92 protein-coding genes, 6 pseudogenes and 1 other annotated feature (1 of these 99 cut by a window edge) are annotated in these 115343 nt (G+C 61.7%); of the genes and pseudogenes, 44 read left to right on the forward strand and 54 right to left on the reverse strand.

Annotated elements, in window-relative coordinates; all coding sequences use genetic code 11:
* On the reverse strand, positions 1-504 hold the 5' portion of the coding sequence (locus tag ACRYLO_RS12780) for a tryptophan halogenase family protein (protein WP_482660507.1). It extends 1026 nt beyond the left edge of the window; the window shows 504 of its 1530 coding nt (coding positions 1-504); the start codon lies at positions 502-504; the stop codon falls past the left edge of the window.
* Between the two features lie 47 nt (positions 505-551).
* Positions 552-3263, reverse strand: a complete 2712-nt coding sequence (locus tag ACRYLO_RS12785) for a TonB-dependent receptor (protein ID WP_482660508.1) — start codon at positions 3261-3263, stop codon at positions 552-554.
* A gap of 228 nt (positions 3264-3491) precedes the next feature.
* Between ACRYLO_RS12785 and ACRYLO_RS12790 the strand changes: the two genes are divergently transcribed.
* Together ACRYLO_RS12790 and ACRYLO_RS12795 are read left to right on the forward strand one after the other, a co-directional pair.
* Complete coding sequence (locus ACRYLO_RS12790) at positions 3492-4526, forward strand: LacI family DNA-binding transcriptional regulator (RefSeq protein WP_482660509.1); 1035 nt, start codon at positions 3492-3494, stop codon at positions 4524-4526.
* A 19-nt stretch (positions 4527-4545) separates the two neighbouring features.
* Complete coding sequence (locus ACRYLO_RS12795) at positions 4546-6030, forward strand: MFS transporter (RefSeq protein WP_482660510.1); 1485 nt, start codon at positions 4546-4548, stop codon at positions 6028-6030.
* Between the two features lie 31 nt (positions 6031-6061).
* Here the strand turns inward: ACRYLO_RS12795 and ACRYLO_RS12800 are convergent, their stop codons facing one another.
* Together ACRYLO_RS12800 and ACRYLO_RS12805 are read right to left on the reverse strand one after the other, a co-directional pair.
* The gene (locus ACRYLO_RS12800; protein ID WP_482660511.1) at positions 6062-7303 is read right to left on the reverse strand and encodes a threonine synthase; all 1242 of its coding nucleotides are present in this window, start codon (positions 7301-7303) and stop codon (positions 6062-6064) included.
* A 27-nt stretch (positions 7304-7330) separates the two neighbouring features.
* Positions 7331-8035, reverse strand: a complete 705-nt coding sequence (locus ACRYLO_RS12805; protein WP_482660512.1) for a class I SAM-dependent methyltransferase — start codon at positions 8033-8035, stop codon at positions 7331-7333.
* A 582-nt stretch (positions 8036-8617) separates the two neighbouring features.
* Here ACRYLO_RS12805 and ACRYLO_RS12810 point away from each other — a divergent pair.
* Positions 8618-9625: pseudogene (locus ACRYLO_RS12810) on the forward strand (IS110 family RNA-guided transposase).
* A gap of 533 nt (positions 9626-10158) precedes the next feature.
* Here ACRYLO_RS12810 and ACRYLO_RS12815 read toward each other — a convergent pair.
* Positions 10159-10380 carry a transposase gene (locus tag ACRYLO_RS12815; protein ID WP_482661744.1) on the reverse strand — a complete coding sequence of 74 codons (222 nt, stop codon included), beginning with the start codon at positions 10378-10380 and terminating at the stop codon, positions 10159-10161.
* Between the two features lie 649 nt (positions 10381-11029).
* Here ACRYLO_RS12815 and ACRYLO_RS12820 point away from each other — a divergent pair.
* The 3 genes from ACRYLO_RS12820 to ACRYLO_RS12830 all read left to right on the forward strand — a co-directional run bounded on the left by ACRYLO_RS12820 (position 11030) and on the right by ACRYLO_RS12830 (position 18219).
* Positions 11030-11452, forward strand: a complete 423-nt coding sequence (locus tag ACRYLO_RS12820; protein WP_482660513.1) for a hypothetical protein — start codon at positions 11030-11032, stop codon at positions 11450-11452.
* A 954-nt stretch (positions 11453-12406) separates the two neighbouring features.
* A complete protein-coding gene (locus tag ACRYLO_RS12825; protein WP_482660514.1) occupies positions 12407-15211 on the forward strand; it encodes a TonB-dependent receptor in 2805 nt (934 codons plus the stop codon).
* 137 nt (positions 15212-15348) lie between these two features.
* Entirely contained in the window at positions 15349-18219 is a 2871-nt protein-coding gene (locus tag ACRYLO_RS12830; RefSeq protein ID WP_482660515.1) for a glycoside hydrolase family 2 protein, read from the forward strand.
* Positions 18220-18573: 354 nt separating this feature from the next.
* Here the strand turns inward: ACRYLO_RS12830 and ACRYLO_RS12835 are convergent, their stop codons facing one another.
* The 7 genes and pseudogenes from ACRYLO_RS12835 to ACRYLO_RS12865 all read right to left on the reverse strand — a co-directional run bounded on the left by ACRYLO_RS12835 (position 18574) and on the right by ACRYLO_RS12865 (position 24498).
* The gene (locus ACRYLO_RS12835) at positions 18574-18840 is read right to left on the reverse strand and encodes an integrase core domain-containing protein (protein ID WP_482660516.1); all 267 of its coding nucleotides are present in this window, start codon (positions 18838-18840) and stop codon (positions 18574-18576) included.
* Positions 18765-19037: pseudogene (locus ACRYLO_RS12840) on the reverse strand (IS3 family transposase); the annotation flags it as partial. The pseudogene ACRYLO_RS12840 and the gene ACRYLO_RS12835, both read right to left, overlap by 76 nt.
* A gap of 325 nt (positions 19038-19362) precedes the next feature.
* The gene (locus ACRYLO_RS12845; protein ID WP_482660517.1) at positions 19363-20112 is read right to left on the reverse strand and encodes an SDR family NAD(P)-dependent oxidoreductase; all 750 of its coding nucleotides are present in this window, start codon (positions 20110-20112) and stop codon (positions 19363-19365) included.
* Positions 20094-21278 (reverse strand): mandelate racemase/muconate lactonizing enzyme family protein, encoded by a 1185-nt coding sequence (locus ACRYLO_RS12850; protein ID WP_482660518.1) that lies wholly within the window; start codon positions 21276-21278, stop codon positions 20094-20096. Before ACRYLO_RS12850 ends, ACRYLO_RS12845 begins: the two co-directional genes overlap by 19 nt.
* Complete coding sequence (locus tag ACRYLO_RS12855; RefSeq protein WP_482660519.1) at positions 21271-22155, reverse strand: dihydrodipicolinate synthase family protein; 885 nt, start codon at positions 22153-22155, stop codon at positions 21271-21273. Before ACRYLO_RS12855 ends, ACRYLO_RS12850 begins: the two co-directional genes overlap by 8 nt.
* Before the next feature lie 82 nt (positions 22156-22237).
* The gene (locus ACRYLO_RS12860; RefSeq protein WP_482660520.1) at positions 22238-23131 is read right to left on the reverse strand and encodes a 2-dehydro-3-deoxygalactonokinase; all 894 of its coding nucleotides are present in this window, start codon (positions 23129-23131) and stop codon (positions 22238-22240) included.
* Positions 23128-24498, reverse strand: a complete 1371-nt coding sequence (locus ACRYLO_RS12865; RefSeq protein ID WP_482660521.1) for an MFS transporter — start codon at positions 24496-24498, stop codon at positions 23128-23130. Before ACRYLO_RS12865 ends, ACRYLO_RS12860 begins: the two co-directional genes overlap by 4 nt.
* Before the next feature lie 33 nt (positions 24499-24531).
* Here ACRYLO_RS12865 and ACRYLO_RS12870 point away from each other — a divergent pair, with 33 nt between their 5' ends.
* Complete coding sequence (locus ACRYLO_RS12870; RefSeq protein WP_482660522.1) at positions 24532-25257, forward strand: IclR family transcriptional regulator; 726 nt, start codon at positions 24532-24534, stop codon at positions 25255-25257.
* A gap of 203 nt (positions 25258-25460) precedes the next feature.
* On the forward strand, positions 25461-26297 hold the full coding sequence (locus tag ACRYLO_RS12875) for an SMP-30/gluconolactonase/LRE family protein (RefSeq protein WP_482661745.1): 837 nt from the start codon (positions 25461-25463) through the stop codon (positions 26295-26297).
* A 9-nt stretch (positions 26298-26306) separates the two neighbouring features.
* Here the strand turns inward: ACRYLO_RS12875 and ACRYLO_RS12880 are convergent, their stop codons facing one another.
* Complete coding sequence (locus ACRYLO_RS12880) at positions 26307-28715, reverse strand: alkaline phosphatase D family protein (RefSeq protein ID WP_482660523.1); 2409 nt, start codon at positions 28713-28715, stop codon at positions 26307-26309.
* On the reverse strand, positions 28684-30588 hold the full coding sequence (locus tag ACRYLO_RS12885) for a CRTAC1 family protein (protein WP_482660524.1): 1905 nt from the start codon (positions 30586-30588) through the stop codon (positions 28684-28686). Before ACRYLO_RS12885 ends, ACRYLO_RS12880 begins: the two co-directional genes overlap by 32 nt.
* Positions 30589-30716: 128 nt before the next feature.
* On the opposite strand from ACRYLO_RS12885, the gene ACRYLO_RS12890 reads away from it, so the two are divergent.
* From ACRYLO_RS12890 to ACRYLO_RS12910, 5 genes are all read left to right on the forward strand, one after another.
* Complete coding sequence (locus ACRYLO_RS12890) at positions 30717-31871, forward strand: mandelate racemase/muconate lactonizing enzyme family protein (protein WP_482660525.1); 1155 nt, start codon at positions 30717-30719, stop codon at positions 31869-31871.
* 4 nt (positions 31872-31875) lie between these two features.
* Complete coding sequence (locus ACRYLO_RS12895; protein WP_482660526.1) at positions 31876-33321, forward strand: aldehyde dehydrogenase family protein; 1446 nt, start codon at positions 31876-31878, stop codon at positions 33319-33321.
* A gap of 8 nt (positions 33322-33329) precedes the next feature.
* Positions 33330-34190: a 2-dehydro-3-deoxygalactonokinase gene (locus ACRYLO_RS12900; protein WP_482660527.1), complete on the forward strand. Its 861-nt coding sequence runs from the start codon at positions 33330-33332 to the stop codon at positions 34188-34190.
* Positions 34187-34834, forward strand: coding sequence for a 2-dehydro-3-deoxy-6-phosphogalactonate aldolase (locus ACRYLO_RS12905; protein ID WP_482660528.1), 648 nt, complete (start codon positions 34187-34189; stop codon positions 34832-34834). The genes ACRYLO_RS12900 and ACRYLO_RS12905 overlap by 4 nt, the downstream gene beginning before the upstream one ends.
* Positions 34835-35082: 248 nt before the next feature.
* Entirely contained in the window at positions 35083-35793 is a 711-nt protein-coding gene (locus tag ACRYLO_RS12910) for an aldose 1-epimerase (RefSeq protein WP_482660529.1), read from the forward strand.
* A gap of 48 nt (positions 35794-35841) precedes the next feature.
* Here the strand turns inward: ACRYLO_RS12910 and ACRYLO_RS12915 are convergent, their stop codons facing one another.
* The 10 genes and pseudogenes from ACRYLO_RS12915 to ACRYLO_RS12960 form a co-directional block, all read right to left on the reverse strand.
* The gene (locus tag ACRYLO_RS12915) at positions 35842-36879 is read right to left on the reverse strand and encodes an IS481 family transposase (protein ID WP_482660530.1); all 1038 of its coding nucleotides are present in this window, start codon (positions 36877-36879) and stop codon (positions 35842-35844) included.
* 57 nt (positions 36880-36936) lie between these two features.
* The gene (locus tag ACRYLO_RS12920) at positions 36937-37863 is read right to left on the reverse strand and encodes a tryptophan 7-halogenase (RefSeq protein ID WP_482660531.1); all 927 of its coding nucleotides are present in this window, start codon (positions 37861-37863) and stop codon (positions 36937-36939) included.
* 43 nt (positions 37864-37906) lie between these two features.
* Positions 37907-38293, reverse strand: a pseudogene (locus ACRYLO_RS12925) (tryptophan 7-halogenase); the annotation flags it as partial.
* 194 nt (positions 38294-38487) lie between these two features.
* On the reverse strand, positions 38488-39093 hold the full coding sequence (locus tag ACRYLO_RS12930; protein ID WP_482660532.1) for a GntR family transcriptional regulator: 606 nt from the start codon (positions 39091-39093) through the stop codon (positions 38488-38490).
* A complete protein-coding gene (locus ACRYLO_RS12935) occupies positions 39080-40393 on the reverse strand; it encodes an MFS transporter (protein WP_482660533.1) in 1314 nt (437 codons plus the stop codon). The genes ACRYLO_RS12930 and ACRYLO_RS12935 overlap by 14 nt, the downstream gene beginning before the upstream one ends.
* Before the next feature lie 8 nt (positions 40394-40401).
* Positions 40402-41574 carry a mandelate racemase/muconate lactonizing enzyme family protein gene (locus ACRYLO_RS12940; RefSeq protein ID WP_482660534.1) on the reverse strand — a complete coding sequence of 391 codons (1173 nt, stop codon included), beginning with the start codon at positions 41572-41574 and terminating at the stop codon, positions 40402-40404.
* Positions 41561-42340, reverse strand: coding sequence for an SDR family oxidoreductase (locus ACRYLO_RS12945; protein WP_482660535.1), 780 nt, complete (start codon positions 42338-42340; stop codon positions 41561-41563). The genes ACRYLO_RS12940 and ACRYLO_RS12945 overlap by 14 nt, the downstream gene beginning before the upstream one ends.
* A complete protein-coding gene (locus ACRYLO_RS12950) occupies positions 42337-43971 on the reverse strand; it encodes an MFS transporter (protein ID WP_482660536.1) in 1635 nt (544 codons plus the stop codon). The genes ACRYLO_RS12945 and ACRYLO_RS12950 overlap by 4 nt, the downstream gene beginning before the upstream one ends.
* A gap of 2 nt (positions 43972-43973) precedes the next feature.
* Complete coding sequence (locus tag ACRYLO_RS12955) at positions 43974-46289, reverse strand: beta-galactosidase (RefSeq protein WP_482660537.1); 2316 nt, start codon at positions 46287-46289, stop codon at positions 43974-43976.
* Between the two features lie 37 nt (positions 46290-46326).
* A complete protein-coding gene (locus tag ACRYLO_RS12960) occupies positions 46327-47376 on the reverse strand; it encodes an SMP-30/gluconolactonase/LRE family protein (RefSeq protein ID WP_482660538.1) in 1050 nt (349 codons plus the stop codon).
* Between the two features lie 28 nt (positions 47377-47404).
* On the opposite strand from ACRYLO_RS12960, the gene ACRYLO_RS12965 reads away from it, so the two are divergent.
* The 3 genes from ACRYLO_RS12965 (at position 47405) to kduD (ending at position 50345) form a co-directional block, all read left to right on the forward strand.
* Complete coding sequence (locus ACRYLO_RS12965) at positions 47405-48559, forward strand: mandelate racemase/muconate lactonizing enzyme family protein (RefSeq protein ID WP_482660539.1); 1155 nt, start codon at positions 47405-47407, stop codon at positions 48557-48559.
* Positions 48560-48651: 92 nt separating this feature from the next.
* Complete coding sequence (locus tag ACRYLO_RS12970) at positions 48652-49590, forward strand: zinc-dependent alcohol dehydrogenase (protein ID WP_482660540.1); 939 nt, start codon at positions 48652-48654, stop codon at positions 49588-49590.
* Positions 49587-50345 (forward strand): 2-dehydro-3-deoxy-D-gluconate 5-dehydrogenase KduD, encoded by a 759-nt coding sequence (gene kduD / locus ACRYLO_RS12975; protein ID WP_482660541.1) that lies wholly within the window; start codon positions 49587-49589, stop codon positions 50343-50345. The genes ACRYLO_RS12970 and kduD overlap by 4 nt, the downstream gene beginning before the upstream one ends.
* Before the next feature lie 63 nt (positions 50346-50408).
* Here the strand turns inward: kduD and ACRYLO_RS12980 are convergent, their stop codons facing one another.
* Entirely contained in the window at positions 50409-51857 is a 1449-nt protein-coding gene (locus tag ACRYLO_RS12980; RefSeq protein WP_482660542.1) for a sulfatase-like hydrolase/transferase, read from the reverse strand.
* 104 nt (positions 51858-51961) lie between these two features.
* On the opposite strand from ACRYLO_RS12980, the gene ACRYLO_RS12985 reads away from it, so the two are divergent.
* Positions 51962-53305 (forward strand): glycoside hydrolase family 16 protein, encoded by a 1344-nt coding sequence (locus tag ACRYLO_RS12985; protein WP_482660543.1) that lies wholly within the window; start codon positions 51962-51964, stop codon positions 53303-53305.
* A 181-nt stretch (positions 53306-53486) separates the two neighbouring features.
* The gene (locus tag ACRYLO_RS12990; RefSeq protein ID WP_482660544.1) at positions 53487-54992 is read left to right on the forward strand and encodes a tryptophan halogenase family protein; all 1506 of its coding nucleotides are present in this window, start codon (positions 53487-53489) and stop codon (positions 54990-54992) included.
* Between the two features lie 8 nt (positions 54993-55000).
* Here the strand turns inward: ACRYLO_RS12990 and ACRYLO_RS12995 are convergent, their stop codons facing one another.
* The 4 genes from ACRYLO_RS12995 to ACRYLO_RS13010 form a co-directional block, all read right to left on the reverse strand.
* A complete protein-coding gene (locus ACRYLO_RS12995) occupies positions 55001-56623 on the reverse strand; it encodes a tryptophan halogenase family protein (RefSeq protein WP_482660545.1) in 1623 nt (540 codons plus the stop codon).
* Between the two features lie 95 nt (positions 56624-56718).
* On the reverse strand, positions 56719-60522 hold the full coding sequence (locus ACRYLO_RS13000) for a TonB-dependent receptor (RefSeq protein WP_482660546.1): 3804 nt from the start codon (positions 60520-60522) through the stop codon (positions 56719-56721).
* Between the two features lie 141 nt (positions 60523-60663).
* On the reverse strand, positions 60664-61239 hold the full coding sequence (locus ACRYLO_RS13005; protein WP_482660547.1) for a hypothetical protein: 576 nt from the start codon (positions 61237-61239) through the stop codon (positions 60664-60666).
* Between the two features lie 46 nt (positions 61240-61285).
* Complete coding sequence (locus ACRYLO_RS13010; protein WP_482660548.1) at positions 61286-63724, reverse strand: hypothetical protein; 2439 nt, start codon at positions 63722-63724, stop codon at positions 61286-61288.
* A gap of 35 nt (positions 63725-63759) precedes the next feature.
* Here ACRYLO_RS13010 and ACRYLO_RS13015 point away from each other — a divergent pair, with 35 nt between their 5' ends.
* From ACRYLO_RS13015 to ACRYLO_RS13025, 3 genes are read left to right on the forward strand one after another with little or no spacing between them, the layout of a single operon-like run.
* A complete protein-coding gene (locus ACRYLO_RS13015; protein ID WP_482660549.1) occupies positions 63760-64107 on the forward strand; it encodes a sulfatase family protein in 348 nt (115 codons plus the stop codon).
* On the forward strand, positions 64092-64355 hold the full coding sequence (locus ACRYLO_RS13020; RefSeq protein ID WP_482660550.1) for a sulfatase-like hydrolase/transferase: 264 nt from the start codon (positions 64092-64094) through the stop codon (positions 64353-64355). Before ACRYLO_RS13015 ends, ACRYLO_RS13020 begins: the two co-directional genes overlap by 16 nt.
* Positions 64292-65221: a sulfatase family protein gene (locus tag ACRYLO_RS13025; RefSeq protein WP_482660551.1), complete on the forward strand. Its 930-nt coding sequence runs from the start codon at positions 64292-64294 to the stop codon at positions 65219-65221. The genes ACRYLO_RS13020 and ACRYLO_RS13025 overlap by 64 nt, the downstream gene beginning before the upstream one ends.
* A 46-nt stretch (positions 65222-65267) precedes the next feature.
* Here ACRYLO_RS13025 and ACRYLO_RS13030 read toward each other — a convergent pair whose 3' ends face one another.
* From ACRYLO_RS13030 to ACRYLO_RS13045, 4 genes are read right to left on the reverse strand one after another with little or no spacing between them, the layout of a single operon-like run.
* Positions 65268-66017 (reverse strand): SDR family NAD(P)-dependent oxidoreductase, encoded by a 750-nt coding sequence (locus tag ACRYLO_RS13030; RefSeq protein WP_482660552.1) that lies wholly within the window; start codon positions 66015-66017, stop codon positions 65268-65270.
* A 22-nt stretch (positions 66018-66039) separates the two neighbouring features.
* Positions 66040-66891 (reverse strand): fumarylacetoacetate hydrolase family protein, encoded by an 852-nt coding sequence (locus tag ACRYLO_RS13035; RefSeq protein ID WP_482660553.1) that lies wholly within the window; start codon positions 66889-66891, stop codon positions 66040-66042.
* Positions 66892-66917: 26 nt separating this feature from the next.
* Complete coding sequence (gene eno, locus ACRYLO_RS13040) at positions 66918-68219, reverse strand: phosphopyruvate hydratase (protein WP_482660554.1); 1302 nt, start codon at positions 68217-68219, stop codon at positions 66918-66920.
* Positions 68216-69214: a phosphotransferase family protein gene (locus ACRYLO_RS13045; RefSeq protein ID WP_482660555.1), complete on the reverse strand. Its 999-nt coding sequence runs from the start codon at positions 69212-69214 to the stop codon at positions 68216-68218. Before ACRYLO_RS13045 ends, eno begins: the two co-directional genes overlap by 4 nt.
* 90 nt (positions 69215-69304) lie before the next feature.
* Here ACRYLO_RS13045 and ACRYLO_RS13050 point away from each other — a divergent pair, with 90 nt between their 5' ends.
* Positions 69305-70345 (forward strand): LacI family DNA-binding transcriptional regulator, encoded by a 1041-nt coding sequence (locus ACRYLO_RS13050; protein WP_482660556.1) that lies wholly within the window; start codon positions 69305-69307, stop codon positions 70343-70345.
* Here the strand turns inward: ACRYLO_RS13050 and ACRYLO_RS13055 are convergent.
* The 6 genes and pseudogenes from ACRYLO_RS13055 to ACRYLO_RS13080 form a co-directional block, all read right to left on the reverse strand.
* Positions 70312-70908, reverse strand: coding sequence for an SUMF1/EgtB/PvdO family nonheme iron enzyme (locus tag ACRYLO_RS13055; protein WP_482660557.1), 597 nt, complete (start codon positions 70906-70908; stop codon positions 70312-70314). The genes ACRYLO_RS13050 and ACRYLO_RS13055 overlap by 34 nt on opposite strands.
* 62 nt (positions 70909-70970) lie before the next feature.
* A pseudogene (locus tag ACRYLO_RS13060) lies at positions 70971-71168 on the reverse strand (SUMF1/EgtB/PvdO family nonheme iron enzyme); the annotation flags it as partial.
* A 246-nt stretch (positions 71169-71414) separates the two neighbouring features.
* On the reverse strand, positions 71415-72437 hold the full coding sequence (locus ACRYLO_RS13065) for an alcohol dehydrogenase catalytic domain-containing protein (RefSeq protein ID WP_482660558.1): 1023 nt from the start codon (positions 72435-72437) through the stop codon (positions 71415-71417).
* Positions 72438-72448: 11 nt separating this feature from the next.
* The gene (locus ACRYLO_RS13070; protein ID WP_482660559.1) at positions 72449-73174 is read right to left on the reverse strand and encodes an SDR family NAD(P)-dependent oxidoreductase; all 726 of its coding nucleotides are present in this window, start codon (positions 73172-73174) and stop codon (positions 72449-72451) included.
* The gene (locus ACRYLO_RS13075; protein WP_482660560.1) at positions 73171-74289 is read right to left on the reverse strand and encodes an extracellular solute-binding protein; all 1119 of its coding nucleotides are present in this window, start codon (positions 74287-74289) and stop codon (positions 73171-73173) included. Before ACRYLO_RS13075 ends, ACRYLO_RS13070 begins: the two co-directional genes overlap by 4 nt.
* A complete protein-coding gene (locus ACRYLO_RS13080; protein ID WP_482660561.1) occupies positions 74289-75455 on the reverse strand; it encodes a CaiB/BaiF CoA transferase family protein in 1167 nt (388 codons plus the stop codon). Before ACRYLO_RS13080 ends, ACRYLO_RS13075 begins: the two co-directional genes overlap by 1 nt.
* A gap of 97 nt (positions 75456-75552) precedes the next feature.
* Between ACRYLO_RS13080 and ACRYLO_RS13085 the strand changes: the two genes are divergently transcribed.
* The 4 genes and pseudogenes from ACRYLO_RS13085 (at position 75553) to ACRYLO_RS13100 (ending at position 79378) form a co-directional block, all read left to right on the forward strand.
* Positions 75553-76314, forward strand: a complete 762-nt coding sequence (locus ACRYLO_RS13085) for an enoyl-CoA hydratase/isomerase family protein (RefSeq protein WP_482660562.1) — start codon at positions 75553-75555, stop codon at positions 76312-76314.
* A complete protein-coding gene (locus tag ACRYLO_RS13090) occupies positions 76311-77123 on the forward strand; it encodes an IclR family transcriptional regulator (RefSeq protein WP_482660563.1) in 813 nt (270 codons plus the stop codon). Before ACRYLO_RS13085 ends, ACRYLO_RS13090 begins: the two co-directional genes overlap by 4 nt.
* A gap of 76 nt (positions 77124-77199) precedes the next feature.
* Positions 77200-77874: a GntR family transcriptional regulator gene (locus ACRYLO_RS13095; RefSeq protein WP_482660564.1), complete on the forward strand. Its 675-nt coding sequence runs from the start codon at positions 77200-77202 to the stop codon at positions 77872-77874.
* A 326-nt stretch (positions 77875-78200) separates the two neighbouring features.
* Positions 78201-79378, forward strand: a pseudogene (locus tag ACRYLO_RS13100) (IS3 family transposase).
* Positions 78428-78544: a sequence feature (AL1L pseudoknot), on the forward strand. Its footprint overlaps the pseudogene before it by 117 nt.
* A 75-nt stretch (positions 79379-79453) precedes the next feature.
* Here the strand turns inward: ACRYLO_RS13100 and ACRYLO_RS13105 are convergent.
* Positions 79454-80365: a HEPN domain-containing protein gene (locus ACRYLO_RS13105; RefSeq protein ID WP_482660565.1), complete on the reverse strand. Its 912-nt coding sequence runs from the start codon at positions 80363-80365 to the stop codon at positions 79454-79456.
* A gap of 342 nt (positions 80366-80707) precedes the next feature.
* On the opposite strand from ACRYLO_RS13105, the gene ACRYLO_RS13110 reads away from it, so the two are divergent.
* The 4 genes from ACRYLO_RS13110 to ACRYLO_RS13125 all read left to right on the forward strand — a co-directional run bounded on the left by ACRYLO_RS13110 (position 80708) and on the right by ACRYLO_RS13125 (position 84092).
* Positions 80708-81337, forward strand: coding sequence for a GntR family transcriptional regulator (locus tag ACRYLO_RS13110; protein WP_482660566.1), 630 nt, complete (start codon positions 80708-80710; stop codon positions 81335-81337).
* A 242-nt stretch (positions 81338-81579) separates the two neighbouring features.
* The gene (locus ACRYLO_RS13115; RefSeq protein ID WP_482660567.1) at positions 81580-81702 is read left to right on the forward strand and encodes a hypothetical protein; all 123 of its coding nucleotides are present in this window, start codon (positions 81580-81582) and stop codon (positions 81700-81702) included.
* 43 nt (positions 81703-81745) lie between these two features.
* Positions 81746-82345, forward strand: a complete 600-nt coding sequence (locus tag ACRYLO_RS13120; RefSeq protein ID WP_482660568.1) for a lasso peptide biosynthesis B2 protein — start codon at positions 81746-81748, stop codon at positions 82343-82345.
* A gap of 1 nt (position 82346) precedes the next feature.
* On the forward strand, positions 82347-84092 hold the full coding sequence (locus ACRYLO_RS13125) for an asparagine synthase-related protein (protein WP_482660569.1): 1746 nt from the start codon (positions 82347-82349) through the stop codon (positions 84090-84092).
* Here the strand turns inward: ACRYLO_RS13125 and ACRYLO_RS13130 are convergent.
* The gene (locus tag ACRYLO_RS13130; protein WP_482660570.1) at positions 84089-86446 is read right to left on the reverse strand and encodes an alpha/beta hydrolase family protein; all 2358 of its coding nucleotides are present in this window, start codon (positions 86444-86446) and stop codon (positions 84089-84091) included. The genes ACRYLO_RS13125 and ACRYLO_RS13130 overlap by 4 nt on opposite strands.
* A 56-nt stretch (positions 86447-86502) precedes the next feature.
* Positions 86503-89172, reverse strand: coding sequence for a TonB-dependent receptor domain-containing protein (locus tag ACRYLO_RS13135; RefSeq protein WP_482660571.1), 2670 nt, complete (start codon positions 89170-89172; stop codon positions 86503-86505).
* Here ACRYLO_RS13135 and istA point away from each other — a divergent pair.
* Together istA and istB are read left to right on the forward strand one after the other, a co-directional pair.
* Positions 89066-90580, forward strand: a complete 1515-nt coding sequence (gene istA / locus ACRYLO_RS13140; protein ID WP_170172218.1) for an IS21 family transposase — start codon at positions 89066-89068, stop codon at positions 90578-90580. The genes ACRYLO_RS13135 and istA overlap by 107 nt on opposite strands.
* Positions 90567-91295 carry an IS21-like element helper ATPase IstB gene (istB, locus tag ACRYLO_RS13145; protein ID WP_170172217.1) on the forward strand — a complete coding sequence of 243 codons (729 nt, stop codon included), beginning with the start codon at positions 90567-90569 and terminating at the stop codon, positions 91293-91295. The genes istA and istB overlap by 14 nt, the downstream gene beginning before the upstream one ends.
* A 339-nt stretch (positions 91296-91634) precedes the next feature.
* Here istB and ACRYLO_RS13150 read toward each other — a convergent pair whose 3' ends face one another.
* Both ACRYLO_RS13150 and ACRYLO_RS13155 read right to left on the reverse strand, forming a co-directional pair.
* Complete coding sequence (locus ACRYLO_RS13150; protein WP_482660572.1) at positions 91635-92999, reverse strand: zeta toxin family protein; 1365 nt, start codon at positions 92997-92999, stop codon at positions 91635-91637.
* On the reverse strand, positions 92996-93244 hold the full coding sequence (locus tag ACRYLO_RS13155) for a hypothetical protein (RefSeq protein WP_482660573.1): 249 nt from the start codon (positions 93242-93244) through the stop codon (positions 92996-92998). The genes ACRYLO_RS13150 and ACRYLO_RS13155 overlap by 4 nt, the downstream gene beginning before the upstream one ends.
* 121 nt (positions 93245-93365) lie before the next feature.
* Between ACRYLO_RS13155 and ACRYLO_RS13160 the strand changes: the two genes are divergently transcribed.
* The 3 genes from ACRYLO_RS13160 to ACRYLO_RS13170 all read left to right on the forward strand — a co-directional run bounded on the left by ACRYLO_RS13160 (position 93366) and on the right by ACRYLO_RS13170 (position 94798).
* Entirely contained in the window at positions 93366-93998 is a 633-nt protein-coding gene (locus tag ACRYLO_RS13160; protein WP_482660574.1) for an SOS response-associated peptidase family protein, read from the forward strand.
* Between the two features lie 90 nt (positions 93999-94088).
* Positions 94089-94532, forward strand: a complete 444-nt coding sequence (locus ACRYLO_RS13165; RefSeq protein WP_482660575.1) for a LexA family protein — start codon at positions 94089-94091, stop codon at positions 94530-94532.
* Positions 94533-94537: 5 nt separating this feature from the next.
* Positions 94538-94798, forward strand: coding sequence for a Y-family DNA polymerase (locus ACRYLO_RS13170; RefSeq protein ID WP_482660576.1), 261 nt, complete (start codon positions 94538-94540; stop codon positions 94796-94798).
* Positions 94799-94848: 50 nt separating this feature from the next.
* Here the strand turns inward: ACRYLO_RS13170 and ACRYLO_RS13175 are convergent, their stop codons facing one another.
* A complete protein-coding gene (locus ACRYLO_RS13175) occupies positions 94849-97806 on the reverse strand; it encodes a Tn3 family transposase (protein WP_482660577.1) in 2958 nt (985 codons plus the stop codon).
* 139 nt (positions 97807-97945) lie between these two features.
* Between ACRYLO_RS13175 and ACRYLO_RS13180 the strand changes: the two genes are divergently transcribed.
* The 8 genes and pseudogenes from ACRYLO_RS13180 (at position 97946) to ACRYLO_RS13215 (ending at position 106702) form a co-directional block, all read left to right on the forward strand.
* Positions 97946-98497 (forward strand): recombinase family protein, encoded by a 552-nt coding sequence (locus ACRYLO_RS13180; RefSeq protein ID WP_482660578.1) that lies wholly within the window; start codon positions 97946-97948, stop codon positions 98495-98497.
* 262 nt (positions 98498-98759) lie between these two features.
* Positions 98760-99380, forward strand: a complete 621-nt coding sequence (locus ACRYLO_RS13185; RefSeq protein ID WP_482660579.1) for a TetR/AcrR family transcriptional regulator — start codon at positions 98760-98762, stop codon at positions 99378-99380.
* Between the two features lie 39 nt (positions 99381-99419).
* Entirely contained in the window at positions 99420-100544 is a 1125-nt protein-coding gene (locus ACRYLO_RS13190; protein ID WP_482660580.1) for an efflux RND transporter periplasmic adaptor subunit, read from the forward strand.
* A gap of 13 nt (positions 100545-100557) precedes the next feature.
* Positions 100558-103644, forward strand: coding sequence for an efflux RND transporter permease subunit (locus ACRYLO_RS13195; RefSeq protein WP_482660581.1), 3087 nt, complete (start codon positions 100558-100560; stop codon positions 103642-103644).
* Entirely contained in the window at positions 103641-105065 is a 1425-nt protein-coding gene (locus ACRYLO_RS13200; RefSeq protein WP_482660582.1) for an efflux transporter outer membrane subunit, read from the forward strand. The genes ACRYLO_RS13195 and ACRYLO_RS13200 overlap by 4 nt, the downstream gene beginning before the upstream one ends.
* A 291-nt stretch (positions 105066-105356) precedes the next feature.
* Positions 105357-106205, forward strand: a pseudogene (locus ACRYLO_RS13205) (DinB/UmuC family translesion DNA polymerase); the annotation flags it as partial.
* Positions 106203-106403 carry a DUF4113 domain-containing protein gene (locus ACRYLO_RS13210; RefSeq protein ID WP_482661746.1) on the forward strand — a complete coding sequence of 67 codons (201 nt, stop codon included), beginning with the start codon at positions 106203-106205 and terminating at the stop codon, positions 106401-106403. The pseudogene ACRYLO_RS13205 and the gene ACRYLO_RS13210, both read left to right, overlap by 3 nt.
* 8 nt (positions 106404-106411) lie before the next feature.
* Entirely contained in the window at positions 106412-106702 is a 291-nt protein-coding gene (locus ACRYLO_RS13215) for a hypothetical protein (protein ID WP_482660583.1), read from the forward strand.
* Here ACRYLO_RS13215 and ACRYLO_RS13220 read toward each other — a convergent pair.
* The 7 genes from ACRYLO_RS13220 to ACRYLO_RS13250 form a co-directional block, all read right to left on the reverse strand.
* A complete protein-coding gene (locus tag ACRYLO_RS13220; protein ID WP_482660584.1) occupies positions 106699-107865 on the reverse strand; it encodes a Fic/DOC family protein in 1167 nt (388 codons plus the stop codon). The two genes, ACRYLO_RS13215 and ACRYLO_RS13220, sit on opposite strands and share 4 nt — an antisense overlap.
* A gap of 132 nt (positions 107866-107997) precedes the next feature.
* Positions 107998-108255 (reverse strand): hypothetical protein, encoded by a 258-nt coding sequence (locus tag ACRYLO_RS13225; protein WP_482660585.1) that lies wholly within the window; start codon positions 108253-108255, stop codon positions 107998-108000.
* 125 nt (positions 108256-108380) lie between these two features.
* Positions 108381-108770, reverse strand: coding sequence for a DUF3768 domain-containing protein (locus tag ACRYLO_RS13230; RefSeq protein WP_482660586.1), 390 nt, complete (start codon positions 108768-108770; stop codon positions 108381-108383).
* Positions 108771-109169: 399 nt separating this feature from the next.
* Positions 109170-109769 (reverse strand): hypothetical protein, encoded by a 600-nt coding sequence (locus ACRYLO_RS13235; RefSeq protein WP_482660587.1) that lies wholly within the window; start codon positions 109767-109769, stop codon positions 109170-109172.
* A gap of 15 nt (positions 109770-109784) precedes the next feature.
* A complete protein-coding gene (locus ACRYLO_RS13240; RefSeq protein WP_482660588.1) occupies positions 109785-110108 on the reverse strand; it encodes a hypothetical protein in 324 nt (107 codons plus the stop codon).
* Between the two features lie 458 nt (positions 110109-110566).
* Positions 110567-112396: a ParB/RepB/Spo0J family partition protein gene (locus tag ACRYLO_RS13245; protein ID WP_482660589.1), complete on the reverse strand. Its 1830-nt coding sequence runs from the start codon at positions 112394-112396 to the stop codon at positions 110567-110569.
* Positions 112397-112442: 46 nt separating this feature from the next.
* A complete protein-coding gene (locus ACRYLO_RS13250) occupies positions 112443-112634 on the reverse strand; it encodes a hypothetical protein (protein ID WP_482660590.1) in 192 nt (63 codons plus the stop codon).
* Between the two features lie 383 nt (positions 112635-113017).
* Between ACRYLO_RS13250 and ACRYLO_RS13255 the strand changes: the two genes are divergently transcribed.
* Positions 113018-113701, forward strand: a complete 684-nt coding sequence (locus tag ACRYLO_RS13255) for a YfbU family protein (RefSeq protein ID WP_482660591.1) — start codon at positions 113018-113020, stop codon at positions 113699-113701.
* A gap of 50 nt (positions 113702-113751) precedes the next feature.
* Here the strand turns inward: ACRYLO_RS13255 and ACRYLO_RS13260 are convergent, their stop codons facing one another.
* Together ACRYLO_RS13260 and ACRYLO_RS13265 are read right to left on the reverse strand one after the other, a co-directional pair.
* Positions 113752-113886 (reverse strand): hypothetical protein, encoded by a 135-nt coding sequence (locus ACRYLO_RS13260; RefSeq protein ID WP_482660592.1) that lies wholly within the window; start codon positions 113884-113886, stop codon positions 113752-113754.
* Between the two features lie 134 nt (positions 113887-114020).
* Positions 114021-114935, reverse strand: coding sequence for an ArdC family protein (locus ACRYLO_RS13265; protein WP_482660593.1), 915 nt, complete (start codon positions 114933-114935; stop codon positions 114021-114023).
* Positions 114936-115343: the final 408 nt, after the last annotated feature.

A 115343-nucleotide genomic window follows, 5' to 3' on the forward strand; every position in this document is an offset into this window, starting at 1 on the left:
GAACGCGGCATAGAGCCCGGCGTCGAAATGATAGGCATAGGGCATCGGCGGCAGCGCGCTGTCGGCTGCCCGCTGCACATGCGCGAAGCGGTTGCCATAGGCGGCGACGGCGTTGAGCACATAGTCGCCGAGCGGTCCGGCCTTGCCCGCCGCCCGCGCGCGCAGCCAGTAATGGTGAAAGGGCAACAGCCCCAGCCCGCGCCCGACCAGCCCGAAAGCGTGGATATAGCGATCCTCGAACCCGCCCCATCCCGCGAATTCGATGCCGAGCTTGTAGGTGCCCTGCGTCTCGCGCAGGAACTGCGCCTCGTCGATCCCCAGCGCCTGATTGAAGTTGCGGATCATCGGGATGGTGGCTTCACCCACCCCGACGGTGCCGATCTCTTCGGACTCGACCAGCGTGATCCGCCAGCCCTTGCCGCAGAAGCGCGCCAGCGCCGCTGCGGTCATCCAGCCGGCGGTTCCGCCGCCGGCGATGACGATGCTGCGCAACATTTCAGACATCGTATCGCCTTTCCCCCCGGCGGCTGCACCGCCGGGGGATACACGGATCAGAACTTGAAGGTGAAGCCCGCCTGGAACCGGCGACCGAAACGCTGATGGTTCATCACTTCGAGCGGGCGGCCCGGGTTGATCGCGACGAACGGCTCGTCGGTCAGGTTCGACCCCTGCAGGAACAGCGACAGCCCCTCGAGCGCGCTGCCCGGCTGGAAGTCATACCCGACCTGCGCGTCGATGATCGTTTCGTCCAGCGCGCGGCGACGCTGGCGCACCGCACCCAGCCCGGAGAACTCACCCAGGAAGGTAGAGCGATACCGAACGCTGCCGCGAACGTTGAAGCCCCATTTCTCGAAATAGGCGGTGCCGTTGGCGACCCAGTCCGAATAGCCGGGGATATTCTCCGGCGGCTGGCCCGGTTCGGGTGCGATCTTCGACTTGGTATAGGACACGCCGCCGGTCACGCCAAAGCCCGACAGCGCCGACGTAAAGGTCTCGAACGGCACCGTACCCGCGAACTCGGCACCATAAATCTCGCCGCCATCGCCGTTGAACGGCTGGCTGATCCGCCCCTGCGTGCTGACCGGTGGGGTCGGCTGAATGAGCGGATAGCCCGAATAATCGAACGGCCGTTCCGCGGTGTAGATGTAGTTGTGCAGCGTCTTGTGGAACAGCTGCAGCGCGACATAGCCGCTGCGGCCCCAGTATTTTTCGAACGTCAGGTCGAACGCGGTTGCGCGATACGGACGCAGTGACGGGTTGCCGCCGCTGCCGGTAACAATGCCTTCCGCGAGGTTGGCACCATAGGAAATGTTGACGCGCATATCGTCGAGACGCGGCCGCTGAATCTCGCGCGCCGCACCAAAGCGGATTACGAAATCGCTGTCGAAGCGCAGCGAGAGGCTGAGGCTGGGCAGCACATCCCAGTAATCATCGCCCAGCGTGCGCAGCTGCGGCCCGGTCGGCGTCTGGATATAGCCGGTCGAATTCTGGTTGGTATGCTGCGCCAACACGCCAACATTGCCGGTCAGCCGCGCCCCGCCCAGCTCGGCTTCGAGGTTGGCCATGGCAAAGCTGCTCAGCACCTCTTCCCCGACGCTGAAGCTTTTGAACAACACATCCTGCGCGGTGTTGGCGACCCGGGTGTAAACCCCGCCATTGAGCAGATCGAGCGGGTTGTAGCTCAGCATCGGGCCAAGGCCGAGATAGTCGAGATTCGTCGGCGTCAGGCGATATTGGGTCGGCACCTGAGCCTGCAGCGCGCCACCGGCGAGCTGAAGGAAATATTCGTCGGGAACCAGCGACTTTTCGCGGTCGACATAGTTGGCGCCCAGCTTCACGCTCTTGATGAAGCCGCCGTCGAACTCCTTCTCGATTTCGGCGAGATAGCTGAACAGCTCGTCGTCGACGATGCGGTCGTTGTAATAGCCATGCTGGCGCCCACCCGGCGCACCGCCGCCCCAGCCGAGCGGATCGGTCAGCACGATCAGCGTCGGGTCGCTGTAGTTGAGCGCATGCGAGGTGAAATAGGTACCCGATGGCGTGGTGCGGAACGACAGCGTATCGGCCGCACCGACACCACCGCCCGGCCCGGTGCCGGCATTGGATTCGAGGATCAGCTCACGGCGGTCGGTGCGCGACCAACCGAAATCGAAATTCACGTTCCAGCCGTCATCGCCCTCATGCTTGAGGTTGAAGCCGCCCGAATACAGGTCCGCCTGACGCAGATAATTGTGGTTGTTGACCACGCCCTCCACACCGCTGAACGTGCCTGCGGTGATCACGCCGTCCTGCGTCTCGACCCCGGTGGGCGACAGCGTCGCGCCGCTCCATGCCAGCGGCAGTTCGATGCCGCGCTTGATCTGCGTGTCATCGAAATTGGAGTAGAAGCCGTCGAGCGTCAGCTCCCAGTTGCTGCCAAGATCGGCCTGGATCGTGCCCGAAATGCCGAGTCGCTTGAGCTGCGAGGTGGTGACGAACGGCTTCACCCCGCCGACCAGATTGGTGTTCGGCGCGACCGAGGCATAGCCCCACGCCTCGAACTCTTCGATCTGATAGGGTTCATCGACATAGGCCGCAGCGAGCGCAACGCCCAGGCGGTCGTCCATGAACTTGCCGACATAGGTCGCGTTGAGGCGGTAGCCCCAGTCCTTCGACCCGCTGTTGAGCTTGCCCATGTCGGTGTAGATGCCGCGCGCGCCGACCGCGAACACTTCCTTGCCGTAATCAAGCGGGCGGATGGTGCGGATATCGACTGTGCCGACCAGCCCCTGCGACGTCAGCGATGCGTTGGGCGTCTTGTAGACGTTGACGCCATTGACGATTTCGGAAGGGTATTGGTCGAATTCGATGCCGCGATTGTCGTTGGTCGAGGTCTGCGGCCGGCCGTTGAGCAAGGTCGCCGAGAAGTCCGGGCCGAAGCCGCGGATCGAAATGAACGAGCTGCGGCCCGAAATACGCTGCGACGTCAGGCCGGGCAGGCGCGCGATCGATTCCGCGATCGAGGCGTCGGGCAGCTTGCCAATATCTTCGGCCGAGACCGATTCGACGATCTGTTCTGATGCCTTCTTGGTCGACACCGCGCTCTCCAGCGCCGCGCGGAAGCCAGTCACGACGACCTCTTCGCTTTCCGCTGCGGGCTCCGTCGCTTCCTGCGCATGAGCCGGCATCGCCAGCCCGGCGAACAGAATCGCGGCCGCGATCGTAGAACCACTGGCTCCGGTGCAAAGTCGTGCAGCCGTGCGGCCGCCAAGCATGTGACGCATCATATCCTCCCCTATGCCGGCCCCCTATTCTGGCCGGGGCGCACCGTTGCGGCGCGTTGTGCATAATATTCACGGCAAGTCGTCCGCAGCGCCAGCGAACGGCATACGTATTCACGGCCAAGGTCATGCTGCGTGTCCGTTGCGCAACATTGACGCCGCCCGGAAAGGCGCTCAACGTCACCGGGTCAAGCAGGGGAACATCTGCAGGCATTTAGGGGAAGTGGGCCATTGGCCATGCAACGCAAGCCGACATCGTTCGACATCGCGCATCTGGCTGGCGTGTCACAGCCGACCGTGTCACGCGCGCTGCGCGGCGGACGCGGGGTCAACGAAGCGACGCGGATGCGGATCGAGGCAATCGCCCGCCGCCTGAACTATCGCGTCGACAAGGCCGCGTCCAACCTGCGCAGCCGCCATGCCGAAACGCTCGCGGTACTGATCTTTCAGGACGAAAGCGCCGACGACAGCGCGATCAACCCCTTTTTCCTCTCGATGCTCGGGTCGATCATGCGCGCCTGTGCCGATCATGGGCAGGACATGCTTGTATCGTTCCAGCAGCTCGGCAGCGACTGGCACCAGGATTATGAGGATTCACGCCGTGCCGATGGCCTCATCCTGCTCGGCTATGGCGACTATGAGCTGTATCGTGCCAAGATCAGCGAGCTGATCGCGCAGAATACCCATTTCGTGCGCTGGGGATCGGTCGAGGCCGAGGGGGCGGGCCTGACGGTCGGGTGCGACAATCAGGGCGGCGGCCGCGCCGCGACCCGGCATCTGATCGATCTTGGCCGCAAGAACATCGCCTTTCTCGGCCATGCGTCGAGCCACTATCCCGAATTCCACGACCGCTATCGCGGCCATCTCGTCGCACTGAAACAAGGCGGGATCGCCGCCGACGCCGCGCTTCAGGTCGATGCGCTGACATCGGAGGAGGCGGGGGCCGCAGCTGCCAAAACGCTGATCGCGCGGGGCGCGCCGTTCGACGCAATTCTGGCTGCCAGCGACCTGATCGCAATCGGCGCGATGCGCGCACTCGCCGCGCGTGGCATCCGCGTGCCCGAGGATGTCGCAGTGGTCGGGTTCGACGATATCGCGGCAGCGAGCTTCACCAACCCACCGCTCACCACCGTCATGCAGGACACGCGCGCCGCTGGACGGATGCTGGTCGAAACCCTGCTCGGCCGCATCCGTGAAGAGCGCGTCCACGACGTGCTGCTGCCCGCCAAACTCGTCGTCCGCCGCTCGTGCGGCTCGTCGGCCTGACATTGCCCAAGGATCAATGATGGAAAAACCGCGCCAGGGCTTTTGGGGCCTGTGGAATATCTCGTTCGGCTTCTTCGGCATTCAGATCGGCTTTGCGCTGCAAAATGCGAATATGAGCCGTATCTTCCAGTCGCTCGGCACCAGCATCGACGATCTGCCCGCCTTGTGGATCGCCGCGCCGCTGACCGGGCTGCTGGTCCAGCCCGTGATCGGGCATATGAGCGACCGCACCTGGCTCGGTCGCCTGGGTCGCCGCCGTCCCTATTTCCTGGCCGGTGCGATCCTTGCGGCATTGTCGCTGTTCGTGATGCCGCTCGCCCCGGTGCTGCTGGTCGCAGCGGTGATGCTGTGGGTGCTCGACGCCTCGCTCAACATTTCGATGGAGCCATTTCGCGCATTCGTCGGCGACATGCTGCGCAAGGATCAGCACAGCGCGGGCTATGCGGTGCAAACCGCCTTTATCGGCGCGGGCGCTGTCGTCGGATCGATCTTTCCTTGGGGCCTGGAGCACCTCGGCGTCTCCAACGAAGCGCCGCTGGGCAGCATCCCGGACACCGTCCGCTACGCCTTCTGGTTCGGCGGCGCGGCGTTGTTCCTCGCGGTATTATGGACCATCCTGACCACCCGCGAATACAGCCCCGAACAGATGGCGGCGTTCGACGGGGCGCGCGCTGAAGCCGCCGATGAAAGCATCCGTGTCCTCGCCGCACGCGGCCCGCTCGAAAGCCTGATCTGGATCGCTGCCGGCGCGATGGTCGCGGCCGCAGTCGGCTGGTTCGATCTTGAAAAGGAAGTGTATCTGCTCGGCGGTTTGCTCGCAGCCTATGGCATCGCCAGTCTGATCGCGGTCCAGCTCGCCAAGGCGGGGCGGGGCACAAACATGCTCGCCAGTATCGTCGGCGATTTTGCAGGCATGCCGCCGATCATGAAGCGACTGGCGGTGGTGCAATTCTTCAGCTGGTCGGCATTGTTCATCATGTGGATCAACACGACGCCGGTGGTCGCGGGCGCATTCTACGGCGCCCCCGATGCCGCCGATCCGCGCTATCAGGAGGGCGCGAACTGGGTCGGTGTGCTGTTCACCGTCTATAACGGTGTCGCCGCGATCGCCGCGCTGACGCTGCTGCCACTATTGGCTTCGCGCTTCGGCAAGGTGCGCACCCACATCATCGGTCTGCTTTGCGGCGCGGCAGGGTTCGCCAGCTTCTTCCTGATCCGCGATCCCCAATGGCTGATCGTCAGCGAGATCGGCATCGGCATCGCCTGGGCATCGATCCTCGCCATGCCCTACGCGATCCTCGCCTCGAACCTGCCCCAGGCAAAGCTCGGCATTTTCATGGGGCTGTTCAACGTCTTCGTCGTCGTGCCCCAATTGCTGGTCGCGACGGTAATGGGTTCGATCATGAAGGCGTTCTTTCCCGATCAGCCGATCTGGACGATGGCGTTTGCGGCTGGAACGCTGGTGCTGGCGGCGGTCGCGATGGCGCAGGTGAAAGAAGGCTGACCCAATCTCCCCTCCCGCTTGCGGAAGGGGGCTAAAGCGCCCCGAAATCGATCGGTCCATGCCGGTCGAGTGTGCGCGAGCGGTCCTCCATCGGATATTTCAACCCGGTCGCGCAGTTGAAGAGCAAAGCCGTCTCATCCGGCGACACGCGCCCATCGGCCACCGCAGCGCGCCATGCCGCGAGCGTCGCGCCGCCCTCGGGGCACAGCAGCAACCCGTCGAGCCGCGCCGCATCCTCGACCGCTTCCAGGATCGCCGTGTCGCTGACGGCCATGGCAAAGCCGTTCGACTCGCGCACCGCGTCGAGGATCAGGAAATCGCCCACCGCCTGCGGCACGCGGATGCCCGCCGCGACCGTATGCGCGTCCTCCCACCGCGTCGCGTGGCGCTCACCCTGCTCCCATGCGCGGACCATCGGCGCGCAACCCTCCGCCTGCACCGCGACCATGCGCGGGCGCTTGGAGCCGATCCAGCCCAGCGCCTCCAGCTCGGCAAACGCCTTCCACATCCCGATCAGCCCGGTCCCGCCGCCGGTGGGATAGAAGATCACGTCTGGCAATTCCCAGCCAAGCTGTTCAGCCAGCTCCAGCCCCATCGTCTTCTTGCCCTCGATCCGGTACGGCTCCTTCAGCGTCGACAGGTCGAACCAGCCATTGGCATCCTTCCCCGCCGCGACCAGCTTGCCGCAATCGTCGATCAGGCCGTTGACGCGATAGACGCGCGCGCCCTGCGCCGCGATCTCGCGCACATTGATCTCGGGCGTATCATCAGGACAGAAGATCACCGCCTCGATCCCCGCCTGCGCGGCATAGGCGGCGGCCGCCGCACCGGCATTGCCGTTGGTCGGCATGGCGATGGTGGTGACGCCCAGCTCCTTGGCCATGCTGATCGCCATGACCAGGCCACGCGCCTTGAACGAACCGGTCGGCAGCCGCCCTTCGTCCTTCACCAGCAGATTGGAAGCGCCCGCCGCTGCCGCAATCTTGGACAGCGGGACAATCGGCGTCGTAATTTCGCCTAAGCTTATGATGTTGCTGGTGTGCCGCACCGGCAACAGCTCCCGATAGCGCCACAGATCCGCCGGTCGCTGCGCCACATTCGCCGGCGTCACCGCCGCGCGAACGCCATCCAGATCATAGCGCACCAGCAAAGGGCGCCCGACCCGCGACAGGCCCTGCAGCATGTCGGCATCATAACGCTCGCCGGTGAGCCCGCACTCGAGATGGGTGACGAAGGTCGGGCGGTCGGTGGTGAGATTGTCGTTGTGCAGCATGGTTCCGGCTTAGTGCGCCGGCGCGCGCTAGTCGATCCGTTCGGCGCGCCACCCCTCGCCAACGATCCGACGATCCCCGACCGTGCCGCGATGGGCAATTCCCTCGGCGAGAAAGCTCAGCGCCGCGCCAACCAGTTGCGCGCCGGAAACTGCCCGCCCGTCGAGCGTACCCGCAACGCGGCTATAACGCTGATCGAGCACGAGCCGGGACATACGCCCATCGTCACGGACGAGTTGCCATTCCCCGCCCGCAATCGCCGGGATCGTCCAGCGATAGACGCGCTTGTCGGCGACCTCCCGAAACGCATCATGCGGCCAATCACCCATGTCGAACGCGTGGCTGACAACCCGTGCACCCGGCTTCATCTCGTTCAACAGCTTAGGTTTCAATCGCTCATTGACCGCCGGGAGCAGATAGAGCGTCACGACATCCGCGTCGCGGAGCGACACGGTGAAGAGGTCGTCGCGCACAAACCGAGCGCGCTCTTCCAGCCCCTCAAGCCGCGTCAGTGACCGCGCGCGTGCGACCAGATTGCTGTCGATTTCGACTCCGAGAGCAGTTGCTCCGCGTCGAGCCGCAGCGCGCGGGATGCGACCATCGCCCGAACCAAGATCGATCAGGCGTTCTCCGGCCTTGAGCGCTGCCATGTCGAGCATGCCTTCGACGACTTCGGGCGGGGTTGGGACGTAGGGGACGTCCTTCGCGCCCGCGGCAGCCGGTGTAGCGAGCATGCAGCTGGATCCGATCAGGACGGCGCGACGCGAAAAGTGATATCTCATCGCGCCAGCGTGGCGGAGGGCGCCGCCTCGCACAACGGCTGTGCGTCACTTCGATCTGCGCCAGACGCAAAAAAAGCCGCCCGAAGGCGGCTGATTATGATGGTTGCGGGGGTCCGATTTGGCCGCTGCCGAACTACGGTCAACCTGTCGCGGGGACGCTGATCCGCGAAGCCAGCCGCGCCCCTTAGGCGTTATAACCATTCCGCGTGAACCTGCTCGCTTCGTCACCGCCCAGCGCCTCAATGGCAAGCGAGAGCCTGATCCAGTTACCGAAGTTCGGGTTTCACTAAGAGTTGCCCGGCTGCGTGTGGGCCGTGTGTGGACGGCCCTCCGTTGGCAAAGCGTTGTTCGAAGCTCCGCATTCCGCTGGTCGATGCGGCCCTGTGTCCGGCCTTTCGATGCGGCTTTGTCATACGCCGCTGGCAATGATGCCTTTCGCGCGACTTGAGTCATCATGTAATTTGTGGCTGCTTCCTCGGGCCGGCTGAGCGGCGCACACTGCTGGTTCTCGAAGCCTGCAGGAAGGAAGCAGCCATGAAGCACTATGCCGGATTAGACCTGTCGATGGAAACGACGCGTGTGTGTGTCGTCGATGCAGATGGACGCAAGGTCTGAGCACAATGCGTCGATAGCACGCCGGAGTCGATCGCCACGGCACTGGAACGATACGGGCCAATCGAGCGTGCGGTGATCGAGACGGGCCGGATGACCCCATCGATCGCGCTGGGCCTACGCGAACCGGGCGTCGCGATCATCTGCATCGACGCCCGTCAGGCGCATCAGAGCCTGAAAGCGATGAAGGCCAACAAGACCGATCCGCATGACGCGGCCGGCTTGGCGCAACTGGCGCGCACGGGGTTTTATAAGGAAGTGCACGTCAAGTCGCCGGCGGCACACGGCGTGCGATCGATCGTTACTGCCCGCGGGCATCTGGTCGAGGCCCGCGTCCGGCTCGACAACACCATCCGCGGTCTCTGCGCCACCTTCGGAATCCGGCTCGGTCTCGGCCAGGGCGAGCGGTTCCTCGCGCGGATGCAGGTGGCCGCCGCTATCCCAGGTCTTGGCGAAGCGGTCGCGTCGCTGCTCCGCGCCCGTGAGGGCATTGTCGCGGAAATCGGGCAGTTGGATCGTCAGCTGAAAGCGATCAGCACCGCGGCGCCGGTCTGCCAGGCCTTGATGAGCATCCCTGGCGTCGGTGTGCAGACCTCGGCTGCGTTCGCCGCAGCCGTTGATGACGCGAGCCGGTTCAAACGATCATGGACCGCTGGAGCGTACTTTGGGCTAGTTCCTCGACGCCACCAATCCGGCGAGGTCGACTGGACGGGCCGGATCACCAAGCAGGGCGATAGCACCGTGCGCAAGCCACTCTATGAAGCGGCCAACTCGATTCTGACGCGCACCAACCAGAGCTTCGCGCTGAAAACCTGGGAGCTCAAGATCGCAAAACTACGCGGCCTCAAAAAGGCCAGGGTAGCGCTCGCTCGCCGCCTCGCCGTCATCATGCATGCAATGCTGCGCGACGGGACTTTGTTCGAGGCCTGAGATACGGTAAAACCAGTTCGCCAGCGGTGATGCTCCCCAGCTGACCCAATGGCGGTGTCCCGCGAGGGAACGCAGGGACGGACGATATGCGAGGTTACCGGATGGCCCTCAAGCCCGCTTCGAGTCAATGCAACGCCCGGCCTTGTGAGACCCGATACAGCACCACCGACCCATCGGCCGGCGAGTGCGGACAGATCCTTGAGACCCTCAAGGGACAACCGCCAAGCAACTGCAAATTACAGATCCCGACCTACAGCTCGCGCTCGAGGCGCCACGGGCCAAAACGGGTTTTCCCGATACCGCGGTTTCAACCGGCTTTGCGCATCAACTCCGCTTTGCCATTCCCAGCCTCGTGCGCGCGACCTCGCGCAAAAGCTCCACGCCGCCATCGGCACCGGCTCGCGATAACGTTGGCCGCTGGTCATCAGCACCCAGACCATCCGCGCGTTCTTGTTGGCGAGCGCTACTGCGGCAACCTTAGTAGAGCGACGTGCGAGCAGTCGGAAGAACCAAGGCCGCCTTGTGCCGTGTCGCTACGCGTAACGGATTACGGCCATACCACCGACTACGAGCATCTGACTGAGATAGCAGTTGCCAGCACGCGTGATGCTGCCGAGCCGACCCATCCCGCCCGATGAGTTCTGCTTGGTTACGAGGCCGATCCACGCCGCTAGATCGCGACCTGTCTTGAACATGGTGGGGCCAGCGACCGACGCGACGAACGCCCTCGCGAGGCGCGGCCGACACCGGGATATTCATCAACCTGCGGCCCAGCTCGGTTCGCCGCGCGCTGACTAGCACGCGCCGGTCGTTCTCGAGGATCTGCTGCTTCACGACTTCGAGCTGCGCTGCCTGCATCTGCAAGCAGAGGCGGGCAAGCGAGCTGGTTCGACATCGACTATCGCGACCGCATTAGCGTACCAATCCGACACGCTGTTGGTCTTGTCAAAACCGGCATTTGCGCAGTCCGTGACGCTGGGCCCGTCGGCCACTCATGTGACCGCGCGAGTCGATGCTTTGCCGACGCCGATCACAAATGCCAACGGCCTCCCATTCTATCCAGCTCAAGTCGGTGCGATCATCGACGCGCGACTCCGCAACACCGCCCGTGAGCGCGCGCGCGGCGTCGACTTGGCCCTGTAAAATCGTGCGGACTTCGGTCCGGAGGATCGGCTGCTGTTCGCCTGGATCGGAACTTCCGATCCCTTGGCGATTCCGTTCGATTCGACCAACCAATCGTCGATCGGCCGGTTCGTCAGCTTGGCGGTGACCAAGGCATGGTGAGCCCGGCGCGATCGTCCGCCCTTGCTGCCGCGCTGTTTCGCTGGCCGGCTACCATTTCCCCGGTGACGGCGAGCTGTGTCGACCTGGTTCCGCGCGCCGCGACGCAGCCCGGTTCGCGCATTGACGCCAATCGACCTCGCGCGCCTGCGCGACATCGGGCCGGTCGAGGCTGGCGCGATCGACGCCCGGCTGTTCACGCTGTCACCTGACGGTCGGCGCGCCGCGTTCCAGCTCTGCCGCGCCGATTCCGATCGCAATGCCTATTGCCTGGCGATGGTGGTGCTCGGCCTCGCTCCGGGCGCGCGCCCGCGCATCGTCGATGCCGCCGGTGAGCTCATCAAAGGTCCGTACGACTCGCGCGGGCGGGCAGACGTGCCGACCGTGATCGTTCGGCCGATCACGTCGCGCTGGACGGCCGATGGCAGCATAATCCTGTTTCTCAAGCGGAAGCGCCATCGCATGCAAGTATGGCAAGCGTCCGTTGACGCCGCAGCAGCGCGGCGATCACGGCGAGCAATGAGGGCGTCGAGGACTTCTGGCTGAGCGCGGACAGCCGCGTATTGATCTATTCGAGCCGTCCCGCGCTTGACGCCGGTCGGGAGCACTCGAGCGCGAGGGGCTGACCGGGTTGCATTATGACAAGCGCTACGCGCCGGCGGCAGGCAACCGGCCCTGGCCCTCCGCTCCCCTACCCCGGATCATCGGGGTTATGGACCTGACGACGGGCAGGGTGCGGCTGGCCGCACCGGCGGAGGCTGCGCTGCTTCCGGGCGCGCCGATTTTGGAAGTCGCCTGGGGCGAGACCCGGCATGACGATGGCCAGCGCGCTTGGCTCCAGGTGCCTGCCGCAACCATTTTTTCCCTCTCGCGGGCGGCTCATGGCCGAGGATGCGCAAGGGGACGCGGTGACCTGTAAGGTCCCAGCCTGCGCGGAAGCGCACCGGCCGTGGTGGACGGCATCGGGACGGGTGCCCTTCTTCCGGCGCCAAGGCTGGGCCGACAGCTCGACCGCAGTCTACAAATGGACGCCGGGAACGGGTGACCCATCTCGCCAGCGCCGTCATCAACTCCCGATGAATCCCAACGGCTCCTAGGCGAATACCAATTCGAAACCCGGCTGGCCCGTGGGAAGCCAGATTGACGCTCCACGTAGGCGTTGATGCGCCTGGTAAAGATGCCCATTTGCGTTGTAACGTTGCTATTGTAGCACACTCTGCCAAATGCCCGTGCAATCGCTCGCCATGGGCCCATGCAGCCTCCCGATGGGTGGGAATTCGCGACTTCGCGAACCAGTCGCATGTCCCGACTCTAAACGTTCGGCCCGTCGCATGCCGTGCTGCGCTCGAATTGATTTCTGGGCGGCGCGCGGAAGAGACCTCGATGGTGGCCGGTAATGCCCCTCATTATTGTCCTGTTGCTAAAATAGCAAAGTTCTCGTAGAGTTTTACCCTGCAAATCGGCTCACAAAGAGCAGATGCAACCTATTGGGAGAGTCCGATGCGCCACCTTGAGAATCACCACACGCCCACATGTTTCGCGCGTACGGTTCATTACCTCATGCGCGGCGCGTCTTTTTGCGCTCTGGCCGGAGCTATCGTACCGGCCCTGGCCCAGTCCAATGACGCGCCGCCCAGCGATCCGGAACAGCAGGCGACCAGCGAGACGGACAATACGATCGTAGTCACCGGTATCCGACAAAGTCTTTCGGGCGCGAGAAACATCAAGCGCAATACCGATCAGTTCGTGGATGCGGTTGTCGCAACGGACATCGGCAAACTGCCCGACGCAAATATCGCTGAGTCGCTTCAGAGGGTTTCGGGCGTGCAACTCGATCGCGGCATCGGCGAAGGTTCCAACATCTCGATTCGCGGCCTCCGCAACAACATCATCCTCGTCAACGGTCGCGAGATCAACGATGCCGGCGGTCGGGGCAGCAGGGGGCCGGACACCATTGACACAGGCTCTTACAGCCTCCTGTCCATGCTTCCGTCCGAACTGGTTTCCCGGCTAGAAGTGACGAAGCTAGCCGGGGCAGACATGATCGAAGGCGGTGTCGGCGGGGTGGTGAATATCATTACTGCCAGGCCGCGCGACAGGTCGGGGTTCCAAGCATCTGCCAGCCTTGAGGCCAAATATCACGACCTCTCCGGAGAATTGGGAGGCAAGGGCTCGTTTCTCGTTTCCGACACGTTCGCGCGCGACACGATCGGACTGCAGCTCAGCGGCACATATGGCAAGGCGGCCATACGTGAAGACGGTTTCCAGACCTTTAGCGGCTATGCTCGCCTCGACTTTCTTAATCGTCTGAATTTCACCGATATCAACGCCAGCAATGCCGTTACCGGGCCGGACGGGCAATTACTCGATCCTGACCCTAATGACGACGGCGTCCTAGGAGTCTACCATTCCGATCCGCGGTTTTGGCAGATCGACGACGCCAAGATCCGCGCCGGTCTGAACTTCGTGGCGCAGTGGAGTCCGGATGGATCTTTCAGCCTCACGTACGACGCTCTTTTCTCCCGAGTGGAATCGGACCGCGAACGGCGCTGGCTGTCGAACACGATGGCGCTCTCCCGCCACACGAATGCCGTCCTCAACGAGGACGAAGTGCTGGTTAGCGGGGAAGTTGATGCGCTGCTCCTGACGAACGTGGAGTACGGAAGGTTCACGAACCAGATTTTCACGCACGCACTGACCGCCGATTGGGACCTCAACGACAGACTGAACGTGAAGGTCGAAGTCTCTGGTAATATGTCCGAAAGCTCATTCAACCAGAACTACTTCCGTATGAGCAACACGAGCAGATTTCTGACTCCTTATGACTTTACGCAAGACGTTCCAGCGTTCGGCATAAATGGCGATGCCCTAAAAGATCCTGGCTCGATGATAATGGACGTTTTGTTCGATACGTTCGGCAAAAATACCACAGACGAGCTGGCGCTCAGCCTCGATTTCGACCACGAGCTGAGTCAAGCTCTCACGCTTGAGTATGGGGCGCGCTTCTCCAACATCGAAACAAACTTCACGCGGACCGAGCGCGATATAAGGCCAGGTATTGCCGGATCGGAACTGCAGGATGCCGGGTTTCTGGAAGTGTGGAGTAGCCCGAACTTTTTCGCCGGAGAAGCTCCCGGTCTAACGCGCAGCTACATCACATTGAACGAGCGCGTAAAGGCGGGCGCCTGCACCGCGATGGAAGATTTCTTCCGGGGTCACCCGAATCCCGCCGTTGTTGCCGCTTTCGAGAGGGGTCGCGGTGGCACGTTAGGCTGTGACACGTCCGTCCCCAGCGGGGTCAATAAAGTCGAAGATCAGTTCATTTCGGGATATGCGAAAATGAACTACGATATCAGCCTTGGCTCAATACCCGTTTCCGGAAATATCGGGCTTCGCTATGTCGACCGCAGTCTGACGACTTTAGGTTCCATTGATATAGCCGGCGTGCCGGAGCCGTTGGTCGTGGATGTTCACCAATCTGACTTCCTTCCTTCGTTCGTCGCGAAGTTCGAGCTGACCGATAATCTGATTGCCCGCATCGGGGCGGCAAGGGTTCTGGCGTGGCCCAATACAGCCGCCGCCCGCAACGATCTGTTTATCTTCGCGAACGGAACCGGACGTGGAGGCTCGCCTGAACTGAAGCCATTCCGCGCCAACCAGTTCGACATTTCGCTGGAATATTACTTCGCGCGCGATTCACTGGTTTCTCTCGCCTATTTCAAAAAGAACATCGATTCATTCATCATCAGCTCGTCCGATATCGAGGAGGTGCCGGAATTTCTGAACGAAGACGGGCGTGTGACGAATCAGGCGCTGATCACCCGTCAGATCAACGGTGATGGTGGGACCATTAGCGGCTTCGAAGCTCTTTATCAGCAAAGCTTCTCGATGCTGCCATCACCGCTTGACGGGCTGGGTGCGATGGCAACCTATTCCTACATCGACAGTTCAACGCCCTTCAAAGACCCGTTCGGCACTGTCCTGCCGGTCGCCGGCTTGTCGAAGCATAATGTCAACCTCGTCGCCTTCTGGGAAAAGGGACCTGTCGGACTTCGGGCGGCCTACAACTGGCGCGACGAGTATCTCACTAGCCTGGGCTTCGAAGGGACTGGCATCTACGACGATGCCTATGCCGACCTGTCATTCACCGCGTACTGGAACGTAACTGACCGGTTGAAAGTGAACTTCGAGGCTATCAACCTCACTAATGAACGGCGTCGGCAATACAATACCGTCAAGAGCGCGACGAGAAGCATCGTGGAATATGGTCCGTCTTACGCCCTGAGCTTATCGCTCGACTTCTGACTGGCCGGATCGCCCCTCGGGGGGGGGGCGATCCGCGTTCGTTCCAGGCCTGATGGGGCCAGTATTGGAATGCCGGTGGAAACGCGCTTGGCGTCGACCAGCGGGTCGGCACCCATTCGTTCATTCGGAGCTAATGCATGTCGCTGAAAAATCTTGGCCTCGTCCGCAATTTCGTAGCTTCTGCGCTAGCCCTTTTGGCCGCGCTCGCAATGCCCCATGCCGCGTACCCGCAAGATACAGCCGCGCGAGCTACCGAGGTGGTCGACCTGAACGGCAAATGGGCCTTCACGATCGACCCTAATCGAGCAGGGGTCGATACGGGATTCTGGACGGCGGGGTTTGACGAAACTTCGTGGGACAAGATCGACGTTCCTGGGGTTTGGGACACATACGACCGCTATCACGATTACACAGGGGATGCCTGGTACCGTTTTTCATTCGATACCAATCGATCGTGGGCCGAGCAGAATGTGCGTCTCGTTTTCGATAGCGTCTATCATGATTCGGAAATCTGGCTGAACGGCCAAAAGCTCGGTGAAAACAACCTCGGCTGGATACCGTTCAGCTTCGATGTGGACCAGCACCTGGCTCCTCAGGGACACAAAAACGTCGTTGCCGTGCGCGTGAGCAACCGCTTCAATCGCGGCGCGGTCTGGAACTGGGGGGGAATCAGGCGCCCGGTATACCTGGAGGTCACGCCACAAACTCGCATCGAGAAGGTTTACGTAACGCCCATGCCCGACCTTCAAACCGGTCGGGCCACAGTCGCGGTCCGAACGGCCGTGACTAACGATCGGCCGCAGAGCGTATCCGCAGGAGTGGATTTGCGTATTTTCCGCGAAGGGGCGGTCGTTCACCAAGTCGCGGCCACTGATCTGGCCAGCATCGCTTCGGGAAACACGGCGAATTTTAACCAGACCATCGAACTGCCCCGAGAACTGGTGGCTCTCTGGCACTTCAACGATCCCAACCTCTACACGATCGAGGCCACCCTTCGGATAGATGGGACTCCGGTGCACTCCATCTCGGACCGTTTCGGGATCCGCAAAGTCGAGGTGAGGGGTGAGGCGCTCTATCTCAATGGCAATAAGGTGCGTCTCGTCGGGTTGAACATGGTGCCCGAAGACCGGTTCTCGGGCAACGCGCTGCCGCTTTCGCGGATCAAGGAAGACGTCGATCTTCTCAAATCCATGAGTGCCAATTTCGCCCGGCTTTCCGGCCCCGTTCTGCCAAAGGAATATGTGAGCTATCTGGATGAAGTCGGGTTCCTCCTGGTCGAAGAAGTCGGCCTGTGGGGCAAAGATCGTCTGGTCGATCCCGATCACCCATTACCACGCAAGTGGCTTGAACGGCTGATCGACGATCATTACAACCACCCCTCGGTCATCGCATGGAGCGTCGGCAACGAGATCGGGGACTTAACGAAGAATCCCAAAGCCAACGAATACGTCAAAGCCGCTACCGAATATGCGCGGAAACTCGATCCGACGCGTCTGGCAGTGTACATCTCCTTTTCGGCAGACTTTCAGGAGAATGACCCTGCACAATATTCGGACATCGTCATGTTCAACAAGTATAAGGACCATGCCGAGCGCCTGGAGGTGGTTCACAAATACCACGAGGGAAAGCCGATATTTTTCTCCGAAATCGGGATGAGCCTCGATTCAGAAGATCCGAACCTGTCGTTTATCGACCCATCCGCCATAATGGCCAATCTGCGCAAATTTCCCTATCTCATCGGAACGTCTTATTTCGCGTTTTCAGATTATCGCAGCAACTGGATCGACAGCAAGCCGACCTGGACGACGCCTCTTTCCGAAAACCGGACCTGGGGCGTGATGACCGCTTATCGCAAGCCAAAACGCGCCTTCTACAATCTTCAGCGGTTCTATGCTCCTGTCGAAACGTTCGAACTGGCCGAGAATGGCGTGGGCTCGTACGCGGCTCGTATAAAGCCGCGGGGGCTTGATACATTCCCCTCCTATTCCATAGCGGACTACCGGCTCGCGTGGGTGGCGAAAGACATCGAGGGGAACGCGGTTGACGCAGGGATCGTCCCTATTCCCGAACTCGATCCCGGGGCCTCGCAAATCGAACTGCCTATCAGGACAACCGCAAAGTTTGCCCGGCTATCTCTCAACCTGCTCGATCCTTCGGGCTACCGTGTTCATTCTACCAGCAGGGACGTGGTTGCTCCCCGTCCGCCCAAGGTCCGGGCAGTGCATACGTCCGTCGATACGATACGGGTGACCTTTCAGCCTTCACCAACAGCTGCGGAACATCAACTAGTCGCTATCGCCACTGACGGGACGCGGTACGAAAGCCCGCCGACCATCAATGACTTTGTCGAGATTGCGAAGCTCTCACCGAAAACGATGTATAGCCTCGAGCTTCGCGCCCTGAACGGAGCGGGATCGAGCGCGCTGGCCCAAGTCGGGCTAGAAGCGAGCACCAGCCCGGATGAACTGCCCCCGGTAATCTGGGACACGTTAGGCCGCAAGGATGCATTCCATGTCGGCTTTTCGTCGGACATTCGCGATTTCAGGTACGAGATCCGATACGGCCTGGCGCCCGGCAATTACCCCCGATCCCACCTCATCGAGACACACGGTGCAACGCGTGTTCCGGCAATCAAGCCGGGAGTTGATCATTATTTTCAGCTCCGGAGGCTGGTGCGCGGCAGCGTCGACAGTGAATGGACTGCCGAGCGCAAGGTAGCTCTGAAAGGCAACGCCGGACTTCCCCCACCTGCCAACGCGTTTGCCATACGCTACGACGGCGGCATAGTGGTCGCTCTCGATCCATTGCCCGGCGCGACAAGCTACATCATCCGCGCGCGAGACAAGCCCGGTGTCGCGGTGAAGACACGACTTGCATACTCGCCATTCGTGACGATTGAAAATGTTGGACTACGCAATGCCTCCAGCCTCACTATTGCGACGGTTGACGATGAAGGAAAGGTCGGTGTTGCAGCGCCGCTACCAACGATAGGGGCACAGGTAGATTGAAGGCGTCGCGCAGATCACGGCATGAGTGAGGACGAAGCGGGCGGCAAAACGGCTCAGCGATCGGCCGTGCGAACGTTACCGCCCCGCCGCTCGCAACTGCGGCGCCGAGCGGGTGGCGGCAGGCCGCTGGGTCCGTGCAGTCCCGTGCCGCGCACTTCTGCGGTCGTGATCCTATGCGAGACCGACCTTCGCGCGCCTTTTCATTGCATCATGGCCCATTCCGGTGATTCCAGATTATTCCGCGACTGCCACGATAGATTCGTGCCCCCGCGGACCGCTCCAAGCGGGACGATGATCACGCTATGGAAACAATGCTGGGCGCAAGGATCGCGAGTCCTGACGGCCCCCCGTCTTTCATCCAGCGGCAACCAGAGACCGACCATTGTTGTCGCGCATGAGCGCAGGTGAAGCAACGGGCTGGGTTAACCCAGCCCGTTGCTTTTCGAGTTCGGCGGCGAACGCCGCCGGGGTTGCGTAGCCGAGCGCGGAGTGCGGCCGCTCGGTGTTGTAATCATCGACCCAGCGCGCGAGGATCGAACGGGCCTGAACGCGTCGACCACCGTCAGCGCTCGCAGCCGCCGGCCATCGAACAGCGCGTCTGAGATGAAGTCCATCGACCACATCTCGTTCGCCGCTAGAGCGGTCGGCTGGCGCTCGCGGTGGGCGGCGCTCACGTTGCGCCTGGGCAGCTTGAGCCGCAGGCTCAGTCCATCCTCCCAGTAAAGCAGGCAGACGTGCTGGTGGTTCACCGACCCCCCCTCCCGCCGCAACAGGATGTAGATCCTGAAGTAGCCGTACCGCGTACGCGTCGCCGCAAGAACGCGATCTGCTCTTCCGTGTACCTCGACTTCTTCGGCTCCAGCTCCTTCCTCATTATCTCACAAGGCCGGAAAACTTTCTCTCAATCTGGATGAAAAAACAGGGGGGACGTCAGAGCGAGACGACCCGATCACCCACATTGATCTCAGCCCAGGCCGCCTGGCTCGCGCCACTCGCTCGATTGCGGCGTTCACATCTGGCCGTTGGCGAGGTCAAGGGTAGGACAGATTATCTCGCGTGTCGTCCAAGTGCGATCGTCACACGGTAGCGGCGATGTTATTGCCGGACGGCGCAGCCAAGGCCAGCGTGCTCGGTAGTCAAGCTTTAGACAACGCCGCCATCGACGATGATGGTTTGCGCGGTGATCGCTCGTGCGCTGTCCGAACTCAGCCAGAGCGCAGTGGCGGCAATGTCCTCTGGCTGGATCAGCAGCGGAAGGCATTGAATGGCGCGTGTATCGGCAATCCATGCCTCGTCGACCTGATCCAGCGCCCGCTGAGTGAACACGCGGCCTGGCGCGATCGCGTTGACGCGAATGTTGGACCCGCCCAGATCGCGAGCCAGACCGCGCGTCAGTCCGATAATTCCGGCCTTGGCGGCATGGTAGGCGACAAGGTCGCCTGCGATCTTCATGAAAGCGGTGGAGCTCAAATTCACGATAGCCCCGCCGCCCGCAATCCGCATGCCGGGTGCAACCAGCCGTGCAAGATGCAAATGATGGTCAAGGTTCAGCGCCAGCATCTCGCGAAACAGGTCGGGATCGAGATCGTCGACTGGGATACGACGGTCGCTTCCTGCATTGTTGACCAGTATCGTCACAGGTCCGCGCGCGTCGATCGCCTGGGCGACCATCTGCGCGGTCGCATCGGCGTCCGTAAGGTCACAGACGAGGGCGACCGCGTCAGGTGGCAGGTTCTCAAGTACCGCCTCCCTGCGGTCGACTACCGTGACCTTGGCATGGGCAGCGGCAAAACTGCGGACAATAGCCCGCCCAATGCCCTGTGCACCTCCCGATACCAAGACATGTTGTCCAGCGATTCCGGGGAAGGCAACGCTCATCGCGCCCGTCGCCATTCGCCGATCCGCGTCATTAGTTCGAATGCCTGCGCGTTCGGGCGTACGCCGTGACCTGTCGTTTCTGGAACATCGAACGCCCCCGCCTCGCACGGCGCGATACCATCGAGCAGGGCGCCGTTGCGATGATAGATCGTGTGTTGAAACTCGTGGCTGCTGGCACCTGCCACCAGCGACGCGCGCAGGCTCGCCGCCATGAAGATGCCGAGGCCGATCGTGGCATGCGGAATGATCTGCGCGCCCTGCCATTTGGCCAGCGCCGCGATGCGCATGAACTGCGTGATCCCGCTATGCCCCATTTCGGGCTGAACGATGCGGCAGCAGTCGAACCGTGTGCGATAATCCCATTCGGTCCGCCATTCCTCACCCAGCGCAATCGGGTGGAGCGCCTTTTTCGCGATCTCGCGCTGGGCGGCAATGTCCTCCGGTGCCGTTGGCGCTTCGAGAAACCAGGGGGCATAGGGAACAAGTGCGCGGTCAAGCGCGAGCGTCTCGCTGGCGGTCAACGTCCAATGCAGATCGAGCGCGATCCGCTGATCGGCGCCAAGGCCGGTCCTGAGCGCCGCGATTTCACCGACGACATCGCAATTATCGGTGGCGCTGACCGGGATCTTTATGCTGTCAAACCCTCGAGACTTCCATTCGCGCGCCATCTCCACGCGCTGCGCAGTAGACGCGCCGCCAAGGCCGGACACATAGCAGAGCAATCGCCCCGCCCCTGCCCGTCCAAGGCTAGCTTGGAGGCTTTCACCCCGGCGCCGCGCATGCAGATCCCACAGCGCAATATCGAGCGCGGCGAGCGTGTCCGCCAAAAAGCCACCCCAATAGCCGCGGTTGCGCTGCAACGCGTAAGCGGCGTCCCAGAAGTCCGACGGATGCTCGGGCGCGCGCGCGCCCAGCAATGGCCCAAACAATTCTCCGACGAGTTCGGCGACAATCCTCGGCGCGACCAGCCCGTAGGTTTCGCCCCATCCTTCCGCGCCATCGGCATCGACGATCCGAATGACGACCGAGCGATCGGCGGTCGGATAGACGGTGCCGTTGAAATGGCGGACGAAATGATACTCGCCAAGCGCGACATCGCGGCCACCGAGCGCGCCCAAATAGGAGCCATCGCTTGGGCGGCGAAACTCGAATATCTCGATCAGGTCGACAGGCTCAGCCATCCGAATTCAATCCATCTAACGGCAGCCGCGTGTAAAATTCTAGAACCAGCCGCCGCGTCATCTCGTCGAGTTGCGGCAGTGGCTCGCGTACCTCTTCCGTCGCGATGATCCCGCGATGTTTCAGGATCAGCTTGGTCAAGCGCATGCGATATGAAGCCTGAAGCAACAGCAAGGGAAGACTTGCCTGATACAGTTCCAACGCCGCGTCCCGCCGCCCTTCGCCATAGGCGTGCATGATCGCGACGTGCAGTTCGAGTAGTTCGATCGCCGGCATCGTCGCGCTCACGCCGCGTTCGAGCTCTTCGAACAGGAAGCGCGCGCCTCCACCACCAATGGCACCGTCGAGTGTATCGGCACTGCCCGCGACAAGCGCGCCAACCTTCGGCCCCGGAGGCACCGCTTCCTCCTTCACATAACGAACCGCATCAACCGCGCGTGCGACATCCAGCATCTCGTCAACGGACAGGTCAGCGCCGCGCGGCTTGAACAGATTTTGCAAAATGATCGGAAGGCCGCCGGTCGCCGCCGCCAGATCCCGATAGCAGCTGGCATAGCCCTTCGCCGCCATCGTCGGCACCGCCATCGCCATGATGCCGGCAACCCCGGTGTTCACCATCCATTTGGCATTTTCCACCATGTCGCGAGCTTCTGCAGCATTGACGCCGCCAATCACGGCGACCCGTCCTGCCGCAGCCTCGACCACGGTGTGCATCGCTGCGCGCCGTTCCGTGTCATTCAGCTGGACGTCTTCGCTCGCCACGCCGGGATAGACGATCGCGCCGGCTCCGCAGCGCACGGCATAGTCCACCAATGCGGAAAGCGACGCGTGGTCGACCGCCAGATCGCGCGCGAAAGGCGTTGGTATGACCGGCAACACGCCGGAAAATCCTCGATTCGACACTCTTCTTCCCCAAGTCATCTAATGCGATCTGGAAATAATTTCATACCGCCGGTTCGGTTCAGGCGCGCATCTGCGCGAACCCCCGCGCGACGGCGTCACGACCGAGCGGTTTTGCCTGCACCCCCCGCAGCGAGAGCGCCGAACCGTAAAGCGCGACCACGGAGTCATTCCCGCTGAGCAAGACGCAGTCATGGTCGGCGAAGTTCAACTCGCGGATTTCGGCGCCGATCAGCAAGCCCCACAAATGCGAGGCCGCTTGCGCAGGTGCGATGCGTCCCGCGAGAATTGCCGCGCGTATGGAGAATGTCAGTCGCGACAGCCCGCCGCCTTCCATGCCCCGCGCCACGCCATCGCGGAATACCTCGTCATCGGCAGGCGGCCCGCCGATAGTGCTGGCGAGAATGCTATGCTCACCGATGATGGTCGCGAGCTCCACCGTCATTGCCGTATGGAAGGACTGGATCGCGCCCTCGCGCAATTCTATCCACTTGCCATGCATGCCGGGTGCGGAAAGCAACAGAATGCGCTGATCCGGATGCAGATCCAGCGCGCCCAACGCGCCCACCTCCTCGCCGCGCAACACGTCGCGGTCACCAAAACGCGAGAGGCATGCAAGGCCGGGTACGATCGCGACCGGAATGTCGCCCATCCGGTGGTGCTGCAAACCCTCACGCACATTGGCTGGCGTCGCCGGGCAGGAAACCCGCCCAGCCTCCGTCCAGCCGAGCGGAGAACCGATCATGCCTGCCAGCCAAACGGGTTCGTGCGGGTTCCGCTCGCCGGAAAGATCGGCGCAGATACGCGCCAGCAACTCGCTCATCCCCGTCCGGTCGAGATCGGCCAGCCGGACGGGGTGTTCCTGGCGGGCGATCCCGTTTCCCGCTTCATCGATCAAGCGGGCAACTATAAGGGACGTGCCCCATTCCAAGCCGATGAACCGCCGCGCGCTCATTGGACAGCGCCTTCGGTCAGTTTCCTACCGGTCGTCGCAAACCAGGCCGCGACAATCGCCAGGGGATAGGCGATGGCAATAACCAGGAACATCGGGCGATAGGTCAGCGTTTCAACGAGCTGTCCCACCAGATAGGTCGACCCGATGGTCACCAGACCGCTGAATACCGAGCCAATCGCCAACACCTTGCCGATATGGCGCGCGGGATAAAGATCCACCGGCAGCGCCGTCTGATTGGTAACCCATGAGGTGTGGAGGAAGGCGATTAGCGCGCCTAGGCTGATTGAAATCCAGACCTCGGGCTCCAGCGCGTTCAGCGCGCCGACCGGCGCCAGCACCGCGGTCACGGTCATGGCAAAGATGCGCGCGCGCGCAGCGGCAATGCCACGGCGGACCAGCCAGCCCGAGAGCAGCCCGCCGCCTACCGCGCCCACTCCGGCCGCAGCATAAACTACCCAGGAGGAGTCCGCCATGCGCTCGAGGCTGAGACCGCGCTCGTCGATCAGATATTTGGGAAACCAGAACAGATAGAAGAACCAGACCGGGTTGGTCAGCGCGAGCGAGAATGAAAAGCCCCAGACCCCACGCGTGCGCGCGACTTCTATCCAGCCGCGCCAACCACTCGTGGCTACGGATTCAGCGTCAGTGGTCGATTGTGCATCGTCTGCTTCCGTGGGTATCCGCGATTTCCGATATAGCGCGAACCAAGCGACGACCCACAGCATTCCGACCAGACCGGTCACAACGAAGGTGATCCGCCAGCCCACCGACACCAACAATGCCGTGATAACGAGTGGGGACACGGCCGCCCCGAAATGTGCTGCCGAGGAATAGACGCCGATGGCGAGGGCACGCTCGCTCTTGGGAAACCATTCGCGGACCAGCTTGGGCGAGGCGATCCACCCACCGGCCTCACCCAGTCCTAGGGCAAAGCGCGCAGCGCCCAGCTGGAAAACATTCTGCACCAGCCCGGTCAGGCCGCTGGCGAGCGACCACCAGCCGACGAACACCGCCATGCCCCAACGCGGCCCGATCCGATCGACAAGATATCCTGACAGAAATCCGCCGAGCATATAGGCGACGAGGAACGAATTGACGAGCGCAGCATAACCGGCGTCATCGATGGAGAGGTCCTGTTGGACCGATCCAGCCATCAGCGCCAAGGTCTGCCGATCGAGATAATTGAGAAAGGCGGCCACGGCCAGAAGACCGCAAATCACCCATCGAAAGCTCTTGCCAGGATACTTCATCCGCTCTCCGTCCTCCAACAGCTTGTTGCAGTAATAGCAACGCATGTCAACGGACTGGATTTTGTCTGGGACAGGTTGAATGGACGGTCGATTGCTCGATAGTCCAGTGGATCGCATTAACCCCCGCCTCGCGACCTAACAGGAAAGTCCATGGCCGAAATGCTCAATGCCCAACCGAATTTCAGCCTGATCGACGGGATCACCGTCCTGCAGGCGCTAGCGACGTCAGAAACCCCCGTCGGCAGCCGCGAGCTTGCCCGCCGGCTCAATCTCGAAACGACGCGCGCCAACCGCCTGCTGCGAACCCTGGCCTATATGGGCATTGCCCGGCAGACCGCAGACCGCAAATACGTGCCCGGTCCCGGAATGTTCGTGCTTGCAGCGCAGAGCTTGTTCGCCTCTGGTATTATCAAGAAGGCGATGCCGCATCTGGAATCGCTGCGCCGATACAACCTCACCGTCGCATTCGGCGTGTTATGGCGGGATACTGTCAGCTATCTCTATCATGCCCTGCCGGGCATGCCGTCGATCGAGGCATTGGGGCGCATCGGCGTCTATCCAGCAAGCAAGGGTGGCATCGGTCTGGTGCTGCTTGCCGCAAACAGTGATGCCCAACTGCAATCCACATATGGCGAGCGCGAGGTGCCGGAGTTTGACACGCTCGACGCGTTGCTCGCCGAGCTGAACAAGATCAGGGCCGATGGCTATGTCCGTCACCCGGTGATCGACAAACCGGGCGAACACACGCTCGCCATTGCTGTAGGCAATCCACCCCACGCTGCTGTCGCGCTTTCTGGCTGGATTCCCGACGGCGCAACGGACGAGTTGCTCGAAGCACTTCGAGGAGTCGCGACGGCCATTCAGATGCCTGCCTAAGGCGCCGGTTTGAGGCCGATGCCTAGCGTCGCCAGTACTCTTGCGAGCCTGCGCGTTGGAAACTCGGACGGACGACCAGGATATTTGCCAACTTCACATTGTTGACTATCGACCAATCGCTCTGTCATTGAACCACGTCAAAGCGTCCCATGTCGCACCGCTGAGCGAATCGCCGCGGCCAACGAAGAAGGTGAGCTATCAAGATTTTCGACGCAGGACGCTGCCAACTTGGCGAATCGCCGCTCTGGCACCCGGAGCGGGCCGAGCTTTTTTGGGTCGACATCCTCACACGACAGCTGTTCTCCTCTGACGGAGAACACAGACGGCAATGGCAATTCGACCGTCCGGTGTCCGCCATCGCCTGGCATGACCGCACGCAGCTGGTGGCGGCGGATTCAGCAGAATTGCTCCTGTTCGACGTCACCGACGGATCGCGGCGGTCGCTTTGCGGCCTCGAAGCGGAGAACGCCGACACGCGAAGCAACGATGGCCGCGCCGACCCTTGGGGCGGATTCTGGATCGGCACCATGGGTATCGAGGCGCAGGCGCAGGCTGGATCGCTCTATCGCTGGTATCGCGGCGATCTGCGCCGCATCGCATCCGATCTTACCGTGCCCAACGCCGCCTGTTTCGATCACGAGCGCCGCCGCGCCTATTTCGCGGATACCGCTGCACATCAGCTGTTCTTCGTCGAACTGGACGAAAATGGCTGGCCCGTTGCGCCGCCGCGTCTGTTTCTCGACACCTCCACGCAAGGCCTGCTCCTGGACGGCGCCGTCACCGACGCTCCGGGCAACATCCACATCGCCTGCTGGGACGCGAGCAAGCTCATCACGATCTCGCCAGAGGGGGCGATCATTGCCGAACGGTCGATGCCGGTGACCCGGCCGACTTGCCCCGCCTTTGGCGGGAGAGATTTCGCGACGCTGTTCGTTACCAGCGCCACGATCGGGCTGGAGGGCGAGCACGATGGCACCACGCTCTATACTCGCGCCGGCACGCAGGGGAAGGCCGAGCCGCGCGTCACGCTGGGGGATTAGGCCGCGTCGCTAAACTAGCCGGTTGCGGCCTTGATTCTCCTCTTGGTGGATCACCACCGGCCAGCCGGGAAATTGCGCGTCGCGCGGCGCCGACAGATCGGCGAAGAAGCGATAGGCATTCAGCGTATAGGTGCGCGCGCGCGTATCGAACTCGATCACGCCGAATCCGCTGCCCTTTTGCTGCGCCCTCGCGTAGCGATTGACCGCAGTACCGATATCGGGATTGGCGACGGCATAGACATAGATACGATTGCCGAAACTGTCCTCGTATTCGCCTGTCTGCTTCAGACCATGGGAGGGACGATTACGGACCGGCAACCCAACCGCGTCCGGCCGCCACCAGCGGGGCCAGCCAGCCGCGATAGCAGGTGTGCAGAATGCCCAGCTGCTGTCGCGCTGGGCCTCGACCCCATATTGGGTCAGCGTGCCAAGATGGGTGTCCCCGCAGATGTGCAGCGCCTTTGCCTTGCCCATGATCCGTACCGCCCGATCGCGTGCCAAGCGTGGCCAGCCATTGCTATCGATGTCATATTTCAGATAGCGGTCCGGCTCTGGCTGATGCGTCGAGACACCGGCAAACACGGACTGGCTCAATACGGCCTTCAGAGCATGGCCGCGCCAGTCGTCTGCCCAGCGCGCAAGAAACGTTTCCTGTCTGCTGCCCAATAGCTGAAGGTCGGCGCGATCCATCGCCGGGTTGACCGTTCGTGGGGACTCGTCCCGTCCGGTCTCACCAACGACAAGTTTGAGCCGCTCCGGCCCGGACTTCCATTGCCGGTCGGCGATGATCGCAAAACCGACGCCGCCATAGACCAGTTCGGTATAATAGACGCTGATGCCCTGGGCGACCGGCGTGGGATCGACCGGATCGGGCAGGTGAGAGACGGTCGTACGATGCACCGCGTTCACGACTCGGGCCGGTTCGATATAGCCCCCGGCGCCATCGGACCGGCCGGACGCCAGCGCCGCTTCGGAAAATGGCCCCCCCCCTTCCCCCCATAAATTGCCCTGAAGCACGTCATGGTCGTCGGGCAGGCATACGGTCGGCGCGTGACGCATCGCATCGCGAAACGCCCAGCCGAACTGATAATATTTGCGGAGGTAGTTCAGGATCGCGCGATCGACCGGCCCACGGATAACGCCGAACCCGCCATGATTCTCATAAATCTGGTCTCCAGAAAAGAAGACGATATCGGGCTGGAGCCGCACAACGTTGTTCGCCACGGGCTCATAGGGAAAAGCATAATCATTCTGGCAGGTCAGTGCCGCCATCCGCATCACCCGCCCGGCGGGGTTGGCACGTATCGTCCCGGCATATTCGTGTGCTTCGATCTGGCCGTCGCGCAAGTTCTCCCGGTACAGCAACCTGTAGGGCGCGTCTGACGCCGCATCCCAACCGGGGACCCGGAAAGTGGCGACCCAGGCGTCCGGATCGAGTTCGGACGTTGCCAGGGAAATCCATTTTCCGGAACGGCGTATCTGTAGTTCGACGAGTTTGCTGTCGTCAGGCCCCATCGGACCGGTGAGCGCGCTTAACTTCAGGATGAAACCCTCGGCCGTGCGGGTGTCGTTCAACGTATACATGGCCCACAAAATCGGCCCGAACTTGTGCGCCGGGGCATGGCTAAGAGCCCCGCCTTCCAAGCGCCAGTCGCTGAACCGGTAATGCGAGCTTGCCTGCGCCTCTTCAGGGATCGAGAAGTTGCTGACGACCGCGATATTGCCGAGCACCCGATCGGCCGGGACAGTCGCTTCCAGCCGGACTGACGGCCCGGAATCTTTCATATTGCGGACGGATAAAGTCAGCGCCACCTGGCCGCCCCGTGGCTCCCCGCTCAACGACAACTCGGATACGCCATCGCTCATCGGGCGCCGCAAGCTGGCCGAGCGGTCGCCAAGGATGACCTTGTCGCCCAAAATGCCTGCATCCAATCCGCTTTGTACGAAGCAGTTGCTTCGATACTCATCGATCTCGCTCCGGATACCGATCCGGATCGAGGCGCCGCCTTCAGCATCGGCGGTGCCGAGATTGCAAACCCGGACCGTGATACGAAACGGCTCCTGCGCGTCGATCAACTGGTGAAGGAGCGAGTGGACGCTGCGATTTCCGCCCCGCGAGACAGGTTCGACCGCGCCGTCCTTGATGCGCCAATCCTCCATCGGGTTGGCCCAATACTCCCCGCCCGTCCACACTCGGTCATGGCGTGCCGACCAATTGGATGCGGCCGTGCCCGTCAATCTCGCCCTCCGGCTCAACGCGCCTGCCGATACACTGCACGGTGTCGCAAGCGCGCCTGTTACCGCCCCGGCAACGGCCGCCTTCAGGCTTCCCCTGCGGGTCATTCGCTTGCTCACCTTGCTCTCCTCAACCCCGCACCTCGCGAGATCAGTCACCCCGCGCCGGTCGTGCCGGCTCATTTCCCACCATGACGATGCGATTCCCGGCTACATCGCTGCGACGATCGCGCATGCCGTCCCGCCAGATTACTTCTACACTCGCCGCCTTGGTCGACGAGCCCAAACCGAAATGTACCCATTCGTCCATGCTCTGGCTGTGAACTTCGCCCGAAGAGCCGACATGTCGCATCTGCTCGCCCTGCGGCCCGGAGACGCGCACCACCGCGCCCGCGCCGTCTATTCCAGTAGGTGAGGTGCCAACGCGAACGACCAGCCAGTTGCCCACCTTCTCCGTTGCGTTACGATAGAGATACCAGCTGCCCAGATCGTCGTCGCCGCTCAGCAGGTCCAGCTTTCCGTCGCCATTGAAGTCGTGCGCGCCGCTCATGTCGCCATGACTGTTGCCGCCAATGTCCGCGGTGGCGCTGGGCATATCAGTGCTGGCAAACCCGGCGTCGCCGTGATTGAGCAGCAGCGAGTCTGCGATGCGTCGGTGCAACCCACCGAAATGGTGAAGGAAAAAGTCGGATCGGCCGTCATTGTTGAAATCGCCTGCGACCACGCCCCAATTGTTGCGCTTTGCGGCATCGGGCAATCGATCAGAAGCGTCCGCGAACCGGTCGCCATCGTTCCGCAGCAGCAGGTCCGCTACGTCCAGATCCTGCGGCGCCCAGTCCGGTTTGACCGATGAGACACCCGTAAGCGAGGCACGAATGTCCCAGGCGTGATTCCCCGAGAGATACCAGTCGAGACGCCACTGGTCATTGCCCAAGTGCGCGAGATACCAGCCATCGCGGCTACGCTCGGAAGCGCGGCCGCGCGCCTGATCGGCGGTAATCGTCACGGGGTCGACGGGTGTGTCGATCAGTAGCATCCTTGCTCCGAGGAATACCGGCAGAATCAGGCCCTGGGTGCGCCGCCAATGCCAGAAATCGCGTAACGTCACCGGGCCCCGCGCGGTGAATTCGATGCCGTCACTGCCCCTGCTCCCCTCATCGCGCAGATCGAGCCGCCCGCTTTCGAGGTCGAAGTCGATCGCGTTGCTGGCGATCTCGTAATAGGTTTTACCGCGCGCAAGATAGAGATCGAAATCGCCGTCGTTGTCGTAGTCCGCCGCAGCGGCGGCGGTGACGTAGGGGATTTCGCTCATCGTTTTACCAAGTCGCGTCTGCGTGGCGTCGCGGAATCGGAAATCTCCGTCGTTTTCCAGGAAGGAGAGCGGACTGAACAGCACCAGATCGGCGCGGCGGTCGCCGTTGAAATCGGTCACCAGCGCGCGCTCGGCCTCAATCGAGGCGAACAGGTCGCTGGCGCGGTAGCGGAAGCTTCCGCCGAGATTTTCGAACAGCAGGTTGCGCGGCCCGGTTTCGCCAGGCAGCTGCCGCGCATTGAGCGCGATAATATCGAGATCGCCATCGGCATCAAGATCGACCCAGCGCACCGATCGCCCGCGTGCGCCATATCCGGTCAGTCCAGCTTGCTCGGAAACATCGGAAAAGCGCCGCTCGTCCTGGCGAAGCAGGACCGGAGGCCGAGGTTGCTTACCGTTGCCACCACCAACCGCGACAAGCAGATCGAGATCGCCATCGCCGTCATAGTCGCCGGCGGCCACACCATGAACGTCGCGATAAATTTCCGGGAGTTCGCCCGCGACGAAGCGCCCCTCCGCAGTTCCCCAAAATAATTGGGGCGGATGTTCGTCATGGTTCCCAAGCACAAGATCGACATGGCCATCGCGATCCAGATCGGCGATTACCGGCCCGCCGTATTTCCAGCCGCGCTCCGTGGAGATTCCGGATTCCGCAGTTACTTCCGCGAACAGCACGCGAGCTTGCTCCATACGCTCATTCGCAGGCACCGCAGAGACAGTCGCCACGATTAGCCATCCGATCATCGTGCCTCTCCCCGGGAATCATTCGCTCGTGCAAAGTGCCGCAAGACTGTAGATTGTCAACATTTAATACCACCCTTTCATGAGCGGCGGTGCTTGACAATAACGTCGACAATTGACAATTGGGGAGGATGGTAGGGGTGAAGAGCGCGGGTACCGCGATTGACGGGGAGCGATTGGCGATAGCTGGCGGTGCGGCGCGGATCGTGGCGGTCGAGCCGGTGCTCTACCGCGTGCCGCTGGCCGAGGCGCTGGTCGATGCGGGGCACGGCCTGCACACCCATTTCGAGCTGGTCACCTGTCGCATCATTTGTGCCGATGGGATCGAGGGGGTCGGCTATACCTATACCGGCGGGACCGGCGGCACCGCGATCCACGCGCTGCTGCACGACGACATCGCCCCGCTGCTCCACGGCAGTGACGCGCAGAGCCTCGAGGCGCTAGCGGCGCGCATGCGCGCCACGCTTCATTATCTGGGCCTTGGCGGCATCTGCGGCTTTGCCATTGCCGCTGTCGACATCGCGCTATGGGACATTCGCTGCAAGCGACTGGGCAAGCCGCTCTGGCAGGTCGCTGGCGGCACCGATCCTGCCGTGCGCTGCTATCGCGGCCTCATCGACCTTGGCTATTCCGACGATCAGCTGCTTGCCCGTGTCGCCGCCGAGTTCGACGCCGGCCACAGCGGCATCAAGCTCAAGGTCGGCCGACCCGACATCGCAACCGATATCCGCCGCGTGCGCGCCGTGCGCGAACTGATCGGGCCTGAACGCGCGCTCATGGCCGACGCCAACTATAGCTGGGACGCCGACGCCGCCATTACCTTTGCCCGCGGCGTCGAGGACATGGACCTCGCCTGGTTCGAGGAACCCGTCGCCCATGACGACCTCGCCGCCTATGCCAGCGTCGCCGCCGCCACCCCCATCCCCCTCGCTTCGGGCGAAAACCTGCGCACGCCGGCCGAGTTCGACCAGGCCATCGCCCATGACGCCATCGCCATCCTCCAGCCCGACGCCTCCAACATCGGCGGCATCACCCCATGGCTCGAGGTCGCCCGCCGCGCCGCCGCCGCCGGCAAACCCGTCGCCTCGCACGGCATGCACGAACTCCACGTCTCGCTCATGGCCGCCATCCCCAATGCCGCGGCACTCGAAATCCACTCCTTCCCCATCGACGCATACACCACCAACCCAACCACCATCGCACTCGGCCAAACCATCGCCCCCAACACGCCAGGAACCGGCGTCACCTTCAACACCCAACTATTGAAAAACCATCTAGCCAGGTGATCTCATGACCGTTCTCGACCGATATCGCTGCTTTATCGACGGACGCTGGACCGATGGGTCTTCCGGCGAATGGATGCAGGTGCTCGATCCGGCCAGCAACCACCCCTGGGCCGAAGTTCCCGCCTGCTCGGTCGCCGATTGCGATGCGGCGCTCGACGCGGCAACCCGCGCGCAGCCGGCCTGGCAGGCGCTGACGCCGATGCAACGCGCCGTCTATCTCGAAGCGCTAAATCTGAAGCTCGAGGAACAACGCGATCATTTCGCGCGGCTGCTGGTTCGCGAACAGGGCAAAACACTGCGTGAGGCGCATGGCGAAGTGACCGATACGATCGGCTATATGCGCTATGCCGCCCAATCCGCACGCTGGCTGCGCGGCGACATCTGGCCTGCCGACGCGCCGGGCGAGCGATTGATGACCTTCAAGGTCCCATATGGCGTGTGCGTCGCAATCTGCGCCTATAATTACCCACTCGCCCTGATCGGACGAAAGCTTGGTCCGGCGCTGGTAACCGGCAACACCGTTGTCCTCAAACCGCATGAGGCGACGCCGGTGACGGCTGCCGAATTCTGCCGCCTGGTCGAAGAAGTCGGCATTCCGGCCGGCGTCATCAACATGGTCACGGGCGATGGCGCCAATGTCGGCGCGCCGCTGGTCGCTAGCCCAAAGACACGGGTTATTACGCTGACCGGCAGCATCGCCGCAGGACAGCGTGTCGCCCGCCTTGCCGCTGATAATCTGGCGGGACTTTGCCTCGAACTGGGGGGCAAGGCGCCCTTCATTGTGATGGCCGACGCGGATGTTGAAAAGGCTGCGGAGGCGGCGGCGATCGCCCGTTTCGCCAACAGCGGACAGGTTTGCATCTGCAACGAAACCGTAATGGTGGAAGCGTCCGTCGCCGACCGGTTCACAGCGAAGCTGCTTGAAAAGGTTCACGCAATTCGAACTGGCAATCCCATGGACAACCCCGACATGGGACCGCTTGCCACTCGCGCTGCGCGCGACCGCGTCCAGCATATGGTCGAAAGCGCGGTCGCCGCCGGCGCAGAGCTGCTCGCCGGCGGCGAGCAGGGAGCGCCTGAGGGACTTGAGGACGGTAATTGGTTCCAGCCGACCGTGCTCGCCTGTGGGGACGCTTCGCTTCCGCTAATCCGCGAGGAAATTTTCGGCCCTGTCTTGCCGATTATGCAGATCGACGACGCTGACCAGGCAATCGCGCTCGCCAATGGGCGCAACGATGGCCTGTCAGCTTATGTCTGGACCCGCGACAGCAGCCGGATAAACCATTTCATCGACCGTCTCGAAACCGGCACAGTGTTCGTCAACAAGGGCATTTCCGGCTCGTTCCACGGCTATCACAACGGGCACAAGCGTAGCGGCATCGGCGGTGAGGATGGCCCTTATGGGCTTGAAAACTACCTGCAGAAACGCACCGTCTATCTGGGCTATTGAGCTCCGCGATGGGGCATCTGATCGCCGTCGACTGGGGAACGACCAATCGGCGCACCTATGTGATCGACAATGGTGTTGTCGCCCACACCGAGCGCGACGCGCTGGGTATAGGAGCGCTTGGGCGCGACGACTATCCGGCCCTGATTGAGACCATGCGCGCGCGGTATGGGGATTATCCCGTGCTTCTGGGCGGCATGGTCGGATCGAACCGGGGGTGGCATGAAGCCAGCTACGTCCCGGCACCGTGCGACCTCCAGAACATTGCCCGTGCGCTATATGCTGTCGGCGACCGAATCTGGATCGTGCCCGGCATATCCTGGCATGACGGGAAGCACGGGGATGTGATGCGCGGCGAGGAATTGCAGCTGCTCGGCGCGGCGGCCGCCGGGATGGCACCTTCCGGAGCCTTGCTCTGTCAGCCCGGCACACACTGCAAGTGGGCGGAGATCAGCGAAGGTCAGATCGACCGTTTCATCACCGCCATGCCTGGTGAGCTATTTGCCCTGCTCCGCAACCACTCGCTGCTCGCCACCCAGCTTACCGGCGATGTGACGGATGACGCCGCCTTTATCGAAGGCGTGGAGGACGCAAGGTCAGGCGATCTGCTCGCGCGGCTGTTCGGCATCCGCGCTGCCGGAATTCTCGGCCTGCGCGACGATGCCCATGCGCCGTCTTATGCCAGTGGTCTCCTGATCGGTGCGGACTGCGCGGCTCATGGCGCCGGCCGCAATGTCCATTTGCTGGCCGACGAGACGCTTGGGCTACTCTATGCGCGCGCGATCGAGCAGTGCGGCGGTACGGTCGTCATGGTCGATAGCCACGCAGCCTTTGCGGCAGGCGCGATCAAAATCTGGGAACTGGCACAATGATCCGTTTCGAAGACGCGTTCAATCGCATGCCGCTCATCGCAATTCTGCGTGGCGTCCAACCCAAGGAAGCAATCGAGATTGGTGCGGCGTTGATCGACGCGGGAATCACACTGATCGAAGTTCCCCTCAATTCGCCCAGACCCTTCGACAGTATTGCCCGCTTGAGCGAAGCGTGCGGATCGCACGCCGCCATCGGCGCCGGGACTGTCCTGTCGGTTGATGATGTTGCGCGCCTGGCCGATGCCGGCGGGACGGTCGCGGTCAGCCCCAATATGAACACAGAAGTCATCAAAGCCTGTGTCGCGAAGCGGATCGCCAGCCTCCCCGGCGTCGCGACGGCAAGTGAAGCCTTCGGTGCGATCGATGCAGGGGCCACGGCGCTCAAACTGTTTCCCGCCGAAGGGAGCTCGCCAGCCTGGCTTAAGGCGTTGCGCGCAGTCCTGCCCGCCGATGTCGCCGTTCTGCCGGTCGGCGGGATACAGCCGGATAATATGTTACCGTGGTTGCATGCAGGAGCGTGCGGTTTCGGGTTGGGATCGGGACTGTATAGGCCTGGTTCAACGCCTGACGCTGTCCGCGCCCATGCGATCGGTTATGTGGAAGCCCTGAAGAGCGCGCTGGCCCGTGGCGATGCTGAGGCCTAATTGGCGCGGCGCACTGCCATCGACACCGCATCCGGGGACTTTCTTCCCGAGCGGCTCCGCGGTGCGCGTTAGCAAGAAGGGTATGCCGCGAGTTGAGGTCTGAACCAGTACAACTGAGCGCGGCTGATTATCAGGCCGAGATCTACCCCGCCGATGGCGGCAGCCTCGGTCGGCTGACCTGGCAGGGCGAGGATCTGGTGCAGTCTTGCGTTGCTCCCGTACGGAGATGCGACCCCGGAAGCGTCGGTATGTTTCCCATGGTGCCCTTTGGCGGGCGTGTCGCCCACGCTGCCTTCAATTGGCGCGGACGAGAGCACGAACTTTTGCCCCATCCGGGAGAACCCCATGCAGTGCATGGCGACGCCTGGCTGAGTGAGTGGAAACTCGACAGTGCCACCCCTACGCAGGCGAGGCTGCAATTGGTGTCGACCTGCGGACCGCTTGCCTATCGCGCTCGTCAAGACTTCACCCTAAACGAGCATGGCCTTCACATAACGCTGGGCGTGACGAGCCTCTGCGCCACGCCCCTGCCGTTCGGGTTCGGCTTCCATCCCTGGTTCCTGCGCGGCAAGGGAAGCATGCTTCGCTTCTCCGCGCGACGATTCTGGCTGGAAGGCCCCGGTGGCATCCCGACCGACCCCGTTTCCGTGCCTGTCGAGTTGGACTTTGCGGCAAGGGCGGCAGTCCCTGAGAGCTGGCGCAACAATGTCTATGAGGGCTGGCAAGGGGAATTGGAAATAATCTATCCCGAGCGAGGTCTGCGGGTAACAATGTCCGCCTCGCCCAATCTCAACTGGCTGATGTTCTACGCCAATCCCTCCCTCGACGTGTTTTGCCTGGAGCCACAATCCCATCTGCCGGACGCACATAATCGCGCCGAACACCATGGTCTCGTCGAGTTGGCTCGGGGCGAAGGCATGACAGCCAGTATCATGTTTCGCGCCGATGCGCTGGCATAGATGAAACAAAAGGGCTTCTCGACGGATCGGCGCGCGCGACAGCATCCGTCAACCGGCCGGGCGCACATTTGCGAGGCGAGCCAGATTCGCCTGCGAAGTAATCAGCAAATGCGCTCCAAACAAATTGTTTGGTCCCGTTGATTGGTGGTGCGGGTTGACGGTGAAGCGCTGGGGGTCGTCGGCCCAGGCTTTGCAGATGAACTCGTATGGTGTGAGGCCGCGCAGCGTCTTGAGCCGGCGGGCGTAGTTGTAGGCACCGATGAAGTCGGTGAGGTGCGTCTCGAGCTGCCGGTGCGTGTCGTAGTGGTAGCGCTTGACGGTGGCTTCCTTGATGGTCCGGTTCATCCGTTCGACCTGCCCGTTGGTCCAAGGATGCTTGATCTTGGTGAGTCGGTGCTCGATGCCGTTTTCCTCGCATCGCATGTCGAACATGTGCGTGATGTAGCGGGCGGTGGGGCCATCGGCGTAGCGCGGTGGGAAGGTGAACTGGATGCCGTTATCGGTCAGCACGGTGTGGATCTTGTAGGGTACGGCCTCGATCAGCGCTTCGAGGAAGGCTGACGCCGTCACCCGGTTCGCGGACTTCACGAGCTGGATGAACGCGAACTTGCTCGTGCGGTCGATGCCGACATAGAGATGAAGCTTGCCTTCGGCGGTCCTGACCTCGGCGATGTCGATATGGAAGTAGCCGATCGGGTATGGCTTGAACTTGCGCTTGGCCGGTTTGTCGCCCTCGACGTCGGGCAACCGGCTGATGCCGTAGCGCTGAAGACAGCGATGCAGCGACGAGCGCGTCAGGTGCGGGATCGTCGCCTGTAGCGCGTAGAGACAGTCGTCCAGCGGCAACAGCGTGTGACGCCGGAACGCGACTACGACCGCCTCTTCCTCGATCGACAGCGAGGTTGATCTTGGGTCCTTCGGACCCGTTGGGAGATCGGCGCAGAAGGTGCGCTTCTTCCACTTGGCGATCGTCTTGGGGTTCACGCCGTAGCGCTTGGCCAGCGCCCTCAGACTCTCTTCACTATGCTGTATTGCTCGACGGACTGCCTCTGTCGTCCGGGCGCTCCCATGTAGAACCTGGCCCATAATGCCTCCTTCCACTCAGCCGTGGATAATGCACCATCAAAGCATGGGATCAAACACCTAGCCTGGCTGCAGGCCAAATCGCGTGATCTTGTCGAGGAGTTCGCGGGTGCTCGGTAACTGGCTGGTCATCGTTTCGACCTGGCGCTGATTGCGCGTGAATGAGTCGGCCGCGCGCGCACGGCTCACTGCTGACGACCCTCGCGGCGGCACGCGGGTTTCAAATCCCATCCCGTACGGCACATACTGATAGCTGGCAGCAGGGAAGACTTCGACCGCACGGTCGAAATCATCATGCCAGGGCGGCTGCTCGCGCCAGGGCTCAATGAGTTCGGCAAGTCTGTGTGGGATGGACCCGGGATCCCGGTTATCAACCCAGAATTGCTCCTCGTGGGTGCTGAGAATGTAATGAAGCTTGAGGAAGTCGATGATCCTTTCCCAGCGATAGGTGAAGGTCGAATTATAGCGGCGAGCGATAACATCCATGGCCTGACGGGTCGCTGACATCTGATCAGCAAGGAACTGGGCCGCGATCTCGACCAGCAAGATCGCTGACGCCTCGAGCGGCTCGAGGAAACCGGCGGATAGGCCGACCGCCATACAATTTCGCTCCCAAAAGCGCTCGCGATGGCCCGCCTCGAACGCGATCTTGCACGGCACAAGCGCGTCAGCATCGCCTCCGATCGAGCGGACATAGTCGCGCAAATCGGCTTCTGCCTGATCATCATCCAGATGCGCGCCGCTATAGACATGTCCGACACCACGGCGGGATTGCAAGCCGATGTCCCAAATCCACCCCGCTCGCTGTGCGGTGGAGAGGGTGTGCGGGACGATCGGGCTGTCGGGCCTTGGATAAGGAACCTGCACCGCCAGCGCTCGGTCGGCGAACAGAATGTCGCGGCAGGATCGAAATGGCACGCCCAGATGCTGGCCGAGCAGCAAAGCACGAAAGCCTGTGCAATCGATGAAAATGGTCGCCCGCGACATTGCCCGCCTGCGCGGTCACCACAGCCGCGATATTGCCATTGTCAGCCGCCTCGATTGCATTGACACCGGCTGCGATGTGCTGGACCCCAAGGACGCGCGTACGATGATCCTTCAGGAGTTCAGAGAATGCGCCTGCGTCCAGATGGTATGCGTAATTGGCGATCGCCTCATATTCAGCGGTGGTGATCGACTTGGGCGCGCGCCCTGCCTCGCATAGCGCTTCTTGAGGACAGACCGCATTTGCGAACGGCCGGGCCCCCTTTTCCTCCAGCCAGTGGCGAGCGACATTGTCTTCGTAGTAATCCTGAGGCAGGATCAGCGGATGATAATAGGCATCGGTGGACGAACCATTTGCCCAGCTCACGAACTTGGCGTCCTGCTTGAACGACGCGCTACAGTGGGTCAGGAAATCCGTTTCGCGAATGCCCATCGCTCGCAGCGTGCGCCGAATCGTCGGCAAAGCCCTCTCCCACGCCTATAATCGGAACGTTCGGAGACTCGATCACCGTGATCTAAAGCGGTCGCGCATCGTCCTTGCGAAAGCGCGCGGCGAGCGTTCCTGCGGTGATCCAGCCGGCGGTGCCGCCGCCAATGATAATGATCTTCGCGAGTGGTTCTGGCGCGCTAGCGAATATTCGCTTTGAGCGCGACAGCCGCCGCGCCACCACGCCCCTGGCGAATGGCGGCAACGATTTCGCGGTGTTCTGCAATTGACTGATCGGGAGACGAGAGCCGTTGATAATTCATCCGCATGCGCATGATGATCGGCCGCCAGAGGTTTGTTAGATCCTCACCGCCCGCTTCATGGACGATCAGGCGGTGAAAGGCGATGTCGGCCCTAGTGACTTCCATGAAGTCGCCGGAATGAAGCTGGATCGAGAGCTCGTCGAGGGCGGCCTCGAGACGCGCAACGAACTCGGGCGATGGATCGCTCGCGACCCGTCGCAATGCGAACGTCTCGATCTCGAGACGCATCTTGATCAGGATCGCCTGGATATCCGGTGAGGCCACGTCGTTGACGCGCGTGTCTCGGTTGGCCCGCATGACCAACATACCTTCTTTCGACAGTTCGAGCAGAACGTCGCGGATTGGCCCGCGCGAGACGCCAAAGCGCTGGGCAAGCGCCTCTTCGGTCACCTTCTCATTAGGTGCCAATAACCCTGCAATGATATCGGTCCGCAACCGGTCGGCGATCTGCTGCCGAATACCCATGACCTCAACATGCGCCATCTAGCTTCCCTCCCCGCCCCCGGACCCGCGCGGCCGCCGTCTGGGGGATGCGTTCGACACGACCGACCAGCCAAATGTACGATGCCATGCCAAGCAGAGCGACCGCAGCGATGTAGATCAGTGCGAATGTGAAATTCTGCCCCCGGATCAGCAAGCCGATTGCGAGCGGGGTCACGACAGCCGAGAGCCCCCCGGAGAAGTTGAAGATACCGCCGATCAGGCCAATATGATCGCGGGGCGCCATTAGCGACACAAAGACCCACGCAATCGACGCCATGCCATTGCCAAAGAAAGCCAAGGCCATGATCGTGATCGCGATCGTGTCGTTGCGAACCCATGCCGCGAGCGGGATAGTGCATGCCAACAGCATCCCAGCCACGACAGGCGTCTTCCGCGCAAAGTTCACCGAAACGCCTCGCCGAACGAGCTGATCGGAAAGCACGCCGGCGAGCAACACACCGCCCATCGCCGCAATGAATGGCATTGCCGCCATCCAACCTGCATCGCGCAGTGCAATCCCGCGACTGGAAACGAGATAGGACGGAAACCAAGTCAGAAAGAAGATCGAGACGCTGCCGATACAGAACTGACCGATATAGAGGCCCCAGAGCTGCCGGCTCGCAAAGCCGATGCGAAGATCCGCAAGACTGTTCCAGAACGCAGGCCGGCTGCCGCCCTTCCACGAAAGCAAGGCGTGCCCCGACCGGAGCTCTTCAAGCTCCGCAGAAGACAAGCTAGGGTCATCGAGCGGATCGCGATAAATCCGATACCAGATCGCCGCCCAGCCAAGGCCCACCAACCCGCACGCGATGAATAGAGCCTGCCATCCGAACAGTCCCTGAAAGATGAATAACAGCGGGGCCAAGGCGGCAAGACCCAGATATTGACCGGATGTATAAGTCGCTATGGCGCCGGCTCGCTCGCTTTCGGGAAACCAGCTAGTTACGACGCGATTGTTGATTGGAAAGGAAGGCGCTTCAAGCAAGCCGACAAGGGCGCGACAAAGGACCAGCGCGAAAACCGATCCCACAAACCCTTGCGCGATCGTCGCCAGCGACCAGCCCGCAAGCAGCACCGGGTAGAGAATGCGCGGCGAAATGCGATCAGCAAGGAGTCCGCCTGGTATTTGCAGCAGCGAATATGTCCAGGCGAATGCCGAGAATATGAGACCGAGCTCAACCTTGTCGAGCTGGAGATCGCGCTCCAGTTCGATTGCCGCCACCGCGATGTTGGTTCGATCGAGATAATTGATCACGACCGTCACGAACACCGCAGCCAGAATAGCTCGCCTGCGCTTCATCCGCGAAATCACCAATTGGTGTAAGAGCCATCGGGTTTGTAGCGCCGGGGCGGTTCCCAATAGGCGAATGTCGCAGCTGCGAGGGCATCCTCGTCGACCTCAATGCCGAGGCCCGGTCGCTCGGGAAGCCGAAATACCGTGCCTTCCAGCCGAGGCCGCACCGGAAACAGGCGGTCGTAAGCCGATGTGTCGACTCCGTAAGGATCAACCTCGCACCAGGAAAGGTTCGGGATCGCCGCGCACATCTGAATCGTTGCCGCGGTGCACACCGGTCCAAGTGGATCGTGCGGCATCACATCAATATAGTGGAGCTCAGCCAGGGCCGCGATCTTCATCGCCTCGGTGAACCCGCCGACGTTGCAGATGTCGATCCGGGCAAAATTGGTTAGTCCGGATTCAAGATAAGGCGCAAAATCCCATTTCGAAGCGAACTCCTCGCCTACCGCGAAGGGCACGTCGCACATCGATCGTAGGGTCCGATAGGCGCTGGGCGATTGTTGCCGAATTGGCTCTTCGAGAAAATCGAGGGTCCCAGCCGGCATGCGCTGGCAGAACGACGCGGCCTCGGCAACCTGCAAGCGATGATGAAAATCGATTCCGAGTGCGACGTCACCGCCGAGCTCGGCGCGCAGTTCGGTCAGGACTGATGCGGCACGGGCGAGCGCTTTGCGCGGGTCATAGGTCTGTGCTGTGCCCGCATCCCCGACTGTCGCGCGGATACAGTCCCAACCAGCGTCCCGCAGCGCCCGGGCGTCCTCGATCAGCCGATCATCATGTAGCGCTGTGCTGGTGATAAAACACGGGATATGCTCTCGCTGGGCACCCCCCAGCAACTGATGGACCGGAACGCTATGCGCCTTCCCCGCAATGTCCCACAACGCGATATCGATCGCGGAAATCGCGGCCGTGATCGTCCGCCCGCCCTCAAAATACTGTCCGCGATACATTTCCTGCCACAAGGCACCGATTTGCCTCGCGTCCCGGCCGATCAGGAATTGGGCGAAATGTCCGACCATCGCCGCGACGGCCTGCTCGCGACCGGACAGCCCCGATTCCCCCCAACCTGTCAGTTCCGCGTCCGTTTCCACCTTTACGAGGCAGATGTTGCGATAGCCCGCCCAGACGGGATAGGCAGTGATCCCGGTGATTTTCATTACCCAGTGACCCTCACTTGAGCTCATCAGTGCGGCATAGCTGCACCGCCATGCCGTGATCGGCGATTAGGTCCGCGCCGTTGATCGCTGCCGCCCCATCGGATACGAGAAACGCCGCAACGGCGCCGATTTCATCGACCGTTGCGAACCGATTGTCGGCGTGCATCGCGTTAAAGCCCCGCTCGAGATCGGGCGTACCATCGATTACTTTTTGCACAGCCTCAGTCCGCGTCAGACCAGGGCTAAGCGTGTTCACACGAATACCCCGTTGCCCGAGGCTCCAGCACATCGCGCGCGTCATCGCAGAAATGCCGCCCTTGGTGGCGGCATACATCTCATAGCCAGCGACGCTGGCCGCCGAATGGTTGGACGAAATGTTGAGGATCGAAGAACCCGACTGCATCATGGGCGCTACCGCCTGAGCAAGCAGGAAGATGGAGCGGACATTAGTCGCCCAAAGCCGGTCGAGATCATTGAGAGGAAAGCTGAGGAAATCGCCTTCGATTGTGATGCCCGCATTGTTGATCAGTGCATCAACCCGGCCATACCGCTCCCGCGCCGCATTGGCGAACGCGACGATGCTTTGCGGGTCGGCGACGTCAAGCTGACAGAACGCTGCCCGTCCGCCCCGCGCTTCCAGTTCGGCCGCCTTGCTTTCACCTTCCGCGCTGCGCTGTCCGAAGAACACCGTGGCGCCCTGCGCGCAACATGCCTGGGCGATGCCCCAGCCGATTCCGGCACCCCCGCCGGTGAGAACAACGATCTTGTCTTGAAGGGCAGTGGAACGTTTCACGAGGCAGCCTTTCTTGTGGCAAGGTTCGCGGCGATGTCCTCGATGGTTCGCCCTTTTGTTTCGGGCAGCATGCGCCACAGCGCGGCAAAGCCAAGCGCCACGCACAGGGCATAGGTTCCAAATACCGAGGCGGCCCCGAAATTGACGAGTTGCCAGGGAAAGAGCTGCTGCACGAAATAGTTGATCAGTGCGGTAAGCAACGCGCAAGCGGGGATGGCGACACCGCGTACCCCGGTCGGGAATATCTCCGCTAGAATGACCCACATGATCGGACCGATCGAAAATTGGAACGCCGCAACGAACGCGGCAATGCCGATCAGCACGACCCACAAATTGATCGATGTCGCCGCCTTCAGCAGTTCGGCTTCATGCGTTTGCGCCACTGACTTCCCAAGCGCACCGTTCAATGCATCCTTCAACGCAACGTCGTTGTCGAACGTCACGCCGACAAGCGGCGCCAATGCTGCGCGGTCGATCTCGGCAGGCAATTGCGCGACCTGCTGCGTATCGATTCGATAGGTCGCCGACGCAAAGGACAGCGAGCAGGCAAGCAGGCTTACCGCCGCGATTGCGAGCCCCCCTAGAAGGATGGTCCGACGACCTATGCGATCGATGAAGACCAGCGCGAGCGAAGTTGCGATGATGCTGAATACCCCGTTCACGACCGGCACCAGAAACGACGCGTCAGCGCCGACGCCCGACTGCTCGATGACATAGGGCGCGTAGAACATGATCGCGTTGATGCCCGTGGTAGGCTGGACCGCCGCGATGATGAGACCGATGATCGTCGCGCGGATAATCGTAGGCGAGAACATACGCGCCAGGCTCTGCCAAGAGCTCTCTTGCTGCCCGGAGTTTTGCGCGAGTTCCGTCTGGATCATCACGTCGATTTCGACAACAGATCGTTCGGCCTCTCCCGCCGGCACCAGACCGCGCATTACACACGCAGCTTCCGCTCGGCGGCCCTTGAGAAGCAACCAGCGCGGACTTTCCGGGATCCTGTGCAGGAATAGGATCCACAGGATCGAGGGCGGGATCTGCACCCCCAACATCCATTGCCAGGTATAGCGATCCATCCCGGTTGCCACCGCGATGCTCGAACCGCTCGCGACCCAGCCCTGAATGAAGTAATTGGCGAGATATGCGGCGAAAAGGCCGACGACGATATTAAGCTGATTTACCGCGACCAGCAATCCGCGCTTGGCCGGCGGCGCGATTTCGCCGACATACATCGAGGACACCGACAACGACGCGAAGGCGAGTCCGCCAAGAAACCTGAATGCCACCAACTGCCAGAGCGTCTGGGAGAAAATCGCGCCCACCGCCGATATCAGGTACAGCCAGCCGATGATTAGAAGCGTCTTGCGGCGGCCAAGGCGGTCGCACACAAATCCCGTGATCATGAGCGCGAATACCACGCCAAGACCCGGCGCGCTTACTGCATAGCCAAAGCCAATGGCGTCCGCACCAAGATCGCGCATGACATAGGTTTTCGTGCCCGACACAAGTGCTGCGTCGAGACCGAATACGAACCCGCCGAAACAAACCATGATGGCGAGAAACAAGGCCCGGCGGTTGGTGTCGATGCTGGAACCGGTCGGTGCGACCCCAGTCGTGATCGGTCCTGCCATGTTCAATTCCCGTAGCGGCGGCTGTAGAGGTCGGTGTTGAACCGCTTTCCAGCGGCGACCATCTCAGGATAGGGCATGTCGGTGTTGGTCACCCAACCGACATTGTAATTCTCGCCATCATAGGCTCGCCCTGTCACCGGATCGTCGACATATTGGAACCAATGAGCCCCGACCATCACCGGATTGGCGAGGATCGAATTCATATATTGCTCATAGATGCGCCCCCGGTCCGTCTGGTCGCTCGCGACCACCAGTCCGGGATGGTACAGCCCAGTATCGGACGTCGAGCCGATGTGAAACTCGCCGATGATCGTGGGCCGGTCGAGCTTTTTGAGGAAGCCCCACGTGTCTTCGTGAAAATCCTCCCGATAGACGTTGTAGCTGAGCACGTCCGAATATTTGATCGCCGCCTTGGTCACCTCTTCCGGCATGCCCCACTCGGCCATCCGTACGCCCATGTACATATGATTGGGCATCACTCGCTTGATCTCGTCCCGCACGGTCCGGAAATAGGTTTCTGCATAGTCGGTGAACAGCCAGGACAAGTCCGCCGTCGCAGATGCGACATCGGGCACCGAAGCGCCGGCGCCGAACGATCCCCATGAGGAGAACTGCGTCCTCCATGCAGCGTTCAGCGCATCGATCGTTTTATATTTGCTACGCAGCATTTCCGCGAAGCGCGCCTTGGCCGGGCTATCTGCAGCGGTCTTCGCCAAAGCGTTCAGTACTACCGCATAACGGTTGCGGTCGGTGTCGATCCGGCCCCAGCTCTTTTCGTTGTCCACGAACACACCGACGCACCAGGGCGATTTCTTCACTTCGCGGTCGATTTGCTCGATGGTCAGGCGGGCACGCCGCTTGAATTCGGGATCATAGACATCCGGCAGTGGCGACCAGTAATCGAAACCCGATGAAAGGGTCTTGAACTTGCCGATGATCCAGCCATTGGCGAAATACGGCATTTTCTGATTGTCGTAGTACATCGGGTCAATCCAGTTCCCGAACGACGTCATCCCCCAATCCTTCATCCGGTCGAGGGTCACCTGGCGCCAGGTCGCCATATAGCCTTCACCGTAGCGACGTTCGAGATTGGCACCATAAAAGCTGTAGATCTCGCCATGTTCGAGCGGCCCTTGGTGGAAGGTGCGCCGATAGCCGTAATGCTTGCCGAGCGGCTCTTCATAGGATGGGAGCCATTTGAACATCTGCCGCCGGATGGGAGACGCAAGAAATCGCGTGGCGCGCACACCGGGCGCGACAGGCGCGAAGTCCCGCGAGTCCTCGGGTGTCAGCTCTTCGGGATCGATTTTGCGCACGGATGGATCGGTGAAGTCGTAGCCGGTCACCGTTTCGAGGTTCGCCATCCGCACATTGGCGATGCCGCTCGAGAAGAACAGGTGTCCCTCGGGGTCGACCAGCCACCATTTGTCCTTGACCTTCTCAGTCCTGAAATAGCCCGTGCCGCGAAGCTTGGGTCCGCTCGCCCAGCCACCGAAGCGCGAGCGGTCGGGTGGCCCTTTCGACGTCGCAAGCTCGGCTAGCTCCTTTTGGGCGGCCGCCTTGAGTTCGCCTTCGGAATGGATCTTGATCGGATAGTCCAGCTTCGCGGCTTGACCGAACCGATCCACGATATCGGTGATGAAGAAAGGATCTGTGGGCGGGTTGCGGCGCACCCGCAAATTGTCGAAGATCAGGCTTCGGGGAGTCGTCAACGACTGAGTCTTGATCGTGATACTGGCAATGCGGGAGAGATCGAGAGCCTTGGTACCCGTGCGCCAGAACATCTTGGCCTCATTGCTCGCCCAACCGGGCGGCACTTCGCGCATGCCGCTATTGACCATCGCCTCAAAACCGGAAAGCACGGCATAGGCAGTGATCGTCTGACCGGCCGGGATCATCGTCATCCCCATCTGCGACGCACCCGCGGTGTCCGTGACGACGACGAAGACCTGAGTCGAAATCCGGGCCGGGTTATGAATGTCGAATGCGAGATTCACATCGCCCATGCCCGTAAAGTCCCATGGCGAAGACGGCCGGAACGTCACGACATCCTCAGCGCGGGGCTCGAAATCAACCTTGAGGGCCCTGCCCCCATTCGATGCCACAATCTTTGTCGCAACGTGGTCGGTTTCCATCGCCACCGGGCGGGACGATTCGAAATCCTCGAGGACCCGAACAATCGGCTCGTGCGCGACGGCGGGCTGGGCCAATGCCACGCCAGCAGCCGAAACGCAGAGCATTATTCGCAGGGCGCGATCACGCATATTCTCTCCCCTTGATCTATCAATTCTCCGTGCTTGTCGCCTCACAAACACCATATGTCAATTGTCTACAATTGACCTGACGGCATTTGGATCAGGCGCGCAGCGCCACGCGCAGAAGACGATCGTTCGCAGTGACGAAGAGGTGTCGCCCGCGCGAATCGAAACAGCAATTCCCCGTCGGCACGCCCGTCGCAATGCGACCGAACAGTTCGCCTTGGGGCGAAAGAATGGCAACGCCGCCCGGTGCAGTGGCAAATAACGTTCCATCCCGCGCGACCGCAATGCCATCGGGCATCCCAGGACTGCCGTCAGCCTGCAGACTGCGCATATCGAACAATAGCCCACCGCGCAGCATGCCCCGCCGACCCAGCTCATAGCAAACGATGCGCGGCGCCGTCTTGTCTGACACCGACACGTAGAGCAACTGGCCATCGGGCGAGAGCGCGATTCCGTTGGGGAAAGACAGGCTGGCGTCGAGCACTTCAATCTCTCCGGCCAGGCGACGGCGATAGACTCCCGCGAAGCTGCGCTCGCGCAACGAGGAGGCGTCTCCTTCGGTCAGTCCCGCAGTCGGATCGGTAAAGTAAGCGGTGCCGTCTGGTGCGAGAGCTAGATCATTCGGACTGTTGAACGCGCCCGCAGTGCCTGACGCAATCCATGGCTCCGTTCGTCCGTCGGCAAATCGATATTTCAGGATGGAGCGGGAGTCCTGATCGCAGATCAGGAGGCTGTCGTCCCAGGCTACATAATACAGGCCGTTGGTGCCGGGCATCACACCGCGTTGCGCTTGGCCGCTACCCGCCGGCGAACGCCATAACTCGACGCCGCGCTTTGGACTCCAGCGATAGATGCGGTTGGCGGGAATGTCGGAGAAATAAAGGCACCCGCGACGCGCGTCCCATGTCGGTCCTTCGGCCCAGCGAAACCCCTCGCCCAGCACGTCAATGGAAGCCCCCGGGGCAAGGTATTGCGCGAGGCGAGGATCATGCCACTCGATTCGCAGCTCGGAAGCGCGGGCCTTGCTCGCGACCGCCGGGACCAACATCGATCCCGCCAAACCCTTCAACAACGATCGCCGCAGCAAATACGCCTCCGCCCTTGATTTCGACATAAGCTCATGCCAGTTGTCGACAATTGACATATAAGTCGACAATTGACAATTGGGGAGGATGGTAGGGGTGAAGAGCGCGGGTACCGCGATTGACGGGGAGCGATTGGCGATAGCTGGCGGTGCGGCGCGGATCGTGGCGGTCGAGCCGGTGCTCTACCGCGTGCCGCTGGCCGAGGCGCTGGTCGATGCGGGGCACGGCCTGCACACCCATTTCGAGCTGGTCACCTGTCGCATCATTTGTGCCGATGGGATCGAGGGGGTCGGCTATACCTATACCGGCGGGACCGGCGGCACCGCGATCCACGCGCTGCTGCACGACGACATCGCCCCGCTGCTCCACGGCAGTGACGCGCAGAGCCTCGAGGCGCTAGCGGCGCGCATGCGCGCCACGCTTCATTATCTGGGCCTTGGCGGCATCTGCGGCTTTGCCATTGCCGCTGTCGACATCGCGCTATGGGACATTCGCTGCAAGCGACTGGGCAAGCCGCTCTGGCAGGTCGCTGGCGGCACCGATCCTGCCGTGCGCTGCTATCGCGGCCTCATCGACCTTGGCTATTCCGACGATCAGCTGCTTGCCCGTGTCGCCGCCGAGTTCGACGCCGGCCACAGCGGCATCAAGCTCAAGGTCGGCCGACCCGACATCGCAACCGATATCCGCCGCGTGCGCGCCGTGCGCGAACTGATCGGGCCTGAACGCGCGCTCATGGCCGACGCCAACTATAGCTGGGACGCCGACGCCGCCATTACCTTTGCCCGCGGCGTCGAGGACATGGACCTCGCCTGGTTCGAGGAACCCGTCGCCCATGACGACCTCGCCGCCTATGCCAGCGTCGCCGCCGCCACCCCCATCCCCCTCGCTTCGGGCGAAAACCTGCGCACGCCGGCCGAGTTCGACCAGGCCATCGCCCATGACGCCATCGCCATCCTCCAGCCCGACGCCTCCAACATCGGCGGCATCACCCCATGGCTCGAGGTCGCCCGCCGCGCCGCCGCCGCCGGCAAACCCGTCGCCTCGCACGGCATGCACGAACTCCACGTCTCGCTCATGGCCGCCATCCCCAATGCCGCGGCACTCGAAATCCACTCCTTCCCCATCGACGCATACACCACCAACCCAACCACCATCGCACTCGGCCAAACCATCGCCCCCAACACGCCAGGAACCGGCGTCACCTTCAACACCCAACTATTGAAAAACCACAGGATCGGATAAGCGTTATGTCTCTCAAAAGCGCCGTTTATATCGAGAAGGGCCGCTTCGAGCTGGCCGAGGGCACGCAGGTACAGCCCGAAACTGGCGAGGCTATGGTTCGCGTCGGCTATGTCGGGCTGTGCGGCACCGACCTGCACGTCTACCACGGCTATATGGACCACCGCGTCTGCCCGCCAGGTGTCATCGGGCATGAAATGTCGGGCGTGATCGAGGCGCTTGGCACGGATGTCGACGGGTTTGCCGTTGGCGACCGCGTAGTGGTGCGCCCGCTCGACTATTGTGGGAAGTGTCCGGCCTGCACGGCAGGCCATTCGCATATCTGCCACAACCTCAAATTCATGGGAATCGACACGGCTGGCGCCCTCCAGTCTTATTGGACGGTCAAGGCTCGCACGCTGCACAAGCTTCCTGAAAATGTCGATCTTCGCCGCGGCGCGCTGGTCGAACCCTTGGCGGTGGCATGCCACGACGCGGCCCGCGCGCGTGTGGCCGCGGGTGAAAAGGTCGTGGTTCTCGGCGGCGGTCCAATCGGCCAGCTGATCGCGCTGGTGTCCCGGGCGCGCGGCGCTGAAGTGCTGATTTCCGAACCGAACGCGGTTCGCCGCAATTATGCCACCGACGCTGGGTTCGCGACTTTCGATCCGACCGCCGGTGATCTTGCCGAGTATGTCATGGAATGGACGGGCAGCAAGGGCGCCGAAGTCGTGTTCGAAGTCGCCGGCGTTCAAGCGACAGTTAGCGCCATGACCGAAATCGCGGCCGTGCGGGCTCGCATCTGCATGGTCGCCATCCATTCGACCAAGCCGCAGGTCGATCTGTTCCGGTTCTTCTGGCGCGAACTCGAACTGGTCGGCGCGAGGGTATATGAAGCAGCCGACTTCGACACGGCCATTGAATTGATCGCCAACGGCAAGGTCGATGTCGACGCGCTCATCACCTCGGTTCATCCGATCGATCACGTACAGGCGGCGTTCGAGACGCTAGATAGTCCGGATCCCGGCATGAAGACGCTGCTGGAGTGCGATGCATGAGCGCCGCAATGTTTGATCTGTCGGGCAAGGTCGCGGTCGTCACCGGCGCGAACACCGGCATTGGCCAGGGCATCGCAGTTGCGCTGGCCGCGGCAGGTGCCGATGTCGCCGCCGTCGGCAGAACCCCGGCGGACGAAACCACCGCCCTAGTTCGCGAGCAGGGCCGTCGAGCCGAGTTGATCTCCGCCGACCTGTCGACGATCGAACCGATCGGTCGCGTGATCGACGAGACGATCGAGAAGCTTGGGCGAATTGACATCTTGGTCAACAACGCCGGCATCATCCGCCGCGCAGACAGCATCGATTTTACCGAAGCAGACTGGGACGCGGTGATCGACACCAATCTGAAATCGATGTTCTTCCTGTGTCAGGCAGCCGCCCGGCCGATGATCGCCCAGGGCGGCGGCAAGATCATCAACATCGCCTCGATGCTCAGCTTTCAGGGCGGAATCCGCGTTCCCAGCTATACTGCGTCCAAATCGGGCGTCGCCGGACTGACCAAGCTGCTGGCGAACGAATGGGCGGCAAAGGGCATCAACGTCAATGCCATCGCCCCAGGCTATATCGCGACGAACAACACGGCCGCGTTGCAGGCCGATGAGGTGCGCAATCGCCAGATTCTCGAACGCATCCCCGCCGCGCGATGGGGTGCTCCCGATGACCTGGGCGGCGCGGCGGTGTTTCTGTCGTCGGCCGCAGCCAACTATGTTCAGGGCCATGTCCTCGCCGTCGACGGAGGATGGCTCGCGCGATAGGTCGCTGCCCCCCCCGGTCGTAGGATGGGCGCACCTGGTCGGTGCGCCCATATTCACCACGGGCTAGAGACCCCGCCAATCTTTCGAAGGCTCCCGGTATCGGTCCATCCATTGCACATCGGACCGGTCATACTCTCCGCGCAGCATCCAGAGCGGACGTTCAAGTCCGGTTTCCCATGCGAAGAGCTTCTTGAACAGCGCGCGGACGATCCCGGGGTGCTTGCCGGCAAGATCGCTCTGCTCGCCGACATCACGGCTCAGGTCGAACAGCTCCGCAGGGCGATCGGCGTGGCGGACGAGCTTCCAGTCGCCATCCCGGATGGCGGCACGCGCGCCGCGTTTCCAGAACAGTGTCTGGTGCGGTCGACCGGATCGCTCACCGCGCAGGTAGGGAAGCAGCGATTTGCCATCCAAATCCTCGATTGCGCCAGGATCTGACCTTGCCACGTGAACAAAGGTCGGTAGCAGGTCGAGGGTACTGACCGGTGCCTCATATATCGATCCCGGCGGAAGCTGCCCCGGCCATCGCATCAGCATCGGTACACGTACGCCGCCTTCCAAAAAGGTCGCCTTGGTGCCAGCCAGCGGATAGTTGACCGATCCGTTGTTCGGCACTTCGCCTCCATTGTCATTCGCGAAGACGACCAAAGTGCTTTCAACGAGTCCGCTTGCATTCAGTTCGGCCAGAATCGCGCCACTTGCGCGATCGAGCGCTCGCATCTGCGCCGCCGCGAGCTTGCGGATGCCTGTCAGATTGGGGAACGCTGCCAGATCCTCGGGCAATGCCTCCATCGGCGTATGCACCGCAGTGAACGATACCAAGAGAAAGAACGGGCGGTTCCGGTTGCGGCGGATAAACGAAACGGCCTCTGTCGCAAGCGCATCGGTCAAATACCCGCGATGCTCTCGGAATTCGCCGAAGCCCCGTTCCATTCGGTTCTGCGGTGCCGGGGGCTGGCGGGAGTCGGTATAGGGCCAATAGCTACGCGAGCCTCCGCGAAATCCGTAAAACTCGTCAAAGCCACGCCGGAGTGGATGATATCGGTCCGCATCGCCCTGATGCCATTTGCCAAGCAGTCCGGTCCGATAGCCCCGCGCGCGCAGGTGATCGGCAATCGTCCGCTCGGTCAACGGCAGACCCATTTCCGCCCCGGCGAGCTTGCTGTTCGGGCTCATATAGCCTGGAACATTATTCTCTTCGAAGCCGAAGTGTTGCTGATAGCGTCCGGTAAGCAGTCCGGCGCGAGAGGGTCCGCAGGTGGGATCCGTGACATAGGCCTGGGAAAAGCGAGTGCCCTCGCGTGCAAGTTGGTCGAGATGCGGGGTGCGCATGGTGCGACTGCCCTGAAATCCGAAATCGCCATAGCCTGCGTCGTCGGCGAATAGCAGGACGATATTGGGTTTTCGCTTTTTTCCCACATCGCTGTCCTGGGCGAACGCCGGAAAAGAGGCGCAAAGTGCAAGGCCGATTACCGCGCGCAGGCAATCTCGCCCGACGATCAAACCGATCATATATTTCTCCCGCACCGGCTTGGCTCGCACGACGCCTTATTGTCAACACTTAACAACTCCTGCTATCGTTGTTGCTATAATCACCACGTCGAGAGGGGTTAATCATGATCTTGCCGCCAAGAATTCCAATCAGGTCCTTAGCATCCTGTGCGGCGCTCGCGCTTGCAGTCGGGGCCGGACCGAATTCGGCGCATGCCGATGGTCTCGAAAGAGCGGGCGGATCGGCCCTGGCCAGCTATGCCGCGATGCGTGACAACCCGGTCACATATCGAGACGCCCCGCTCGACTTGTCCGAGTGGCAGCTCGCCTGGGCAGACGAGTTTGACTATCCGGATGCACAGCTTGACCGGACATGGGTGTCGCGGCAGGGCGAGTTCGAGAGCGAATGGGTTAAGGGCCGCCGCTGGCGCAAGAATGCGGTGGTGAAGAACGGCGTGCTGGAACTGCAAAACCGCAAATCGGCGTCCGACCCGCACGTATGGTCCTCGGCCAGCATTTGGTCGAAACGGACGTTTGGATATGGCTATTACGAGGCGCGCTACAAATATGCCGCCGCCTATGGAACCAATAGTTCATTCTGGCTGTGGCCCAAGATCGCCCCGCCGCCCGGACAAAAGGCGTGTGAGATTGACATAAACGAGGGTCATTATCCCAATGTGATGAACACCAATATTCACAATTGGACCGACACTTGGCGCGCGCCCGATGGCCGCGAGCAGCATCTGGATAATCAGCTTCACCACACGCTTCACGGCAAGCGCGACCACTCAATCGTGCTCAAGGCCCCCGTCACCACCCGCAAGATTCGGTTGCGCTCCGATAATCCCGCGTCGATCCACATCGAGGAGTTCCGGGTGCTGGCGCCCTCTTCCAGCGGTTACCCCCCCGCGGATGCACGGCATGATGAGGCCCACCTGAACCTTGCCCGTACGCCAGGCGCACGGATCAAGACGGTCGGCACCTTCTATCAATTGCCATCAAAGGAGCATTTTGCCATCGACGGCCGTCTCGAAACTCGCTGGGTTTCATCCAAGCACGGACAAAAATGGATCGAGGTCGAGTGGGACAACGCGCAGACGGTTGGCGCAGTCCAGATCATGAATGGCTGGCTGGGCGCCGGTGGCACCTATCGCAACCTGATGACGGACTATACCCTTGAATATTGGGATGGCAGTAAATGGGTCGAACTCGACCGGTTCGACGCCGCGACGGTCGCCGACTATGCGACCAAATATCACACCTACGGCTTGGAGTGGTCGGAAGATTACTTCAAATGGTATCTTGATGGAAAGTTGTATCATACCCAACGTAACGACGTTTGCTTTAGCGCCGTAAATATCCTGCTCAGCATGGCTATTCTTAATCAAGAAATAGCTGGACCCGTGACGGATAAGATCGATGGGACCAGCATGAAGGTCGATTATGTCCGCTACTACCGGCGCAAATAGCTGACGGGGCGGTAGCGAATTGGGCGTCACCTACATGCGCGACGTCCCAAGCACCGCCCCTGCCCCGGGTCCAAAGGCTAGTTGCGACGCTTTACAAGACCTCCGGCTATCGACAAATTGTCGACAGAGAACAGAACATCGCACTAGCGGCCGCTAGACGGGGGGGGGCATGGTACCAAAGGTGAGCAATATCCTCGTCCTTGGCGGCGGGACGGCAGGATGGGCCTGCGCGGCCGTCCTCGCGCAGCGGTCGGCGGAGAATGGCGTGACGGTGACCGTCGTCGACGCGGCGGACATCCCGACGATCGGCGTTGGCGAAGCAACCATCCCCACCATTTACGATTTGCTGCATCATATCGGCATGGCCGACGGCGAGGTGGTGAAAGCGGCCCAGGCCACGTTCAAATATGGCATTCAGTTTGAAGGCTGGTCCCGGCCGGGCGAGAAATATATGCACGGTTTTGGCACCACTGGCACGTCGTGGGGCGAGGATGATTTTTTCGCGGCATGGCTGGGTGGCGCCGCGTATTTCTCCGGTCGTACACTCGATGCGTTCACGCCTGCCGTAATGGCGGCACAAAAGGGCCGGTTCGCGCGCGTGGCTGAACGCCCTGCGAACGCCCCATCGCATCTTTACTATCCGCTATGTGAGCTAAGCTACGCGCTGCATTTCGACGCGGCACTGCTAGCCCGCGAGTTGCGCGCAAATGCGCTGCGCAAAGGGGCGGTTCATCGCTCCAGCAAGATTGTCGGCGTGGAAACCGGCGAATGTGGCATCGCCGCCTTGCGAACCGATGACGGCGAGTTGGTCGAGGCGGACTTTTTTGTTGATTGTTCCGGACTCGCAGGCGTGCTGAGCCACAAAGCGTTGGGCGGAAGGTTCGAGGACTGGCGCGCCTATCTTCCCTGCGATCGCGCTATTGCCGTTCAGACGGCGCGGAAAAGTGCACCCAACCCCTATACCCGCTCGGTTGCCCACCGGGCAGGTTGGCGCTGGGAAATACAACTGCAATCGCGCACCGGAAACGGCTGCGTCTACAGCTCCAACCATATGAGTGATGACGAGGCCGCCGACCTGCTGATGAGCGAAGTTGCGGGCGAACCCATCAACCAGCCGCGACGTATCGACTTCCGCGCCGGCCGCCTTGCAGACCCGTGGCAGGCCAATTGCGTTGCGCTGGGCCTAGCCGCTGGGTTTCTGGAGCCGCTGGAATCGACCAGCATCCATCTCATCTCGAAATATGCGCTGCTTTTGGAGCAGATTCTATTCGGTAGACCCGGAGACCCAAGGGGACGTGATCGCTTCAACGCCATGTGGCGCGCCGAGACCGATGAGATCCGCGATTTTTTGACCGCTCACTATGTCATCAATCAGCGGGACGAGCCGTTCTGGGCCGGGCGGCGGGACGCGGAACGGCCTGCATCCCTCGATGCCAGGTTGCAAACGTTCGCGCAGACCGGATGGATCGATCTGCCGGACCATTCGCTATTTGGACATGACAGCTGGTTTCAGGTGTTAATCGGACAAGGATTCGCGCTCGATTATCCGCGTTTTGCCATTCCGCATGCGGAAATGCCAAGGCTGCTCCAGTTTCTGAAGAATGTTGCGCAAGCGATCGACACCGAGACATCAGCCATCCCGCAATCCCATCAGGACGCAATCCACGCCTTGCTCGGTCGCGGCTAAGCCTTCGATCAGATGCGCGAGGCCGCAGCCGCGAAATCGAGGCCAAGTAGCTGGTCTAGCGCAGCGTCCGAATCGACCGTCGGCAGGCCGTCTTGGGCGGGCAGTCCCGCCTGCAACCGCGCCAGCGCTTCCGTCTGCGGACGATGGTTAAGCGCGCAACGTTCGAAAAAGTCCTGAATGGAGGCCATCGGCACCTTGGCCAATTGCTCCGAACTGGCGCCCTTGAGCGTCGCGCCACGCGGATAGATGCCCATGCCGCTGAGCATATAGAGCCAGGAGTTGAGCTTGTAGTGCCGGCTCAGTCCGGTCTCTCGGAGCACAGGTGCGATGTCGCCGCCGTTGAACCATCCCTCGAACACCGCCTTCAGACGCGGCGATATCGCGGCACCGTTTGCTCGGCAGTCCTGCCAATAGTCGCTGTCGCCACGACTGGAAGTGAGATAATGCGCGTGAAGATAGTCCTTCACATTGTCGTACGCATCCGCAATTTCGTCGTTGAGCTTCGTAGCATATCGCGCAGTCCCCTCCCCGTCCCACCAATAGCGGATGAAACGGGCGAGCGTCAGTTGAACAAGCGCCAGCGCGGTCGCCTCGAGCGGTTCGAGAAACCCTTGCGACAGCCCGACCGCCAGCGTGTTGTTGTTCCAGACCGTGCGCGCCCGGCCGGTTCTGAAGCGCACCGTACGTGGAGATGCGCTGGACAAGGCCACACCGAGATGTGTTGCGAGTTCGGTAATGGCTTCCTCGTCGGTGCAATGCGCAGCGCTATAGACATATCCATGGCCGACCCGTTCTTGCTGCGGAATGCGCCATATCCAGCCTGAGGAAAGCGCGGTTGCGATCGTCTGGCTGGACGCCAGCCCAGCTCCGTCCAGGGGAAGCGTGACTGCGGAATCACTGAAGAGCGCATCGCTATATGAAAGACTGGGGACATCGAGCGCCCCCCGGGTGATGACCGAGGCGAAACCACTGCAATCTAGAAAGAAATCGGCTGAGATGACTGTGCCGTCCGACAGTTCGAGCGCTGCAACATCGCCGCTTTCACCACGCTGAACGCGCCGGACCGTTCCCTCGCGGCATACCACCCCGCGAACCAGTGCAGTCTCGCGCATGAATCCGCCCAGCCGCCCCGCGTCAAAATGATAGCCATATTGAACTTCGAACGGGAAGGCACGGGGCGGCAGCGGGCAAAGCGCGCGATCGGCAAGATAGGCGGAGTAGCAGAAAAGATCCGGATGAGCATAAACGTCGACGCCACCGCGTCGTAACTGGGCGTTGAACGCGAGCGCACGGACATGATCGCGGTCGAACTGGGTAAAGAACGGGTGAAAGTAACTTTCATGCCCCTGAATTATCGACCAGTCATTGAATCGAATGCCTGATTTGTAGGTGGCGCCACAGGCGGGCATCCATTGGTGTTCGGCGATCTCAACCGCATCGAAGAAGCTTCGCAGTGCCGGCGTCGATCCCTCGCCCACACCGATTGTGCCGATTTCGGTGGATTCAACCAGCGTGATGGCGGACGCCGGAAACGCGCGCTGCAGCAACAGCGCCGACATCCATCCGGCGGTTCCGCCGCCAAGGATCAGAAAATGGGTTGGTGGCACCGCTCGAGCGCGCGCTGATTCCATAATGCCATCCTATCGGTCGAAAGGCGTAAACAAAGACGCCGCGTTCCCCAGGGAACGCGGCGTATGAAGATCAGGTCAATCTCAACCTCACGATATCAGAACTCAGCTCTCACGCCGAAACGAAAGATCCGACCCGTGTTGTACTCTTGGATCGTGCGCGACTTGGACGCACCATCGTAGATTGACCCTTCGTCGAAATTGACCATTGCGCCGCTCGCATCGGGCAGGCGGATGATGCGGCTGGTGAAATAGGTCCGCACCGGTGCATCCGTGATGTTGGCTGCGTCAAAGGTGAAGCTGAACTTCGGCGTTACTTGATAGGCTGCCGAGAAGTCCAGCGTACTACGCCCTTCCTGCCACAAGGCACCACCCGCGAATGAACGCTGGACAAGTGAGTCACTGCTCCCGGCATAGGCTAGCCGCAGCTGGTGACCTTTTTGCTGCCAATAGCCCGTTACGTTGTAGGAATGCCGTGGCGTGCCAGGGATGGGGAAGCTGGAGTCCTTGAACTCGGATTTCGAGAAGGTGTAGTTTGCCGAAATCCCCAGGCCAGACAACAATCCCGGCAAGAAGGTGAAGCTCTGCACATATTGGACTTCAGCGCCCATCACGCGGGCTGATTCCGAATTCTGCCGCCGGGTTACATTATACTCATTACATAGCGCGCGACCGTCTCCGCTATACCACCAGCCCGTTGCTTGCTGCAGAACTGCCTCGCCCTGAAGCCGACGCGGCATGCACTGACTGATATCGGGCATCGCCGAGACATTCGAAGATGGGGTCAACAGCAAATTGGTCGTGCGGCCAGTCGAGTCGGTGAAAGTAAGCTGATCCGTGGAAAACGAAGCTCCGCCCGGGTCTGCAGCAATCCGTCGCAGATCGCCGATGAACCAACGCTCATCGACCGTCTCAACCAGGTCGCTGATATCCTTGTAGAACAAGTTTGCAGAAAGCATCGCGTCGCGCTTGAAATACCATTCGATCGCGATGTCGATGTTGCTCGCCTTCAGCGGATTGATCTGCGCCGAGTAGAGATCGACCGTCGAGGTCGGACGGAATTGCGTCGTACCCTCGAAGACCGAACCCTCGCTCATCCGAAAGCCAGCGCGCAGATCGTCGATCGGCGGGCGCGACATCGTTCGATAAGCCGAGAAGCGGGCGATCAGGTTATCCTTTGCCAGAAAGCTGAGATTGAGGCTCGGCAGGAAAACGTTGTAATCGTAGGTATCCGTCGTCGCGATCGAGGGTCGGCTCCGGTCTGTTAGCGTCCGGCCACCGATCGTGCCGAACTGCTCGGTTGAAAGATCGGAGTAGCGGATCAAGTTCCGCTCGAGAAATGTGGCCGGGATAGCGCCCGGCTGGAGCAACGGATCGTAGCAGACCCCACCCGGAACCGCCGGAGCAGTTCCCTGCCCGTCGATACGAGCCTGTCGATTTCGCTCCTGGAACGCCGACAGATTGTAGTTCCGCCCATCGTTGAAGTCCGTCGGAACCGGACCGCCACCGGTCCAGAATGGCGAAGCCGGGCCTCGGCCAAGGGGCGTGGGTGTATCGCTCAATGCCGGACACTGATTCGCTTGGTTCGAATTGCGCAATGTGTTGAGCGCGATCGGATCGATGATCCGGCCTTGACCCTGCTGATCGAAGGCGAAGTTCGCGCCGGCAAAGCCCGTCGTGTCAACCTTGGTACGGACATAGCGGAGGCCGATATCGCCCTTCAGCCGGTCCTCAAAATAGGCGAAGTTCGCCTTGATATACGCCGCGATGTTGCGAAACTCCGCGCCGCGCGTCTGCGTGCGGTCAAGCGTGAAGTCACGATCGCCGGTGGTCACCGCCTGCAGCGCGGCGACAGGATCGAAAGTTGCCCAGCCGTCGCTGATATGGTCGCGCTGAATTCCCAGCCCGGTGAGCAGGTTATTCGCCGAAGTGGTACCGTTGGAGAAAATGCCCGCGGAGATCAGCGAAATGGCGCTGGGATCGACAAAGATCGTTTGCCCGGTGAACGGACTGATAGCCTCAACCAGCTGACCGCTGGCACGCGGCGTCCCGGACTGGGCATCGACGAACTTCTTGCGCTCGGTATATTTCCCGCCGAACTCGAAACTGGTAATTCCTGCAAAATCGACATCCCAGTCGAAATCCGCGAACGCCGCCCGCTGCTCGTCGCTCACCTGGGTCACGCTCGACTGGATATACGAAAGCGTGTGCGAATTGAGGTCGTCCGGATTGAACCCAGTGCGCCCGACATTGTCCCACAAGTCGTTCTGATCGGCTCGAATATCGATAATCTGGCCCAGATTGGGAGTCGACGTGCCGCCGACAAGCCGGCAGGCGCTTCCTGAACAGTCATATCCGGCAGGTTCCAGATAGTCCGCCGGAACATGGTGAAGGTTCCACGGTCCGACAACGCGATTGCGGCTCGCCACCATGTAAATGCTGCGCTCTGGCTTCTGCTCGGACTTGGCCAATGAGGCACCCGCGCTCAATTTGAGGCGGTCGGTGAAGCCGTGCTCGAACTCGGCACTGAACAGATAGTTCTCGACCATGTACTCGTTGACCGAGTTCGCCGTGCTGCCCGTCGAAAAACGGTTCAGATACTGCGAATAGGTCCGGGTGTCCGTGTCGAGCAGACGCCAGTTTTGCACCGGATCGGTCCACATCAGACCATTGTTCAGGCCCGGGTTCGTGACGGGATTGCCAGGAGTTTGAACCGTCCCTCCATAGGGAATGGTGTTCGTGTCATAGACGGAGGTACGATCGAGGAAGTTCGGCGCCAGACCGAGATTCGGCTGTTGAACGCCGTCGATATGGCCCCCGAAGTTCGACTGGCTGACCGAGACGCCGGTCATTTTGCCCCGAAACTTCTGCTGGTTGTACGTGCCGTTCAGCGTCAGCGAAGTGCGGTCAGAAAACCGCCACTGCATCGACGCATCCGCGCCGCGCCGGCTATACTCATTCTCGTAAATCTCATAGCCTGCGGTGGTCGGGGCGAGACCGTAGGCAATATTGGCATAAGGCCCCTGCCCCGCCGCGACGCCTTCGACACCGGCGAACGCGCTCGGCCGGTTGAACATCGCAGCCCGTGCCGCTTCCGCCGTGATCGCGTCAGCCGCACCGAATGATCTGCCGTTTTGATCGGTGTAAAAGTTTGTGCCGAACGCATTGTAGTTGGAGAAGGCCAACTGGTCGCGCCGCACACTGGTTTTTTCGTCGTAGGCCGTGACGATCACGCCGAAGCGATCCTCGAAAAACCGTTGCGAGATCGTGCCCGAGATCTTGTGGTCGAACGACTTCGACAGTCCATTGTAGCGCTGCTGCAGCGAGATGGTTCGCACGTCGCGCTTGAGATCGAGCGGCTTGCGGGTGACGAGATTGACGACAGCGGCAAGCGAGCCCTCCTCGTCGTCGGCAGACGGCGTCTTCACAACCTCGACCTTTGCCAAGATGTCCGCCGAATATGCCGAAAGATCGACGCCCTGAGAGAATCCGGTCGAACCGAGGGCGACGCCGTTGAGCGTAACGACGGTCTGGTCGGCGTTCGCGCCGCGCACGGAAATCGTCGCGCCCTGTCCGTCAACGGTGTTGACACTCACCCCGGAAATTCGGTTGAGCGCTTCGGCGATATTCTGATCGGTGGACTTGCCGATGTCCTCGGCGTTGATCGTGTCGACGATCTGGCCCGAACGGCGTTTGTCGTCGATCGACTGATTGATGCTGCCGCGAATACCCGTAACGATGATTTCCAGTTCATCGCGCTCTTCGGCGCTGGCCTCCTGCTCGTCTGGCGCAGATTGAGACTGGACTGGCGAGGATTGAGCCAAGGCAGGCCCACCGTGCAAAGCCGCCGCCATCGTGAGCGCAGCCGTCGTCCGCAAAAGATGATTCTTGGAAAATCGCATTGTTTTCCTCCCCCCAATTTGTTCGTTCTGACAATCTGGCAGCGAATACGCATGAGCGACGCTGTCGATTGTCGACTCATTTATCTAGCACAGCGAACCATTGTCAATCGATTTGTCGACAATCGACAACGACAATGGACGTTATCCTGCGCCTTGCGCCGTGCTTTTGATTTTCCGCGCGCACGGAAGTTGGGTCTCGCTTCCTGCCGGTCGGGTGGTGACCATATACGGTCCAAGGTCGATGACCTGGCGAGCGCCAGCGACGTGCAGCGTCAAGCGCCCCTTCCCCGCTGGGACATCAACTGTCGAAAGACCTTCGACACAATAGAAGCGCAGTTCATCATCAAGGTCGACTCGCCCGACCGCGGCAGCCGTAAATGGCGGAGCCATGCTACCGACGACGACGTTGACCCACGCTGGCTTGGCTGGCTCACCCGACCGCGCGAAAAAGCCGATCGTAACGACCTCACCCTTTCTTACCGCTTTAGGCAAAGCTCCGGTCGCCGAGCTGTCCCAGAAATTGGCCCCCGGGCTAGGTACCACAATGCGGACGAGCGCGCCGCCCGGCGCCTTCGGGTCTGTCAGGCGGCTGACCTTGATGTCGCCATAGCTGCCCCATACTGGCCGCTGCGCGTCACTGACGATCTGTTCACCCGAAGACTGGAGTGCGGCGACACCTATAAACGCGAATGCCACTCCAACTGAAAAAAACTGCATGCGCCATGCTCCCCTAAGATTAATGGATGTCGCCTACCGCCTCTAATCAGTTCGGCGCCTTCAATTTCTTCGCGCCGAACCGGGAAGGATAAAGGCGCGCATTCATGCGCTTCGCTGCGGCGACCATTTCCGGATAGGGCACATCCGCGACCGAGACGAAGCCCACGTTATAGTTCTCGCCGTCATAGGAACGGCCCGTGAGGGGCGAATCGACATATTGGAACCAATGCGCGCCGACGAACCAGGGATTGGCGATCACCGCGTCCATGTATTGCTCATACTGCGATGCGCGATCCTTCTGATCGGATGCAACCACCAGGCCGGGGTGATATAGGCCAGCATCGACCGCCCCCATATGGAACTCGCCAATCAGGCTTGGCTTGTCGATCTCGGCCAGAAAGCTCCAGGCGTCGTCGTGTGGGATTTCGCGGTATTCGTTATAGCTCATGATATCGACGAATTCGCTCGCCGCCTCGATCACTTCCGGCGTCATTCCCCATGTGGCGAAGCGCACGCCCATGTACAGGTGATGCGGGAGCACTTCGTTGAGCGCATTGTCCACCACGCGGAAATACTCGCGTGCATAGGCCTTGAGCAACATCGCATAATCCGCCTGCCGCGCGGCGCCGTGCTCCTTAAGCTCAACGCCTTGGGCCAGCGCCTCCCAGGACGCAAGGTCGCCCCCCCAAGCCGCATTCAGCGCGGCCACTGTCCCGTATTTCTCACGCAGGCGCCTGACGAACATCGCCTTGGTCGGACTGTCGGCGGCATCGCGCGAAAGCGTGTTGATCACGATCCCATACTGGCCCTGCGGGGTGCCCATCCGACCCCAGCTCTTCTCATTGTCGATGAAGATGCCAGCACACCACGGGCTGCCCTTGACCTCGGCTGCGACCGCACGGGCCGTTACCCTGGCGCGCTCGGCAAAGGCCGGATCGAACGGATCGGGCAGCGGCGCCCAGTAGTCGTCCCCGCTGCTCACAGTCTTAAAATTGCCGATGATCCATCCATTGGCGAAATAGGGCAGCTTCGCGGTATCGTAATAGCTGGGGTCCAGCCAGTTGCCGAACGAGGTGAAGCCCCAGTCGATCATCCGCTTGGTCGTGACATCGCGCCAGACCTTCATGTAAGATCCGGGCGCGGTCTCACCATAGCGCCGTTCTAGGTTCGCGCGATAGAAGCTGTAAGCCTCACCTTGGTCGAGCGGGCCGGAATGACCCTCACGCCGGTAATCGAAGTGATCCCCCAAGGGATCCGAATATTCGGGAATCCACTGGAACATGTCACGCCGCAGTTGCGACGCCACGAACCGGCCCGGCAGAGCCGAGTCCGGTACGCGATACAGGCCAGCCGAGTCCTCCGGCGTCACATCGTTCGGGTTGCGCGGCTTCACCGTGCCAGCCTTGAAATCATAGCCGGTCATCGTCGTCAAATTGGCCATGCGGATATTGTCGATGCCGGTGGCGAAATAGAGATAACCCTCAGGATCGACCATCGCCCACTTACCATCAACCTTCTCGGTTCGGAAATAGCCGGTCGCTTTGAGCTTTGGCCCATCCTTCCATCCGCCAAAGCGCGACCGGTCGGAAAGCGGCGCGCCGCGCAGCTTCGCAACTTCTGCCTTTGCGGCCGCCCGAAGATCAGCGTCAGCCTTGACCTTGCCCGCGAAGTCGATCTTGGCGGCCTGTCCGAAACGATCGACGATGCCCTTCAAATAGCTTGGATCAGTCGCGGGGTTGCGGATGACGCGCACCCTGTCGATGGTAATCGTCCGATCACTGGAAAGGCTGATAGCGCCGATCTTGAACTCCGTGATGGCAGCCAGATCGAGCTCCTTGGTGCCCCACATCCATGTGAATTTGCGCCCCACGCCGCGCCAGTAATCGGGGTCATCGCGCAGGCCGGTATCAACGCCCAAATCCGGACCCTTCAGGGGAGCGTAATAGGTGCCGCCCCCGCCAGCCGGGATGACCGTGCTGCGGGTTGCGGTGCGACCCTGGCCATCGATGATGTCGAGATTGAGCTGAACCGATTCACGGCCGGGATTGCGGATCTCCATCGCCAGGCCGACAACATCGCCACCACGCCAATCCCACGGCTTGGTCGGCCGGAAGTTCAGCGAAGTGTAAAGATTTTCCCTCGACTGGAGATGCGCCTTTAGCGCGTGACCGTCGACCGTCCGCACGATCGAGATCGCCGCGTTCGCAGCCTGCAATGCGGCAGGCAATGCCTCGTCCTCGAAATCGAAAACCATTTCCTGCGAGGTGACGGGTCGTTCAGAGGCCGCTGGAGTCGAGCCAGCCCCGATCGCGGCGGTAGATGCCAACAGCGTCAAAACCGCAAAACTGCCTCGCTTCACACATACTCTCCGACATTGCTGGCCATAAACACCACTGCACATTACAATGTCGATTGTCGACATTCTGTCAAGTGCTTCGCCGTCTACCTGCGGGTCGCTTCGTCGATTGTCGACGCACACCTTCATAGGTGTGAGTGTTTATCAGGAGAAGGAGCAGGGTGATGAGGCGCGTCGCGCAAATGACGATGGCTGTGGCGGCACTGGCGATCACAATGCTGCCTTGGAGAATGGCAGCGGCTCAAACGAGGGATAGTCAGCCCAATATCATTGTCATCCTGGCAGACGACCTAGGCTACAACGATGTCGGGTTTACAGGCAAAACCGACATCCAGACGCCAGTGCTAGACACGCTTGCAGCGAATGGGGTCATCTTCACCAACGGCTATGTAACGCACCCCTATTGCGGCCCATCCCGCGCCGGCCTGCTGACGGGACGCTATCAAGCCCGTTTCGGCATGGGAACAATGTCAGCTTCGCACCGAACGATCCTCATATGGGGCTTCCGCTGAGCGAAATCACCATTCCAGACCGACTTAAGAAAGCTGGCTATCGTACCGCAGCATTCGGGAAGTGGCACTTGGGTGCTGCACCCCATTTTCAGCCAAATCAGCGTGGCTTCGATTACTTCTACGGCTTCCTGGATGGTGGGCACCAATATATGCCCGGTGAGGTGTCAATGCACAGGGATGGCTATTGGGAACCGTTGCTGCGCATGACAAGCCAGCCCCATTCATTGAATATCTTACTACGGCGCTGAGCCGTGACGCTGCGCAGTATATCTCCGCACAGTCGGACAAGCCGTTCTTTATCTACATGTCGTACAATGCTCCACACACGCCCCTTCAGGCGCCAGCAGCCTATATCGACAAGTACAAACACATCGCTGATGAGGATGGGCGCGTCTACGCCGCCGTGGTCACTGCCATGAATGAAGGCATCGGTATGCTGGTTTCGGCGCTGAAGGCCTCAAACCAATATGACAACACGCTGATCTTTTTTCTGTCGGATAATGGCGGGGTGTATCCGGAAGCGTGGCAGCCGACCTCTGATTGGGCAGACAACACTCCCTTCCGACGTGGCAAGGTTGCGCTGCTTGAGGGGGGCATCCACATTCCTTTTATCGCCCATTGGCCCGCGCGCATTCGCTCGGGACAAAAGCTGACTGGCCTCGTTTCCGCGCTGGATATCGCCGCCACCGCAGTTGCGGTGTCCGGGGCCGACGGTTCGGACGGAAGGTTGGAAGGTGTGGACCTGATGCCCTTTGTCACTGGAAAGAAGCGGGGATCGCCGCATGCAGCCCTGTTCTGGCGACTGGAGGAGGCCGATCATCTCTGGGCGGTGCGAACGCCTGATGCCAAGTACATGCGCCAGACCCTGCCTGAGACCGGACACGCTTTTTACGACCTGAAGCGAGATCCAGCCGAGCGGAACAACCTCATTGGCAAACGCTTGCAGGATCAAGCCCGCCTGGCGCGGCTCTGGAATGAATGGAACTCCAAGAACATGAATAATGTGCTGCAACAGTCGCATGACTATGCTGCGACAATGAAGCAGTTCTACGAAGAGCTGCACCAGCGCCGCTTGCAGCAGGCGAAGGATCGCAAGCCCTATTTGGTCGAATGAAGATGAAGCGCCGCATGTCTACTGACATGCGGCGCAACCGTGCCGGTCAGTAGGTTGTTCGGCCGCCCGACATATCGAATGTGGCAGCCGTAGAGAAGGTCGCGCGATCCGACGCCAGGAAGCAGATCATCTCCGCCACTTCCTCGGGCGTTCCAGTACGACCCATCGGAATCTTGGAAACCATATACGCGATTTGCTTCTCGCTCACATCGTTCAGCATCTCCGTCGCAATGACAGCTGGGGTAATCGCATTGACCGTGATGTTGGTGTCCGCCAGCTCCTTGCCGAGCGCCTTGGTTAGGTTGATCACCCCAGCCTTCGAAGCGGAATAGGCGGAGGCGTTGGGATTTCCTTCTTTGCCGGCGACCGACGCGATGGTGACGATCCGTCCGTAGTTCTGCCGGCGCATATGCGGCACCACCGCACGACAGCACAGGAACACTCCGCCCAGATTGACGCGCATCACCCGTTCCCACACCTCTGGCGGGAAGTCCTCGACGGGTGCGTTGACGCCTGCAATTCCCGCCGCAGTGATCAGGATGTCGATTCCACCCATCAGTTCGACCGCTTGCTCGGTCACGGCGGAAACGTCAGCCGCGTCCGCAACGTCGACCGTCTGCGTATGAAGAACCCCCAGCGGAGCGAGCCGTTCGCCCGCCTGGGCGAGCTGGTCTGCGTTACGGTCCCACAGGCATATGGTCGCCCCGCGCTCCAGCAGCATTCGCGCCGCCGCAGCGCCAACGCCGCGGGCACCACCCGTGATAACCGCGCGCTTGCCCGAGAATTCCCGGCTCATATCGATCTCCCTCTACCGCCGGTCAGACAAGCGGCTCGACGGTCTGGGCCTGTTCACCCAACCCTTCGATGCCCAATATCACGAGATCGCCAGCCTTAAGCCATTGCGGCGGCTTCATGCCGGCGCCCACGCCCGGCGGGGTGCCGGTGCAGATCAGATCGCCCGGTTCCAGCCGTGTAAACTCGCTCATGTACGAGACGATGGCCGCGACGTCGAAGATCATCTTCGACGTGCTGCCCGTCTGCTTGCGTTCGCCATTCACGTCGAGCCACATGGACAGCGCCTGCACGTCGCCCACGGCATCGCGAGTGACAAGATGCGGGCCGACCGGACAGAAATTGGGAAAAGACTTGCCCTTCACCCATTGCCCTTCGCGCTCGATCTGCCAGGCACGTTCCGAGACATCGTTGACCAGCACATAGCCGAACACATGATCGAGGGCCGCGTCACGCGACACGTTCAGCGCGGCTTTGCCGATCACGATTCCCAGTTCTACTTCCCAGTCGAGCTTCGTCATCTTCGGAGACAGGAGGATCGGGTCGTTCGGTCCGCAATAGGTGACTGCCGCCTTGTTGAAGAGGATCGGCTCCTTCGGGATCGCCATCCCTGCCTCTTCCGCGTGATCGCTATAGTTGAGGCCAATGCACCAGATCGTACCCGGCTGCGACATCGGCGCGTCAAGCCGCTTGCCGTTCAGCTCCACCAGCGGAAGGGTGGTGAGATCCGTGTCCGCGATCCGCTCGATCAACCCATCGCCCAAGGTGCCCGGCCCGAGATCACGCACAATTGCGGAAATATCTCTCCAGCCGCCCTCGCCATCAAGAATGCAGGGCACGATCCGCCCCTCCCCCATGTCTACTCGAAGAAACTTCATTTCCCGCTCCCTTCCTATCCGCTTTATCAGGGGCGCGCGGCGCCCCACCATGTATTGGCCAGCGGACGTCCGCCGACGAACGCCCCCATTCCCGCCTGACCCTGAAAGCGCAGGCATTCGTTCCATTTAGCCATCCGTTCCGACCGAGCGAACGAGCCAACTTTCAGCTGTCCGGCATCGAGCCCCGCGGCGAGATGCGATATCGACACGTCCTCGGTTTCGCCTGATCGCGCAGAAACCAGCGTGCCAAAACCCCGCTCCTGCGACACGCGGAGCGCCTCGATCGTCTCGGTCACCGTGCCCGCCTGATTGACCTTGATGAGCGAAGCGTTGCACCCGCCGGCATCTGCCGCCGCCTCGATCAGCCTTGCATTGGTGACGAGATAATCATCGCCGACGATCTGGAGCCTGTCGCCCCAGCGCGCCATGAAGGCGCGCATGCCCTCTGGATCCCGCTCCGACGCGGGATCCTCGATCGATACGACCGGATAGCGGTCGACCCAGCTCCCCAGCCTTTCAAGCCATTCGTCCCGATCCAGCTCGACGCCATCCAGACCAAGGACATAGCGGCCGTCCCGCTCGAACTCGGACGCCGCAACATCAAGCGAGATGACGACCCGCTCGCCAGGTACCTCGCCTGCCGCCTCGATCGCCTGGACCAGCAGCTCGAGCGCCTCTTCATTGGTCGAAACCGTCGGCCACCATCCGCCTTCATCCGCGACGCCAACCGCGCCGCCGCGCGTCTCCATCAGCCGGCCCGCGGCATGATAGACCGCATTGGTGACCTCCATCACCTCCTCGAGATCATTCGCCCCGGGCACCATGATCATAAAATCCTGGATGTCGACGCGCCGCCCGGCATGTGCGCCCCCGCCGAAGATCTGAATTTCCGGCAGCGGGAGGGTGGGTGTGCCGCCATGCGTTTCGGCCAGGTGGCGCCATAGCGGCAGACCGGCGCTCCTCGCGGCGGCGTGCAAAATGGCAAGCGAGACCGCAACGATCGCATTGCCGCCAAGCTCCGTTTTGAGCGGCGTGCCGTCCAGTGCGAGCATGGCCGCATCGACGCTGGCTTGGTCCGCCGCGGCCATACCCCGCAGACGTGCAGCGATCGGCCCGTTGACATTGGCGACGGCGCGCGAGACGTCCTTGCCGCCGAGGCGTTCGCCTCCGTCCCTAAGCTCGATCGCCTCGCGTTCGCCGCGCGACGCGCCGGACGGCGCGATCGCACGCCCGATGCTGCCGTCGGCGAGTGTCACTTCTGCCTCAACGGTCGGGTTGCCACGCGAGTCCCACACGCGGCGGCCAAGTATCGATCGGATGATGCTCATGCGCGCCGCGCCTCCAGTCGGTTAATGATGTGATCGATGGTGGCCGGCGGAGAGGCGATCAGATCAAGTGCGACGGCACGGACAGCCTGCTTCGCCTGTGTATCCAGATATTCGACCGGCGATTTGCCATCGACTCGCGCCAAAAGCAGCAGTGGGACTAGCTCCGCGACACGCGTCTCTAGCGTCGCCACCGGCTCCCAATCAAGGTGCTCGCAATAGCCACCCCATAACGCCCGCCCGGCGCAGAGTAGCGCCGTCTCGCGTTCGGGGATGTGCACCGACTTCAACAGAAGATGGTTCAGGCAAAAGCCGAGATCGAACGCAGGATCACCCATTGTCGCGCATTCTGCATCGAGCAGCACCGGCGTTCCGTCGCGCACCAGAATATTCTTGGGACTCACGTCCCCGTGAACGAGAGCGATCCGGCATTGGCGGTACTGTTCCGTCAGCGCGGCCACTCGCATTTCGAGCTGCGGATATGTTGCGATCAGATGGATGAAATAAGGCTCGACGCGGAGCGCGAAAAAATCGTGAACATTGCCGAAACGCTCGGGATCGGGGTTCCGGCGCACGGATGCGGCGTGCAGCCGGCCGAGCAGTCTGCCCGACTGACGCGCGATCCCAGCATCGATCCTTCCGGCAAGCAGCTCCTCTTTCCAGTTACGAGCCTCGCCAATCATTTCCATGGCAAAGCCCTGTTCATGCTCACTATGGCCGAACAGTCGGGGCACCGACTCCGGCACCACGCCACCCGCAAATTCCAGCCAGGCATATTCCGTGCGATTGCGGTGAACGGGCGCCTCCCACCGGGCGGCCACGCGAAGCACTTCGAGCGCGAACTTCGCACAATATCCCTGACCGTCGACATCCACGCGCAGGACGTCGGACGACACCCCGCCCGTCAGGGACGTCGCGACAATCCGCGCCTGAGGTCCTGCTAGCCCGAGCTCATGCATCAGGCGCCGGCATCGCTCGGTCAGTTCCGGGTGAACCATCTCATGTTCCTGTTGTTCACGTGAACAATTGCTCTTGCGTCGTTGGCGATACTATTGCAAGCAAATAGTTCTCCGTTGGAAGGACCTGCCGTGCCGGCCAAGGTAACCGTCAAGACGCTTGCTAGAGAACTCGGCATTTCGCACATGACGGTATCGCGTGCGATCAACAACCATCCCAATGTGAGCGCCGATGTGCGCGAGCGGGTACTGAAACTTGCATTGGACTCCGGTTACATCCAGTCGTCGGCAGCCAAGGCGTTGCGCGGCCTGAAATCCGGCACGATCGGGCTGCTGCTGCCTAATATCGTCAACGACTTCTACGGCAGATTCGCCCAGGCCTTTGGAAATCTGTGCGCAGCGCGACGTCTTAACCTCGTTATCCATTTAACGAGCGAAGACCCGGAGCGTGAGCGACAGGCTCTTGATCAGTTGCGCGGGTTACATGCCGATGCGGTGATCATTGTCCCCACCATCGCAAATGAAAGGCTAGCGCCGGATACACCAGAACCGATCATGCGCCGTCTATATTTGATCCGAAGCTCATCGGCGCCCTGTCCTGCGCCGTTTGTCGGCATCGATGATTCAAGCGCGATCGAGGAAGCGGTGGCGCACCTCGTCCAGCGCGGGCATCGCGCGATAGCATTCATTGGCCCCTCCCCCGGACTGTCGTCGGGACGCAGCCGACGGGAAGCGTTTTCGAGAGCTATTGCCGCTGCGGGCCTTTCGCAGAGCGATGAGCGGACATTATCCGGGCCCGCCGTCTACGATCACGGTCGAGGCAGCGTGCGAACGTTGTTGGAACAGGAGCATCCGCCGACCGCGATCCTGTGCGGCGGCGTCGAGATTGCGCGTGGCGCGCTCGAGCAATTGCTGGAGGGCGGCGTCGTCATCGGCCACCACCTAGCTTTTATTGGTTATGGCGATCCTGCGGTCTACCGCTGGCTCAAAGGCGGCATCTCGACGATCGGCCTCCCGACCGAGGAACTGGCCCGATCGACCTTCGAACTGGCCATCTCTGACAACCCGCCTGCTGACGCCGCAGTTCAGCACCGCGCAACGCTGATCATCCGTCGCTCCTCCGGACCGACCGGGCCGGGTCAGGTTCCACGCGCTGCGTCGGCGCTATCATAGACCAGTCGGAATCCGACATTGCTGGCGCCCATGCCGCTGTCTCGACCCGTTCGCGCAGCGGGGCGGTAGCGGCGACAATAGTTGGGCGCGCAAAGATAGGACCCGCCCTTGATCACGCGCGACGGCATACCCGGATTGCCCGGTTCATAAGCGTCATTCTCGGAGGGGCCCTTGGGATCGCGCGTCGACCTGGCTGGATCGTGACCTGGCGCGTAGAAATCGCTGGTTATTTCCCACGCGTTGCCGACCATGTCATAAAGTCCGAGCGCATTGGGCGCGAAACAGCCAACTGGAGCAAGGCCTTCAAAACCATCGGTCTTTTCATTCGCGACCGGGAAGACGCCCTGCCAGCTATTGGCCTCTTCCGGTTGCGCGATGTAGTCGGGCTGGCCCGCCTTGGCCGCAAACTCCCATTCTGCCCCTGTCGGAATTCGGCCGCCACGCCACTGGGCAAATGCCGCCATGTCGGCATAGGCAAGATGCACCACTGGCTCATCGGGGCGATATTCGGCACCGGTCGGACCATGGGGCCTGCGCCAGCTGGCGCCCGGCAGATAGACCACCAGTCGCTATATTGGTTACTGGCGCGCGAAGGCTTGGTGAACACTGCCGACCCTGGCTTCAGCATGTCGGGCGGAATCTGCTCCGGTGGAACTTGGAAAATGTCGGGATCTACTGGCTTCTCAGCCGCCGTCACATATCCAGTTGCATTTACGAACGTTGCGAAGGCGGCGTTCGTGACCTCACTGCGGTCGATCCAAAAGGGGCTGACCTCGACCATGCGGACCGGCCCCTCCTCGGCATAAACACCCGATTGTCCCATCTCGAACTTGCCGCCCGGGACCTCCACTGCGCCAGCCGCCTTTTCGCTGGCTCATCCGCGCACCAATACTGAGATTCTATCCATCCGCGCAACAGCATTGTCCGCTTCCGCGCCGCCGCACGCTGACAGCGCAGTGAAAGTTGAAACAATCGCCACGCCAGCGACGGCCTTGCCATATGCCGTGCACGTGGCGAATGAGCCTGCAAGCGGGAACGAGCGAACAAAGTCGATCAAAATACTCAACACTTATCCGTCGGCGAGCTGAATCTTACCAACCGCCGTTCCACTGAAGGCAAGTTCAAAGGCCTGCTCTATCTCACTTAGCGCAAACACTCGTGCGATCAACTTGCCGAAGTCAAATTGTCCACCAGCGATCACCTCAATCGCCTCGCGAAACTCCCGATTGAACTGAAATGATCCAATCAAGCTGATCTCCTTGAGCATGATACGCTGTAGCTCGGGGGCGGTCGCGCCGATTTGAAGGTTGGACAAGATGACAACCCTGCCCTGACGGCGGACCGAGTGAAATCCCTGATTAAGCGCCACGATACTGCCGCTTGCCTCAATCACGCAGTCATAGGCGCTGTCGGCCGGCGACTCGTCCTCACCGATCACGAAGCCTTGGCTGGCGCCGATTTCGCAGCCGCGCTCCACTGCCTCCGCGTGAAGATCGGAGCAGTGGACGGTCGCCCCGCGCGACGCTGCCGCGATGATGCTCAGCAGCCCCATCGGCCCGCATCCCAATATGAGCACGCGTGAGCCCTCGCCCACTTCACCCAGGGTGGCAGCGTGGAGCGAACAGGCTAATGGTTCAGCAAAGGAGAGATGCTCAGCGGCCACCGGCGACGAAACCGGAATGCAGCATTCCGCCGGAAAGTCGATTACGCTGCGAAAGAACCCGTCGATATGCGGATAGGTTAGCGCGGAGCCGGGAAACCGCTTGTCACTGCAAAGATTCTCGTGCCCGCGGCAACACGCATCGCATTGGCGACAGGCGATAATGGGGTTCAGCGCAACCAGCGCGCCGCTCGCCAAGTTGCTGCCATTCGGATCGACGACATGGGCGCTGGCTTCATGGCCCAGCGTGACCGGGTTGCGAAGCGGAAAGCCGACATTACCGAAGTTCCGAAAATAATGCATGTCGGTGCCGCAGATACCTGCGCGCGCGAGTTTCAGCCGCACCCAGCCGGGTGCCGGAGGCGTGGCCGGCTCACCTGGCATGACGACGACTTCGCCGGCGGCGACCAACTGCGTGATCTGGTTTTCCATGATACTCCGGTTCAAAAGCCGATTGAGAATCCGGCGTCCACGGGCAGTGCAACGCCGTTGATATAGGTCGCCTCGTCACTTGCCAGGAAATAACAGGCGTTTGCGACATCCGCGGCCGATCCGAAGCGCCCTGTGGGGATGCGCCCTTCGATCTTTGCACGCCGCGCCGGGTCTTTGGCCAGCACGGCGCGCGTCATGTCGGTTTCGATGAAACCAGGGCAGACGGCATTGCAGCGGATGCCATGCTGCGCTGCGTCAACCGCGATGCTGCGTGTCAGGCCGATCACTGCGGTCTTTGAAGTGACGTATGCGGCAGCGCTCGGCAGTGCGATCAACCCTGCCATCGACGAGATGTTGATGATCGCCCCTCCCCGCTTGCGGTTCAGCTCGACAAATCTCGCGCTCGCCACGAACGGCGCCTTCAAATTGATGGCGACCACAGCTTCCAGTTCAGCCGGTTCGACCTGTTCGACTGGCTTCTTAAGATGCACGCCAGCATTATTGATCAATACGTCGATTCCGCCCGCGACATTCGCGATCCGGTCTAAAAAGTCGGCCTTGCGCCAGTCCGACAAGTCAGCCGTGACAAATGACAGACGCTCGTCAGCGTCCAGCGTATCCAGATCGCCGCGCGAACGGGCTACGACGTGGACCCGATATCCGCCCGCCAGGAACCGGCGCGTCTGCGCCAGCCCTAGCCCGCGATTGCCTCCGGTAATCACTGCGACGCGGCTCATGCGCGGACCCCTGAATGATGCCGATAAGCACGGTCGACCATGGCACAGAAAGCGACACCGTCTCCGCGCACGATAAAAGGTGAAATATTCTCGCAGACGGCGTCGACGAAGTCTGGAAACCACGGGTCGCGCGGGCGAGTCCAGGCGCTGTCTATCGTTGCCCACCCCCCGCCGAAAAAACCCCCGGTACGCGCGTCATCGCGACGATATTCCCAGCAATGCCGGTGCGCAGGCTGGCCATTGCCGTCCAGATACAGGCCGTTCTGCACCGGCAGCGACGCCGCCCACCGGGCAAAGGCAATCGCGGTATCGGGATCGCGGCAACGCGCCGAGACGGCCAGGCCGGCTCCGCCTAGGATCGCGCGCCGCGCACCTTCCGGTTCGAGGATCGGCAGGTCGAAGTAAGTCAGCCGACGCCGCCGAACGCCGGGCACCGCATAGTTCACATAGCCGAATAAACAGGGCGACTGTTCAAACTCACTGTCCCCGTCGGAAAGCAGCTCAAGTACATGGATGGGATTCCAGTGCAGAGCCTGCTCTGGGCCAAGCCGATAAAGCGCGTGCAATATGGCAAAGGCGCGTTCGCCCGCGTGCGAGGTTGCGAAGGATTGAGGGTCTGCGGGCAAGGCGCAGCCCTGGCTGGCCAATAAGGTAAGCCACGTGTCGAACGCGTCGACAGGCTTGAGCGGGGTGACCGCGCGCAGCCTGGCCGCATCGTCCGCCATGAACTCTTGCCAGTAACGCGGCATGGGCGCGCACGCATCTTCCGCGCGCACGGCCATCTGACACGCCGCATCGATCGCATAAGCCCAACGCCTACCTTCCCAGACATAGCTTTCCGCCGATCCGCCGATCGACGCGATCGCGTCCGGCTCCGCTTCAGGCAATGGCAACAGGCAGCCATGAGCCGCGACCGCGCCGATATGAGGGTGGTCCAGAACGATCAGGTCGTAGCGATCCGCCAACTGGTGGATCGGATAGTCGGCAAAATCCTGAAGTGAGCGTCGCTCCCATTGGACCGTCACCCCCTGCTCCCGCAGATAGTCGGTCGAGATGACCACCAGCGGGTCATACCCGCGTGGATGATCCCATGTAATGCCGCGAAGGGTCGTCATCAGGCCATGGCCACCAAGGAAGCGAACTCCCGACGAAGCGCCTCGTTCTGCGCACCAAGCCCAGGTGCCGCCGCATTGCCCCGAGGCCGATACCCATCGATCGAGATTGGAATCCGCGTCGTTCGCAAGGACCCGGTGTTACCGCTCGGAAGGTCTTGGAGCATGTCCAGGGCCGCAAACTGCTCGGTTTGCAATAGGGCGCTCCAGTCCATGACTTCGGCACACCAGATATCGTGCGGCTGCAGCGTCTCCAACCAGTGCCTAGTGCTTCGCATCACGATCTGCTCGGCGATGCGCTTCTTGATTGAATCCCGCTCGATCAGCAGCATCAGGTGGTCGCCGACCCATGTCGGGTGGGGTTCCAGATCGAGCAGCGGGGCAAGCCGTTGCAGCGGCGTCATCGCCAACGCGACATAGCCGTCGCTGGTACGATAGACGCCATAGGGCGGCGGGGCATTGATATTGCCGTTCGAGACTTCGGACCGGAAACGCATCGTGTCCTGGTTGGCGAAATATTCGGTGATCATCTCGAATTGAAGGTCGACCAAGCTTTCGAGTAGGCTGGTTTCGACCAGCGCGCCCCGACCGGTCACTCCCCGTCGCACCAGTGCTGCGAGAATTCCTTGCGCCGCCATTGCGCCGGTATAGATGTCCCCGACCGCCAAGCCGACCGGTGTCGGCGGCGACGCCTGATCCCCGCTCAGCCACATGATGCCGGACCGCGCTTGGGCAAGCAGGTCCTGCCCTGGCAACTTCGCCCACGGACCCTCGGGCCCATAACCGGATATGCTGGCGTAAACGACACGGGGATTGATCGCGCGCACCGCCTCATAGCCGATACCCAACCGCTCAGCGACACCGGGCCGATAGTTCTGGATCACGACATCCGCTCGCTCCAGCGCCTGACGCAGGACGGCAAGGTCCTTAGCCAGTTTCAGATCGAGCGTAAGGCTTTCCTTGCCGCGATTGATCGCCTGGAACAGAGTTGAAACGCGCTGATCTCGCGTCTTGTAAAGATCGCGACATGGGTCACCTCCATCGGGCCGCTCCACCTTCACTACCCGCGCACCCAGATCGAGTAGTCTCAACGCCGCATAGGGGCCGGCCAGAAACTGGCTGAGGTCGACGACCAGAAGCCCGTCCAGTGGCAGATCCACTTCGCTCATCATCCGCTCCTCTCGCCGGGGCCCAGATGCCCGCGTAGATTAATTTGCACATACAGAATTTATTTGCAAATACCGAAATTATCGATAGGCCGACGGCATGGAAGAGACAGTCGATCTTCAGATCACGGGGCGCGTCGCAGAGATCATCCTGAACCGCCCCGCCAAGCACAATGCGCTGACACGGGCGATGTACGAACAGATCGCAGCGCATTGCGCGGCCGTGAATCGAGACGATGCAGTGCACGTCGCAATCATCTGCGGGGCGGGTGATCGGGCATTCTGCGCGGGTTCTGATCTCGGGAACCTGGCCACCTATCGAGACCCTTGGGCGTGGCGTAATCGCAACGATTATATTGCGAGCATACGCAGTTTGCGCAAACCATGCATCGCTGCGGTAAAGGGCTGGGCGCTGGGTGGCGGACTGGAGATTGCTCTCGCCTGCGACCTGCGCGTCGCGGCGCGTTCAGCTACTTTCGGTGCGCCGGAAGTTCAGTTGGGCTGGACCGGCGCCGGTGGGGCGGCGCAGCACCTCACCCGGCTGGCCGGCTACGGCAGGGCCATGCGCTATCTGCTCACCGGCGACCGCTTCTCGGCCCAGGAAGCTCTCGACATAGGCATGGTAGAATGGCTTGTCGAACCCGGGGAGGAACTGGAAACGGCCCGACGCATCGCCGCCATCATCGCCGGCCATTCGTCGATCGCTACACAGTCGGTAAAGGCGGCCGTGCGTAGCGCGATGGACCATTCGGTCGATCATGGGCTCAGGATCGAGAACGAGCTGATGACAATCTGTTTCGCCATGGCCGCAAAGGATCCCCCTTCCAATTTGTTTGGAGGCGAGCAAGGCGCGGGCGGATGAACGACAAAGCCATTCCAAGCGCCGCGCGTCGCGCACGCGTGCATCGCCCCCGGGGCGAGGCGGGACCGGCGCAGGTGCCCGCGCTCGGAAAAGGGCTAGACGTGATCGAGTTGCTGGCGGGGTCACCCGACGGGCTGGCGATGAACGAGATTGCCGATCGTCTCGAGCGTACGATGGGCGAAATCTATCGGATAGTGCTGTATCTTGCCGATCGCGGCTATGTTCGACAGGATGTGGCGGGCCGCTACGGTCTCACTCTTCGTTTGTTTGAGCTGTCCCATCAGTTCGAGCCGACCGAACGGTTAATCTCACAGGCACTGCCGCTGATGGAGAATCTTTCTCGCCGTGCTGAACAGTCATGCCATCTGGCAGTTTTGAACGGTGACTCGATCCTGGTTCTGGCCTCGGTGCCAAGTCCCCGGCCCGCGGGATATTCAGTTCGAACCGGGGCGATTTTTCCCGCGCTTGCAACCAGTTCGGGCGTCGTCGTCACGGCGTTTTCGCCTGAGGAGCGGTTGAACCTTCTCGTTGCACCGGCGTCGCCGGACGAGGCCGCGACGTTCATAGCGCGCGTCGCTGCCGCAAGGAGCCTCGGCTTCGAGACGATCGAGAGCGTGCTGGTGAATGGCGTCATCAACAGCAGCGTCCCGGTTTTTGGGCGCGGAGGCGTGCTCGCCGCACTGAGCATGGGATATGTCAATCAGGCGGGCGACTCGATGCCACTCGACGAAGCGGTCACCGCGATCAGGGACACCGCCGCGCGGATTAGCGCCGCAATGGGCGCGCCTCCGCCTTCAGATTCGGTTTGAGGCTGGCCCGCGGCCAGGCCCCGGTTCCTCGTTGTTCTGCACGCGATCCAGCCTCGAATCTCCGGGCGCCCCGCTCTTGACGTCGACCATCGCGCGCGTCAACGAAGGTCCGCGCGAACAAATTATGGACAATCGACAAATGGCTGATGGCGATAGCATGATCATCGCGGTGCGGGAGCAAATAGCGGATCGGCTTCGATCAGACATCATCTCGGGCGCGCTCGCGCCCAACCAGAAGCTTACCGAAGAGGCGCTGGCTCAGCGCTTCGGCGTCTCTCGCGGCCGCATACGCGACGTTTTGCTGGAGCTTTCCAAAGAAGGCCTTCTCATCACGCGCGCGCATCGCGGAACAATGGTCAACGACATTCCGCCACCTGATCTGCAGGCCCTGATGATCAAGTTGCGGCGCCAGATCGAGATGTTCGCGGTGAAGCGGGTCATCAAGGATCGGCCTGACGGATTGCTGGATCAGCTGGAAACGGCTTTTGAGGAGCTGACGAAACGCTTGCGAGAGCATGATTTCGCTGCGGTCACCAAAGCGGATATCGCATTCCACCGGGTGATCCTGCTAGCCGCAGCTGGCGAGGATCTGGTCAATCTTTGGCAGCCGATCATTTTGCGCATGCGCATGAATTATCAACGTATCAGCACCCCGGACCAAGCGATTGCGGAGCACGAAGCAATTATCTCGGCCATCCGCGCAGGCGATACTAAGGCAGCAATTGCCGCTCTGGAAGGAAACATCCGCTAGCTGCGTTACAAAACCCGCGGTGGACCTGTTGCCGCGGGAGAGCTCATGTGGATACCGACTTATCGAGAATTACGGAGGAAATGGCACCTCCTGAGTCGGGAGAGCGAAGTCCGACATTTATCGACGACGCTCGCGCGCGGCTCGGCGGCGTCGCGGGGCCCGTCGTCAGCGCACGCGGAGGTTCGCGATCATCTCGTTTCCGTCGTATTCCCTGAGGAAGTGAACCGCGCCGGGTTTGCCGGAGGCTCCAACTCCTGAGAAGGTGAAGCCTGTATGAGCAAGACAACCAACAATTTGCGCCGGAAGTCCGCGAGCGAGCGGTGCGGATGGTGGCCGATCACGAGCGCGATTACCCCTCTCGCTGGGCGGCGGTGGTGTCCTTCGCAGAGAATATTGGCCGCGTTCCGCAGACGCTGCATGAGTGGGTGAAAAAGGCGGAGGTCAACAGCGGCAAGCGCGCCGGTGTTCCGACCGAGGTTGCCGATAAAACGAAGGCGCTGGAGCGCGAGGTTCGCGAGCTGCGCCAGGTCAACGAGATCCTGCGCAAGGCGTCAGCATATTTTGCGCAGGCGGAGCTCGACCACCCGTGCCGGCGATGACCGCGTTCATTGACGATCACCGCGACGCCTATGGGGTCGCGCCGATCTGCCGCGTCCCGCGGATCGCCCCATCCACCTGTCATGAGCGTCGCGCAGCGACAGGATCCGACATGCCTGTCGGCGCGAGCACGGCAGGATGCGGCCCTCAAGCCAGAGGTCGCGCGCGTGTTGCCGAGAACTTCGCGGTCTACGTGTGCGCAAGGTCTGGCGGCAGTTGATGCGGGAAGGTTGTCCGATCGGGCGGTGTACGGTCGCTTGCCTGATGCGTGAGATGGGCTTGGCAGGCGTGATCCGGGCCAAGCCGGTGCGCACCACGGTCAGCGACAAGGCGGCACCGTCAACGCTCGATCACGGCAACCGCAGGTTCTACGCGCCAGCGCCAACTATGCTGTGGGTGTCGGGCTTCACCTACGTCCGACCTGGGGTTCGACTGCGTCGTCTTTGTCATCGACACCTAGGCTCGGCGGTTTGTTGGCTGGCGAGCCAGCCGGACGGCGCATGCCAGCTTCGTCCTTGATGCACTGGATCAGGCACTTCATGATCGTCGGCCGACCCACCGGGGCGGCCTCATCCATCATAGCGACCGTGGTTCGCAATACGTGTCCATCAAGTACACCGAGCGCCTCGCCGAAGCCGGGATCGAGCCCTCGGTCGGCAGCGTCGGCGACGGCGTAGCCTGTCCTGAACTTGTTTCAGGAACAATGCTTTGGCCGAGACGATCAACGGCTGAGGTGATCCACCCGCGCGGACCGTGGCGCAGCTTCGAAGCGGTTGAGTACGCCACGCTGGAATGGGTCGACTGGTTCAACCATCGCAAACTGCTGGAGCCCATCGGCAACATCCCGCCTGCCGAAGCCGAAAATCAATATTATGCTGCCGCAGACAACATCGATATGGCAGCGTGACTCACAAACCAACGCCTCCGGCAGACCCGGCGCGGTTCAAACAGTGCCGCTCGATTTCTCGAAGCCTCTCGCTTATCAATGTGGGTCAGCGCTCTCAGCGAGTCGAACCTCGCACACGTCACGCACCAATTGAACCAGTCTCTCGACCCGATCCATAAGCCAAGCTAGTTCCTCATCGGTGATCTTGAAATTGGGTGAATAGCGGGCCTCGACATACGCTCGTCGCAGCAACTCAAAAGCCCGCTGAGCAAAACGCGTGTCGCGGGGCCAAGCCTCAATGAGCGACGTTGCTACTCCCTCGGCCGAGGATCGCAGCCGATTCAGTTTGTGCGACTTGGGGCTATAGAGTGTGAGCACCAACAGCGTGCAGTGATAGAGATGCTCTGTCGCTTGATGCAGGAGGAAAGCGGTCTTGTTGCTGAGCCCCTCCCCGTTCGCCAGTCTAGCGAGCAGCAGGAATTCCTCGGCGCTCAGAAACCATTGATTGAAGGAGGCCTTCGCCTCCTCCAGAGCAGCCTCGTCCGACAGCCGCTTCGGCTGGTCGAATGGATGGTGCGGAGCCTCGTAGAGGGCGATCGCGTCTCGAAGCAAATCTACAAAGAATGGACGTCCACGACGCAGCTGCGCGTTAACATCGCTCAGGCTGTGGACAATGAAGTTCACCGGTGTCTGGATCCTGCCGGTAATGGTTTGCTCCCGAACGAGGTGGTCCTCAGCCTGAGCCCAGTATTCCATAACGTCGGTAAGTTCCTCGTGATTCACGACGACGAGGATATCGAAATCGGAGAAATACCCTCCTGCAGGGTCATCGACCCAGTCACCTCTGGCGTGCGATCCGAAGAGGATGATCTTCAGTATCCTGCCCGCCTTGCGGTGCGGCGCGCTGCGGCCGGCCAGAGCATCCTCGAACTCCGCTACGAGAATCCGCACGATCTCATCAAGTTCAAGCCGCTTGCCTTTCGGCAGGTGATCAAGGTCTGTGCGCATCGCTCCTGATCTAAACGAGATCGATCCAAACGCCAGTCTGCGCTCGAAGGTCCTCACGTGAACCCGAAAGAATCACCTTTGTAGTAACGGAGCGCCAACCTAAAAATCAAAGGTGCAACGACCGGACACATCCTGCCTCCGCCTATTCTATGGTCCGAACGGGCCCAGAGCGCGATCGAGACCTCCCGCGCATGCTGCGCAAGGGCTGCGCAGTTGCGACGCAACGACATCGCGCGGGCCACGCAGGATCAGCAATCTGTGGTGCCTTTTTCCACCTAGTTGCCAGCGCTGTACCGGATTCCACTGCATCCGCGAGCATCAACACCTCCATCCTGTCCGACGGTGACGAAATCCAGGTTCTCAGGAGGCGCGCACGAGCATGCAGCGCAATTTGTCCGCGAGGCAGTTCGCGCGGGTCGGTGGAAAGCTGGCGAAGCCATCGATGTTACTGCGCTCGCTTTCGAGCTCGGCATCAGTCCAAGCCCGGTGCGCGAGGCCCTCGCACGGCTTCGGGGCGAAGGTATTCTCGGCTCCCGCTACCGGGACGGGTACTCGCTTCCGCTGCTCCAGCCTCATGAGTTGGTTAGCGAATACCGATTCATGGGAACTCTTGCGTTAGCCGTTGTGACACAGGCGGTTGAGCAGATTGATGTGCCAAAGCCGTGCCAGTCCACGTATGCCGGGCGATTAGAGGCGTTGTTCCTCTCTTTGGCCCGCGCAGCCGACCTGCCGAGCGCAGCGATAACGTTACGCCGCTCACTACTGCGGCTCCACTCGTACATTATGGCAGAGCCCCACGTTCTCGAGTCTGCGGAACGGAATCTCGGAGATTTGGAGAGCCAGCTGGCCGATGGCGACGCCGCCAAACTAAAGACGCAGCTCGAACGTCACTTTGGAGAGTGCGTATCGGCGGCCCCTGCAATCGCGCGCTATGTGTTCGAGCATTCCAGGTCTGAGAGCTCGTCTGATTAGGTCTATCGCTCGGTCCCCCGCACCATTTCGCGGCTACGGACCTACGTGGCATCATGGCCAACGGGGGCAAAGGCGTACTGTCCCCCGAACGCCGTCGCAGCCGTGTCGTTCCGCTCCACTGATGATGTCGGCTGGGCGCCGACCCTCACAAAAAGATTCGAAAAAGCACTCGAATAGACCGAGCTGCGGGCGCTCACTTCCGCTGCAGCAATATCGCTGCTTGATAGCGAAGGAGTTCGAACATGAAGACTCATCTGAGTGGCCGGGCCATCAAGCTCGGCAGTGCCCGCGATCTCACGAAGGCGATCGGGGGGACGGAGACCCCGGAACTCGAGAACCCGATGTTCCTCCGCAAGAACGTCTGACGGGATGGGGAAGCGGTACTCTCCGCTTCCCCATACGACTATCATGCGAAAGCCACGCTACCGTGCCGCCAACCTCGACGGCCTGACCATAGTCCTCGACCTCGCCAAGGCCGACTATCTGGCGATCCCGCAGTCATCCGCGCAGGGAACCAGAGGACAGGAGGAAGTTGCCGGGTTTTTGGACACGGTCGTAAACGACGTCCGCTTTACTGATCCGCATGTGGTGCCCCGAGCCCGCCGAGATCTCGACTCATATGAACCGACAAGTAGGGAACCTCCCCGCCGGGGCGATTGGATCAGGCTAGCGACTTCCATACCAGCTGCGCTATGGGCTCTCCGCATCGGGAGCCCTGCCGACTGGTTTCCCGACGAGGGCGCACGGACGCCTGCCGCCGATGCCGAGACAGTCGCGGCGGCCCGGCGCTTTCGGTCGATGCGTCCGTTCGTGCCAAAGCTGTCCCGGTGTCTCCCGCATTCGCTGCTTCTGCGCTCATATCTAAGCGCGAGCGGCCACCAGAGCGTGTTGGTGATCGGCGTTCGCCAATTTCCGTTCGAAGCCCATAGCTGGGTCCAAGCCGGAGACGTCGTGCTGACCGACGATCTCGAGCAGACCGCGGCATTTGTTCCGATCGCGGTGGGTTGACATGAAACAGCCAATAGCAATGGCGCTATGCGCGCAGTCTGAAGCTGATGATCGCATCAAAGGCGCCGTAGATGCCGCAGAGCGAAATTTCGGCGCCAGAGAGCGACGTAGCTCTCAATCGAGTTCCGGCACGACCCGGACATTTGGCGCAAGCAATCCGGTTCTCGATACCTGCAATGGAGCGGTTTCCCTCCAGGTTTTCGGCGAGCTGCATTGCAAGGATCTCCAACGGCTTGAGACAGCGCTTGGGTGCGCCAAAACTGCCCCGGAGGCGGCGAAGGCCATCATTCGCCAAGCGTGGGGAAGCTACGTCGCCTTTGTGGCGGACGAAATTGGGATGTTTGCACTCCGGGATCCGTCAGGAGCTGTTCCCCTCTTTATTGCTCGTTCGCACGATCTGCAGGTGGCATCGACACGACTGACTCCCGCATTTCTGAAAGCCGCTGGACTGAACTGGAGCATCGACACCAGTGCTGTCGCCAAGCTCCTCGCCAGTCCAGCCGCGCCCGCTTTCTTGTCTGGACTATCTAATGTCGAAATCGTCACTCCCGGGCACCTCGTCAGCCTTAGGAACGCGGCAGATTTCAAGCGAATCTGGCGTCCCAGCGAGATCGCACGACGCCGCAATGTGCTCACGTCGGACGTTCTGGCGTCCGTGTTGGACGACGTGCTCCGAGCACTAGCCAATAACAGGCGGATCGGCGTGGAGCTCTCAGGTGGCCTCGACTCTTCGATCGTATTCTCGTCGCTTGCGAGCCTGGGACATCGGCCAAAGCCATTCAATTTCGCCACTGCGGGCAGAGGTGGGAACGAAGCCCATTTTGCGACCGATGTCGCTGATCGCTGGGACACGCCTCTCCACCTATACTCGAGTGCCGACGCGCTTCCCTGTTACAGTGCCTTTGACGCGCTGGCGCAGGGCGTTCAGCCCGTTGTACATGGCCTCGATAGCGTGTTCGCCCGGGCAAGGCAGGATCTGATCGACCGCGAGCAGATTGATATAATCATGACAGGGCAAGGAGGAGATTCGCTTTTCTTCAACGTCCCAACCCGCCTCGTCGCTGCGGATCGCAGCCGGGAATTGGGGATGAGATCGCTACTCGCCCCAAACACCATTGATGATGCGAGGAGGGTGAAAGGATCCATCTGGAGCGTCCTAGCGGCCGCGTTTGGAAGGCGGACGAAAGACGATCGAGGTGATCACGACTGGTTGACGCCCCATCTACTTGGACCGGCAGCGGCTCCAGCCCTCAAAGATCCGTTGCCAGTCCACCCATGGCAGGTGGAATGCGCCGATCTTCCCCCTGCAAAGGCGCTTCACCTCATGGTGCTGGCCCACTGCCAGGTTTTCCATGGGGACCGGCTATTCGCGCCAACTGCGTCGATGATTCACCCGCTCCTAACCCAGCCGCTCCTTGAGGTTGCTTTGGCGTGTCCCACGTACGTTCTGCAGTCTGGCTCTCGAGATCGGGGACTGGCGAGGGAGACATTCAAGGCGAGGCTTCCGTTATCGGTGCTCTCTCGCCGCAACAAGGGGGAGGCCTCCGATCACTATGCCAGAGCGATACTTCGTAACCGCGATTGGCTTCTGGACTATCTTCTACACGGAAGGCTTGTGGGGGCGGGCCTTCTCAACCCCTGTGCAATCGAAGAGGCCATGGGCATCGACGCGATCAGGCTTGGGACGGATTACCGAGCATTTCTGCAGTATGCGAGCATGGAAAGCTGGATGCGCAACTGGTGCTAACGCCGCTCCCCTGAGGCATTCGCGGCTGGAGGCATCTTCTCTTTCAGGAACGCCAGAATCGTATTCCATTCGTATCTGATGTTTCCCGGGCTGTGGCGGATGTGGCCATCACCGTAGAGTCGAAGCAGCGATGCGTCCTTTCCCAGCCGCGCAAGGCTGACAAACAGATGCTCTGCCTGCTCTATCGGAAAATAGTCAAATTCGGCCGCTATCAACAGCAGGGGCGCCTGGACTTTGTCAGCGGCGAAAAAGCTGCTGGCGCGGACGTAGCGTTCCGGATCTGACCAAGGAGCGGCTTCGAACCTGCCTTGGCCTGTCTCGTACCATGCGATGTTCGCACTGAGGGGCGGTCCTCCCAGGAAGCTGACCTTCTGGGCAGGGGAAACCGACCCATAGGCCGCCCCAAACTCGACCAAGGCGCTTGAGGAAATGATAGCGCGGTAGCGAGATGACCGAGTTGCGATCGTCAACGCATTTATACCGCCGTAGCTGTGCCCATGGATAGCCATACGCGAAGCGTCGATGAGGCCCGTGGAAAGACCGGCGTCAACCGCCTCATCCAGATTGTTGATCAACGTCTCCTGGAGCTGTCGCGCGGACCCTTCCGGAATGCTGGGCAGCAGGACCGCGTAGCCATTCGCGACAAGGATCGATGGCTTTAAAACCGGACTCAGACCTTCTGGCTTCGCGAGCCAGGGCAGATCGTCGCCATATGTCGTTCCCTGGTAAGGGTGGATTACAAGCGGAAAAGGCCCCTTCCCCTCGGGTACGAGGAGCCAGTCAACCACCGAAAGCTCTCCAACCCTCCGCTTCAGAGCAATTGCCTTGGGTGGGATCACATCGGCGAGGCGGGCAGAAATGGTATCGACTAGACGAGGGGGCGATCCCGATGAGTTGAGATAGAGGCGCCCTACTCCGTGGGTATCTGTCGAAAGAGTGATCGCACTTTTGTCCCTGTCCGACACAGCAAGGATTTGTGAGCCGCGTGAAACCGAAAGCGTCGTCGGCGAGTCACTTTTGAAACCGAAATTAATTCGATCACTTTGCGCCCCGAACCTGCGAAGAAGGGGCGCTTCCGGGCGGCGGAAGCGGCGGATCCCGGTGCTATTGGCATCGAGAAAGTCGAGATCCACGATCGGATGATCAGCACCGGCGACCTTCTTCGGCTCGAGCGATGGGCCAACCCGCCACAATCCCTCAGCATTCGACAGCCAGACGATGCCGCCGCTGGCCGCGACCAAGCCGTATTCTCCAACATGACGCGGCTGCATATTCGAACCAGCTAGCAGACCCGACCAACCGCTGGCGTGCGACCTCACGAGCAGGTTCTCCCCCGACCATACAATGGTCTCGGACCTCGCCCCTGACGTGGCCTGCACGGCGAGCTCTCCGTCAATGAGCACGTGAGCCTTAGCCGTCTCCCACGTCGCGCCATCACGGCGAGCGATGACAGCTAGCTGCCCGGCGTCCGAGAAATTCAACGATCCATCCTGTAGATCGCACTTGGGGCAGGGTTCGGTTACACGACCGGTCACAGTATCAAGCACGCGAAGACGACGTCGGCGGCTCTGGTTGAAGAAGGTGACGAGCTGCCCAGTATCAGGAGCTACGGCGTCTCCCAGTTCAACCACGGCCACACTGCGTCGGTCCGTCGACAGCAAGAAGTCGGAGATCTCTCCCGAAGTGAGAACCTGCTCCTGTCCGGTGGCTACGTTCGCAACCACTAGATCGCGCCCCTCATACGGGATCGTTCCGGCAAACTTTGTACTCGCGAGGTCTGCAGCCGCAATCCGGCCCGTCGCCGCGTTGGCCCAGCGGCGCGGCATCACCCTCTGAACGATGCCGCCACTGTCGAGTATCGTTGGGAGCCGATCACTGTGAAATCGAACGTAGATTATCCGATGGTCATCGATCCAGACTGGGGCCGGCGCACTCGCCGGCAAGTCTGGAGCAGCAGGCAGCCAATTCACCTCACGCGACCCGAGGTCGAGGATCCCGAGACGGAGTTTGTCGTTTCGGAGGCCGAAGACCGTGAGCTTTTTCCCGGATGGGGAGAAGCCACCGACCCAGTAGCCTGCGTCATCATCCTGATGAAACGCCAGGCTCAACGCGCCAGGCCGAGATAGCTCGAAGAGCATGATCTTCGATGTCATGCGGCGGCTCATGAAGCCATAGGTGAAGCGCACTCCCTTGTCGTAGGGTCCTCGCCGCTCCACGACGACTTTGCCACCGGAGGGCGCAAAGAGAACTTGCCCATAGCTTTCGGAAGCCAACATATCATCGATCGTGAACGGACGCGCGAAAGCGCTGGAGGCGAGGCACGTTAGTGCCAAGCCCGCAAGAAGAGCTCGCATCACTTTTACCCATGGGTTAAGGGGCGCCGCGGTTTGGGTGCCGAAGCGCTGCTAGGTCACCAGGCCTTCGTTACCTGCACCGAGATGCTCCGCCCCAAGACGTCGGCGTTGGCCGGATCATAACCAACCCCGCTCGACCGGTTCACGAATGGTGGGGCTCGGTTAAAAAGATTCCGTGCGTCGAGCGAGAAGGTGAAACCACCGTCGCCACCAACACGTGCTCGGATCTGAAGGTCGAAAGTCATCCACGATCCGACGCGCGGCGCGGGCGCGAAGTCAGTGTTCCGATAGCGGTCCACGTAGGTCGACGAGAGCGTCAAACCAAATGGGCCGCCGGACCAATCGACGCTGGAACGGGCCTTCAGCTTGCTGGGATAGCCAACCGTGGATGAAATGTCATTTACCGGGGCGGCCGGAGTAAGCTGCTGCGAGAAGCGAAAAAGATAAGCCGCGCCGACGTTCGCGGCGAGCGTGCCACCCAGCAAGTCGACGGAGCCACTGAGATCGACGTCGAGGCCCTCTACCGCCACCTTTCGAGTGTTCACATACCTGCCGTCGATAATCGCCCGGTAGGAGGTCAGAGGAAAGTACCCAACATCGACAGCGCCGGGGTCAGCAGCGAGTGCCTCGACCCGAGCCAGATCCGCTGGATTGTTCGCGGGATCGATCAACGACACAAAGGGTGCCAGTGTCGGATCGGTAAGCGCGCGAGTGACGTTCTGAATTCCAGGGCGGTCAATTCGGTCGTCGAAAACCGTGCGAAAATAGCCAACGTCCAGGCGAAGCCGAGCGGCGGGCTTCAGAACAACACCGAAGCTCAACGTGTCAGCCGTCTCTGGCCGCAGGCCCTGGTTCCCGCCGCTTAGTATAAGCACGGGCAATGTCGCTCCGCTTGAAGATGACAGCTGAGTCGGTGTCACGCGAAAAGGCGAGTACACCTCCGGTAGCGCGGGAGCCCGAAATGACGTCCCCCAGCTCCCCCGCAGTTCCAGCGATCGCGAAAGCGACCAAGTTGCCCCGAACTTGGGGTTCGTCGTCCCCCCGAAATCACTGTAGCTCTCATATCGCACCGCAGCCGACATCCTCAACCGACCGACGCCGAACCCAGCTTCCTCGTCGAATACGGGCAGACTCAGTTCGCCAAAACCTGCGCCAATGCTGCGACCCGCCGAGGCCGACAGCGTCGGGGTCGGGGCAATGCCACTGATGAAATTATAGCCACTTGAGGAAAGTGTCTCGCGTCGCCACGCACCACCAATCGCCACGCGCAGCGAACCTGCGGGGACACGGAAAAGTGGACCATCGAGCTTGGCGACTGCTGTGGCGAGCGAGCTGCGCCGCCACCCACCCGAGTTTCCCGATCCAATGAAGCGTAGCACCGTCTCATTGTTCGACGCTCCCGAGCCATATGGGTTGAAGTACCCGTCTCGCGGGGCACTGAACGATGTTGCCGGATCGTCAGGGCTGGCGCCCAGCGCCTCTGAGAGTGCCGTCGAGTTGACTGTGTTCGTTGTGCGATCACCGGACCGCTCGCGACTGAAGAGATAGTAGGTGTCCAGCTGCCACGACGAGCCAAGGTCAGCGGTTACGCCCCCCGTCAGACTAGCCGAGTCTGCCCATCCAGTCGCGCGGGCGGCGCCCAGGTCGTCTCCGAAAGAGTAGGCCAATACAGAGAACGGCGACCCATCGGGGCTGGCGAAATACGGGTTCGCTGCGGTGACGATGAAAAGAGAGGATGACGGCGAGCTCGCGTAGGCAAATTGACGCCGTGACCACCTTGCCTCACCAAAGAGTTCGACACCCTGTAGAGCTTGCTGGCGTACTCTCAGGAATGTGGAATGCCGCTCCTGCGAGGGCAGTGTGTCCGACAGCTCGAACTGGTTTTCCAGGTTACTTCCCGGCATGAAATCCTGGGAAGTCGGACGGTCGGTGTAAGTTGGGACGGCGTAACCAGGAACATACGCTCTGGCGACCGGATCATAGCTGAGTATCGTCGCCGGAGCTGAGTAGTAGAGCCTCCAGTCGTTGCCACCGAGCGGACGAAGGTCGGCCGAACGGGTTGCGGCGCGGTCAGCAGACGCAAGCGAACCTCGATAGTCATACTCGTAGGCTGCGAGGATCCCGCCAGTGTTCCACGTTGTGCCGACAACCTGACTGGCCTGATAGTTGGCTGGCGCCCCGCCCTCGCCGATGCCGGATCTAAGCCGCGTATCTGCGCCCCTGAAGTCGTTCTTCAGGATGACGTTGACCACACCGCCTACCGCATCCGACCCGTAGGTGGCGGATGCGCCGTCCTTAAGGATCTCAATGCGCTCGACGGCTGCAAGCGGAACTGAGGAGAGATCGGCGAAATTGGCGCGGCCACCCGATCCCGCTTGGCGACGCCCATTGATGAGGGTCAGTGTCGCATCGCTTCCGAGGCCGCGCAGGTTTGGCGACGAGGCAAGCGAGGAGTTTTGGCTGGTGCGATCCGTCAGGCCGAAGACAGCAGCGTCTGTTCCCGTGCCTGTGAATCGGCGTGCAAAAAGGACCCCGTTAGCGGGGTGATCGGCGTCTAAAAGGGACCCCTCATTTCGATAGCTTACACAGCCGCGTGGAAGTTCATGCGGCGAGATCGGGATGTTGGTTTTGGAGACAGTGGTTCGTATCCGGCGTGAGTATGCCGGCGGGAAGGCGATCAAGGCGATCGCGCGTGATCTGCATGTTTCGCGGAAGGTGATCCGCAAGGCGATCCGGGCGCCGGAAGGCGCATTTGATTATCGACGCAAGGTTCAGCCGCTGCCGCGTATCGGTCCGTTTCAGGATCGGCTGGATGGGCTGCTGGAAGAGAACGAGTTACGGGGCCGGCGTGACCGGCTTCGGATGACCCGTATCCACGACCTTCTGGTGCGTGAGGGTTTCGAGGGCTCTTACGATGCCGTGCGCCGCTATACGGCACGGTGGAAGGTCGAGCGGCGCAGGGATTTCGGCGACGGGACGACGGCCTTTATTCCGATGATGTTCCAGCCCGGCGAGGCCTACCAGTTCGACTGGAGCCACGAGGATGTCGAGATCGCTGGCAAGCCGATGCGGGTAAAGGTCGCGCACATGCGGCTGTGCGCGTCGCGGGCTGTGTATGTCCGGGCCTATCCACGCGAGACCCAGGAGATGCTGTTCGACGCGCATGCGCGCGGCTTTGCCTTCTTCGGCGGCGTGCCCCGGCGCGGCATCTACGATAATATGAAGACGGCGGTGACGAGCGTGTTCAACGGCAAGGACCGGGTGTTCAACCGGCGGTTCCTGATCATGGCCGACCATTATATGGTCGAGCCCACGGCCTGCTCGCCGGCGGCGGGATGGGAGAAGGGACAGGTCGAGAACCAGGTGCAGACGATCCGAGGGCGCTTCTTCCAGCCCCGTCTGCGGTTCGCCAGTCTCGAAGAACTCAATGGCTGGCTGGAAGCTGAGTGCCGGCGCTGGGCCGAACGGCAGGCCCATCCTGAGCAGGGCGACCAGACCGTGGCGCAGATGCTGGAGATCGAACGCCCTGCATTACAGTCGATGCTCGGGCCGTTCGACGGCTTCAACGAGAGCGAACACGGCGTGAGCGGCACCTGTCTGATCAGCTACGATCGCAACCGATACTCGGTCCTCTCGACGGTGGCGCGGCGCACGGTGCAGGTCCGGGCCTATGCCGACCGCATTGTCGTGCGATGCGGTGATGAGGTCGTCGCCGAGCATCCCCGCTTCTTCGGGCGGAACCGCACGATCTATGATCCCTGGCACTATCTGCCGGTGCTGGCCCGCAAGCCCGGCGCTTTGCGCAACGGCGCACCCTTCCAGGACTGGGAACTGCCGCCGGCGCTCGCCCGGTTGCGACGCAAGCTGGGCAACGGCGATGATGCCGATCGGCGGTTCGTGCGCGTGCTGGCGGCCGTGCTGACCGATGGCCTGGAGCTCGTCGAAGCCGCCGTGCGGGAGGCGCTGGCGACCGGCACGGCGAGCGACGATCTGATCCTCAATATCCTGGCACGGCGTCGCGAACCGCCGCGACCGCTGACGATCGTCACTTCGGAGGACAACGCCCTGAGGCATCCGCCGATCGCCGACTGTGCCCGTTACGACCAACTGAGGAACTTCCATGCAGCGGCATGACATGATCGACGCAATGCGCGGGCTCGGACTCAAGGGGATGGCTGGCGCGTTCGATGAGGCCGTCACCACAGGGCTCCAGCGTCAGCGCACAACGATGGAGATACTGACCGATCTGCTGCGCGCAGAGGCAACGCACCGTCACGCGGCCTCGATCCGATACCGGATGGCGGCCGCCAAGCTGCCGGTGGTGAAGGACCTCGATGCCTTCCGCTTCGAAGGGACACCGATCAACGAAGGGCTGGTCCGTTCGCTGCACGGCGGCGCGTTCCTGCCCGCACGGCGCAATGTCGTCCTGGTCGGTGGCACTGGCACCGGCAAGACCCATCTGGCCATCGCCATCACCGCCAATGTCGTCCGCGCCGGAGCGCGGGGGCGCTACTTCAACACCGTGGATCTGGTGACCCGTCTCGAAGAGGAAGCCCGGATCGGCAAAAGCGGGGCGCTTGCCGCCCAGCTCTCTCGCCTCGACCTCGTCGTGCTCGATGAGCTTGGCTATCTGCCGTTCGCCCGCTCAGGTGGGCAGTTGCTGTTCCATCTGGTCAGCAAGCTTTATGAGCAAACCAGCGTCATCATCACGACCAACCTGGCGTTCGGGGAATGGCCGACCGTGTTCGGCGATCCCAAGATGACCACCGCTCTTCTCGATCGTGTCACCCATCATTGCGACATCATCGAGACCGGCAATGACAGCTGGCGTTTCAAGAACCGAAACTGATCCCCGCCGCAGGTCGAAATTAAGATGCTTTGCGCTGCGCGCGTCTCCGTTCGGGCTCCGCCCTCCCTACGCCGCACGCAGCGCAAGGCGCGTTCCTCGAACGTCGCACCATCCTTGAAAGGGGGTCCCTTTTGCGCGCCGATCGGGGGTCCCATTTGGACGCCGATTGACAGTCATGCTCATGCAATCGTGTAGTCGGGTTTCGACCCGCTGCGCGATACCCTGATCGGAACTGACTTTCGATGTTGGGGGTTCTTAACCCGAACCGGCGCGGAATCCCCCCGCTAGCGTCGGTTTTTATACCGCCCCGCTGCTCCCCCCGGCAGCGGGGCGTTTGCATTACCGGCTTCGACCACGTTCGCGGACTTGGCTTTGATCCGGCACCGCTCGCATATCGCTGGATTGGGACCGGCCTGGCTCTGCAACCTTCTGAGGCTGATCTAGCGATTGCATGGCACGCCCAACCTGCTCCGGGCTGCGCTGCGAAATCTCGGCTCCGATCGCCGCACCCAACTCTTTGACCCGCTGTAACGGTGTCTGGTCCTTGCTAATGACCGCCTTGATATCCCGAACGCCCATCTGCTCGATCAAGCGCGCCTGATATTCTGGCCCCCGCGCGTGGCTGACGTAATCGAGATCCTTGCGGGCCTCGGCCACCTTGATCGGGTCGGCGCCATCCTTGGCGACGGCACGCAACGCGGCGACGGCCTCAAGCCGCGCTGTGGGAAGGTACTTCGCCAATTCCTCTTGCGCCTTCGCCGGCGACATGACGCTGCGCGGTCCGCTCGCTCGCTCGATGTCGGGCGCGGTCGCTAGTTTGCCATCGTCGACCTTCTGGCTCGGAGAGGGGCTGGCAAGCGCCTGCGCTGCACGCTGGAAGGCTTCGACCTTGCGCCGGTCGTCGGGGTCCGCATTACGAACGTCCATCAAGGTCGCAGCCTTGTCCCAGGTCTTTGCGGCTTCGTCGCGACTGCCCTGATCCGGGAAGCGGTGAACCTTCGCCAACTCGTCCGCCATGCTCTTGTCGGGAACCCACCGTCCGTCTTCGAGCTGGGCGCTCCCCACCTTGCGGCCCGTCCGATCGTAGAGAACGATCGCATCAACCTTGCCTTCGTCCTGAAGCGCTTTGATCGTCGAGACGAGGCCCGTGACTGCATCGTCATGGAATTTATCACCGACGCCGCGCCCGAAGCCGGTAGGCGAGGCGGCAATCTCGGCTTCGCGACGGCTGTAGGTGCGGGCGTGGCTTAGATCGGGGTCGACCGCCATTCCGTGAATTTCCACGCGGTAGCTGTTCGCTCGCAAATATTCCGAATTTTGGCGCGCGTAGAACGTGTTCGATAGCGTGCCGTCATAGATGATGTTGCGGTTCGCCTCGGCACCCAGCTTCATCATCCCGGCCGCGATCGTGCCTGCGTCCTGATAGGCCGCGTCGGGAATGCTAAGGTCGCCCTTGGCGATGCGCTCGCGCATATACGGAATGTTCGGTCGGATTGCGTCGGGGTCGATGGTGATCGCGCCGCCCATCCCCTCAAATTGCACCGCGATCGAACGAACGATCATGCTCTTACCGGAGCCGGGTTGTCCGGCGGTCATCACCGCTCTCGGCTCGTCGACCGCTTTGGTGGTGCTAAGCTGCACGCCGATCAGGCTGCGCGCCAGCTTGTCGCGTTCCTCGGTCGATAGGGGCTGCTGGTCGCTCATGCCGATCGCCTCTCTTCATAATTCCGCCGTGCCTGCGCCATCAGGGCGTCGCGGCTTGTCTCGGGTTGAAAGCGGGTGGCGTAATGCTCGCGCAACTCCTGCTGGATGCGCTCGCGGTCGGCACCATCGACCTCGGCCTCCGCGCCATGCAGCTCGGCCGCGCGCGCTTCCCAAAGCTGCTTATGCAGGTGGTCTAGGTTCTCATCGATCGCCGCTGCGATCACCTCAAAACCGGAGGAAGCCATAAGCCGTCCTTTCCCCGCGAAGGTACAACACCTTCCGCGACAAGGCCATGAAGTCGGCCGACAATCCCTTGCGGCGGTCGACGATCAGCGTGACATATGCGGTGAATAGCTAGGACGGCCTATGTGTAATCGCGCCCGCATGTCGCACGAACCGGAAACCCTATGGGGTTCGGCCGCGAGGCTCTTTAGCGAGCGCCCACGGGATAACCGCTTCAACCCTAGCGAGCTGCGCCCGAAGAGCCGGAATTACATCATCCGCGAACAGGACGGCGAACGCGCGTGGGACGTGATGACTTGGGACGTGCTGGGCGGAAAAGCGCCGTGGCCGATGACCAACGTTCGCAACCTGGGCTTGCCACAATGGCGCAAGCTGGCCGCATCACCAGAAAATCGCTGTATCGTGCCGTTGACCGAATTTGCTGAGTTCACCCCGGACAAACACGACCTGGGCGATGGGAAACCCCCGCTGAAAGGCGAAATGTGGTTCAACGTGACCGATCAGCCGGTCTTTGCCGTGGCGGGTTTCTGGCAGGAAACCGCTGAAGGCAATGGCTTTACGATGGTCACATGCGACCCGAACAGCCTGGTCGCGCCGATCCATCCGAAGGCCATGATAACGATCCTCGAACCCGACGACATCGATCGGTGGCTGCGCGGTTCGTATGACGATGTGGTCGCCCTGCAACGCCCCTACGATCCGGCGAAAATGGAGGTACGCGGGCCGGTATTTCCGACCCGGCGCAAAGAGCGATAAGGCTCGCCGTCGAGCCGCTATCCACCAGATTGCGACGAGCCGGGAAAAATCCCGTTCCTATTATGTTCTTTTGCGCGTTACAATCGCGCGATGACCGTCCTTGCCCTTCTACCGGAACACCCGATTCCGCTGGCCGAAATCCCGGCCGATCTGCGCCTGCAAATCATCGGATCGGCGGGAGCTGGCTTCCCGTCACCCGCGCAGGATTGGGAAGAAACCGGGATCAATCTCGTCGAGCTGCTCCGCCTCGATCGTGCCGCCAGCTTTGTTTTCGAGGTGCGTGGAAATTCGATGGTCGACGCCGGCATCTATGACCGGGACGTGGTTGTGGTCGATCGCGATGCTCGGCCGTCTAATGGCCGGATCGTCATCGCCGTTGTCGATGGCGGCTTCGTGGTCCGACAGCTCTGCGCCCGCGAAGGAAGCGCATACCTTCAAGCGCGCAACAGTCGGATGCACTACCCCGAGACAAGCGCGGAAGGTGTAGAGATTTGGGGCGTGGTGCGCGCGAGCGTGCGCAACCTTCAGGCGTAGCGGCTATGTGGGCCATCCTCGACATCGAGAATTTCTATGTCAGCGCGGAACGCCTGTTCGATCCGATGCTGCGCAATGTCCCGGTAATTGTGTTGTCTAATAACGACGGGTGTGCGGTCGCCAGAAGCTCCGAAGCGAAGGCGCTGCATATTAAGATGGGCGCACCTGTCTTCAAAATACGCGACGTTATCAAGCGGCATGGCGTCGAGCTGCGATCATCCAATTACGAACTCTACAGCGACTTAAACCGCCGCTTTAAGGGGTGACTACACGAAAGTGACGTATCTGCACGGTAAGAGCGAACGGATAGCGAACGTCAAGAGGCGAGCAGGGAGCTGACAGCGCGCAGCGGCCGCAAGGCATCCGGATCGGGCCGATCTTCGACATTCCAGCTATAGTCACCGGTCAGCGAGATATGCTCCCAACCCAATGGCGCGATGTGGCGCGCGATCTCGTCGGGTGTGCCAACGTCAACCAACGCCATTTCGAGATAGCGGGTGTTCCACAGGATGATGGCGGCGACGAGCAGGTTGAGGCCAGAGGCACGATAGGTCTGGTTCTCGAACCGCCGATCACGCAACTCGCCGAGTTGATTGAAGAAGAGCGCGCGGGCGAGCGCATTGCGGGCCTCACCCTTATTGAGGCCCGCTTGGGTGCGCCGGCGCAGGTCGATGTCGCGCAGCCAGTCGAGCATGAAGATCGAGCGTTCAAGGCGGCCAAGCTCGCGCAGCGCGAGGGCCAGTCCATTCTGTCGCGGATAGGCGGACAGCCGGCGCAGCATCGCCGAAGCGGTGACGGTGCCGGTGCGGATCGACGTGGCGAACCGCAGCAGTTCATCCCAATGCGCCGCGATATGACTCAAGGCGATCGGTTCGGCGGTCATGCCAGCGAGCAAATGGCCGGATTCCTGGCCGGGAAGGAGGTGTAAACGACGCTCCTTGATGTCGCGCAGGCGCGGCGCGAAGCGGTAGCCGAAGAAGGGCATGAGGCCGAACACATGGTCCGATGCCCCGCCCGTATCGGTGTAGTGCTCCTCGATCGTCAGGCCGGTCTGGTGATACAGCAAGCCATCCAGCACATAGGGCGCTTCGCCAGCGGTCGCCGCGATCACCCGACTTGCGAAGGGGTCATATCGATCAGAGACATGAGTGTAGAAGGCGACGCCGGGTTCGTTGCCGCTGCGCGCGTTGATGTCGCCGATCGCGGCCCCACGGCCCCCGGCATGAAATTGCTGCCCGTCGCTCGACGAGGTAGTGCCGTCTCCCCACAGCGCGGCGAGCGGCATGGTGCGATGGGCGTCGATCAGCCTTCCCAGCGCTTCGCCATAGGCGGCCTCGCTGATGTGCCAGTCGTGAAGATGGGCGAGCTGGCGCAGACTTGCGCCCCGGCAGGTTTCCGCCATGCGCGTGAGACCGAGATTGATGCCATCGGCGAGGATGACGGTAAGCAGCGCATTGCGATCGTCGGCTTCCCGGCCCGAGCGCCGGTGGATGAAGCATTCGCTGAACCCGGTCCAGGCATCGACCTCTAGCAGAAGATCGGTGATCTTCACGCGCGGCAATCGATCATAGGCGGCGCGACGGGCAATCTCGGTGGCGGGCGGTGTTGCCGCCTTCAGCGGCGAGATGATGAGACCGTTTTGATCAAGCCTGACCTGGGGCAGTTCCCCTTGCCGCGCAAGGACCGTCACCTGTTCGATTGCCGTGTCGAGCCTGGTGCGCCTTTCCTCGATATACCGCTCGAAATCCGTTTCGATGGCGAGCGGCAACGGCCCCTTCTCGCGAAGCGCCGCAAAGGTCGCCGGCGGTATGAGATAGCTGTCGAAATCGCGATACTGCCGGCTTCCCGCGACCCATATATCCCCAGCTCGCAACCGCTCGCGTAGTTGCGACAAGGCGCATAATTCATAAGCGGCACGATCGACGATGCCATCCCGCAGGACGAACGGCCGCCATGCGGCAGGCACGAAGCGCAGCGGCACGCGATCGGGCAAGCGCCGTTTGCCGGTCCGGTATAGCTCCGCGCTGATAGCCAGCGCCGACAGGAGTCCCTGCACCGCACCGGCGCCACGAAATTCAAAGGCGTTGAGGAAGTGGCCGGCAAAGAGCTTCACCGTGCGATGCCGCTCGATCAATTCGGCGGTGCGATCGACGGTTTCCGGTCGCCCGAGCACTTCGGCCTGCTCGACGGCCACGGCAAAGCGCTGCCAGTCCAGCGCCTCGATCTGCGCCAGAGAATCCACGCCCTTGCTGCGCGCGTCGATGAGGAGGCGACAAGACCCTGTGAGCGTCCGGAGATGGCCTTGCAGCCCGCGCACCGTCTTGAGGGCCTTGTCGCGGGTCCGGTTCTCGGCGCGGCGCACCATGCTGCCCAACAGCTTGTCGAACATCGTCAGAGTGGCGTCGGTCAGGCTTTCCTCAAGGCGGATGCCGGTTGCCGCCAGCGTTGCATGGCGGCGCAGGGCATTGAGTTCGCTAAGGTGCTGCGGTGTGATGCGGCTGCCTTCGTCCGCCAGCCTGTCAAAAGTCAAAGCCGGGATCATATCGGCACGGGCGCGATCAAGGCCCAGCGCGCGGATATAGGCGAGCCGTTCGATCAGGCGCAGGATGTTGCGCGCTGCCGGCGATTGTGGCGCATTGCGCATCCAGGATAGCCATGTCGCGACCTGCCCCGGTCGTCGGGCCAACAAATCGTCCAGGCCCTGAAGGGTGTCAGACAGCAGGCCATTCGTGAGCACTTCATAGGTAAGCTGTTCGGCTTGCTGGCGCGCCCGCCGCAGCACCGCTTCAAGTATCGACGGAGAAGGCAGGAGGATCTGCAGGCGCCGGATTTCATCGACGATGACGCCTGCCATCTGGCCGGGGTGTATGATGGTCTGCGCGATTGGGACCGAGAAGGCGACAACTTCACGGAAGGCGTTGCGGTCAAAAATCCTGAACCCGTGCGATCGTCGGATTTCGACGAGATGCTCGCGACGGGTCTGGTCCCGATGGGCATAGTCCGCGAAGGCTGCTGGCGTGACGCCGAGTTGCTGCGCCACATAGGCGAGCACAGGAGCGGGCGGGACTTCACCCGCTTCCAGCGCACGGCCAGGCCATCTCATATATAGCATGAGCATCGCATAGCCGAGCCGGGTGGCATCGCCGCGACGGCGGCCGACAATTTCCAGGTCGTCGCTGGTCAGCGTATAATGACGCGCGATCTCGCGCTCATCGAGCGGCGCGCCATAATGCCCCGCCCAGATTTCCGGGCTCACCAGTCGCCGTCTCGCCAAGCATCATCTCCTTCGCTTTGCGTGTCCGTCAGACGGTCCTCTGGCGGCCAACAGGAATATGTCCGTTAACTCTGGACCTGTAACGGCGATTCGGACAAGATCGCATAATGACGGGAAAACGGACAGGATCGGGCAGCATGTGGCGCTGATCGGCTATGCGCGCGTCTCGACCGCAGACCAGAAGCTCTCGCTCCAGTTCGACGCGCTGAACAATGCCGGGTGCGACCGTATATTCGACGATCACGCATCCGGGGCAAAAGCCGATCGGCCTGGTCTGACCGAGGCGCTCGCCTATCTGCGCACCGGCGACACGCTGGTGGTCTGGAAACTCGATCGTCTTGGGCGCTCGATGAGCCACCTGATCGAGAAGGTCGGCGAGTTGGCGACGCGCGGCATCGGGTTCCGCTCACTTACCGAAAACATGGACACCACCACTTCGGGCGGGATGCTGGTGTTCAACATCTTCGGTTCGCTAGCCCAATTCGAGCGCGACCTGATCCGGGAACGCACTCATGCTGGCCTCAAGGCTGCCCGCGAGCGAGGTAACAAGGGTGGTCGCCGCCCTGTCGTCACTCCTGACAAGCTGCGCAAGGCACGGGCGCATATCGCAGCGGGGCTAACCGTGCGCGAAGCCGCCGCTCGGCTCAAGATCGGGAAAACCGCCCTCTACAAAGCCCTCGAAGGCACCTGATACCGCAGCCACCCTTGCATGCGTTCCCAAGCCCACTTGCGTGGGGACCGTACGTGCCTTCAGGGCTTCGCTTGATATGGCATTGGCACCCACGCGAAATGTCCGCTGACGACACTGACGTGTCCAAGCCCGCGAAAGAGGGCTCTAAAAGCATAATCCAACGCCTTTTAGGGGACAAGTCAGCATCGGTCGTCCGCAAGGCTGCTCCCGACTGCTGTACAAGCTACTTGAAAATAAGTGAGCAGTCGTTTATATAAATAGCGTGACTGATTCTTCTTCCTCCACTCGCGGCCGCCCGGTAAACGAAGCGGCACGTGCAGATCGCACCGCGCAGATTCTCGCTGGCGCGCGACGCTGTTTCATTGAACATGGTTTCCATGCCTCAGCTGTCACCAAAATCAGCGAAACGGCCGGCGTCAGTGTGGCCAATATTTATCAGTATTTTCCAAACAAGGATGCCCTGATCGAAGCCCTCATCCAGGAGGATATCGAGCGCGAACTGGAGTTCATTCGGCTCATCGAAATGTCCGGACTGTCGACAGACGCCATGCGCCCCATCCTCGCTCCATATTTTGAGACGGGGATCGGCCGAGAAGTCGCAATCTTGGCGAGCGAGATGGTCAGCGAGGCTTCCCGCAATCCCAAAATCGCCATGATGCAGGCGGTAGCGCTGGATCAGGCAAAAGCCGCCATCGCGCGGGCGGTGGAGCGGGAGCAGCGGGCGGGGCGTATAAATTGCGCTGTGTCGCCGGATTGTGCCGCGAGCATGATATGCCTCATCTTCGACAGCATGACCCGTCGACTGATATACACCCCGACTCCTGGCCACGAACTGCTCGATGAGCTGCTCAAGCATTTCGATTTCATCTTAAACGCCCGCTAATTCGCGAAAGCCAACGCCATGAGTCCTTCCCATACCCATATGAGCACCTTTTTCGGTATTAATATAAGCGATCATTCCCTTATGTATGGGATTGCTGGGGTGGTTACTTTGGTTGCCGCCGGTGTGTCCGTTGCAGTCCTCGCATCGGGATCGTCTTCGGCCGCTGGCGAAGTGGCACCTTTCGTCGCCGCGTCGACGGCCCAGCCCGATACCGCCGCATCCACCAGCATCACCGGGCGCGTCGAGGCCCGCACGCCGCTGCAAGCTGCGGCGCCTGTCGGGGGGAGGATCGTCCGCCTCGTCGTCCAGGTTGGAGACCGGGTGCAGGCAGGACAGGTGCTGGCGGTGCTTGACGGCGATGCCGCAGGCTTGCGCGTGGAGCAGTCGGACAATGAAGTCGGTCGGGCGCAGGCCGTAGCGCAGGAGCGCGAGAAAGCCGCGCGCCGTGCCGAGAGCCTTCTGGCCGCCGGCGCCATGTCTCAAGCTGAAGCCCAGGCGGCGAAAGCCGAAGCGCAGGCGGCACGCAATGCGCTGGGCGCGGCGCGGGCGGGATTGGCCATCGCGCGCAAGGACGCATCCCTGCACGTCGTGCGTGCACCTGGCGACGGCTATGTCACCGCGCGCCTTGCCCAGCTCGGTAGCGTTGCCACCCCCGGACAACAGCTGTTCGCGATAGAAGGCGGTGTCGGCCAGAGCATCATCGCCGCCGTTCCGCAGGACTTGGCGAGCAGCCTGCGCCCCGGAACCAGCCTTGCCTACGATGGGGCAGGCGAAAGCGGCGCGGCGATCGTAGAGGCGGTCTCGCCCGCCATCGAGCAGGGCGGCTTCGTCCAGGCCCGACTCGCCATCCGGTCCGGCCAGCCAGCTCCCGGGGCCATCGTCTCGCTGGCGCTCGGGAGCCCGGCGAAGGCTGCAGCGGGTGCGGGCACTTCGGTGGTTCGCGTCCCTTTGAGCGCGGTGCAGGTCGACCGCGGCGGCACGCGCTTCGTCTATACCATCGATCCCTTGAGCAAGGCCCGTGCCGTTCCTGTCGCACTGACAGGTACGGTCGGAGGCGATGCCCGCGTAAGCGGCAAACTCCGGCCCGGAACCACGGTCGTCGCCAGCGGCGGCGCCTTCCTGCGCGAAGGCCAGACCGTTCGCCTTGCCAAGCCCGCAGTCTGAAGGCGCTTCGTCCATGACCGATCCCCGTTCGTCCCTCACGCGGACCGCGCTGGCAAGTTCGCGCTTCGTCATCGTCAGTGCGATCCTCGCCTGTCTCCTGGGCATCGTCGCCCTGCTCGACTATCCCGCGACGGAAGAACCGTCCGTCACCCTGCGCACCGCGACTGTCGAGGCCTATCTGCCCGGCGAGAGCGCGGAGCGGCTCGAAAAGATCCTTGCCCGCCCGATCGAGGAAGCCCTGCGCGGCCAGAGCGAGGTCAAGACGCTCGACACGCGCATCCGCCAGGGCAACGTGCTGATCTATGTCACCCTGCGCGACACGGTGCCCGGCGGAGACGTGTCCTTCGTGTGGCAGCGGCTCAGAGCAAGGTTGGGACAGATTGCGTCCGATCTGCCTGCGGGCACGCAAGGCCCGCTCCTGAATGACGATTTTGGCCGCGTCGCGGTGCGCACGATAGCCATCACTGGAAAAGGCTATAGCGCCAGCGATCTGGAATTGTGGGCGCAGCATCTGCGCAATCAGTTGCAGGGTGTGGACGGCGTGGCCTCCATCTCCCTTCATGGTGTCCGGCGCGAGATCGCCTATGTCGATCTCAAGCCCGACGCGCTGCGTCAGGCCGGCACCAGCGTGGAGGACGTGCGCTCTGCCCTGGCCGCGCGCGATGCCGTCGCACCCAGCGGAACCGTGACAGCCGGCGGGACGACCCTCACCCTTCAGGCAGGGGATCGCATCACCCGGTCGAGCGATCTGGCCGCCTTCCCGGTCCCGGTGCGGGGCGGTTCGTCCGTGCCGCTGGGTTCGATCGCGACCATCCGCCAGATTCCGCAGGCCCCCCCGCAAGGTGGCGCGTTCTTCGACGGCAAACCTGCCGTGGTGCTTGGCGTGGCGATGCAGAACGGCCTCAACGTCATGAGCTTCGCCGACCGACTGGAAGACCGCCTTGCCGAAATCCGGCCGACCCTGCCGGCCGGATTGCACGCCAGCGACATCACCGATCAGGCGCAGGTCGTCGCAACCGACATCAAGAAGGTGGGCCAGGTCTTCGTCGAGACGGTCATCATCGTGCTCGCGGTGGTGATGCTGTTCCTGGGATGGCGCAGCGGCCTGGTGACCGGCACCATCGTCCCGATGACGGTGCTCGGCACCATCCTCATCATGAATGTCCTGGGCATCGAACTTCACCAGATATCCATTGCCGCAATCATCCTCGCGCTCGGCATCTTCGTCGACAACGGCATCGTGGTCGTGGAGGATTACCAGCGCCGCATCGCCGAGGGCGAGAGCCGCCTCCCGGCCGCCATCGCGGCGGGTGAAACGATGCTCAAGCCCTTGCTCGTGTCCTCGCTCGCGATCATTTTCGCCTTCGCGCCGCTGGTGGCGGGGCAGACGGACACCGCCGAATATATGCGCAGCCTGGGCGTCGTCCTTGCGATCACGCTGCTGGTCTCGCTGCTGCTCGCGCTGACGGTCACACCCATTCTCGCGCATCGCTTCATCAGCGCGGACGCGCATCATGATGAGGAGAAAGGCGCGCTTGGCAAGATCAAGCGCTGGTACGGCGGGATCGTCGTCAAGGTTCTGGCGCGGCCCGTTGCGGTCGCGGGCGGGATGGTGGCGCTGCTGGCCGGCGCGATCCTGCTGATGCAGGCGGTTCCGGCCGAACTGTTCCCGGTATCGCAGCGCAAGCAGTTCCAGGTTCCGATGGAAATGGCGCCCGGAACGCGTCCTGAGGAAATGATGAAGGTCGCTGCGCGCGCGTCCACCTTGCTGCGCGATCGCAAGCTGTTCCCGGAGATCACCGATCACGTGATCTATGTCGGCGATGGCGGCCCGCGCTTCATCCTCGCGCTCAATCCTCCCGCACCGGCGCTGCATCGCGCCTATGCCGTGATCAACGTCAACCCGCACGCCGATCCCGATGCAAGCATCGCGCGCGTTCGCAACGTGCTTGCCGCACGAATTCCCGGCGTGGATCTGGATCCCAAGCGCTTCTCGCTGGGCAGCAACGAAAAGGACGTCGCGGTATTCCGGCTTGTTGGCGCCGACCGTTCGCAACTCAACCACGCCGCCGACAGTCTGGAAAAGGCACTGCTGCGCATTGACGGCATGCAGCGCGTCCGGATCAACGCCGAGCACCCCGTGTTGGCCCTGACGATCGAGATCGATCAGCCGCGGATCGCGGCGGCGGGCCTTTCCAGTGCCGACGTCTATCGTGCTTTGAACGCCGTGCAGGACGGTTCGATCGCATCTGTGCTGCGCGATGGGGACAAGTCGGTCCCGGTGATCGTCCGCGCCGATGGCGATGAGCGCCAGGCGATGGAACGGCTAGGCGCGCTGCCGGTCGGTCCGGCGTCCAGCGGGGTAACGCTGGGTTCCATCGCCCGTGTGCGGCTGACCGATACGGCGCCGTTCCTCGCAAGGCGCAACCTGATGCCCGTCGTTGAAATAACGGCCCGGCACGCCACCATGAAGTCGCAGCAGATCGTAGATGCAGCGCAGCCCGCCATTGAAGCCTTGCACCTGCCGACCGGCACGAGGCTGGAACTCGGCGGCGAAATCGAAGAAGGCAAGAAGGCCAATGCCGGGCTTGCAACTTATGCGCCGCTGGCACTGGCCGGCATGTTCCTGCTGTTCCTCTGGCAGTTCGGCAGTGTGCGCAAGTCGATGATCGTGCTTGCATCAATGCCGTTCGTGATCATCGGCGGAACGCTGGGACTGCTGATTTCAGGGCAGGCGATGAGCTTCAGCGCGCAGATCGGGTTCCTCGCGCTGGCGGGCATCATCGTCAACAACGCGGTGTTGCTGATCGGGCGGATCCAGGAGGATCGCGAAGCCGGTATGCCGCTGCGCAAGGCGGTAGCCCATGCCGCCGAGATGCGGCTGCGTCCGATCGTCATGACCAAGCTGACCTGTATCGCAGGGCTGGTGCCGCTCTACCTCTTTGGCGGGCCGCTGTGGCAGCCCATGGCTGCTGCCATGATGGGCGGTTTGGCGCTGGGTACGCTCATCACCCTCATTCTCATTCCCTCGCTCTACATGCTCGCCTTCCGTCGCAAGGAAGATGACATGCCCCGCGCCATTGCCGGAGACGCCGCATGATCCGCCGCCATCACTATAGTCTGGCCATTCTCCTGCTCGCTACGGCCTGTGCGCCGCACATAGATCCGCCGGCGCCGCTGCCCGCGCCGCCGGCGGACTGGTCGGTCAGCCAGGACCGCTCGCAAGAGCCGGTCGTGATGGACTGGTGGACGCAGTTGCAGGATCCTCAGCTCGATGCGTTGGTCGCCAAGGCGCTGGCGCACAATGCCGAATTGCGGGCCGCCACTGCCAATCTGCGCGCGGCGCAGGCTCTGGTGCAGGAGGCGAGAGCTGCAAAGCTGCCCATCGGCACCGTCGACGGGTCGTTCCAGCGCAGCCGCACGGCAGGCGCCACGCTCCAGCTCGACAGCTTTGGCGGCCCGGCCGTGCTGCCCTCACAGACCGTAGCCGATATCGGCACCTCGCTTGCGTGGGAGCTCGATCTGTTCGGCCGCCTTCAGGGCCTGTCCGATCAGGCACGGGCCGAGGCAGGACGGGCGCTGTGGGCGAAGCGGGGCGTCGAGGCGTCCGTTGCCGCAGCGGTTGTGCGGGCCTGGGCCGATCTGGCTTCGGCGGATCGGCAGCTTGCCCTGCTCGATCGCCGGGAACCGCTGCTGCGCGATCTCGTCAACCGGATCGAGCAGGCCCATCGTTTGGGTGGTGTTCGTCGCGATGGGGTCGAGGACGCGCGGGCGCAACTTTCTGCGTTACTCACAACCCGTCCCACCGTGGAAGCGGGACGCCGCAATGCGCTGCGCAGGCTTGCTACGCTCACCGGCACCGCTGCCCCGGAGGGTGTGACGACGCTCGCGTCGCTCAAGCCCGATGCACTGACCATACCCGCTTATGTGCGCGCTGGCGATCCTTCGCAGATACTGCGGATGCGCCCCGATGTGGCAGCTGCTGAACTGGCTCTCGCCAAAGCCATGGCGCAGGTCGATGTGTCGCGCGCGGATCTGTATCCACGCATCAGCATTGGCGGGTCGCTTGGTCTGAGCGCACCGCCGGATCGCCTCGATGAAAAGGGTGCGCTCCGATTTGGCATTGGTCCAAGCTTTAGCTGGGCGATATTTGATATGGACCGGGTTCGTTCGCGGATCAGGGCGGCGGGCGCTCAGGCGCAGGCTGCCGGCGCGACCTGGGAGGATGTTTTCCTCAAAGCGCTTGAGGAGACGGATGCCGCGCTGGATGGTTTTGCCGCTTCACGTCAGAAAATGAAGAACATGCTCGATATTGCCCAGGCGAAAGAGCAGACGGCGAAGCTTTCATCAGCGCGCCTTGCCGCCGGGCAGGACAGCATTCTTCAGGCCACGCAGGCGCAGGAACTTGCTCTTGGCGCCCAATCCGATGCTGAGAGCGCGCGAAACACGGCCCTGTCGTCGTGGATTTCTGCCCAGATCGCTCTGGGAGCCGGTTGGAGAATGGAAGAACCGCAGAAATGATCAGCGGCATCAAACAGAAAGTCCAGCCATCGCCTAGTCCGGGCGCTGGTGAGAATATGAGCAATCCTCGCAGTTTCGGCAACCGCGGCAAACCCGCTCAAGTCAATGTAACCGCGAGTCTCTTGGCCAAAATAGGCGTAGGCGTGGCCAGCGTCTCAATCGGGAGTCATGAAAGCATGCGGTCTCTACCTTGTTCTAACCGTTTCCCCAGATAGACTCGATCCGGAATCCTTGGGCCTGCGCGCTGTTAGCTCGCTGCTCAACGCATGACGTTCGCTATCGGTATGCCCTTACCGTGCAGATACGTCACTTTCGTTTAGTTACCCCTTTAACATGGTGATCGCGGAGTTTTCCGATACCGTCGAAATCTACTCGATCGACGAATCCTTTTTCAGATTGCCGGTTCTGCCTGACGGCCTGGGCGACGTCGCCACGGCGCATCGGGTGCGTGAGGCCGTTCAGCGATCGGTCGGCTTGCCGACACGGATCGGGCTGGGGCCGACACGCGCGCTAAGCAAGGTCGCAAATGCGCTCGCCAAAGCCTCGGAAAAAGTGTGGGCCGGGGTCGTCGATCTGCATGACGTCGAGCTGCGGCGTAGGCTTTTCGCGGCCTGGCCTGTCGAAGAGGTTTGGGGGATCGGCCCCGCTCTGGCGGCGCGGCTGCGGCCGATGGGAGTGACAACCGCGGCCGATCTAGCCGCACTGCATCCCGACGTTGCCCGGAGCGTCGGGACAGTCGTGTTGGAGCGCCTGGTTCTCGAACTGAACGGCATCGAGTGCGAGGGCTTTCAGCCCGAGCCGGACCGCCTGAAAGCAACCGCTGTAACACGCTGCTTTGGCGAGCCGGTGAGCGAGGGCGCCACCATACGCGAAGCGATGGTGCGGCGAGCGGTGCGCGCTGCTGAAAAAATTCGGGCGCAGGGGTTGGTCGCGACACGGCTGATCGCCTTCATGCACGGGAGCCGGTACAAGCCTGATGCTCCATCCGCCTCGCGATCGGCGCGACTATCGCCTGCCACGAATGATCCGCGCGTGGTGGCCCGTGTCGCCGGCGATCTGTCGGACGCCATGTTCGTCAGCGGCTCGATCTATACGAAATGCGGCGTGATGCTCGAAGGACTGCACGCTGCGGAAGCTATGCAAGCGGACCTGTTCGCCACGCCTGACCCACGGGCGGGCGATCTTCTCTCCGCTTTGGACGGAATTAATCAACGCTTTGGCCGTAACACCGTCCGCATCGCTGCCGAGGGGCAGGGTGAACGGAGCTATGACACCAAGCGATCGATGAAAAGTAAGGCTTGGACAACTAGGATTAGCGAGATACCGATAGCTCGTTAGGGGGATCGATGGTCGAAACATATACTTTTCAGTTACCCGAAATCGACCACGGACAGAGCATCCCGTATTACCTTACTGTTACAAAGGCGGAAGCCCGCACGATCCTTGACGCTGAACCGGGACAACGCATTGCTCTAAGAGACGACGAGTTTTTAGAGCTGAAGGATGACGGCGCGTTCTTCCTGCACTGCCCGCCTAATCGTGAGGCGGCTCGATACGACAGTCCGGATGTCTTCGCGGCAATGAGCCGCATACTACGCGACGAAGTTGAACAGGACGCAATAAACCGGCTGCGTTAGCGGCTTCGATCCCGCTGGGGCGGCGCAACCGTTGCCGGTCCCTTTGCAGCAAATTCGGGAGCCTTGGGGTCTAGCGGTTCGCCGCTGCGGATCTTCCCTGCAATCGTCTTGCGGGTCGCCTCGCCAAGCGACGTGATCGCCTTCGCGTTTTCCCCACGCTCGCGTGCTGCCGTCATCACGCTCTCAACGATGGCCTGGGCGGGAGCAAGGCGCGGATCGGCAAGGTTCTTTTCCGGCGCGTTCTTCAGGAAGGTTTCGGCCAACCGCTCATGTGCCGGAGAATGGCCGGGTGGCAAAATCGGGCGCTCGAGCGCGCGGATCGCGCGCTGAAGCTGCGCGGTGTTCTGCATGTTGATCTGCACGGCTAGGGCGGACCCGATCTCGCGCACCCGCTCTAATGGCGTCTGATTGCGATGGATGACCGCTTCCACGTCGCGGTGCGCGAGGTAGGTCAGCAAATGCGATTGATAGACCGGGCCTTTCGCATGTCGCACATAGGCCAGCTCGATTTGAGCGTTGCTGATCTGGTTCGCCGGTGCGCCTTCGCGCGTCAACGTGCGAAGCCGATCGGCGGCCTCGGCACGCGCGGGCGGCATGTATCGGTCCAGTTCCTCGCGCACCTTGGCAAGCGACATCTTGTAGCGCTGTCCTGCGGGTGGGTCGCGCGGGGGGAGCAATGCCATACCACCCGGCCCCATGCGTGCCTCTGGTCCTAGATCGCGTTGGACGCTGGCTGCGGCCAGCGCGGCGCTCAAGCCGCGATGGTCGCCGGTGGTGAAGCCGTGCCGCGATCCATCCATCCATGCGCGTTCGTCGATGCTGGCGATCCTGATCGGGTGTCCGGCCTGGCGCGCGATCTGCGCCGCATGAACCCGCATGGTGCGGCCATTGCCTTCGCGGAAAGGATGAACGGCGTTCAGCTCGTTTAGGTGGTTGCCAAGCCGATCGAAAAACTCGGCCCGTTGCAGCCCCTTCAAGTTGTCCTTGCCAGCGATATCCTTGAAAACCGCATCAAGCCCATTCGAGACGTAGGGCGCAGCGGCGAACAGACTTCCACCCTTGCCAATGTTGACGGTGCGGTCCTTGCCCGCCCAATCATAGAGGTCCTGGAACAGATGCTTATGGAGCGCGCGATATCCGTCCGCCGTCAGCGGAAAATCCATGCGCGCGGCTTCAGTCGCGCGCGCACGGGTGACGAGACGTTCGCGCTGTGAAAGCTCTTTGTCGTCGGTAATCCCTAGCCGGTTCCGGAGCGTGTCGGTGCCGGGATACGTGTACGGGTCAGCAGGCAAGGATCAGGCTGCGAGCTTGCCCGCGCCGGTCTGGATCATATCGACGACGAGCTTTGACGCGAGGGCGGGCGAAACCCCCTCGTCGAGCATCATCGCGAAAAGCTGGTCCTCGATCGGCTCGGGATTCATGCCCTCGATCACGAGGTTATGCCGTGAATCACGGTCGTCCTCGCGCCACTGTGCGACTTCATCGGGCGTTCCCCGCTCGAAGTCCATCGCTCGGATTTGAGCGCGGATCGCGTCGATATCTAGCTGAACCATGCTAATTCCTTCTCCTGCGACCATAGCCGAAGCATGGTGAATTAACAACAAATCGCTGCCCCGTAGGCTGCACCGTCGACCGCAACCCACCCCGTTTCCGACGCGGGTCGCGGCGCACCTAAGGGTCAGTATTCGTTAGATAGCATGATCGTCAGGACACGCTTTGTCTTGGATGAATCCCACGGCTCGCTACTGCCAAACTCCAGATTGTTGTCGTAATAATCGATCTTCCAGAACACGGTTTCGCTGATCGTATCCGAATCATCGGGCCGTTTCTGTGACCACTCGCCCGATGTGAGGCGATAGATGGTCCCGAAGTCGCGTTCGCCGTAAGGATCGTTATCCTCGTCGAAATTGCTGAACGTCGTAACGTTGTGAAGGACTGCGGCTCGATCCTCTTCCGACAGCGTAAGGATACCAACGGTCATGTTTGCGCGGCAAGTGACGCCGGGGATCGCGCGGGCGGCATCATTGAGGGTGCGAACAGCAACGGTCCGGTCGGTCTGGTCGGTCATGAAATTCCTCCTTCATCTGGCATGGTCCGCAAGGCCACGGCCTGCGGCCCTGCCGTTCCGGCGAGGAACGGGATGGGGAGGGAGGGCGAGAATCTACCGCTGGCGCGGGCGAGCTGCCTAGGACGGTCGGCGCCATCGGCGCCGGGTTTACCGTCCTTGGCAGATTACTCGGGCGGTCGATTGTCGTTCGGGAACGAAAGGGCAGCGCCCTTGGTGTTCCCCTGGCCCCGATCGATCGGCGTCTGCGCTGATCGATCGGGAAAAAGCGCGTCACGCAGCGCGTGTCTGTATCCGACTAGCGATCGTCACCCGGAGGGCGGAAACCCGCTGGCGGGGTTCCGTGGAGTGGTGCGCAGCGCCACGGAATAGAGCGCGGGCCGAAGGCAGGCGTTGCACACCCTAAGCTATATCCTCGCCATTCTTCTCTCGCTGCGCCTTAATACGTTTCTGCCTCTCGACTTCATTGTAATCGTAGATTTTCGTGTTTCGAGGTAGAAGCCCGTCAATAACAGGAACGTCATCGGCGTTTATAATAAACTTCTGCCTGACGTATTCAGCCCGGTTTTTGACCGTGGCCACCTCTCGACCGATCTTAAAGATCGCCACCAAAGCCAACCCTATCACAAGCGACAGATAGAAACTCGGCACTTTCCAAGTTGGACAATCGTAAAAATGCTCGTATTTCGAGTCTAAACATGGCGCTGCGGCATTAAGCGTAGCAATGGTAAGCGCAATTATACCGGCCATGAAACCAAGAAGGATCGTCCTATAATCCCTCGCCCTGTTGTCTAGCAGCGTATATATTTGCGACGGGTCCAAAGCCTTCGGCTCTGTCGGCGCGCTAACAATATCTCTTTCAATATGCGTAGGTTTTCGGAACCACCCCATTTTTATATCCTTTTCCGGTTCTGATCTTGGCAGGATTAAAAGGAACGTGCCGAAGTTGCGAGCGGGCGCGCAAGCGCCCGCCGCTTCGACGGCGCGATGCAGCGGGCGCAACGTACATGGAGACGATTAACCCGGCGTCTCGGGTCGATCGCGTGCCTTCTCCACCAGCTCGACGATCTGCGGGTGCGCGAAATACTCGCCGCGCGTGACCACGCCCAACCCGGGGCCGGTCATTACGTCGCGAAGCCGATCCTCGACGATCTGATCCAGCTCGCCAGCCAGCGCCCAAAAATCGGACTGCTTGTTATCCGCGAACAGCGTGTCCTTTCCCCACGTCGACGCGCTGATGAACTGATCGCGCTCGGTGACGGCCTGGCGCAACGCATCAAGCGCAGCGTTGCCAAGCGCGCGCTCGAACGCGAGTTGAGCGAAAAGACGATGACTGGACATGGAAACCTCCGTGTTGCCGACATTGGCCGGACGGTCGGAAGGGGCGCGGCGAGGGGGGTCAAAGCTCCCCCCGGCTCTGCCGGGGCAATGGGGGGAGCCGATTTGCGCAGCAAATTGGGGGGGACCATTGGCTTTGAGGCCGCTCGCCGCGTCCCTTACGATAGGAGGACACTGACGGACTGCCCTACAAATTCACGCCCGCCCTGCAGGGGCGGTCCGCACTACCCGGCGAAGGATCTCGATCGCCGCGCGATCGGCAACATCGTTGATCTAGTCGACGTCGCGCCGCCATCGGGCGGCGCTCGCGGGGCTGCAAGCGCTGCGAGCGCGCCGGCACCGCGCAGCGGGGTCGGCGCGCAGGCGACGGGGCCTGACCTGGGCGATACAAAGGGGGTCGATTAACACCACCTTGGACAGCGGAAAGGGGGGCGATTAACACCACCCCCCGACCCGGAAAATCAGGCCATTTCTTCGGTCACGTCCTCGCTCTCGATCTGGTCGGCGTCGATCTGGTCGGCGTCGTCGGCCTCGATCTTGTCGAACGCCCCAACGATCATGGGTGCCGGAATCCATCGTGCCGGAAGCCGCTCGGACACGTTGACCGCCAAGTCCGATTTCTTCTTGATCGTGGCGCAGTTGTCGGCGCTGGCATCGCCAACCTGTTCGCGAAGGAGGGTAATCAAAGCGGGGCGCTTCATCCGGTCGAACACCGCGATAGGAGCGGACCAACGGGCGGCAACGTCCACCTCTGCGGCTTTCGCGATCTGCTCGAACTGGTGGTGACGCTGGCCGGGGCAACCGCCCGCGAACACGGTGCCGTCCACCATCATCGCTACCAGCCCCGCCAACAGCGCCATCTTGTCGTCGCTCTCCATGTTGCGGATTGCGTCGAACCGGCCATCGATCGGCACCGACGCGAAGCGCGTTGCCATCGTTTCCTCAACGGGCCGCACGTCGCTCGTCGCCATGAACTCGTCGGGAACGTCGGTGGCAACGGCCTTGGCTTGGATTTCGACCGCCATGTTGAAGCTGTGTGCGCCGTGGAGCAACTGACCGGCAAGGGTATCAAGCAACACGTCGAGCGCGAGCGCCGGATTGGCCGCAACCGCCTCCTGCACGATCTGCGTCTTGATCCGGGTGAGGTCCGCAAAAAGCGTGTTGCTGTAGAGCGGCGCGGGGCCATCGCTGCCCGATGCCGCTGCCTTCGCCTCGGCCTTCGCGCGATAGACACGCTGGCCTAGCGATCCATCGTGCGACACCCAAAGCGCCACCCCGCCGACTGCCAACTGCTCCGCATTGTAGCCGCTAAGCGCCTCGGTGATCGCGTCCTGTTCGTCGACGAGAGGAGTGATGCGCTCGCTATCTTCGCCCTCGGCCCCGGCAATCGCCTCGATCTGCTCGCCGATTTCAGTCAGGCGCGCGGCCTCTGCCTCGGTCGGTTCGCGCTGGCTCTTGTAGAGGTAGCCCTTGCTGTAGAGGTCATAGGGCTGGGTGAGGGTCGCACTCACCTCATACCAACCCGCCTTGCGAAACTCGTCCGCCAGCACGTCTAGCTTCGCCTCTGCCAGTTCCTCGACGATCTCCGGATGATCGGCAAAACCTTCGTCACCCTGCGAGAAAAGGTCGGCGGTGATCGTGCCTCCCTTCTCAACATAGGCATCGCGCCCGACGAACAGGAACGCGCCGCTGCTGGTCGTGACCTTCTCGGTGGTCAGCATCCGGCGGATCGTGTGCGCGTGACCGTTGGACGCCTTGAAAACCTTTAGCTGCTGGTCGTGGTCATCGGTCAGGGTGAGCGCCTTAGCCGCCTCAAGGCTCATTTGATCCTTGGCGAGAATGTCGATCAGGGCAGGATTGAGCGCGGAAAGACGGAGCATCTTATAGACGAAGCTGATCGCCTGACCGAACCGGGCCGCGATTTCGTTGACGTCCATGCCGGTATCGCGAAGGGCCGCAAAGGCTCGGATGCTGTCGGCAGGGTGCATGTCCTCGCGCTGAAAATTCTCGGCAAGCGATAGCTCGATGGCTTCTTCCTTCGTCCGCACCTCGACGGGGAAAGCATCGCTGTTCTTGATGGTCTTGCGCTTCGCCAGCAATTTCAGGCCGCGAAGCCGCCGCCCGCCCGCGAACACCCAATAGCTGCCCTCTTCCTCATACGCGACGAGGTTCTGCAACAGGCCGTGCGCCGCGATGTCGTCGGCCATTGCCTCGATCGCTGCGGGCTTCACGTTGCGCTGATTGAGCGGCGAAATACGAAGCTGCGACAGTTTGACGGTGATGATAGCCATGATCGTTCTCCGAAATCTGAATGTGTCGGGGGCGTGAGGGGAGGGGTCAGCCCTCCAGCGCGGCCAGCTCGTCGAAGTCGGCGGATGCGCGGATTGCGCCGTCACCGGCGTAGGTCGCTCCAGTGCGCGGATAGAAGAAAACGCGGTCGCCTTTGGCGTAGGGGAGGCCGTCTGCACTGGTCCCGCTGCTCTTGGCCCGCTTCCAGTAGGGGTCGCCCTTGTATCGCGTGTAACCCATTGTCCTTCCTTTCCTTTTAAGGCTGAAAGCCGCTCGCTTCAGCAGCGGCTTCTGCCTCTCCGGCGAGGAGCGGGATGGGGAGGGAGAAGGAAAATCGACGGCCTGGTGCGGGCAGGCCGCCTAGCGCGGCCGACACCCCAAAGGGTGTCGGGTGCCGCGCTTGGCGGACAACACGGGGCTGTCTATTTTCCTTCGGGAACGAAAGGGCAGCAGCCCTTGGCGTTCCCCGCGACGATGCCCTCCGGGGGAGGGCATCGTCGCCACAGGTCCACGCCGCGCCTTAGCGCGACCATGCCACGCGAGGTTTCCAACAAGCCCTATGCAACCTTGACACGTTACGGTATGTTGTACGGTATGTCGTAACTGAATACGGAAATACGGTGATGCCTACGGAACGCTTTGAAATGCGGATTGATAGCGAGCTGCTTGACCGCCTGGACCAATGGCGAAGCTCGGAAGAAGATACGCCATCGCGTGCGGAAGCCGTGCGACGACTGCTGGAAAACGGCCTCGCGCACGACAGTCGCGGTCGCGCACCACGCTTTTCAGACGGAGAAAAGCTGATTGCGATGATGTTGGCGGAGCTGATCGAAAAGACGGGCTTACCCGTCGAAACAGACGTCAAGCATGTTCAGCAATCGATCGTAGGGGGTCACTATTGGTCCCTTGCGATGGAAATGCCGGGCATCTTCCATGGCCACACCGACAATCAAAGCCGGGTCCGGTTCGTGACCGATGTCTTGGATATGTGGAGCTTTATCGAAGAAGGCTACGAAACCTACTCCGATGACGAGAAAGCCGATCTCGCTGCGTCAGGCTTCGAGCATGTCGAATTTCCGGGTTTCGATGGCAACAACGAGGGCGAATATCTTTCGATCGCGCGCCATTGGACTGATGATCTATCGAGGTTCAGCCGGTTTAGCGGTCGCTCGTTGAATTCTCACCATCCGGTGGTGGAAGGCTATGCGCAAATGTACGCGGCATTCGAGCCTATTCGTGCAAAACTCATCGGGCGTCGGCTGTCCGTGACCGAAATGAAGACGGTTCTTGGCGCACGGCGTAGCTAATCCCGCGCGCCGGGGTCGCGCAGCGGGACCGGCGCGCCCGATTTTGCGGGTCAGGCGCGCGGCTTTGGGGTGAAGTTGTAGCAGTTGCCGTTTTCGGTCGTGGCGCAGAACGCGGTCGGCCCATCCGGGCGCATCATCTTCTGGTCACATGCGCCACGCGGTTGCGCGACAGGTCGTTTGGTCACGCCAGCCTCATAGGCGCGATATTCCACGACAAGGCGCGGGCAGGGCGGACGCCAGTTCGCGCACAAGGCGCATTTGTTGGACGACGACAGGGTGCGGGGGCGGTCCTCTTCCCATCGAGGACCGCCGTTATCTCCTAAGCCGCGCACGCCAGTTCCTCCGCGCCCATATGGCCTAGCAGCCAATCCGCTGCGGCCTGTGCCTGGGTCGCGGCGGTGAAGATGCACCGCTTGTCGTTGCGAAGGGCTTGGAGCCAACCCGACAAATAGGCGGCGTGGTCCTCGCGGTCGTGTAGCTTGATGCCGATCGCACCGCTGACGAAGGCCGCTCCCAGCTCGGCAACCAGTTCCTCGCGCGCGTAATCCTCCCGCTTGCCCGACATCAAAGAGGGACGGGCGAGCCGGTCGGCGTGGCCGGTCGCGTGGCAAAGCTCATGGGCGAGGGTCGAATAATAGTCGTCGCCGGTATGGAAGTGGGCAAACTCGGGCATGACGACGTGATCGCTGCTCGGCTGATAGTAGGGCTGCGATCCCTGATGGCGAAGGGTGACAGGGACGCGGGAAAAAAGGGTGTCCAATTCCGCATCGCGTTCGTCGGGATTGGTCGCGGTGATGATCGGGGCGGGTGCGGGATATTTCGCCTCGATGCCGTCGATCTGCTCGGCATTGAAAACCGTGTACCGCTTGAGAAATGCGATCTGCTTTTTGCCGTCGTCGCCGCCCTGCTGGCCCTTGTCGGCGTCCACCTCGATCTTGTTCGCGTAAACGACAGTCGAACCCTTTTCGCCCTTTCGGACGCATCCGCCTAGCGCCAATGCCTGCTTGAAGGTCAGCCAATGCGGCGAGGAAAAGCCCTTCGTCATAGACGCGACCCAAAGCGACAGAATGTTGATTCCGCGATAGGGAACGCCTGTTGAACGCAACGGAATGTTCGGCGCGGTGCTGCCGTTCCACGACTTTGACCAAGGCCGGGTGCCTGCCTCGATCATCGCAATCATCTGGTAGGTGATCTCTTGATAGACGTCTGCGCGATTGTCCGTGACCCGTGCCATGATTGAATATCCTTCCCTTCAAGGCTGAAAGCCGCTCGCTTCAGCAGCGGCTTCTGCCCTTCCGGCGAGGAACGGGTTGGGGAGGGGGAGCAAAAATCGTCCGCTGGCGCGGGCAGGCTGCCCTAGGTCGCTCGACGCCCAAAGGGCGTCGCGAAGCGACCTTGGCAGACCACACGGGCGGGCTATTTTTGTTCGGGAACGAAAGGGCAGTAGCCCTGGTGTTCCCCTGCACCGCATGGCCTCCGGGGGAGGGCATGAGTGCCACAAGCTACGTCGCGCCGATCGGCGCGCTGCATCTATGGCTGCCGGATAGAGAGGAAGGGGGTCCGATTATCACCGCTCATAGAGCGGGGGGTAAATGTCACCGGGACCAAAGGGGGGCGATTAACACCGGAAACGAACCGAATG

This window comes from Sphingomonas sp. SDUR79 (genome assembly GCF_056821745.1).

What these genes read in the sequence shown, in the direction of transcription:
- ACRYLO_RS12785 (WP_482660508.1), bottom strand. Translation starts at nt 3,263, where the DNA reads ATGCGTCACATGCTTGGCGGCCGCACGGCTGCACGACTTTGCACCGGA.
- ACRYLO_RS12795 (WP_482660510.1), top strand. Translation starts at nt 4,546, where the DNA reads ATGGAAAAACCGCGCCAGGGCTTTTGGGGCCTGTGGAATATCTCGTTC.
- ACRYLO_RS12800 (WP_482660511.1), bottom strand. Translation starts at nt 7,303, where the DNA reads ATGCTGCACAACGACAATCTCACCACCGACCGCCCGACCTTCGTCACC.
- ACRYLO_RS12805 (WP_482660512.1), bottom strand. Translation starts at nt 8,035, where the DNA reads ATGCTCGCTACACCGGCTGCCGCGGGCGCGAAGGACGTCCCCTACGTC.
- ACRYLO_RS12825 (WP_482660514.1), top strand. Translation starts at nt 12,407, where the DNA reads ATGCGCCACCTTGAGAATCACCACACGCCCACATGTTTCGCGCGTACG.
- ACRYLO_RS12830 (WP_482660515.1), top strand. Translation starts at nt 15,349, where the DNA reads ATGTCGCTGAAAAATCTTGGCCTCGTCCGCAATTTCGTAGCTTCTGCG.
- ACRYLO_RS12845 (WP_482660517.1), bottom strand. Translation starts at nt 20,112, where the DNA reads ATGGCGACGGGCGCGATGAGCGTTGCCTTCCCCGGAATCGCTGGACAA.
- ACRYLO_RS12850 (WP_482660518.1), bottom strand. Translation starts at nt 21,278, where the DNA reads ATGGCTGAGCCTGTCGACCTGATCGAGATATTCGAGTTTCGCCGCCCA.
- ACRYLO_RS12860 (WP_482660520.1), bottom strand. Translation starts at nt 23,131, where the DNA reads ATGAGCGCGCGGCGGTTCATCGGCTTGGAATGGGGCACGTCCCTTATA.
- ACRYLO_RS12865 (WP_482660521.1), bottom strand. Translation starts at nt 24,498, where the DNA reads ATGCGATCCACTGGACTATCGAGCAATCGACCGTCCATTCAACCTGTC.
- ACRYLO_RS12870 (WP_482660522.1), top strand. Translation starts at nt 24,532, where the DNA reads ATGGCCGAAATGCTCAATGCCCAACCGAATTTCAGCCTGATCGACGGG.
- ACRYLO_RS12880 (WP_482660523.1), bottom strand. Translation starts at nt 28,715, where the DNA reads ATGAGCCGGCACGACCGGCGCGGGGTGACTGATCTCGCGAGGTGCGGG.
- ACRYLO_RS12885 (WP_482660524.1), bottom strand. Translation starts at nt 30,588, where the DNA reads ATGATCGGATGGCTAATCGTGGCGACTGTCTCTGCGGTGCCTGCGAAT.
- ACRYLO_RS12890 (WP_482660525.1), top strand. Translation starts at nt 30,717, where the DNA reads ATGGTAGGGGTGAAGAGCGCGGGTACCGCGATTGACGGGGAGCGATTG.
- ACRYLO_RS12895 (WP_482660526.1), top strand. Translation starts at nt 31,876, where the DNA reads ATGACCGTTCTCGACCGATATCGCTGCTTTATCGACGGACGCTGGACC.
- ACRYLO_RS12900 (WP_482660527.1), top strand. Translation starts at nt 33,330, where the DNA reads ATGGGGCATCTGATCGCCGTCGACTGGGGAACGACCAATCGGCGCACC.
- ACRYLO_RS12905 (WP_482660528.1), top strand. Translation starts at nt 34,187, where the DNA reads ATGATCCGTTTCGAAGACGCGTTCAATCGCATGCCGCTCATCGCAATT.
- ACRYLO_RS12910 (WP_482660529.1), top strand. Translation starts at nt 35,083, where the DNA reads ATGTTTCCCATGGTGCCCTTTGGCGGGCGTGTCGCCCACGCTGCCTTC.
- ACRYLO_RS12915 (WP_482660530.1), bottom strand. Translation starts at nt 36,879, where the DNA reads ATGGGCCAGGTTCTACATGGGAGCGCCCGGACGACAGAGGCAGTCCGT.
- ACRYLO_RS12920 (WP_482660531.1), bottom strand. Translation starts at nt 37,863, where the DNA reads ATGTCGCGGGCGACCATTTTCATCGATTGCACAGGCTTTCGTGCTTTG.
- ACRYLO_RS12930 (WP_482660532.1), bottom strand. Translation starts at nt 39,093, where the DNA reads ATGGCGCATGTTGAGGTCATGGGTATTCGGCAGCAGATCGCCGACCGG.
- ACRYLO_RS12935 (WP_482660533.1), bottom strand. Translation starts at nt 40,393, where the DNA reads ATGAAGCGCAGGCGAGCTATTCTGGCTGCGGTGTTCGTGACGGTCGTG.
- ACRYLO_RS12940 (WP_482660534.1), bottom strand. Translation starts at nt 41,574, where the DNA reads ATGAGCTCAAGTGAGGGTCACTGGGTAATGAAAATCACCGGGATCACT.
- ACRYLO_RS12950 (WP_482660536.1), bottom strand. Translation starts at nt 43,971, where the DNA reads ATGGCAGGACCGATCACGACTGGGGTCGCACCGACCGGTTCCAGCATC.
- ACRYLO_RS12955 (WP_482660537.1), bottom strand. Translation starts at nt 46,289, where the DNA reads ATGGTGTTTGTGAGGCGACAAGCACGGAGAATTGATAGATCAAGGGGA.
- ACRYLO_RS12960 (WP_482660538.1), bottom strand. Translation starts at nt 47,376, where the DNA reads ATGTCAATTGTCGACAACTGGCATGAGCTTATGTCGAAATCAAGGGCG.
- ACRYLO_RS12965 (WP_482660539.1), top strand. Translation starts at nt 47,405, where the DNA reads ATGGTAGGGGTGAAGAGCGCGGGTACCGCGATTGACGGGGAGCGATTG.
- ACRYLO_RS12970 (WP_482660540.1), top strand. Translation starts at nt 48,652, where the DNA reads ATGGTTCGCGTCGGCTATGTCGGGCTGTGCGGCACCGACCTGCACGTC.
- kduD (WP_482660541.1), top strand. Translation starts at nt 49,587, where the DNA reads ATGAGCGCCGCAATGTTTGATCTGTCGGGCAAGGTCGCGGTCGTCACC.
- ACRYLO_RS12980 (WP_482660542.1), bottom strand. Translation starts at nt 51,857, where the DNA reads ATGATCGGTTTGATCGTCGGGCGAGATTGCCTGCGCGCGGTAATCGGC.
- ACRYLO_RS12985 (WP_482660543.1), top strand. Translation starts at nt 51,962, where the DNA reads ATGATCTTGCCGCCAAGAATTCCAATCAGGTCCTTAGCATCCTGTGCG.
- ACRYLO_RS12995 (WP_482660545.1), bottom strand. Translation starts at nt 56,623, where the DNA reads ATGGAATCAGCGCGCGCTCGAGCGGTGCCACCAACCCATTTTCTGATC.
- ACRYLO_RS13000 (WP_482660546.1), bottom strand. Translation starts at nt 60,522, where the DNA reads ATGCGATTTTCCAAGAATCATCTTTTGCGGACGACGGCTGCGCTCACG.
- ACRYLO_RS13005 (WP_482660547.1), bottom strand. Translation starts at nt 61,239, where the DNA reads ATGCAGTTTTTTTCAGTTGGAGTGGCATTCGCGTTTATAGGTGTCGCC.
- ACRYLO_RS13010 (WP_482660548.1), bottom strand. Translation starts at nt 63,724, where the DNA reads ATGAAGGTGTGCGTCGACAATCGACGAAGCGACCCGCAGGTAGACGGC.
- ACRYLO_RS13015 (WP_482660549.1), top strand. Translation starts at nt 63,760, where the DNA reads ATGAGGCGCGTCGCGCAAATGACGATGGCTGTGGCGGCACTGGCGATC.
- ACRYLO_RS13020 (WP_482660550.1), top strand. Translation starts at nt 64,092, where the DNA reads ATGGGGCTTCCGCTGAGCGAAATCACCATTCCAGACCGACTTAAGAAA.
- ACRYLO_RS13030 (WP_482660552.1), bottom strand. Translation starts at nt 66,017, where the DNA reads ATGAGCCGGGAATTCTCGGGCAAGCGCGCGGTTATCACGGGTGGTGCC.
- ACRYLO_RS13035 (WP_482660553.1), bottom strand. Translation starts at nt 66,891, where the DNA reads ATGAAGTTTCTTCGAGTAGACATGGGGGAGGGGCGGATCGTGCCCTGC.
- eno (WP_482660554.1), bottom strand. Translation starts at nt 68,219, where the DNA reads ATGAGCATCATCCGATCGATACTTGGCCGCCGCGTGTGGGACTCGCGT.
- ACRYLO_RS13045 (WP_482660555.1), bottom strand. Translation starts at nt 69,214, where the DNA reads ATGGTTCACCCGGAACTGACCGAGCGATGCCGGCGCCTGATGCATGAG.
- ACRYLO_RS13065 (WP_482660558.1), bottom strand. Translation starts at nt 72,437, where the DNA reads ATGGAAAACCAGATCACGCAGTTGGTCGCCGCCGGCGAAGTCGTCGTC.
- ACRYLO_RS13070 (WP_482660559.1), bottom strand. Translation starts at nt 73,174, where the DNA reads ATGAGCCGCGTCGCAGTGATTACCGGAGGCAATCGCGGGCTAGGGCTG.
- ACRYLO_RS13075 (WP_482660560.1), bottom strand. Translation starts at nt 74,289, where the DNA reads ATGACGACCCTTCGCGGCATTACATGGGATCATCCACGCGGGTATGAC.
- ACRYLO_RS13080 (WP_482660561.1), bottom strand. Translation starts at nt 75,455, where the DNA reads ATGAGCGAAGTGGATCTGCCACTGGACGGGCTTCTGGTCGTCGACCTC.
- ACRYLO_RS13085 (WP_482660562.1), top strand. Translation starts at nt 75,553, where the DNA reads ATGGAAGAGACAGTCGATCTTCAGATCACGGGGCGCGTCGCAGAGATC.
- ACRYLO_RS13090 (WP_482660563.1), top strand. Translation starts at nt 76,311, where the DNA reads ATGAACGACAAAGCCATTCCAAGCGCCGCGCGTCGCGCACGCGTGCAT.
- ACRYLO_RS13105 (WP_482660565.1), bottom strand. Translation starts at nt 80,365, where the DNA reads ATGCGCACAGACCTTGATCACCTGCCGAAAGGCAAGCGGCTTGAACTT.
- ACRYLO_RS13115 (WP_482660567.1), top strand. Translation starts at nt 81,580, where the DNA reads ATGAAGACTCATCTGAGTGGCCGGGCCATCAAGCTCGGCAGTGCCCGC.
- ACRYLO_RS13120 (WP_482660568.1), top strand. Translation starts at nt 81,746, where the DNA reads ATGCGAAAGCCACGCTACCGTGCCGCCAACCTCGACGGCCTGACCATA.
- ACRYLO_RS13125 (WP_482660569.1), top strand. Translation starts at nt 82,347, where the DNA reads ATGAAACAGCCAATAGCAATGGCGCTATGCGCGCAGTCTGAAGCTGAT.
- ACRYLO_RS13130 (WP_482660570.1), bottom strand. Translation starts at nt 86,446, where the DNA reads ATGCGAGCTCTTCTTGCGGGCTTGGCACTAACGTGCCTCGCCTCCAGC.
- istA (WP_170172218.1), top strand. Translation starts at nt 89,066, where the DNA reads ATGTTGGTTTTGGAGACAGTGGTTCGTATCCGGCGTGAGTATGCCGGC.
- istB (WP_170172217.1), top strand. Translation starts at nt 90,567, where the DNA reads ATGCAGCGGCATGACATGATCGACGCAATGCGCGGGCTCGGACTCAAG.
- ACRYLO_RS13150 (WP_482660572.1), bottom strand. Translation starts at nt 92,999, where the DNA reads ATGAGCGACCAGCAGCCCCTATCGACCGAGGAACGCGACAAGCTGGCG.
- ACRYLO_RS13155 (WP_482660573.1), bottom strand. Translation starts at nt 93,244, where the DNA reads ATGGCTTCCTCCGGTTTTGAGGTGATCGCAGCGGCGATCGATGAGAAC.
- ACRYLO_RS13160 (WP_482660574.1), top strand. Translation starts at nt 93,366, where the DNA reads ATGTGTAATCGCGCCCGCATGTCGCACGAACCGGAAACCCTATGGGGT.
- ACRYLO_RS13165 (WP_482660575.1), top strand. Translation starts at nt 94,089, where the DNA reads ATGACCGTCCTTGCCCTTCTACCGGAACACCCGATTCCGCTGGCCGAA.
- ACRYLO_RS13170 (WP_482660576.1), top strand. Translation starts at nt 94,538, where the DNA reads ATGTGGGCCATCCTCGACATCGAGAATTTCTATGTCAGCGCGGAACGC.
- ACRYLO_RS13190 (WP_482660580.1), top strand. Translation starts at nt 99,420, where the DNA reads ATGAGCACCTTTTTCGGTATTAATATAAGCGATCATTCCCTTATGTAT.
- ACRYLO_RS13195 (WP_482660581.1), top strand. Translation starts at nt 100,558, where the DNA reads ATGACCGATCCCCGTTCGTCCCTCACGCGGACCGCGCTGGCAAGTTCG.
- ACRYLO_RS13200 (WP_482660582.1), top strand. Translation starts at nt 103,641, where the DNA reads ATGATCCGCCGCCATCACTATAGTCTGGCCATTCTCCTGCTCGCTACG.
- ACRYLO_RS13210 (WP_482661746.1), top strand. Translation starts at nt 106,203, where the DNA reads ATGCAAGCGGACCTGTTCGCCACGCCTGACCCACGGGCGGGCGATCTT.
- ACRYLO_RS13215 (WP_482660583.1), top strand. Translation starts at nt 106,412, where the DNA reads ATGGTCGAAACATATACTTTTCAGTTACCCGAAATCGACCACGGACAG.
- ACRYLO_RS13220 (WP_482660584.1), bottom strand. Translation starts at nt 107,865, where the DNA reads ATGGATTTTCCGCTGACGGCGGACGGATATCGCGCGCTCCATAAGCAT.
- ACRYLO_RS13225 (WP_482660585.1), bottom strand. Translation starts at nt 108,255, where the DNA reads ATGGTTCAGCTAGATATCGACGCGATCCGCGCTCAAATCCGAGCGATG.
- ACRYLO_RS13230 (WP_482660586.1), bottom strand. Translation starts at nt 108,770, where the DNA reads ATGACCGACCAGACCGACCGGACCGTTGCTGTTCGCACCCTCAATGAT.
- ACRYLO_RS13240 (WP_482660588.1), bottom strand. Translation starts at nt 110,108, where the DNA reads ATGTCCAGTCATCGTCTTTTCGCTCAACTCGCGTTCGAGCGCGCGCTT.
- ACRYLO_RS13245 (WP_482660589.1), bottom strand. Translation starts at nt 112,396, where the DNA reads ATGGCTATCATCACCGTCAAACTGTCGCAGCTTCGTATTTCGCCGCTC.
- ACRYLO_RS13250 (WP_482660590.1), bottom strand. Translation starts at nt 112,634, where the DNA reads ATGGGTTACACGCGATACAAGGGCGACCCCTACTGGAAGCGGGCCAAG.
- ACRYLO_RS13255 (WP_482660591.1), top strand. Translation starts at nt 113,018, where the DNA reads ATGCCTACGGAACGCTTTGAAATGCGGATTGATAGCGAGCTGCTTGAC.
- ACRYLO_RS13265 (WP_482660593.1), bottom strand. Translation starts at nt 114,935, where the DNA reads ATGGCACGGGTCACGGACAATCGCGCAGACGTCTATCAAGAGATCACC.